This window comes from Kribbella sancticallisti, from assembly GCF_039530625.1.
GTDB lineage: Bacteria > Actinomycetota > Actinomycetes > Propionibacteriales > Kribbellaceae > Kribbella > Kribbella sancticallisti.
This window is the reverse complement of record NZ_BAAAOS010000063.1, coordinates 57546-172888: the sequence shown is the minus strand read 5'-3', so window position 1 is coordinate 172888 and position 115343 is coordinate 57546. Positions and strand designations below refer to the sequence as shown.

Below are 115343 nucleotides of genomic sequence, written 5' to 3'. Positions count from 1 at the left end.
GCAGATGCTGAAGAAGGACATCTTCAAGCCCTTCTACGGCGAAGGCACCCCCTACGCCGACGCGGACGAACTCACCGCCGCCCGGGTCGAGGTGGTCGAGGGCGACCTGTCCGCCGTCCCGGAACTGCCGAACGATCTCGACATCGTCGTGCACTGCGCCGGCGACGTCTCGTTCGACCCGCCGATCCACGAGGCGTTCACCACCAACGTGCTCGGCACCAAGAGCCTGCTGGAGCGGATCGACGAGAGCCGCGCCGGGACCGATCGCTCCATCCACTACGTGCACATCTCCACCGCCTACACGGCCGGTCGCCGCCGCGGCGCGATCCCCGAGGCGCCGGTCGAGCACAACGTCGACTGGCGGTCCGAGGCCGAGGCCGGGATGGCGATGAAGGCCCGGGTCGAGGAGGCCTCCCGCAGCGCCGCGATGCTGATCAGGTTCCGCAAGGAGTCGGAGAAGCTGCACCGCCGCGCCGGTCACCTGACCGCGGCGGCCGACACCGAGCGGCGGCGTACCGAGTGGGTCGCGAAAAAGCTGGTCGAGACCGGCACCGAGCGCGCCCGCAGCCTCGGCTGGACCGACTGCTACACCTTCACCAAGGCGCTCGGCGAGCGCGTCGTCGAGGAGTTCGCGGCCAGGCTGCCGACCTCGATCGTGCGCCCGGCGATCATCGAGTCCTCGCTGACCAGCCCGCACCCGGGCTGGATCGAGGGCTTCAAGATGGCCGAGCCGCTGATCCTGGCCTACGGCCGCGGCGAGCTGCCGGAGTTCCCGGCCAGCCCGGACTCCGTGGTCGAGATCATCCCGGTCGACCACGTCGTCGGCGCGATCTGCGCGGTGATGGCGACCGAGCCCGAGCTGAACAAGCCGGAGTACTACCACGTCAGCTCCGGCGCCCGGAACCCGCTCACCTTCGAGCAGTTGTACTCCGGCGTGCGGGCGTACTTCTCCAAGCACCCCTTCGACCTGGGCGAGCGCGGCGCGGTCCGGCTGCCGGTCTGGAAGTTCCCCGGCGGCGACTCGGTCGAGAGCATGCTCCGGTACGGCGAACGCGCGCACAAGATCGCCGACACGATCATCACCCACGTCCCGCGCGGCGAGAAGACCCGCAAGTACGCCCGCGAGCTCGACGTGCAGAAGCGCCGGCTGGACTTCCTGCGCCGCTACATGGACCTGTACGCCGAATACGCGCAGGCCGAGCTCCAGTTCATCGACGACAACGTGCTCGCGCTGCACGACGCGCTCGAGGGGGACGACCGGGAGAAGTTCTGGTGCGACACCTCGATCGTGGACTGGCAGCACTACCTGCAGGAAGTGCACTGCCCGAGCGTGACGGACTCGCTGCGCCGGCTGGACGTGGTCCGCAAGAAGCGGAACAAGGCGCTGGCCGAGTCGGCCGGCACCCTGAAGAAGGTGGCGCCGTCCGATGACGCGGAGATCATCGCGGCCTTCGACATGGACGGCACGCTGCTGTCGTCGAACGTGATCGAGACCTACCTGTGGATGCGGCTGCCGGAGCTGGACAGCCACCAGCGCTACGGCGAGATCGGCGCGATGCTGCGCAAGCTGCCGAAGCTGATCGCGGCCGAGCGCAAGGACCGCGGCACCTTCCTGCGGACGATCTACCGCCGCTACGAGGGCGCCGAACTGGAGCAGCTGAACCGGATCGTCGACGAGGTGCTCGCCGAGCACGTGCTCGAGCGGCTCAGCGGTGACGCCGTCCGGCGGATCCGCGAGCACAAGGCGGCGGGTCACCGCACGATCCTGATCACCGGCGCGATCCGGCCGCTGACCAGGCCGCTGGAGCCGTTGTTCGACGAGATCATCGCGGCCGACCTGGCCGTCGACGACCGCGGTCGGTGCACCGGCTTCCTGACCGGGCCACCGCTGGTCGGCGAGTCCCGGGCGGCGTGGATCAAGAACCGCGCCCGCGGTACCAGCATCGACCTGTCCAAGTCGTACGCCTACGCCGACAGCCACTCGGACCTGCCGATGCTGACGACCGTCGGCAATCCCGTCGCGGTGTCGCCGGACGTGTCGCTGTTCCGGGCCGCCCGGTCCGCGCGCTGGCAGATCGTCGACTGGAGGACCCCGTCCACCTCATCGCGTCTGGAGATCCCCGGGGTACAGCGTTTTTCCGGAGGGATGGCCCGATGATGCTCGCGCTGGAGATGTACCGCTCGCCGGCCAAGTACCTGGCCGCGAAGGCGATGGGAAGCCGGATCCCCGGCATCCTGACCGGCCCGGCGGCCCCGCTGCGGCTGGTCACGATCGAGGAGCCGAGGTCCGACCGGGAGGGCTGGGCGAAGATCCGGCCGATCCTGTCCGGGATCTGCGGCTCCGACCTCGGCATGGTCACCGGCCACACCAAGCTGTACTTCTCGGCGATGGTGTCGATGCCGTTCGTGCCCGGCCACGAGGTCGTCGGCGTGCTGCTCGAGGACTGCGAGGACCTGCCCAAGGGCACCCGCGTGGTGATGGACTCGGTGCTCACCTGCGCCGCCCGTGGCGTCGAGCCCTGCGTGGGCTGCGCGTCCGGCCACACCAACCGCTGCGACCGGATCACCGTGGGTCACGTGGCCCCCGGACTGCAGACCGGGTTCTGCCAGGACACCGGTGGCGGCTGGGGCAACGTGATGGTCGCCCACCGCAGCCAGTTGTACGCAGTACCGGAGGGGCTTTCGGACGAGCGGGCCGTACTGACCGAGCCGCTGGCGTGCGCCGTACACCTCGCCCTCAAGGCGAAGGTCGAGCCGGGCCAGTCCGTACTGGTCAGCGGCGCGGGCGCGGTCGGGCTGTTCGCGACGCTGGCGCTGCGTGAGCTCACCCAGGCCGGCCGGATCACGGTCGTCGCCAAGCACGCCAAGCAGCGTGAGCTGGCCCGGACCTTCGGCGCGAGTGACGTGGTCGCGCCCGACGAGGTCTTCCGCGGCGTCCGCCGGGCGACCGGTGCGTTCCGGCTCAAGCCGGAGCTCGGCCGGGAGTTCCTGCTCGGCGGCGTCGACATCGCCGTGGACGCGGTCGGCACCAAGGACTCGATCGACACCGTGCTCCGGGTGACCAAGGCCGGTGGCCGGGTCGTCCTGTCGGGCATGCCGTCGACAGGTGCGGATCTGTCCCCGGTGTGGTTCCGTGAGTTGGAGCTGACCGGAACGTACGCGTCCTCGCGGGAGGAGCCGAACGACCGGCCCGCCTTCGAGACCGCGCTGGAGATCGCCGCGAAGGCCCCGCTGGACGGGATCGTCGGGGCTCGTTACCCGCTCTACCGGTGGCGTGAGGCGCTCGACCACGCGCAGTCCGCCGGCCGCCTCGGCACCGTCAAGGTGGCATTCGATGTGAGGGCTTCATGATCGCGCTGGTTGATGTTGACGCGCCGCTGAACGTACGACAAGAGAGGTTCTGACATGTCTCGGCCAGGGTTTGTGCTTGAGGTGGACGACCGGACGCCGCCGCTGCTCGTGCACAACGGTGAGGGCTTCCTGCTGGAGCGTTTCCCGCTCGGCACCCGGGTGGTGTACCCGCCGGAGGCGCTGCCCGCGGTGCGCGACGTCGAGGAGGCGATCCAGAACGCCCTGCTGCACCCGCTGGAGTCCGAGCCGCTGCCGGAGTTGCTGCGTCCCGGGATGCGGCTGACCATCGCCTTCGACGACATCTCGCTGCCGCTGCCGCCGATGAAGAAGCCGGACATCCGGCAGCGCATCATCGAGGCCGTACTGACGATGGCCGCCGACGCGGGCGTCGACGACGTCGAGCTGATCTCCGCGAACGCGCTGCACCGCCGGCTGACCCCGAACGAGCTGCGCGACATCGTCGGCGAGCGGGTCTTCCGGTCGTTCTTCCCCGACGGCAAGCTCTACAACTTCGACGCCGAGGACGCCGGCAACCTGACCCACCTGGGCCTGACCAAGCACGGCGAGGACGTCGAGATCTCCAAGCGGGCGGCCGAGTCCGACCTGCTGGTCTACGTGAACGTGAACCTGGTGGCGATGGACGGCGGCCACAAGTCGACGTCGATCGGGCTGGCGTCGTACAAGTCGCTGAAGCACCACCACAACAGCCACACGATGATCCACTCGCGGTCCTTCATGGACCACAAGGCCTCGAAGATGCACCACTCGGCCTGGCGGATGGGCGCGGTGCTGACCGAGCACGTCAAGGTCTTCCAGATCGAGACCACGCTGAACAACGACATCTTCGGCGGCCCGCTGGAGTTCCTGCAGAAGCGCGAGTGGGAGTGGTCGATCAAGGACCAGGCGTCGATGCTCGCGACCAAGCGCGGGCTCGACCTGGCCCCGCCGAAGCTGCGGCACCGGATCTTCACCGACGTCCGGGCGAACTACGGCCTGACCGGGATCCACGCCGGCTCGATCGAGCCGGTGCACGAGAAGACGATCGAGAACGTGCACAAGCAGCACCTGGTCGAGGTGCAGGGCCAGTCCGACGTCGCGATCATGGGCGTGCCGTTCGTCGGCCCGTACAACGTGAACTCGGTGATGAACCCGATCCTGGCCGCCTGCATGGGCCTGGGCTACTACTTCAACTCCTACCGGGGCAATCCCGTCGTCCGCAAGGACGGCGCGGTGATCCTGTACCACCCGGTGGACTACGAGTTCAGCCAGTTGCACCACCCGTCGTACGTGGACTTCTTCGAGGAGGTGCTGTCGGAGTCGACCGACCCGGCCACCATCGAGGCGAAGTTCGAGAAGCAGTACGCCGAGGACCCGTGGTACATCCACCTGTACCGGACCTCGTACGCGTACCACGGCGTGCACCCGTTCTACATGTGGTACTGGATCTCCCACGCGCTGGACCACTGCGGCGACATCGTCTGGGTCGGCGCGAACCGCAAGACGGTCGAGCGGATGGGCTTCCGGTCCGCCTCGACGCTGCAGGACGCGCTGGAGATGGTCAGCCACTCGGTCGGCCGGTCCCCGTCGATCACCTACCTGCACAACCCGCCGCACCTGCTCGCGGACGTCCGCTGATGGGTACCAGCCTGGTGAAGTTCGGCCGGGACACGGTCAAGGACGTCCGGCAGGTGGCGCGGGGCTGGCGCTGGGGCCGACGTCCGCAGGTCCCGCGGTCGGCCGAGCCGTACGTGATCCCGAAGGAGACCACGGTCTTCCCGACGAAGTGGGCCCGCAAGCCCGCCGCGATCGCAGTACGGGAGGTCCTGCAGAAGGGCGCGCTCAACTCGGTGCTGCGCTTCGAGGTGAACCCGCAGGTCAGCGGGCTCGACTCGCTCCGCAAGGTGCACGGGCCGGCCGTGATCGTGGCGAACCACTCGTCCCACCTGGACACCCCGCTGGTGCTCTGCACCCTGCCGGACGAGATGCGCCGCAAGACCGCCGTCGCCGCGGCCGCCGACTACTTCTTCGACACCTGGTGGCGGGCGACCGCGTCGGCGATCGTGTTCAACACGTTCCCGATCGAGCGCCGCGGCGGCAAGCTCAGCTCCACGCCCGGCGACCTGCTCGAGGACGGCTGGAACGTGGTCGTCTTCCCGGAGGGCACCCGATCGCCCGACGGGTGGATGGAGCGGTTCCGGATGGGCGCGGCGTACATCGCGGTCGAGCACGGCGTACCGGTGATCCCGGTCGGCATCAAGGGCTCATTCGCCGCGATGCCGCGTGGTCGCGGTTGGCCCGTGCCCGGCCGGCCGACGGTAGCCGTCCGGTACGGCGACCCGCTGTACCCGGCCGAGGGGGAGAGCGCCCGGGAGTTCGCGCCCCGGATCTCCGCCGCCGTGTCGGCCCTGCTGGACGAGGAAGCCACCACCTGGTGGGAGGCGCGTCGCCGCGTCGCCGCCGGTGCCTCGCCGTCGCAGTCCGGCCCCGACGCCGCTCGCTGGCGCCGCGTCTGGGAGTCCACCACCCCGATCAAGCCGGCCGGCCAGAAGCGCCGCGCCTGGAAGTAGGACCCGCGTCGAGGCGGCCGGAGGATCTCCGGCCGCCTTTCGCTGTGTCCGAGGTCCGACTCGTGACCCTTTCGGCCGTGCCTGCTGGGTGTTGTCGCTAGCCTTGTCCCCGTGAGCCTCGCCGTGCGTGTCATCCCCTGCCTCGATGTCGACGCGGGCCGGGTGGTCAAAGGTGTCAACTTCGTGGACGTCCGCGACGCCGGCGACCCGGTGGAGATGGCCCGGCTGTACGACGCCGAGGGGGCCGACGAGCTGACCTTCCTCGACATCACCGCGTCCTCGGGCTCCCGCGAGACGACGTACGAGGTGGTCGGGCAGACGGCCGAGCAGGTGTTCATCCCGCTCACCGTCGGTGGTGGTGTGCGCGAGGTGGCCGACGTGGACCGGCTGTTGCGGGCGGGGGCGGACAAGGTCGGCATCAACACCGGCGCGATCGCCCGGCCCGCGGTGATCGAGGAGATCGCGCACCGGTTCGGCAACCAGGTGCTGGTGCTGTCCCTCGACGTACGGCGTGCCGCCGACCAGCCGAGCGGTTTCGAAGTGACCACGCACGGTGGCCGCAAGTCCGCCGGCCTGGACGCGATCGAGTGGGCCCGCAAGGGTGTCGAACTCGGCGCCGGCGAGATCCTGCTCAACTCGATGGATGCCGACGGCACCAAGCAGGGCTTCGACCTGGAGCTGATCCGGGCCGTCCGCGCGGTGGTCGACGTACCGCTGATCGCCAGCGGGGGAGCGGGGCTGCCAGAACATTTCCCGCCCGCTGTCGAGGCAGGGGCCGACGCACTGCTCGCCGCCAGCGTGTTCCACTTCGGCGACCTGCGGATCGCCGATGTGAAGAAGGCCCTGCGCGACGCCGGCATCGTGGTTCGGTGACCGAGATGGTGGCGCAGCGTCCGGAGCAGACGAGCCGCCTGATCGCGGAGGTGGAGCAGGAGCTCTCCACGCTGTTCCGCCGCTCCCGCTCGGCCCAGATGCAGCTCGCCCGCCGGGTCCACCAGGAGATGGACGCCGCCGGGTATGCGCTGATCTCCCAGATCGACCTCGGTACGGCGGCCGGGCGGCCCGGCGTACGGGCGTCCGAGGTGGCCCAGGCGCTCGGCCTGGACAAGTCCACCGTCAGCCGAGGCCTCACCCAACTCGAGACCCTCGGCCTGATCGAACGGGTCGGCGACCCCGATGACGGCCGGGCCCGGCTGCTCCGGATGACCACCATCGGAGCCGAGCGCTTCGGCGCCATGCGAGCCCAGCGGCAGACCGAGTTCCGCGCGATCCTCGACCGCTGGGACTCCCCGGACCTGGCCGACCTGGCCCGCCTGCTGGCCCGCCTGAACCTCGACCTCAGTTAGCCTGCGAGAACTGCCGACGGAGATGGCGAGAAGCCGTGGGCGGCTCCGCACCGCGGTGAGGGCGACCAGAATGGGTCGCACCAGCACCGAGGAGAACACCATGGCCAAGTACTTGCTGCTCAAGCACTACCGAGGCGCTCCGGCTCCGGTCAACGACGTCCCCATGGAGCGGTGGACGCCGGAGGAGATCTCGGCGCACGTGCGGTACATGAGCGACTTCGCGGACCGGCTCAAGCAGACCGGCGAGTTCGTCGACAGTCAGGCGCTCGCCCCCGAGGGCACGTTCGTCCGGTACGACGGTGAGGGCCGCCCGCCGGTCACCGACGGCCCGTTCGCCGAGACCAAGGACCTCATCGCCGGCTGGATGGTGATCGACGTCGACAGTCACGAGCGGGCCCTCGAGCTGGCCGGCGAGCTGTCGGCCGCCCCGGGGGCGGGCGGGAAGCCGATCCACGAGTGGCTCGAACTGCGCCCGTTCCTGGCCGCGCGGCCCACCATCACGGAGTGAGCTCCGATGGATGAGGCACTGCTCAGGAGCCTCACGCCGAGCGTGCTCGGGATCCTCGTCCGCCGCGGAGCTGACTTCGCGGCGGCCGAGGACGCCGTCCAGGACGCGCTGGTCGAGGCGGTCCGGGTCTGGCCGGCCGACCCGCCGCGAGACCCGAAGGGCTGGCTGATCACCGTCGCCTGGCGCCGGTTCCTCGACGCGACCCGGGCGGACACCGCCCGTCGTAAGCGTGAGGACCTCGTCGACGAGGAGCCGGTGCCCGAGCCAGCGCCCGGGGGCGACGACACGCTCCAGCTCTACTTCCTGTGCGCTCACCCGTCGCTGACGCCGTCGTCCGCGGTCGCACTCACGCTGCGCGCCGTCGGCGGCCTGACCACCCGCCAGATCGCCCAGGCCTACCTCGTGCCCGAGGCGACGATGGCGCAGCGCATCAGCCGGGCCAAACGCACCGTCGCCGGCGTGCGCTTCGATCAGCCCGGCGACGTCGCCACCGTGCTGCGCGTCCTCTACCTGGTCTTCAACGAGGGCTACTCCGGCGACGTCGACCTCGCGGCCGAGTCCATCCGGCTCACCCGGCAACTCTCGGTCGCGATCGACCACCCGGAGGTGCGGGGGCTGCTCGCCCTCATGCTGCTCCACCACGCCCGGCGCGCCAGCCGGACCTCGCCCGACGGCAGCCTGATTCCGCTAGCCGAGCAGGACCGCGGCCGGTGGGACACCGAGTTGATCGCCGGGGGCGTCGAGATCTTGCAGGCGGCGCTCGCCCGCGACCAGTTGGGCGAGTTCCAGGCCCAGGCCGCCATTGCGGCACTCCACGCTGACGCGCCGACCGCTGCGGAGACCGACTGGGTGCAGATCGTCGAGTGGTACGACGAACTGACGCGCCTGACCGACAACCCGGTCGTGCGGCTCAACCGCGCGGTGGCCGTCGGCGAGGCCGACGGACCGCGGGCCGGGCTGGCGGCGCTCGCGGCGCTGGACGACTCCCTGCCCCGCCACACCGCGGTGGCGGCGTACCTCCACGAGCGCGACGGCGACCTGGCCACGGCGTCACGGCTGTACGCCGAGGCTGCCCGGAAGGCGCCCAACCTCGCCGAGCGCGACTTCCTGACCCGCCAGGCCGCCCGGCTCAACGCCGGCCGGCGTCGCTGACTCCCACTCCAACAGATGGTTGCAGAAACCAACTAATGCTCATATAGTTGGGTTATGCAACTAGCTCACGATGCGCCGGCCCAGGACGTCCTCGAAGGGGTCAGCTCCCTGGTCCGGGCCGTGCGGTGCGTCGAGCACCGGCACTTGTGGCCCGATGCCGGGCTCAAACGGGCCGATGCCGGTGTCTTGAAGGTGCTGGCCAAGGGCGGTGAGCAGCGCGGCGGTGAGATCGCCGCGAAGCTCGGCGTCGACGCGTCCGTGGTGAGCCGCCAGCTCAGCACGCTGGAGGCCGACGGACTGGTGAGCCGTCGACCCGATCCCGCTGACGCCCGCGTCTCGCTCGTCCAGCTCAGTGAGCTCGGCAGGGACCGGCTGGACGCTCTGTACGCCGGCTACGCCCGGCAACTCCGCGCCGCTCTGTCGGACTGGGAAGACGACGAGATGATCGCGGCCGCCGACGCGCTGCGCCGGATCGCGTCCGCGGTGACCCAGGCGGCCGAGTCCGCACGGCACCCGAACACTTCGACTGGAGATTGATGTCTGTCACCGAGACCCGGCCCGCACCGGCACCGGAACTCACTCACCGCGAGATCCTCGAGATCCTGGTCGGGCTGCTCGCCGCGCTGTTCACGGCGATGCTCAGCTCGACGATCGTCAGCAACGCCCTGCCGACGATCATCGCCGACCTGGACGGCAGCCAGACGCAGTACACCTGGGTGCTGACCGCGAGCCTGCTGGCCACGACGGTGTCCACGCCGATCTGGGGCAAGCTGTCCGACCTGATCAGCAAGAAGCTGCTCGTCCAGATCGCGATCGTCGTGTTCGTGATCGGTTCGGCCCTGGCCGGGATGGCCCACAACGTGCCGTTCCTGATCGGTGCCCGGGTGCTGCAGGGCCTGGCGATGGGCGGGCTGATGGCGCTGGCCCAGGCGATCATCGGCGCGGCGATCCCACCCCGCGACCGCGGCCGGTACTCCGGCTACATGGGTGCCGTGATGGCCGTCGCCACCGTCAGCGGTCCGCTGATCGGCGGGGTCATCGTCGACACCTCGTGGCTCGGCTGGCGCTGGTGCTTCTACGTCTGCGTTCCGCTGGCGGTCATCAGTCTGATCGTGCTGCAGCGCTACCTGCACCTGCCGCTGGTCAAGCGGCGGGTCACGATGGACTACCTCGGCGCGATCCTGATCAGCGTCGCGGCCGGCCTGCCGCTGATCTGGGTGACCTTCGCCGGACACGACTTCGGCTGGTTCTCCTGGCAGTCGGCGCTGTTCGTCGGCGGCACGGTGCTGTTCGGCATCCTGGCCGTCGTCGTCGAGAACCGGGCCGCGGAACCGCTGGTCCCGCTGAAGGTGGTCAAGGAGCGCACCACCGCGCTGGCGATCGTGGCCAGTCTCGCGGTCGGCGTGGCGATGTTCGGCAGCGCCCTGTTCCTCGGCCAGTACTTCCAGATCGCCCGCGGCTACAGCCCCACCGAGGCCGGCCTGCTGACGATTCCGATGATGCTCGGCTCGTTCCTGGGATCGGTCGGCTCGGGCCAGATGATCACCCGCTTCGGCAAGTGGAAGCGGTACCTCATCGCGGGTGGCGTCCTGCTGGTGGCCGGCCTGGTGGTGCTCGGCACGATCGACCACACCAGCCCGTACTGGTACGTCGGCAGCGGGATGCTCGCGATGGGCATCGGCATGGGCATGATGATGCAGAACCTGGTTCTCGCCGTGCAGAACACCGTCGACGTCAGCGAGATCGGCGCGTCCAGTGCCTCGGTGTCGTTCTTCCGCAGCCTGGGTGGTGCGGTCGGCGTGTCCGTTCTCGGAGCGGTCCTCGCCGTCCGGGTGAAGGACCTGCTGATCCAGGGAGTTCTGGCCACTCCCGGCGGAGCCGAGACCGCACGCAAGTTGCAGGAAGGTGGCTCGGACGGCCCCAGTCTGCTCGACGTGAACCACCTGCCGCCGCAGCTCGCCGAGTTGGTCCGGCAGTCGTACGGCGACGCCACCGGCCGGATCTTCCTGATCGCCGCGGGGTGTGCGCTGGTCAGCCTGATCGCGGTCCTCTTCATCAAGGAGGTCCCGCTGCGCCGTACGGTCGCGAAGCTCGACGAGCCCGTGGAGCTGGACTGACACCGGCTGTCCCGTTCAACCGGTCGGTGGCTCGAGACCGTCGAGGCTCTTGGTGCGGAGTATGGGGGAGCGGAGCAGCCAGAGCACGGCGAAGAAGCCACCGACCGCGGAGACCAGCAGGGTCTCGCGGACTCCGATGCAGGTGCCGAGCAGGCCGCCGACCACCGCCCCGAGCGGCCGTACTCCGTAGTTGATGCTGCTGAACGCGCCGGCGACCCGGCTCCGCATGTGCTCATGGGTCACCGCCGCCTTCAGCGAGTTCGACGGTATGTCGAAGCACATCACCGCGAACGAGCCGATGAACTCGGCCGTCGCCAAGGCGACCGCCCGCGTCCACACCGGCCCGGACGCGAGGGCGAGGATGCCGAGGGACGCGGGGAACACGACGGCACCCAGGGCTATCAGCCTGCCCAGGCCGAGGAGGCGGGTCAGCGGCGTGGCCGCGACCGCGCCCAACAGGCCGCCGCAGGCGCCGATGCCGAAGGCGATGCCGATCGTGCCGGCCGACAGGTTCAGGTTCCTGCTGGCGAACAGGACCAGCAGGGCCATGCCGATCATGTTGAAGAAGTTGACGGTGGTCGCGCAGCCGAGATTGTCCCGCAGGTAGGGATGCCGCAGCAGGTAGCCCATCCCTGACCGGGCTCTTCGCAGCAACGACTCCCCGCTCTCGTCGGCGTCGCTCGGCGGCACCTTCAGCCGGCTGATCTGCACCGCCGAGAACAGGAACGTCAACGCGTCCGCGACGATCGCGACCGGCGCGGTCAGCCACTGGACCAGCAGGCCGCCGACGGCCGGACCGGCCATGAACGAGACCGACCGGGTCGCCGACAGCTTGCTGTTCGCCTCCAGGAACTGGTCGCGGTTGACCAGCCGGATGAAGAACGACGCGTACGCGGTGTTGAAGACGACGTGCGCCGTACCGGCCAGGATCGCGATCGCGTACAGGTGGCCGAGGGTCAGCACATCAAGCCAGTACGCCGCCGGCAGCGACAGCAGCACGATCGTCCGGGTCAGGTCGGCCGCGATCATCAACGGGCGCTTGTCGCGGTGCTGGTCGACCCAGGAGCCGATGAACAGCGACGCCAGGTTCGGCAGCCAGACCGCGGCGGTGAGGAAGCCGACCTGACTCGGGGAGGCGTGGAGCAGGGTGACCGCGATCAGCGGCAGGGCGAGTTCGGTGATCCGGTCGCCGAACTCGGAGACGCCCTGCGCGGACCAGAAGGTCCGGAACCGCCGGTCCCGCCACAGGCTCGTCGCCGTCGCCGTCCTCATGTCGCCGTCCTCATGTCGCCGTCCTCATGTCGCTGTCCTCATGTGGCAAGTCCTCACTTGCCGCTGCCTGATGCCGGCGCCTCGGGCAGCGAGAGGCGGATCACCCGGACCGGGCGTGCCTCCGGCGGCGACGTGCCCTCGTTGCGGCGCCTGACGTACGGCGCGATCAGGTCCTCGATCGCGCTCTCCAGGGCGTTGGCTTCCTCGCGGGTGAGCACCAGCCTCGTGTTCGACGACCCGGCGACCTGACTCCACTCCGGATCGAGCGCGGGTTCGGTCTCGGTCAGCCAGTGCTGGGCGGCCTCGAGGGCCTGGTTCAGCATCTCGGCCCGCAGCAGTCGGCCGGCCTCGGCGCCTTCGGGCGTCGCGGGCATCTCGAACCGGAAGCCGCGCGCGGCCGCGTTCCACCAGCGCTGCCGCTTGTCCGAGTTCCCCTCCGGCCCCGGCCCGTCGCTGACCAGGCCGAACGAGGCGAGGTGGCGCAGGTGCCAACTCGTCACCGACGGCGACGCCCCGACGTGCTCGGCCAACTGGGTGGCGGTGGCTGGGCCGTTCTTCTGCAGGTAGCTGAGCGCGGCCAGCCGGACCGGGTGGGCCAGCGCCCGCATCGCCTGCGGGTCGGTGACCTCGAAATCGCCGTACGGATTTCTGAGAGACATGTTTCGAGAGTAATCTTTCAGATCTCGCTCTGGCAATGCCGGAGCCCGGCGAAGAAACTTGCCCCGGGAGTGGAACCGGCCGGGGGACCACCGCGTGTTAGGGGTGTGAGGGACATCGACGGGGATCCGGCAGCGGAGGTCGCGGCGCTCTACCGCCGTACCTGGCCGCGGCTGATCGGCCTGCTGGTGTCCATCGGGGGCTCGCGCGCCGACGCCGAAGAGATCGCGCAGGACGCCTATGTGAAACTGCTCGGCCGATGGGACCAGATCCGCCGGTATGACGACCCGGAGGCGTGGGTGCGGGCGGTCGCAGTACGGGCGTTGGTGAGCAGGTTGCGGCGTCAGCAGGTGGCTGCCCGGGCGATGGCGAAGTTGACCCGCAGGCCGGCCGAGGTGGATGGACCCGATCCGGACGCGCTGGACGTGGCTGCTGCGCTGGCTCGGGTCAGCCCGGCGCATCGGGCGGTGGCGGTGCTGCACTACGTGATGGATCTGCCGATCGAACAGATCGCGGACGAGTTGGAGTTGCCCCCCGGCACGGTGAAATCGAGGTTGGCCCGGGCCCGCCAGGCGCTCGCGCCGCTGCTCGAGGTCCAGGAGGAGGTGCCTGATCATGCGTGACCCGCGGACGGAACTGCTGACCGAGTACGTCGACGAGCAGACTCCCGACGAGGCGCCGCCGTTCGAGTTCGTGGAACGCGCCGTCCGTCGGCAGCGGCGTACTCGGATGCTGGCGGCCTCGGTGGCGGTAGTGGTGGTCGCCGGCGGTGCCGCGTTCGCCGCGACCGGGCTGCCGCAGGCCGAGGAACCGGCCGGTCCGGCGCAGACGATCGCGACGGCGGCGGTCGGCCTGCTGGACGACGGCCCGCCGCCGGACCAGTTCGGTTTGGGTACGACGGTCCTCCGGCTGGACAAGGAGATCCCGATCAAGGCGGTGCGGGTGGATCCGGAGCGGCCGGACGTGCTGGTCGTCGAGGCCGCTCGCGACGCCCAGGCGGAGACCTGCCTGCCACACACCGTCGCGCGGATCCTCGCGCAGACCGCCACGACGATCCGGGTGGCCGCCTACCGCTACACCGCCCCGGATCAACCGGAAGGGCCGCAGTGTCAAAAGGACGCCGTGGTGCGGATTTCCCTCGATCTGCGCCGCGATGTGGGCGCCCGGACCGTCCTGGCCGGGAGTACAGGGCACCGGGTCGTCCTGAACTGACTTCCTCGCCGGGCCGGACCGCGACCGTCCCGGCGAGGAAGTTCAGTTCCCGCGAGCGAAGTAGCTTGACGGGACCCTAGGCACGCAGTCGCATCCGCCGGATGTCGCTGGCGATGTGCCGTACTGTCCAACGCTTCAGCAGGGCTTGACCCACTCGTTGCCGCCGCAGGTGTCCTCGGCAGCCAGCGCGCTCCGGCTGGTGTCGGGCTTGATCGTGGCGACCGGCGCCTGGTCGGTCCAGGAGGCCAGTGTGACGCCGACGGCGTCCTCGACCGGCCGCGGGGTGACCAGGTAGTTGTTGCTGATCATCGAGAAGACCAGTTTGCGGCCGTCCTTGGTGGACACGTACCCCGACAGCGCGGTCACGCCGGTGAGCGAGCCGGTCTTGCCGCGCAGGTTGTTCGCCGCCGGGGTGTTGGCCATCCGGCTGCGCAGCGTGCCGCCGACGAAGCGGTTGGGGTTCCCGGCGATCGGCAGCGCGTCGTACCACTGCTGGAACCACGGCTCCTGCTGGGTCGCCAGCAGCAGGTCGGTGACGCTCTGGGCGGTCACGTTGACCTTGCGGGACAGGCCCGACCCGTCGGACAGCCGGATCGTGCTGGTCGGGACGCCGACGCTCTTCGCGTACTCGGTGACGACGCCGAGGCCGGTCGGCCAGTTGCCGTTCGCCTTCACCACGGCGCCCATCGCCTTGACCAGGGTCTCGGCGTGCATGTTGTTGGAGAGCTTCATGAACGGGTTCATCAGCTCGCCGACGGTCATCGACTCGTCCCGGGCCAGTTGCTGGGCCGCGGCCGGAGCCGCCGCCGGACGGATGCGCCCGTCGACCCGGACGCCCTCGGCCGCGAGTGCCCGCTTGAACACGTCAGCGGCGTACAGGGCCGGCTCCCAGACGGTGACCCAGTCCTGGCCGACGGTCGCGCCCGCGGGGACCGAGCCGGTCACGCGGACGATGTTGGTGCCGTGGTCGCGCTCGACGTTGAGCGTGTTCGCGGACCCGGCGGCACCGGTCGTCGCGGTGTTGACGAGCTTCAGTACTCCGTTCGCCGGGACCAGTGCGAGCTTGACCGGCGCGCCGACCGTGCCACCGGGCAGGCTCTCGACGATCGCGGTACCGGAGTCGTAGTCGGTGTCGGGCGCGAGCGTCAGGGCGGAGATCTGGGCCGAGTAGTAGAACGGCTCGTCGTCCCACGCCCAGCTGTCGCCGAGCCGGACCTTGTCGAAGTACGTGTCGTCCGCGACCAGGTCACCGCTGATCCGCTTCACGCCGGACTTGGCGACCTGTTTGGCCAGGTCGACGTAGTCCGACTCGAGTGCGGTCGGGTCGCCGTACCCCTTCAGGTAGATGTCCCCACGTAGCTTGCCGTCGCGGACGGGCGCCGTCGCCAGTACGTCGGTGTGGAACTTGTAGCCGGCGCCGAGGGTCTCCATGGCGGCCGCCGAGCTGAACAGCTTCGTGTTCGAGGCGGGCAGCAGCCGGGTCGCGCCGTTGCGGTCGTACAGCGTCTCGCCGGTCGTCGCGTCTCGCACCACCAGGCCGACCTGCGACCCCTGGAACCGCGAATCGGCGAGCAACGCGTCGAGCTGCTGCTGCAGCGGAGTCGCCTGGACGGCCGCCGGTGCCGCGGTTCCCGCGGTCTGGCCGAGCGCACCGCCGGATTGACTCAGCAGCCCGGCGGTCGCCGCCACCGCCGCGGCGACAGCGACCACTCCACGGGGTGACGCTGCCACTCTCGGTAAAAACTTCACGAGGACTCCTTGAAATCGGGCGAAAACCAACTAGCTACCGGGAGTCTCCATCCCGTCGCCCTCGGGGTCCAGTGATCGCGCGACGAAACCGCTGTTCGATCCGGCTTTCATCTCTCGCCCTCTAGGTGAATCGATGGAAAAGTGCTCTCCACAGGTTCCGCCCCACCTGAGGAGAGTTGCTGTGCGCAGACGAATTCTGGCGGTGTTGCTCAGCCTCGCGGCCGTGCTGACGGCCGTGCCACCCGCCGAGGCCGCAGTACGGAAGACGACCGCCGCGGTGTTCCCGGCCGACGTGATCCGCGAGGACTTCCCGGATCCGGACGTGTTCGAGAGGAACGGCACCTGGTACGCCTATTCGACGAACAACGGACGCGGTCATGTCCCGGTGGCCACGGCGCCGAGCCCCGGTGGTCCGTGGACGATCCGCGGTGACGCGATGCCCGGCGGACCGTCGGCGAGTTGGGCGCAGCCAGGCCGCACCTGGGCGCCGGACGTGCATCCGAACGCCGATGGCAGTTTCACCCTCACCTACACCGCCTGGCACAAGGCGTCCGGGCGTCAGTGCATCGGCGTCGCACTGTCGAACTCCGCGCTGGGCCCGTTCACCCCGGTCGGCAGCCAGCCGCTCTTCTGCCCGCTCGACCTTGGCGGCGCGATCGACGCGAACACCTTCGTCGCGAACGACGGCACCCGCTACCTGGTCTGGAAGAACGACGGCAACGCGATCGGCAAGCCCTCCACCCTCTGGCTCACCCGTACTGCGAACAACGGCGTGAACCTGGTCGGCGGCAACACCGCGCTGATCTCGTCCAGCGGCGTGATCGAGGCGCCCGACCTTGTCCAGCGGGCGAGCAGGTTCGTGCTGTTCTTCTCCGGCGGCGGCTACAACGACTGCAATTACCTGACCTCCTACGCCACCGCAACCTCGCTCACCGGCCCGTGGAGCGTCGCGTACCGCCCGCTGATGACGACCGCGAGCTTCGACAACGCCGTCTGCGGCCCGGGCGGCGCGGACTTCGTCGGTGACCGGGTGTTCCTGCACGGTTGGGTGAACAACACCCGGCACCTGTTCGTCGCGGACGTCGGCTGGGCGAACGACCTCCCGATCGTCCGCGGCAGCCGGGTCCGGACCGAGGCGGAGAGCGGCACGCTGAACAACTGCCGGGTCCGCACCAACGCGGCCGGTGCCTCCAACGGCGCGGTCGCGGCGTACATCGACTTCGCCGACTCCTGGGTCGAGAACCGCGTCTACGCCCCGCGGGCCGGCAACTACACCCTGTACGTCGGCTACGCGAACGGCTCGGCCGGTCCCGCCAGCCACGGCCTGGTTGTCAACGGCAACAACGTCGGCTCGGTCGGCTACCCCGTCACCGGCTGGGACCAGTGGCGGCAGACGTCGGTCGGAGTCACCTTGAACCAGGGCTGGAACACCGTCCGGCTGACCAAGGGCACGGCGTACACGGAGGTGGACTACCTCGAACTCCAGTGAGGGTTGACCCTGTTCCGGGGTCGGGGATCGCCCTGGATCCACCCGTTCGATGCGTGGCGCAGTACCGCCGGTGTGGACCGGGCCTCGTAGGCTCGGACTGGTACAGACGCATGAACGGGGAGTCCGAAGGACCTGATGGCAAAACCACCTGAACAGGTATCCGCCGGCCGGCGGCAACGCCGGTCGCCGGTCTGGGTCGATGTGCGCCGGACCACCCGAGGCCTGCAGGCGATGCTCCTCGGCGGACTGGCGTCGCTGGTCTCGCTGGTGATCACCTTCTGGACGCTGCCGCAGATCAGCAGCGACGGAACCCTGCCGGTCCTGCGGCTGGTGGTGATCCTGGCGGTGATCGGGCTGCTGGTGCGCTGGATCCTGGCCGGGATCGCGATCCTGATCGGCTCGGTCGGCGTACTCGTGGGCGGCTTGCTGTCCCAGTTCGGCGTCGTCTACCTCGCCGTCACCGTCGATCCCGGGGTGAACCTGCACGGTGGGGTCGAGGCGCCGCTGCTGGTCGCGATCGTGATGGCCTCGGTCAGCGCCTTCGTCGGCTGGGTGGCCTACGCGGGCAGTGACGACGCGTACGTCTCCGAGGTGATGCGGGTGGTCCGGCGCCGGGCCCGCCGGATCCAGTCGGCCCCGAAGACCGGCCTGCTGATCATCCAGCTCGACGGCCTGTCCGCGCCGCTGCTGAACTGGATGGTGCTGTCGGGCAACCTGCCGCACATCGGTGGCTGGATCCGCGACGGCAGCCACTCGATGGTCGGCTGGCACACCGGCGTCCCGGCGACCACCCCGGCCAGCCAGGCCGGCATCCTGCACGGCGGCTCCGGCCAGATCCCGGCCTTCCGGTGGTACGAGAAGGAGACCGGCCGGGTGATGGTGACCAACCGGTCCCGGGACGCGGCCGAGATCGAGGCGCGGATGTCGACCGGCCGCGGCCTGCTCGCCGACGGCGGCGCCAGCATCAGCAACAACTGGTCCGGTGACGCGCCGAAGTCGGAACTGGTCTTCAGCCGGGCGGCGCTGCCGAACGGCCGGAGCCGGGGCTACGTCCGGTTCTTCTCCAGCCCGCAGGGCGCGGCCCGCGGCCTGGTGCTGTGTGTCGCCGAGATGGTGAAGGAGCTGCACCAGGCCCGCCGGCAGCGGCGCCGCAACCTGGTACCGCGGGTCAACCGCGGCGGGTCCTACATCTTCCTTCGGGCCATCTCCAACGTCCTGCTCCGCGACCTGAACGTCTCCCTCGTCACCGACGAGTTGATCAAGGGCACCCCGGTGATCTACTGCGACTTCGTCGACTACGACGAGGTCGCGCACCACGCCGGACCGACCCGCCCGGAGTCGCTGCAGACCCTCGAGGGCCTCGACCGGGTGATGGGCGCGCTGAAGCGGATCATCGACACGCTGCCGCACTCGTACGAGATCGTCGTGCTGTCGGACCACGGCCAGAGCCAGGGCTCGACCTTCCTCCAGCGGTACGGCCGGACCCTGACGGCGGTCGTCGACGACCTGGTCGACACGACCAAGGAGCCGGTGGCGGCCACCGGCCGGTCCGAGGGCTGGGGTCCGGTGAACGCGTTCCTGACCGAGCTGAGCCTGCGTCGGAGCGTGGCCGGTTCGGTCACCCGGAAGGCGCTTCACGGCAAGGCGCCGCGCGGTGAGGTCGAGCTCGGGCCGGCCGACTGCGAACCGCCGGTCGCCGCCGACGAGCAGATGATCGTCACCTCCTCGGGGAACCTCGCGCTGATCTACCTGGCGACCACGCCCGGCCGGGTGCCGCTGGAGGAGATCGAGCTGATGCACCCGCGGCTGATCCCCGGCCTGGCGATGCACCCGGGCATCGGATTCGTCGTGGTGGACTCACTCGCCGAAGGTCCGGTCGCGATCGGCCGGGCCGGCGTCCACGTCCTGCGGTCGGGCCGGATCGAGGGCACCGACCCGCTCCTGCCGTACGGCCCCGCAGCCCCGGCGTCGATGCTCCGGCAGGCCGAGATGCCGCACAACGGCGACATCGTGGTGATCAGCCGGCTGGACGAGTACACCCACGAGGTGGCCGCGTTCGAGGAACTGGTCGGCTGCCACGGTGGCATCGGCGGCTGGCAGACCGAGGCGGTCCTGGTGCACCCGCGCCGCTTCGTGGTCGACGAGCCACCCGTAGGCTCCGACGCGGTACACGCCCTCCTGATCAGCTGGCTCGAGCAACTCGGTCAGCGCGCCGACGACGCGGTCGCGACCGACGATCCGGCGGAACGTGTCGCCACTTCGTCGGACGCGAGCGTGGAGGCCTGAGTTGCGCATCACCTGGTGGGGGCACAGCACCACCACCATCGAGGAGAACGGCACGCGGCTGCTCACGGATCCGGTGCTGACCTCGCGGATCGCGCACGTACGCCGCCGTCGCGGGCCCGCGCCGCCTCCCGAGGCCGGCGACTGCGACGCAGTACTGGTGTCGCATCTGCATGCGGATCACCTGCACCTCACCTCGCTCCCGCTGATCGCTCCGGGTGCGGCGCTGGTCGTACCGCGAGGCGCCGCGCGGCTGATCCACGCGGACTGCGGACCGGCCTACTCCGACCGGTGCATCGAGGTTGCCCCCGGCAACCAGGTGCGGATCGGCGCGCTCGACATCACCGTCGTGACCGCCGCGCACGACAACCGCCGACTGCCCTGGTCCTCCTACACCGCGCCCGCGGTCGGGTTCCGGATCGAGGGCTCGCCGAGCGCCTGGTTCGCCGGCGACACCGACCTGTACGACGGCCTCGCGGCGGAGGCGGGCCCGGTTGATCTGGCCCTGGTCCCTGTCGGCGGCTGGGGTCCCTCGCTCGGCCCGGGGCACCTGGATCCGGTGCGTGCGGCTGAGGCTGTCCGCCGGGTCGGGGCACGGGTCGCAGTGCCGGTGCACTTCGGGACGTTCTGGCCGATCGGTTGTGACTGGATGAAGCCGGAGTTGTTCCTGCCGCCAGGGGACCAGTTCAAGGCTGCGATGCACGAGGTGGATGCGGCAGTGAAGGTGGAGTTGCTGGTGCCGGGGGAGTCGACTGAGGTGGTCGGCCGATGAGCGGCGACGCGCACTTCGACTTCTGGTACCTGTGTGTCCTGGCCGGGGCGGTCCTGCTCGGTGCGGTGCTGCCCGTTCTGCCGACGGGCGCGGCGGTGTCGGCGGCCGCAGTACTGGCGTCTCACGGCAACCCGATCGGGCTGGTCGGCGTACTGATCGCTGGTGCGGGTGGCGCGTATCTCGGCGACCTGATCGTGTACGCCGGTTGCCGCCTGGGCGGGGAGAAGTTGGCGAAGCGGATCGGCTGGCTCCGCGACAACGCCTCGCTCGACGCGCTCCGCGTCCGGTTGTCCGAGCACGAGATCACCGTGCTGCTGACCTCTCGGTTGATCCCGGGTGGACGCGTGCCGGTGCTGCTCGCCGCCGGACTCGCCGGATACCGCTGGCATCGGTTCGCCGTGGTGGATCTGGCCGCGTCGTCGCTGTGGGCGGCGTTCTACATGGCGATCGGGCTGCTCGGCTACGCCTTGTTCGACGAGCCGTGGCAGGGCGTCCTCGCCGCGATCGTGCTGGTGCTGCTGACCACCGTGATCAGCAGCCTCGTCCAGCGGCACCGGCGGAAGACCGCCGAGGTCAAACCGCTGTCCGGAGCGCCTGTCTCAGACACCGAATGAGGTGCTGCGCAGCTTCTCGATCGTCTCGGCGTCACCGTTCAGATCGACCTGCGCGACCCGGCCGCGGCCGAAGCAGAACAGCACCAGTTCGGCCGGTTCACCCGTCACGGTGACGGTGCCCAGGTCCGTCGGCTTCTTCGCGACGGCCTCGGTGCCGTCGGGGAGACGGAGTACGAGGCCGCTCGGAGCCTTCCTCGTCATCGTCCTGGAGCCGACGCGGACCACCTTCCACAGCCCTCGCTGCTGCTCCGCCGGCAGCGCGCGTACCTCGAAGTCGGGTCGGGCCCGGCGGACGTCCTCGTGGTGGACGAAGTACTCCGTGGTGTTCAGGTTGTGGCCGAGCCCGGGGAACGAGTAGATCGAGAAGGTGGGCGGCCCCGTGCGGACCTTGTCGACGATCTCGGCGAACGAGTACTTCGCCTTGGCCTGCGCCATCCGCCGCTCGGTGGTGTCCGCCAGCGAGGGGATCATGATGCCGGGCCCGGCCAGCGGATCGGCCTCCCGGACGTACAGGTGGACCGCCAGATCGTGCGTCGTCCACCCCTCGCACAGTGTTGGCTGATCAGGCCCGACCTGGTCGAAGAGATCACACAGAGCCAGTCGTTCCACCTTGCTGTAGTCAGCCACAACTAGATCGTAGTTGTCGGAGACGAGTGGCAGAATGTCAATCGTTGTCAGCCACGTGTGTGGCTACGCCCCTGACACTGCCGTTTTAAGGATGTTTTGCGTGCCGCAGCCGAAAGTCCCCAGTAAAGGGAGCGTGACCCGGCGCGGTTTCGCGGTCCTGCGTGTGGCGATCTGGGAGGAGCCGTGGGTCTTCGCCTTCTCGGTGCTCGCCAGCATGCTGTACGGCGCGATGACGGTCGCCGACGGCTGGGCGCTGGGCTGGGCGACGGACCACGTGATCCGGCCCGCCCTGGAGCGCGGTGACACCACCTTCGGCGCGCTCGCCTCGCTGGTCTCGCTCTTCCTCGGCATCGCGGTCCTGCGCGCGATCGGAGTGGTCGGCCGCCGGATCGGGGCCGGCATCATGCAGTTCCGGCTGCAGGCGACGTACCGGCGCCGCGTCACCCGGCAGTACCTGACGCTCCCGCTGGAGTGGCACCACCGGCACCCGACCGGCAACCTGCTGTCCAACGCGAACGCCGACGTCGAGTCGATCTGGTTCGTGATCGCCCCGCTGCCGATGGCGATCGGCGTGATCGCGATGCTCGCCTTCGCCACCGCCGCGATGTTCGCCGCCGACGTCTGGCTGGCCCTGGTCGGCTGCCTGGTCTTCCCGCTGGTCTTCGTCGCGAACGTGATCTTCCAGCGCACCCTGCAGCCGCTCGCCACCCGCGCCCAGGAGTTGCGCGCCGACGTCTCCGAGGTCGCGCACGAGTCGTTCGACGGCGCGCTGGTGGTGAAGACGCTGGGCCGCGAGGCCGCCGAGACCGAGCGCTTCCGCGAACCGACCTACGCGCTGCGCGACGCGAACATCGCGGTGAACAAGGCCCGCGGCGCGTTCGACCCGGTGATCGAGGGACTGCCCCGGATCGGGGTCCTGCTGGTGCTGCTCGTCGGCGTCGGCCGGGTCCGGTCCGGCGCGGCGGACGCGGGCGACGTCGTCCAGGTCGCCTTCCTGTTCACGCTGATCGGTTTCCCGATCCGCGCGCTCGGCTGGGTGCTCGGCGAACTGCCGCGCTCGGTCGTCGGCTGGGACCGGGTGCGGCGCGTGCTCACCGCCGAGGGCGGGATGGAGTACGGCGACCAGAAGTTGACCGCGACGACCGCGGCCCGGCTCGAGGTGAAGGACGTGCGGTTCGGCTACCTGCCGGAGCGCGACGTACTGTCCGGCGTCGACTTCGCCGTCGATCCCGGTCGCACGGTCGCGATGGTCGGACCGACCGGCTCGGGCAAGTCCACGATGACCACGCTGCTGACGCGTCTGATCGACCCCGAGGAAGGGGCGGTCGAGATCGACGGGCTGGACGTGCGGTCGCTGGCCCGGGACGAACTCGCCGGGTCGGTCGCGCTGGTCGCGCAGAACGCGTTCCTCTTCGACGACACCATCCGCGGCAACATCACGCTCGGCGGCGACTACTCCGACGAGGACGTCTGGGACGCGCTGCGAATCGCCCAAGGCGACGGCTTCGTGAAGTCGCTGCCGAACGCGCTCGACACCAAGGTCGGCGAACGCGGTACGACGCTGTCCGGTGGCCAGCGGCAGCGGATCGCGCTCGCCCGCGCCCTGGTCCGGCGGCCGCGGCTGCTGATCCTGGACGACGCCACCAGTGCGGTGGACCCGCAGGTGGAAGCCAGGATCCTGGCCGGCCTGCGGACCGCCGTACAGGGTGACGAGGCGGCCACGACCGTGCTGGTGATCGCCTACCGGAAGGCGACGATCGCGCTGGCCGACGAGGTGCTGTTCCTCGACGAGGGCCGGATCGCGGACCACGGCACGCACCTGGAACTGCAGGAGCGGTCGGCCGCGTACCGCGACTTGGTCGACGCCTATGAGAAGGACGCCGCCCGCCGCGAGGAAGAGGCGGCACTCGAAGCCGAACTCGACGATCTCGATTCCGAAGGAGCGTCCGCGTGAGCACCGCAGAGGCCAGCAGCCGACTGGACGCCGGTGACAACGCCGGTGGTCTGGAGACCCTTCGCCAGGGCATCCGGATCTCGCCCGAGCTCGCCCGCGGCTGGTGGGTCACCGGCCTGCTCGCGCTGACGATGACGGGCGGGCGGATCGTCGTACCGATCGCCGTGCAGCAGACCATCGACAAGGGCCTGTCCGGGCCGGGCGGTCCGAACATGTCGTTCGTGGCGTGGATGTGCCTGCTGTGTGCGGCGGGGATCCTGGTCACCGCCTTCGCCTCGTACCTGACCACCGTGCGGCTGGCGAAGAACTCCGAGCGCGGGCTCGCGACCATGCGGATCAAGGCGTTCCGGCACGTGCACGACCTGCCGGTGCTGACCCAGAGCACCGAGCGGCGCGGCGCCCTGGTCAGCCGGGTGACGTCCGACGTGGACACGGTGTCGCAGTTCCTGCAGTTCGGCGGGTTCATCTTCCTGGTCAGCCTCGGGCAGATGCTGCTCGCGACCGTGGTGATGTTCGTCTACTCGTGGCAGCTCGCGCTGGTCGTGCTGGTCTGCTTCCTGCCGCTGTTCGCCAGCCTGAAGTACCTGCAGCGCAAGATGTCGGCCGCGTACGGCGTGGTCCGGGCGAAGGTCGGCGAGATGCTGTCCGCGATCGCCGAGCCGGTCGTCGGCGCGCAGGTGGTCCGCGCGTACGCGATCGAGCAGCGCACCCAGGCCCGGATCGACGCCTCGATCGAGGACTACCGGCACACCGCGACCCGGGCGCAGGCGATCACCGGGATCACCTTCTCCATCGGCGGTCTCGCGGCCGGGCTGGCCAACGCCGGAGTGCTGACCGCGGGTGTGCTGCTCGGGATCGACGGCGAGGCGACGCTGGGGGAGATCCTGGCGTTCATGTTCCTGGTCGCGCTGTTCTCCGACCCGGTCCAGATCGCGACCCAGGTGCTCACCGACGCCCAGAGCGCGTTCGCCGGCTGGCGCCGGGTGCTCGGCGTGATCGCGACCCCGGCCGACGTGGTCGACCCCGGTCCCGACGGGGTGACCCAGTCCCGCGGCCCGATCACGGTCGAGTTCGCCGACGTGAACTTTGCCTACCCCGAAGGCGAGCTGGTACTGCGCGACGTCGACGTCCGGCTGGAACCGCATCGCCGGGTCGCGGTGGTCGGCGAGACCGGCTCGGGCAAGACCACCTTCGCCAAGCTGCTCACCCGGCTGATGGATCCCACCTCCGGCGCGGTCCTGCTGGACGGGGTGAACGCGCGGGAGATCTCGTTCTCGTCGCTGCGGGAGCGGGTGGTGATGGTTCCGCAGGACGGGTATCTCTTCGACTCGTCCCTCGCCGAGAACGTCCGGTTCGGGCGGCCCGACGTGACCGACGCCCAGTTGCTCGACGCGTTCGAGTCGCTCGGGCTGACGGACTGGCTGGAGTCGTTGCCGGACGGGCTGGACTCGCCGGTCGGGCAGCGGGGCGAGTCTTTGTCGGCCGGTGAACGCCAACTGGTGGCGCTGGTCCGGGCGAACATCGCGGATCCGGATCTGCTTGTCCTGGACGAGGCGACGTCGGCGGTCGACCCGGGGACCGAAGTACGGGTGAACGCGGCGCTGGAGCGGTTGATGAGCGGGCGGACCTCGGTGACGATCGCCCACCGGTTGTCGACCGCGGAGGCCGCGGACGAGGTGCTGGTCTTCGACGACGGCCGCGTCGTCGAGCGCGGCCCTCATGCCGAGTTGGTCGCGGCCGGCGGCGTCTACACCCGCCTGCACGCCAGCTGGATCGCTCAACGCACGGCTCTCTGAGTGGATCCTCACGGGCGCCCACCCGTGGGAGGACTGCTAGCGGATGGGCGCCCGTGAGGACACGGACCGGCGGCCTGGGAAAGAGGCGTCGACCAACCAACCCGTGAACCTCAGCTCATAACCCCACCCAACCCCCGAAACCGACGCCAGCTGGAGCCTGCGTCAGCCGGAGTCGACGGTTTCGGCCGCAGTTGCGGGGGCTCGGGCGGAGTACAAATTTGTCAGTGCGCGGGGGACGAGCCGTTCTCTCGGCCGGCACCCGGCTGGGGGACGAGCAGGAACTCGACTCCGCCCTTGTCGTCCACCGCCGCGTCCAGGATCTTGTCGTCGAGCGCGGCGGACGCGTTCTCCTCCAGGAACACCCGCGCGCCGCTCTCCTCGACCACCGCGTCGCCCGGGAACGGCGCCTCGGTCGTCGTCACAGCCAGTGCCGGGTCGGCCGGGTTCTCCTGCGAGATCCGGACACCGGCTCCCTCGGGAGCGCCCTCGACGCCCGTGATGCTCTTGATCACCAGGGTGGCGTTCTCAGTCAGGGTAAGCACAACTACTCCTCGCATCGATTGCGTGAGCGCGTCCCGTGCCCGATCGCCTCAACGGCAAACATCCGCGTCCGGAATGCCGGAAAGTCGAGTGCGAGGGGTCGGCCGGATGGTGTGGGATGGCGGTATGACTATTCGGCTGAGCACGCCTGAGGTCGCCGGCCTGGGGCCGTTGGTGGGAAAGCTGGCGGACTGGCAGGCGGATACTGGACCGGTCCAGTTGCATCCCGGGGATCTCGGGTGGTTCTGGCGGTTCGGGGCTGAGCGCACGGCCAATTCGGTCCGGGTGTGGGACCGCGACGGCGAGGTGCTGGCGATCGGGATGCTGGACGAGCCGGATCTGCTTCGGCTGGCGATCGCGCCGGATGCGCTGGCGGATGACGAACTGGCGCAGCAGATCGAGGCGGACCTGGTCGAGCCGGCGCGCGGAGTACTGATCGAGGGCGAGGTGTACGTCGAGTCCCCGGCTGATGCGCGGGTGAAGGTCCTGCTGTTCAAGGACGGCTGGAACACCGCCGAGCCGTGGACGCCGCTACGGCGCGATCTCGCCGAGCCGGTCGAGGACGCCGAAGTCGCGGTCGACGTGGTCGGGCCGGAGCACGCCGCGGTGCGTACCGCAGTACAGCGGGCCTCGTTCGACGGATCCAGCTTCACCGACGAACGCTGGCACGCGATGGCTGCCGGTACGCCGTACGCGAGTGCGCGTTGTCTCGTCGGGCGCAACGAGCGAGGTGACGCCGTCGCCGCGGTGACCGTGTGGTCGGCGGGTCCTGGCAAGCCCGGGCTGCTCGAGCCGATGGGGGTCCACCGTGACTTCCGCGGCAACGGGTACGGGCGGGCGATCACGCTGGCCGCGGCCGCCGCGCTCCGCGACCTCGGGGCGTCGAGCGCACTCGTCTGCACCCCGAGCTCCAACGTCGGCGCGGTCGCGACCTACCGCGCGGCCGGCTTCGAGGTGTTGCCCGAGACCCGCGACCAGAAGCGCCCGTTCTAGCTACTGCTCTGGCTGGCGCGACGTCAGGAAGCGACCTCGTCGGCTGCCCGGAGCACCCGGAGGATGTTGCCACCGGCAAGCTTCGCCAACTCCTGGTCGCTCCAGCCGCGGTCGGCCAGGGCGTAGAACAGCGACGGGTACGACGCGACGTCCGGCAGCCCCACCGGGAACTCCGGACAGCCGTCGTAGTCGCCGCCGATCCCGATGTGGTCGACTCCGGCCACCTCCCGGACGTGCTCGACGTGCGCCACCACGTCCTCGAGCGTCGTCTTCGGCTTCGGTACTCCGTACGCCTCGGCGAGCTTCTTCTGCTGCGCGGGCACCAGCGGATCCAGGTCGAGCTGACCCGCGACCTCCCGCGCACCCGCGACCCAGTCCACGTAGGCCTGCGAGGTGAAGAGCGGCACGAACGTCACCATGCACACGCCGTCGTTGCCGGCCAGCGTCTGCAGCACGTCGTCGGGCACGTTGCGCGGGTGGTCGCAGACGGCCCGGGCGGACGAGTGGCTGAAGATCACCGGCGCGCCTGTCACCCGCAGCGCGTGCCGCATCGTGTCGGCGGAGACGTGCGACAGGTCGACCAGCATGCCGAGCCGGTTCATCTCCCGGACCACGTCCTCGCCGAACGCGTTCAGCCCGCCGAGCACCGGCTCGTCCGTGGCGGAGTCGGCCCAGGACACGTTGTTGTTGTGCGTGAGCGTCATGTACCGGACGCCGAGCGCGCGCATGATCCGCAGCACACCGAGTGACTCACCGATCGAGTGGCCGCCCTCCATCCCCATCAGCGACGCGATCCGGCGCTCCTTGAAGGCGGCCTGGACGTCGTCCGCGGTGTCGGCCAGTTGCATCGACTCCGGATAGCGCGCGACCAGCCGGCGGACGAAGTCGATCTGCTCGAAGGTACGCCGGACCGCGTTCGCGTCCTGCGGCACCCACAACGACCAGAACTGCGCCGCCACCTGCCCGAGCCGCAGCCGCGGCAGGTCGGTGTTCAGCTTCGGCACCGAGACGCTCAGGTCGTAGGCGTCCAGGTCGTACTCACACAACTCGTAGTAGGCGATCGGAAGATCGTTGTGTCCGTCCACCAACGGAAATTCCTGCAACAGCCCCTGCACCCGGGCAACACTGGAGGTCATTCGGACATCTTGCCGGACACCTGGTCCGACCGCGACCCGTCATCGGCGACAATGGGGTGGTGGACACCGCAGAACTCACCTTCGACGCGGCCGGGCTGATCCCGGCCGTCGTGCAGCAGTACGACACCCGCGAGGTTCTGATGGTCGGCTGGATGAACGCCGAGGCGATCCGGCGGACGGCCGAGACCGGCCGGAGCACGTTCTGGTCGAGGAGCCGGCAGGAGTACTGGGTGAAGGGTGAGACGAGCGGCCACAAGCAGTACGTGAAGCAGATCCTCGTCGACTGCGACGCCGACACCCTGCTCGTCCTGGTCGACCAGGAGGGCCCCGCCTGCCACACGGGCACCCGCAGCTGCTTCGAGCACGGTGAGATCGAGGTCAAGGCGTGACTCTGCTTTTGGCCTCGCCTCCGGCTCGGCGGGTCATGGGGCTGAACTCCCGGCCTTCCCTCGTCACTCCAGTCGCTTCGCTCCCTCCGCTCCTCAGTCCAGGCCGGGAGGCCCCATGACCAGTCCCACCCTGGAGACCTTCCGCGAGTACGCCAAGGACCGCAGGGTCATCCCGGTGACCCGCCGTCTGCTGGCCGACGCGGAGACCCCGATCGGCGTGTACGGCAAGCTCGCCGCCGAGCGCGAGGGCACCTTCCTGCTGGAGTCGGCGGAGAACGGCGGGGTCTGGTCCCGCTACTCCTTCATCGGCGTGCGCAGCGCGGCCACCCTGACCGAGCGCAACGGTGAAGCCCACTGGACCGGCAACCCGCCCGTCGGCCTGCCGCAGACCGGCGACCCGCTGCAGGCGCTCCGCGAGACGCTGGAGATCCTGCACACGCCCCGGCTGCCGGACCTGCCCCCGCTGACCGGCGGCATGGTCGGTTTCCTCGGGTACGACGCCGTCCGCCGGCTGGAGAAGTTGCCCGACACAACGAGCGACGACCTCGGCCTGCCCGAGCTGACCTTCCTGTTCGCCACCGACCTGGCCGCTCTCGACCACGAGACCGGCGAGATCTGGCTGATCGCGAACGCGGTGAACTGGGACGACTCCGACGAGCGGGTGGACGAGTCGTACGCCGACGCCGTCCGCCGGCTCGACGCGATGGAGCAGGACCTGGCCCGGCCGACGCCGTCGTACGTAGTACAGGCGGATCGGCACGCGCAGCCGGACCCGCACCGGCAGCGGTCCAGCGCGGAGTACCGGGAGGCGGTCGAGCACGCCAAGGAGGAGATCCGCGCGGGCGAGGCGTTCCAGATCGTCGTCTCGCAGCGGTTCGAGTTGCAGACCACCGCGAGCGCCCTCGACATCTACCGGGTGCTCCGCCGGTCGAACCCGAGCCCGTACATGTACCTGGTCCGGCTGGACGGGTTCGACATTGTCGGATCCAGCCCCGAGGCGCTGGTCAAGGTCACCGACAACAAGGTGATCCTGCACCCGATCGCCGGAACGCGTCCCCGCGGCGCCACGCCGGAGGAGGACCACGCGCTGGAGGAGGAGTTGCGCGCGGACGCCAAGGAGCGCGCGGAGCACCTGATGCTGGTCGACCTCGGACGCAACGACGTGGGCCGGGTCTGCGCGCCCGGCACGGTCGAGGTGGTCGACTTCATGGACGTCCGCCGGTACAGCCACGTGATGCACCTGGAGTCGACCGTCACCGGCCGCCTGCAGGCGGGCAAGACCGCCTTCGACGCGCTCACCGCCGCTTTCCCGGCCGGAACGTTGTCCGGAGCCCCCAAGCCGCGGGCGATGGAGATCATCGACAAGCTCGAGGTCACCCGGCGCGGCGTCTACGGCGGCGTGGTCGGTTACCTCGACTTCGCCGGTGACGCCGACACGGCCATCGCCATCCGTACCGCGGTCCTCCGCGGCAGCACCGCCTACGTCCAAGCGGGCGCAGGCATCGTCGCGGACTCGGACCCGGCCTCGGAAGACGCCGAGTGCCGGACGAAGGCCGCGGCCGTCTTGAACGCCATCGCCGTCGCCGGCACGTTCTCCGAGATCTGATGCGCCCGCAACGACTGGTTGACCTCCTGGCGGTTGTGGCCCTCGCCCTGCTCGGCATCTCGGCCTACCTGACGTGGACCTCGGTCGAGCCGGGCAGCGGCCCCACGGTCGACTTCAAGGGGAACGACGTCACCAGCGCACCTATCGTGCTGGGGCTGGCCGCTTTGGTCGCGGTGGTGGTGACCAAACTCGGCGGTACTGCGCTGCGCCGGGTGGTGTCCGGCCTGGTCCTGCTGATCGGCGTGGTGGCGATCGTGGTGGCCCTGCAGGTTCGTCCGGGACTGGACGAACTGAGCCGGCTGAAGCCCGGTCTGACCCACGGCTCGGACTCCTTCGAGATCCTCACCGGACCGGCTCCGTGGCCGGCATTCGCGGGCGGCGTCGCGCTGCTCGCCGCGGGGCTGATCGGATTGTTGACCGCTCATCGATGGAAGCGGCCCACGCGGCGCTACGAGCGTGATCCGGCGGTTCTCAATTCGAGCCCCGCCCCACCGCCCCGGTCTGGCACACCGGTCGATCAGTGGAAGGCGATCGACGCAGGTGAGGACCCGACGATCTGATGGTCGGGGGCTACCGCCACAATAGGACGGGACGACGACGAGGAGTGGCGCCACGATGGACAATACGACCGCTGATCAACCGGCAACTTACGAGAGCGACGAAGCTCACGCGGGCGGCCTGCACGGCAGCACTCCGGCGGCCTGGACCGCTGTGGCCATCGTGCTGGTCGGCTTCACCCTCGGTGCCATCGCGATGGTGATGGGACCGAACTGGCTGTTGTTCTGGATCTCGGTCGGGATCGCCGTGGCCGGCGGCCTGGTCGGCAAGGTGATGCAACTGCTCGGCTTCGGTGCACGGTCCAGCGACCACGCCTGACGGCGCCTGACAACGGGACGGACCACGATCATGACTGTGCTTGACGACATCCTCGCCGGGGTTCGGGAGGACCTCGCGGAGCGCCAGGCGCGGGTCAGCCTGGACGACTTGAAGCAGGAGGCCCAGCGCAAGCCCGACGCCAAGGACCCGATGCCGGTGTTCCGCGGCGACGGGATCGCGATCATCGCCGAGGTGAAGCGGTCCAGCCCGTCCAAGGGCGCGCTGGCCGACATCGCCGACCCCGCCGCGCTCGCGACGGAGTACGCCGAGGGCGGCGCGGCCGCGATCAGCGTGCTGACCGAGCAGCGCCGGTTCGGCGGCAGCCTGGAGGACCTGCGGGCCGTTCGCGGCCGGGTCGACGTCCCGGTGCTGCGCAAGGACTTCATCCTCTCCTCGTATCAGCTGTGGGAGGCCCGGGCGGCCGGCGCCGACATGGTGCTGCTGATGGTGGCCGCGCTCGAGCAGGAGGCCCTGGTCTCGCTGATCGAGCGGTCGCACTCGATCGGCCTGTGCCCGCTGGTCGAGGTGCACGACGAGGAGGAGACCCGGCGTGCGGTGGACGCCGGCGCCCAGCTCATCGGCGTGAACAACCGCAACCTGAAGACGCTCGAGGTGGACCGCAACACCTTCGCCCGGGTCGCGCCGTCGATCCCGACCAACCTGGTCCGGGTGGCGGAGTCGGGCGTTCGGGGTCCGCATGATGTAATCGAATTCGCGCGCGCCGGGGCCGATGTCGTCCTCGTCGGTGAAACCCTGGTGACCGGCCGCGATCCGCGGGCCTCGGTCGCCGATCTCGTCGCTGCGGGATCGCATCCCGCCATCCAGCAGCGTCACTGAGACGTGAGCACCCCCGGTCCGTCCGGGGGCACTCACCGAGACGTGTAACCCCTGGTTGACCAGGGGTTTGGAAGGCTGAGAATGACTGCTGTGCTGCCTGACCAGCTCGGGCACTTCGGCCGCTTCGGCGGCAGGTTCATGCCGGAGGCGCTGATCGCGCCGCTCGACGAGCTCACCGCGGCGTGGCAGGAGGCGATGGCCGACAAGGCCTTCACCGACGAGTTCGAGCGGATGCTGCGCGAGTACGCCGGTACGCCGAGCCTGCTCTACGACGCGACCAGGCTCTCCGAGGTCGCCGGAGCCAGGATCCTGCTGAAGCGCGAGGACCTGAACCACACCGGCGCGCACAAGATCCGCAACGTGCTCGGCCAGGCGCTGCTGACCAAGCGGATGGGCAAGACCCGGGTCATCGCCGAGACCGGCGCCGGCCAGCACGGCGTCGCCACCGCGACCGCGTGCGCCTACCTGGACCTCGAGTGCGTCGTCTACATGGGCGAGGTCGACACCGAGCGGCAGGCGCTGAACGTGGCCCGGATGAAGCTGCTCGGCGCCGAGGTCATCCCGGTGAAGACCGGTAGCCGGACGCTGAAGGACGCGATCAACGAGGCCCTGCGGGACTGGGTCGCCAGCGTCGACAACACCCACTACCTGCTCGGTACGGCGGCCGGCGGCCACCCGTTCCCGGCGATGGTGCGGGACTTCGTCCGGGGCATCGGCGACGAGGCGCGGGCGCAATCGCTGGACCTACTCGGCCGGCTCCCCGACGCCGCGGTCGCCTGTGTCGGTGGCGGCTCGAACGCGATCGGCCTGTTCGCCGCGTTCGTCCCGGACGCCGACGTCAAGCTGTTCGGGATCGAGGCGGGCGGCGACGGGTACGAGACCGGCCGGCACGCCGCGACCATCACCGCGGGCCAGATCGGCGTGCTGCACGGCGCCCGGTCCTACCTGCTGCAGGACGACGACGGGCAGACGATCGAGTCGCACTCCATCTCGGCCGGCCTGGACTACCCGGGCGTCGGCCCGGAGCACGCCTGGCTCGCGCAGACCGGGCGGGCGTCGTACCGGCCGGTGACGGACTCGGCGGCGATGGAGTCGTTCCGGTTGCTGGCCAGGACCGAGGGCATCATCCCGGCGATCGAGTCGGCGCACGCGATCGCCGGCACGCTGGAGATCGCGAAGGAACTGGGGCCTGAGGCAACTATCCTGGTCTGCCTGTCCGGTCGCGGCGACAAGGACATGGACACGGCCGGGACCTGGTTCGGCCTGATCGACGGAGACGTGCGGGCATGAACGATCTGGTTGCTCTGGGCAATGCCGGGACCGCGGTCCGGAAGGCGAACGACGAGGGCCGGGCCGCGCTGGTGGGCTACCTGCCGGCCGGCTACCCGACCGTCGACGGCGGTGTCGACGCGATCAAGGCGCTCGTCGACGGCGGTGCCGACGTGATCGAGATCGGCCTGCCGTACAGCGATCCGGTGATGGACGGGGTGACGATCCAGCGCGCCGCCGAGATCGCCCTGGCCGGCGGACTCCGCACCCGCGACGTGCTCGCCACCGTGGAGAAGGTCGCCTCGTACTCCGCGGTGCCGGTCCTGGTGATGACGTACTGGAACCCGGTCGAGCGGTACGGCGTGGACCGGTTCGCCGCCGAACTCGCGGCCGCCGGGGGAGCGGGGCTGATCACGCCCGACCTGATCCCCGAGGAAGCCGCCGAGTGGATCGCCGCCGCGGACAAGAACGAACTGGACAAGGTGTTCCTGGTCTCGCCGTCGTCCACGGACGCGCGGATCAGCCTGACCACCGCTGCCTGCCGGGGATTCGTCTATGCCACCGCTGTGATGGGTGTCACCGGAGCCCGGGACCAGGCCTCCGACCTCGCCGCGCCGCTGGTCGCCCGGACGAAGGCCACGACCGGCATCCCGGTCGGGGTCGGACTCGGCGTCTCCAACGCGGACCAGGCGGCGGGCGTCGCGGCGTACGCGGATGCCGTGATCGTCGGGTCGGCGTTCGTGAAGGTGCTCGAGGCGGGAGGCGGAGTGGACGGCGTACGGAAGCTGACCGAAAGTCTCGCCGAAGGTGTCCGGCGGGAACCCCGCACCGCCGTCACTCGTTAGTACCGCCGTGAGTCGAACCAGGAACGCGGCCGTTCTCCTCGCCGCGGTGGCTCTGCTTGCCCTCGCGGGCTGCAGCGGCGGAGAGAAGCAGACAGCGGACAACCCCGGCGGGGCCATCATCCGCACCCCGGCGGGCGATCCGAGCGGGCTGCGGGGGGCGACGCTGGACCGGCCGTACGCGCTGCCGGCGAAATCGCTGACCGACACCGCGGGCAACGAGTTCAACCTGGTCACGTCGACGAAGAAGCCGGTCACGCTGGTGTTCTTCGGCTACACCAACTGCCCGGACGTGTGCTCGACGGTGATGGCCGACGTGGCGTCCGCGCTGACCAAGCTCGACCAGCCGGTCCGGGACCAGGTGCAGATGCTGTTCATCACCACGGACCCGGCACGGGACACGGGGCCGGTGATCCGGAAGTACCTGGACCGCTTCGATCCGTCGTTCGTCGGGCTGACCGGCTCGCTGGACTCGATCAAGGGCATCGCCAAGACCGTCGGCGTACCGGTCGAGGGGATGAAGAAGCTTCCGTCCGGTGGCTACGAGGTCGGCCACGGCGCGCAGGTGCTCGGATTCGGCGCCACCGACAAGGCCAACGTGCTCTGGCTGTCGAACGCGGCGATCGGTGACATGGCCCACGACTTCGGCAAGCTGGTGGAGGACAACCAGTGAGGAAGCAACCCTGGTTTCCCTGGGTCTCGCTGGTCGCCCGGCTGGTACTCGGCGGGGTGATGCTGGTCGCCGGCGCGCTGAAGGTGACCGATCCCGAGGCCGCCACGCAGGCGGTCCGGGCGTACGAGTTGTTGCCGTCCGGGTTCGACAGCATCGTGGGGCTGCTGCTGCCGTTCCTGGAGATCGCGATCGGATTGCTGTTGATCGTCGGTTACGGCACCCGCGCGGCCGCGATGGCCGCCGGTGTTTTCATGGTGATGTTCATCGCCGCGGTGTCCTCCGCCTGGGCTCGTGGTCTGGCGATCGACTGTGGCTGCTTCGGCGGCGGCGGTCAGGTCGCTCCCGGCCAGACGAAGTATCTGCAGGAGATCCTGCGCGACGTCGGGCTGGTGCTGCTGGCGGGGTGGCTGTTTGTCAATCCGGTCAGCAGGTTCGCGCTCGAATCGGAATCGCACACCTCAACAGGAGTAACCGCGTCGTGAGCAAGTCCAAGCCCAAGTCCGCAGCCCAGTCGTCAGGCAAGCCCGGGGCCAAGTCCGGCGCCAAATCCGCGGCCAAGCCCGGGGTCAAGTCCGCGGGCAACTCCGGGGCCAAGCGGCCGGTGAACCCGCTGCTGCAGGAGAAGCGCCGGCGGATCACGCCCGGCGTCGTCATCGTGGCCGTCGTGGTGCTGGCGATCATCGCCGCCGTCGGCGTCGACTACTGGCGCAAGAACTCCAGCGTCGAGGTCTCCTCGAACGGCCGGACCGAGCCCACGGTGATCACCGGCCCCGGCACCGCCGGCAAGGGCGTCACGGTGGGCAAGGTGGGCGCGAAGGCGCACATCGACATCTACCTGGACTTCCGCTGCCCGCACTGCGCGGAGTTCGAGGAGGCGACCGGCCCGACGGTGGACAAGCTGGTCGAGGACGGCACCGCCACTCTGACCTACTGGCCGATGACGTTCGTGAACCCGGACGCCTCGCCGCGGCTGGCCAACGCGTTCGCCGCCGCTGCCGCGAACGGGAAGGCGCTGACGTTCGCCGACGAGATGTACGCCGACTTCTCCAAGGCCTGGACCACCGACCAGTTGCTCCAACTGGGCAAGGAACTCGGCATCGACGACGCGAAGTTCCAGACCGCGGTGCGGGACAACACGTACCAGGGCTGGCTGCAATCGGTCGGCCAGGCCGCCACCGAGCGCAAGGTGGAAGGCACTCCCACCGTCTTCGTCAACGACAAGATGCTCACCGGTGACCAGCTGACGGTGGAAGGCATCCAGGCCGCCGTCGGGGCCACCAGCTGAGGTGTTCTCGCGCTGCGTTCCCAATCGTGACCATGTGTCAGTGGTCGCGATTGGGGCCGGTCGAGTACCGTCCTGGTTGCCATGTCTAGTCTGCTGACCGCCGTGATCATTCCGGCGTCCATCCCCAGTCCCAGCCAGGGCGTCTGGCACCTCGGCCCGTTGCCGCTGCGTGCCTACGCCATCTGCATCCTGCTCGGTATCTTCGCCGGTTACTGGCTCGGCCGGAAACGCTGGGTCGCCCGCGGCGGCTCGGCCGAAGTGCTGGCCGACGTGATCATGTGGGCGGTGCCGTTCGGCCTGGTCGGGGCCCGGATCTACCACGTGATCACCGACGCCGAGCTGTACTTCGGCGAGGGCAAGAACCCGGTCGACGCGCTGAAGATCTGGCACGGCGGGCTGGGGATCTGGGGTGCGGTCGCGTTCGGCGCGCTCGGCGCGTGGATCGCCTGCCGCCGGCACAAGGTGCCGTTCCTGGCCGTCGCCGACGCGATGGCGCCGGGGATCGCGCTGGCGCAGGTGATCGGGCGGTTCGGGAACTACTTCAACCAGGAACTGTTCGGCAAGCCGACCGACGCGTGGTGGGGCCTGGAGATCGACCCCGCCCACCGCCCCGACGGCTTCCAGGACTTCGGCACCTTCCACCCGACCTTCCTGTACGAAGCGCTGTGGAGCCTCGGCGTGATCGCCCTGGTCATCCTGGTCGACCGCCGCTACAAGCTCGGCCACGGCCGCGCCTTCGCCCTGTACGTCGCCGGCTACTGCGCCGGCCGCGCCTGGATCGAGAACCTGCGCATCGACACCGTCAACGAGTTCGCCGGCCTCCGGCTGAACGTGTGGACGTCGATCATCCTGTTCGTCCTGGCCGTCGCGTACTTCGTCATCGCCACCCGCCTCCGCCCCGGCCAGGAAGACATCACCACCCCGGCGCCTTCCGACAAGCCGTCGGACGACGCCGCAACGGACGGCGACCTGCCTGCCGATGAGGCCAAGACAGACACCGGCGCCGCGCCGGCGTCCGCGGCTGAGAGTTCTTCGGAGGAGGCTCCCGGCGTTGACCGGCCGCGGGACGCCGCCGGCGACGCTCCGGCCGCCGCTGACGGTGACACCGAGGCGGACGTGAAGGTCGATTCCGCCGACAGGCCCCGTGACTGACGCTGACCGACCGGCTGCCGGCGACGAAGGAGTTCCTTCGCCGTCGGCAGTTGACGTTCCGGCCCCCGCCGACGCGGCGCCGGCCGCAGTACCGGATGTTTCTGAGCATGCCGGGGATCACACCCACCGGGACGTGACCGGTGGGTGGTTGCGGCCGGCGGTGTTCGGGGCGATGGATGGGCTGGTGTCCAACTTCGCGTTGATCGCCGGGATGGACGGCGGTACCGAGTCCGGGTCGAAGTTCATCGTGCTGGCGGGGCTGGCCGGGTTGGCAGCAGGCGCGTTCTCGATGGCGGCGGGGGAGTACACGTCCGTCGCCTCGCAGCGTGAGCTGGCGCGGGCCGAGATCGAGGTGGAGCGCCGCGAGATCCAGCGCCACCCGACGGACGAGGAACGCGAGCTCTCCGAGACCTACCAGGCCAAGGGCCTCGACCCCGACCTGGCCGAACAGGTCGCCAAGCAGCTCCACGCCAACCCCGACCAGGCACTGGAAGAACACGTCCGCGAAGAACTAGGCGTAGACCTGAACGACCTCCCCTCCCCGGTCGTAGCCGCCGCCTCGTCGTTCATCTGCTTCGCCGTCGGCGCCTTCGTCCCCCTCCTCCCGTACCTCCTGGGCGCCTCGTCCGTGCTCCCCGCCCTGGTCATGTCCCTGACCGCCCTCTTCGTCTGCGGCGCCGTCGTCAGCCGCGTCACCAGCCGCTCCTGGTGGTACTCCGGCCTCCGCCAACTGATCCTCGGCGCCACCGCCGCCGCCCTCACGTACTTCGTCGGCACCCTCGTCGGCCCAGGCCTCGGTTAGCGGCTGATCAGTACCCGGATTCACCCCGTGGATGTCAGCATGGGTAGACGAAGGAGTGAGCGCTTGCTTACGTGGCGTTACGGTGGAACTGAAAGGCGTTGTGACGGTGGAATGTCTGTCCACCTGTCGGGCGTCATGAGGTAGTCTCGGGACTCCCGGCTTGGGCCAATGTTGTCCCGCGGCCAGTTGTTGACCGTAGGACGACGGGAGCCCCTGAATGTATGGTCGCCCCCCCTTTCCCAGCGAGGGTCTGTACGACGGACGCCACGAGCACGACGCGTGTGGTGTCGCCTTCGTCGCTACCCTCACCGGTGAACCGAGCCACGACATCGTGGCCAAGGCTTTGACCGCCCTGCGCAATCTGGAACACCGCGGTGCCTCCGGCGCCGAGCCGGACTCCGGCGATGGTGCCGGCATCCTGCTGCAGGTCCCGGACGCCTTCTACCGCAAGGTGTGCGACTTCGAGCTACCCGTACCGCGGAGCTACGCGACGGGCATCGCCTTCCTGCCGCAGGAGGCCGACGACGCCGCCAAGGCGGTCGCGCGGATCGAGGAACTCGCCGCCGAGGAGAACCTGACCGTTCTCGGCTGGCGCGACGTGCCGATCGACCCCGATCTGCTCGGCGCCACGGCGCGCTCGGTGATGCCGGTGTTCCGCCAGCTGTTCGTGACCGCGAAGGCCGGCCGGGTGCTGGGTCTGGCGCTGGAGCGGATGGCGTTCCGGCTGCGCAAGCGGGCCGAGCGGGAGACCGCGACCTACTTCCCGTCCCTGTCCGGCCGCACCATCACCTACAAGGGGATGCTGACGACGGACCAGCTGGACAAGTTCTTCCCCGAGCTGACCGACCCCGACCTCGCCTCGGCGATCGGCGTCGTGCACTCGCGCTTCTCCACCAACACGTTCCCGTCCTGGCCGCTGGCCCACCCGTACCGGTACATCGCCCACAACGGCGAGATCAACACCGTGCAGGGCAACCGGAACTGGATGCGCGCCCGGGAGGCGCTGCTGTCCAGTGACCTGATCCCCGGCGACCTGGAGCAGGTCTTCCCGATCTGTACTCCGGCCGCGTCCGACTCCGCGTCCTTCGACGAGGTGCTGGAACTGCTGCACCTGGGCGGCCGCTCGCTGCCGCACGCGATGCTGATGATGATCCCGGAGGCGTGGGAGAACGCCACCACGATGGACCCGAAGCGGCGCGCGTTCTACGAGTTCCACTCCACCCTGATGGAGCCCTGGGACGGACCGGCGTCGGTGGTCTTCTCCGACGGCACCAAGGTCGGCGCGGTGCTCGACCGCAACGGTCTGCGCCCGTCGCGGTACTGGGTCACCGAGGACGGCCTGGTCGTCCTGGCGTCCGAGGCCGGCGTGCTCGACATGGACCCGGCCTCCGTGGTCCAGAAGGGCCGGCTCGAGCCGGGCAAGATCTTCCTGGTCGACGTCGAGGGCCACCGGATCATCACCGACGACGAGGTGAAGTCGGCGCTGGCCAACGAGCTCCCGTACGACGAGTGGCTGCACGCGGGCCTGATCCGGTTCGAGGACCTGCACGAGCGCGAGCACGTCGTCCACAGCCACGCCTCGGTCACCCGCCGCCAGCAGGTGTTCGGGTACACCGAGGAGGAGCTGCGGGTCCTGCTCACCCCGATGGCGAAGGCCGGCGCGGAGCCGATCGGCTCGATGGGCACGGACACGCCGATCGCCGTACTGAGCGACCGGCCGCGGCTGCTGTTCGACTACTTCGCCCAGTTGTTCGCGCAGGTGACCAACCCGCCGCTGGACGCGATCCGCGAGGAGCTCGTCACCTCGCTGTCGTCGTCGCTCGGGCCGGAGGCGAACCTGCTCAACCCGAGCCCGGCGTCGTGCCGTCAGGTGGTGCTGCCGTTCCCGGTGATCACCAACGACGAGCTGGCCAAGCTGCGCCACATCAACCTGGACGGCGACCTGCCCGGCCTGGCGACCACCGTGCTGCGCGGCGTCTACGAGGTCGAGAGCGGCGGCGCGGGGCTGAAGGCGCGGCTCGAGGAGATCTGCGCCGAGGCCGACGCCGCGATCGCGGAGGGCGCCCGGATCCTGGTGCTGTCCGACCGGCACTCGAACGCCGAGAACGCGCCGATCCCGTCGCTGCTGCTGACCGCCGCGGTTCATCACCACCTGGTGAGGGAGAAGACCCGCACCCAGGTCGGCCTGGTGGTCGAGGCCGGTGACGTCCGCGAGGTCCACCACGTCGCCCTGCTGATGGGGTACGGCGCGGCCGCGATCAACCCGTACCTCGCCCTGGAGTCCGTCGAGGACCTGTGCCGGGGCGGCACCTACCTGCCCGGGATCGAGCCCGAGCAGGCCGTCCGGAACCTGGTGAAGTCGCTGGGCAAGGGCGTGCTCAAGGTGATGTCGAAGATGGGCGTGTCCACCGTCGCGTCGTACACGGGTGCGCAGATCTTCGAGGCCAACGGGCTGGCGCCGGACCTGGTCGACACCTACTTCACCGGTACGTCGTCCAAGCTCGGCGGTATCGGCCTGGACGTCATCGCCGAGGAGGTCCGCCGGCGGCACCTGCGGGCGTACCCGGCCGACGGGATCGTCACCGCGCACCGCAAGCTGGAGATCGGCGGGGAGTACCAGTGGCGGCGGGAGGGTGAGCCGCACCTGTTCGACCCGGAGACCGTGTTCCGGCTGCAGCACTCGACCCGGACCGGACGCTACGACATCTTCAAGCAGTACACGTCCCGGGTGGACGAGCAGTCCGAGCGGCTGATGACGCTGCGCGGCCTGTTCGGCTTCAAGTCCGGGCGCGACCCGATCCCGGTCGACGAGGTCGAGCCGGTCTCGGAGATCGTCAAGCGGTTCTCCACCGGCGCGATGAGCTACGGCTCGATCAGCGCCGAGGCGCACACCACGCTGGCGATCGCGATGAACCGGCTCGGCGGCAAGTCGAACACCGGTGAGGGCGGCGAGGACTCCGAGCGGCTGCACGACCCGGCGCGGCGCAGTTCGATCAAGCAGGTGGCGTCCGGCCGCTTCGGCGTCACCTCGGAGTACCTGACGAACTCCGACGACATCCAGATCAAGATGGCGCAGGGCGCGAAGCCCGGCGAGGGTGGTCAACTGCCCGGCCAGAAGGTCTACCCGTGGGTGGCCAAGACCCGGCACTCGACGCCCGGCGTCGGCCTGATCTCGCCGCCGCCGCACCACGACATCTACTCGATCGAGGATCTGGCCCAGCTGATCCACGACCTGAAGAACGCGAACCCGTCCGCCCGGATCCACGTGAAGCTGGTCTCCGAGGTCGGCGTCGGGACGATCGCCGCCGGCGTCAGCAAGGCGCACGCGGACGTCGTCCTGATCTCCGGTCACGACGGCGGTACCGGTGCGGCGCCGCTGACCTCGCTGAAGCACGCGGGTGGTCCGTGGGAGCTCGGTCTGGCCGAGACCCAGCAGACCCTGCTGCTGAACGGACTGCGCGACCGGATCGTGGTCCAAGCTGACGGTCAGCTCAAGACCGGCCGGGACGTCGTCATCGCGGCGCTGCTGGGCGCGGAGGAGTACGGCTTCGCCACCGCGCCGCTGGTGGTCTCGGGCTGCATCATGATGCGGGTCTGCCACCTGGACACCTGCCCGGTCGGCGTCGCCACCCAGAACCCGGTACTGCGCGAGCGGTACGCCGGGAAGCCCGAGTTCGTGGTGAACTTCTTCGAGTTCATCGCCGAGGAGGTCCGGGAGTACCTGGCCTCGCTGGGCTTCCGGTCCCTGGACGAGGCGATCGGCCACGCCGACGTACTCGACATCCAGCGGGCGGTGGACCACTGGAAGGCCGACGGCCTCGACCTGACGCCGATCCTGCACGTGCCCTCGCTGCCGGAAGGTGCTTCGCGGCACCAGACCGTGCTGCAGGACCACGGCCTCGACAAGGCGCTGGACAACGAGCTGATCCGGATCTGCGCGCCTGCCATCGAGAACGGTGAGCCGGTCCGGGCCCAGCTGCCGATCCGGAACGTGAACCGGACCGTCGGCACCATGCTCGGCCACGAGATCACCAAGAAGTACCGGGCCGCGGGGCTGCCGGACGAGACGATCGACCTGACCTTCACCGGGTCAGCCGGCAACTCGTTCGCCGCCTTCGTACCGCGCGGGGTCACGCTCCGGCTGGAGGGCGACGCCAACGACTACGTCGGCAAGGGCCTGTCCGGTGGTCGCGTGGTGATCCGCCCCGACCGCAACGCGCGATTCGACGCGGCCGACCAGATCATCGCCGGCAACGTCATCGCGTACGGCGCGACGTCGGGCGAGCTGTTCATCAATGGTGGCGCGGGGCAACGGTTCTGCGTCCGCAACTCCGGCGCCACCGCCGTGGTCGAGTCGGTCGGCGACCACGCCTGCGAGTACATGACGGGTGGTCGCGTCGTGGTGATCGGCGCGGTCGGCCGGAACTTCGCAGCGGGCATGTCGGGCGGCGTGGCCCACGTGCTCGACCTGGACCCCGCGCTGGTGAACCCGGAGTTGGTCGATCTGCTCCCGCTCACCGACGCCGAGTCCGACCTGTTGCAGGACCTGGTCCGCAGGCACCACGAGGAGACCGGTTCGGAACGGGCGGCCAAGCTACTCGCGGATTGGGCCGCTGCAGGTTCCCGGTTTACAACAGTGATGCCCCGCGACTACGCCCGGGTGCTCGCAGCCAAGGCGGCTGCCGAGCGGGACGGGCTGGACGAGGACGCCACCACGCGAGCGATGATGGAGGCCATCTGATGGCTGACCCGAAGGGATTCCTGACCACCCCGCGCCAGGTCGCGGAGCGCCGCCCGGTCGCGGAACGCAAGCAGGACTGGAAAGAGGTCTACCCCGGTGGGGCAGGCAAGGCACTGCTGCCGATCATCACCAAGCAGGCCGGCCGCTGCATGGACTGCGGTATCCCGTTCTGCCACTCCGGCTGCCCGCTGGGCAACCTGATCCCGGAATGGAACGACCTGGTCTGGCGGGACGACTGGACCGGGGCGATCGAGCGGCTGCACGCGACGAACAACTTCCCGGAGTTCACCGGGCGGCTGTGCCCGGCTCCGTGTGAACCGGCCTGCGTGCTGGGGATCAACCAGGAGCCGGTCACGATCAAGAACGTCGAGGTCGCCATCATCGACAAGGCGTGGGAGTCCGGCGACGTCCGGCCCCAGCCGCCGGAATGGCTGACCGGCAAGACGATCGCGGTCGTCGGCTCCGGCCCGGCCGGGCTGGCCGTCGCCCAGCAGCTGACCCGGGCCGGTCACACCGTCGCCGTCTACGAGCGCGCCTCGGCGCCGGGTGGACTGCTGCGGTTCGGCATCCCCGAGTTCAAGATGGAGAAGTCGCAGGTCGAGCGCCGGGTCCAGCAGATGAAGGAAGAGGGCACGGTCTTCCGCTCCGGCGTCAACGTCGGCGTGGACGTCACCGGCACCCAGCTCAAGCAGCGCTACGACGCCGTCGTGATCGCGACCGGGGCCACCGCGGCCCGGGACCTGCCGGTGCCGGGCCGCGAGTTCGGCGGCATCCACCAGGCGATGGAGTACCTGCCGCAGGCCAACCGGGTCGCGCTGGGGGAGACGGTCGAGAACCAGATCGTTGCCACTGACAAAGACGTGGTGATCATCGGCGGTGGCGACACGGGGGCCGACTGCCTCGGGACGGCACACCGGCAGGGCGCGCGCAGCGTCACCCAGCTGGAGATCATGCCGCGCCCGTCGGACGAGCGGCCGGCCGGTCAGCCGTGGCCGACGTACCCGATGATCTACCGGGTCGCCTCGGCGCACGAGGAGGGCGGCGAGCGGGTCTACGCCGTCTCGACCAACAACTTCGTCGCGGATGCCGACGGCAACGTCTCCGGTCTGGACCTGATCGAGGTCGAGCTGGTCGACGGCAGGTTCACGCCGGTGCCCGGCTCGGAGCGGACCATCCCCGCGCAGCTGGTGCTGCTGGCGATGGGCTTCCTCGGCCCGGAGCGAGAGGGCTTCCTGGACCAGCTGGGTGTCGAGCTCGACGAGCGCGGCAACGTGAAGCGGGACAAGAGCTACCAGACCTCGGTCGAAGGCGTCTTCGCCTGCGGCGACGCCGGCCGCGGCCAGTCCCTGATCGTCTGGGCCATCGCCGAGGGCCGCTCCTGCGCCGCCGGCGTGGACACCCACCTCACGGGCTCATCAACCCTCCCGACGCCCATCCCACCCACGGCCCGACCACTGGTGGTCTGATGCCGACCGTTCAGCCCGCCGCTCGGCGGGCTGAACGGCCGTCGGGGAGCACCGCGTGCCCAGGGTCGGTCGTAGGATCGCGGTACCCCAGACCCACCTGCTTTCAGTCAGCACTTCTCGCCCCTCCTGCACCCTGTATGCAAGCCGCAGGAGGGCGAGAAGTGCTGACTGGAAGCGACCCGCACCCAACCGCCGACATCGCGGCAGCGACCTTCCGCAGTACGAGATCCACCGCGCGCCATGATGCGGCCCCTTGATCCCGGCCTCTAGGTTGGAACTCGTGTCTGTTCGGATCGTGAGCAGGTCCCGGCTCCGCAAAGCGGCGCCGTGGGCCGGGCTGGTTCTGCTCTGGTTCGTCGTCTCGCTGGCGATCGGGCTGCTCGGCTTCAGCAACGACTCCGAGCGCGTCACGATCGGCGCACACGCCGCGACCGTCTCACCGACCTTCGACGGCCACGCCACCCTGGATCTCGGTGCCGTCCTGCCGCGGCTGCGGCTGCAGACGGATCTCCCGGCCGGGCTCGGAGTCGACATCGACATCCAGGAGACCGACGCCGACAACCTCACCGAACTGCTCAACCGCGACGCCCTGATCGCCAGCCAGCCGGACGGTGAGATCGCCCGGATCCGCGAGGTCGTCCGCGAGATGGCGGTCGACAACGCCGTCGCCGGAGCCGGCTCGGGCCTGCTGGCGGCGGTGGTCGTCGCCACCCTCTGGGCGATGCTCGGGCCGCGCCGGCGCCGTGAACTGTTCGCCGCGCTGCACAAGTCCGAACGACGCGTCCAGCACCGCGCGATCGTCGTCCTGGTCGCGATGCTGATCACGATCGCGTCCATCTTCGGGCCGGGCCGGATGCGCGCCCCCGAGGTGCCGCCGACCGAGTGGCAGCCGCTGTCGAAACTGCTGCCCGAACTGACCTTCGACGAGCGGCTGAAGACCGTCGAGGTCGCGGCCGGCTTCTCCACCACCGGCGGGATCGGCGTGATCAAGACCGCGGTGGAGACCTACGAGCGGTCCACCGACTTCTACGGCCAGCTCAAGGACCGGGTCAACCGGGTCGGCGGGCGGATCCGCCAGGCCGGCGAGGGGGAGACCGTCGCGCTGATGGTGTCGGACCGGCACGACAACATCGGGATGGACCCGTTCGCCGCCGAGGTCGCCAAGGTGGCCGGGGCCAAGGTGCTGATCGACGCCGGCGACGACTCCTCGTCGGGGCAGTCGTGGGAGGTGTTCAGCATCAACTCGCTGGCCCAGCACTTCCGGGACCTGAAGGTCGTCTCGGTCGCGGGCAACCACGACTCCGGACCCTTCATCGAAGAAGCCATGCGGAAGAACAAGTTCACCGTGCTCGACAGCAAGCCCGTCGAGGTGGAGGGGATCCGCTTCCTCGGCGACAGCGATCCCACCCGGACCGGGCTGGGCAGCGCCGACACCGCGGGCGACGAGACGATCGCGGAGCAGTCCAAGCGGCTGGCGGACGTGGCCTGCGAACAGCCCGAGGACAAGCGGGTGTCGACGTTCGTAGTACACGATCCGGGGTCGTTCCAGGACACCGCGGCCCGAGGATGTGCGACGTTGCTGCTGTCGGGGCATCTGCACCGGCAGGTCGGCCCGGAGACGAAGGTGGTGGAGGGCCGGCCGGTGACCACCTTCACGAACGGGACCACCGGCGGAGCGGCGTACGCGTTCGCGCTGGGGTACACCCTGCGGCGGCCCGGCGAGGTCACTTTGATCAGCTACATCAAGGGCCGGCCGATCGGTCTGCAGACCGTCACGGCGGAGCTCAGCGGCGAGGTCACGGTAGGCGAGTACAAGCCGCTGTCGTCCTGACGCAGGACTGGTGACCGTCCAGTAACGGGGGGCAGACCACCCGGCCGGTGGTCTTGTAGGAGTAGGGTTTTGTGACGTGCGTCGCGCAAAGATCGTTTGTACGCTCGGCCCGGCTACGGCCGCCCCTGAGCGCATCCTGGAACTCGTCCAAGCAGGCATGGACGTCGCTCGGCTGAACCTCAGCCACGGCGCCCACGCCGAGCATGAGCGCATCTACCACCGGATTCGCGCTGCAGCGGAGGAGACCGGCCAAAACGTCGGCATCCTCGTCGACCTGCAGGGCCCGAAGATCCGGCTGGCCGAGTTCGCCGAAGGCAAGGTCACCTTGACCTACGGCGAGCGCTTCACCATCACCACCCGGGAGGTCGCCGGGGACGTCACCATCTGCGGTACGACGTACGACGGGCTGCCCGGCGACGTGAAGGCGGGCGATCAGTTGCTGATCGACGACGGCCGGATCGGACTGGTCGCCGAGGAGGTGACCGAGACCGACGTGATCTGCCGGGTCACCGTCGGCGGGCCGGTGTCGAACCACAAGGGCATCAACCTGCCGGGTGTCGCGGTGAGCGTGCCGGCGCTGTCGGAGAAGGACGTCGAGGACCTGCGCTGGGCCCTGCACCTGCCGGCCGACATGATCGCGCTGTCGTTCGTCCGGGACGCCTCCGACATCCAGCTCGTGCACAAGATCATGGAAGAGGAAGGTCACCGGGTGCCGGTGATCGCCAAGATCGAGAAGCCGCAGGCGGTCGCCAACCTGGACGAGATCATCGAGGCCTTCGACGGCTTCATGGTCGCCCGCGGTGACCTCGGCGTGGAGCTCCCGCTGGAGGAGGTCCCGCTGGTGCAGAAGCTGATCATCGACCAGGCCCGGCTGAACGCCAAGCCGGTGATCGTCGCCACCCAGATGCTGGAGTCGATGATCTCCGCGCCGCGGCCGACCCGGGCCGAGGCCTCCGACGTCGCCAACGCGGTCCTCGACGGCGCCGACGCGGTGATGCTGTCCGGCGAGACCAGTGTCGGCCGGTTCCCGATCGAGACCGTGAAGACGATGGCGCGGATCGTCGCGTCCACCGAGCAGCACGGGCTCAGCCGGGTCAAGGAGATCGAGTGGGAGCCGCGCACCAAGGGCGGCGTGATCGCCAAGGCGGCCGCGGACGTGGCCGACCGGATGGAGGCGAAGTACCTCGTCGCCTTCACCCAGAGCGGCGACACCGCGCTGCGCCTGGCCCGCTATCGCACGGAGATTCCGGTACTCGCGTTCACCCCCGTCCCGTCGGTCAGCTCCTGGCTGTCCGTCGTCTGGGGCATCGAGACCCACATCGTTCCCACGGTCCAGCACACCGACGACATGGTCCGCCAGGTCGACCAGCGCCTGCTGGAACTCGGCAAGCTCCAGAAGGGCGACCTGGTAGTCATCGTCGCCGGCTCCCCACCCAGCATCCCCGGCTCCACCAACGCCCTCCGAGTCCACCGCATGGGCGACGCCATCGGCGGCGCCGCCCCGGCGTACCGCGACTGAACCGAGCGCAGGCAGCTGCCGGGCTCCAAGGCAAAGACAAGATTATTCAAGAACAAAGAGCCAAGAGTGATTAGCTGTGGTTGAGGCGGGCGATCAGATGATCGCCCGCCTCAACCACGCTCGGTCCCTGGCAGCACCTCGAAACACAGAACAGAACAGAACCGAGAGAAGAGCATTAGAGATGACTACGGCTGAGGTCGGCAGTCAGCCTCCATCGCTGACGTACATAACAAACGGTCGCGCGTAAGGACCCATGGGCGGCCAGTCACGGAGAGTGGCGGGACTCACTGGTCAGCGACGACGGACGAATATCCGCGAGAGAGATGAGCCTCGATCCCACGGGCTCGAGGCTTATTGATATGAGAATGTGCCCTGGGTGGGACTCGAACCCACACTGGATGCTGTTTGAGAGCACGGCCTCTGCCGATTGGGCTACCAGGGCGTTCCGTCGAAGATCCTAGCCCATTGGTTGGCCAGATGTGCGCCACGGGCTGGCGTTTCGCACTGGCGGACTGTTCCTAGGATACCGATACCGACTGTGAGCATCCTCTTGTTTTCTTGAGGTTCTGGCAGATCCTGCGGAGGCCGGAAGATGTCGGTGGTGGCTGCCAGAGTGGCGCCATGCCTCGCTTCCGATCGCAGGAGACCGTCGCGTCGGCGCTCCGGATGTCTGACGAAGGAGTCAGCGATCGGGTGAATGCACAGATCCATGAAGTCGCCATCAAGACGATCCGCAAGTGGCGGCGGCTCTATCAGCGGCAGGGCCTTCCTCGCCTCGGCAGCGGGTACCCACCGACACCCTGCCCGCGCTGCGACGCTGCGGTCCTCGATGGGTCGGCCTACGCCCATCTCTTGGGCTGGTACCTGGGAGATGGGCACATAGCCCTCGGCAGGCGCGGCGTTTATGTGCTCTCTATCTCCAACGATCCGAAGTATCCGGATCTCAACCAGCAGATCGCGGCCACGATGAAGTTGGTCAAGCCGACGGGCAGCCCCTGCTTTCGCAGTGGCCCAGCAACTCGGGTAGAGGTGAGATGGAAGCACTGGCCCTGCCTGTTTCCTCAGCACGGGGTGGGGCGCAAGCATCTACGCAAGATCGAATTGGAACCTTGGCAGCGGGAGATCGTTGCCAAGCACCCCGAACAGCTGCTGCGCGGCCTGTTCCACTCGGATGGCTGCCGCGTCAAGAACTGGACTTCCCGGGAACTCGCGAGCGGGGAGGTCAAGCGCTACGAGTACCTGCGGTATGTCTTCGCCAACGAATCCGAGGACATCATCCGGATCCTGACGGAGACTCTCGATCTGCTGGCCATCCCCTGGCGGCGGCCGCGGTGGAACATGGTTGCCGTCAGCCGGAAGGGCGGGGTTGAGGCGTTGGACCGGTTTGTGGGGCCCAAGGGCTGAGTGGGATGGGTCGGGGGAGGAGTGGGATCGATATGGTGAGCGGGTGAATGCTAAGCGGGTGGTGATTGCTGAGGACGAGGCTTTGATCCGGATGGATCTGGCGGAGATGTTGGCGGAGGAGGGGTACGACGTCGTCGGGCAGGCGGGGGACGGGGAGGAAGCCATTCGGCTGGCGACGTTGCATCGGCCGGATCTGGTGATTCTCGACGTCAAGATGCCGAAGCTCGACGGGCTCAGTGCGGCGGAGAAGATCGCCGGGGAGCGGATCGCGCCGGTGCTGATGCTGACCGCGTTCTCGCAGCGGGAACTGGTCGAGCGGGCCCGCGACGCCGGCGCCATGGCTTACCTGGTGAAACCGTTCTCCAAGGCCGACCTGCTGCCGGCGATCGAGATCGCCGCCTCCCGGTACGTCGAACTGGCCGAACTGGAGCGCGAGGTGGCCGATCTCGCCGAGCGGCTGGAGACCCGCAAGCTGGTGGATCGGGCCAAGTCGGTGCTGCAGACCAAGTTCGGTTTGTCCGAACCGGACTCGTTCCGGTGGATCCAGAAAACCGCCATGGATAAAAGAGTTTCCATGCGTCAGGTGGCCGAGTTGGTTGTTGACGAGGCGGGTAGTGACGGCTGAGTCACTCTCTGCTCGGCCCTTCTGAGCCTGAACCAGGCTTAAACAGTTGTCACCCAGTCCCATGGTGCTTACGGGGGTAACGACCTCACAACACACGCTGGGTCACGTTCGCTTGGAGAGCTCCAAGAGGTCTAACCTGCGGGTGCTCGCGGCATTCGCGGGAGTCCGGGGGTTTGCTCGGACTATCCAGACATGGGAGGAACAGTGCACCAGCGTTCCGTAGTACGGGTCGGCGCGTCGCTGATCGTTGCGTCGTTGGCCCTGACTGCCTGCGGTTCACGCAGCAACGACGAGGGTGGGGGCAACTCCGGCGAAGCGACGAAGACCGCCAAGATCGGCGTCATCGCTCCTCTGTCAGGGGACTTGTCAGCGTTGGGTCTGGGTATCCAGCACTCGGTCGAGCTGGCCGTGAAGCAGGCCAACGACTCCAACGCCATCCCGGGCTGGAAGCTCGAGGTCTCTGCGCAGGACGACGAGGCCAAGCCGGACGTCGGCAAGAACGCGGCCACCGCGCTCGCCTCCGACGCCGACGTGATCGGTGTCGTCGGCACCCTGAACACCAGCGTGAGCCAGCAGGTTCAGCCGGTGCTCGCGCCGAAGAACATCGTCCAGGTGTCGCCGGCCAACACCGGCCCCGGTCTGACCCAGGGCGCCGACTGGCAGAAGAACCCGAAGCGGCCGTACCCGACGTACTTCCGCACCTGCACCACGGACGCGGTCCAGGGCCCGTTCGCGGCGCGTTACCTGTACGAGACGGCCAAGATCACCAAGGTCGCCACGATCCACGACAAGAAGGCGTACGGCCAGGGCCTGGTCGGCACCTTCACCGAGGAGTTCAAGAAGCTGGGCGGTACGGTCGTCGCGGCCGAGACCATCAACCCGGACGACTCGAACTACCAGGCGGTCGTCTCGGCGGTCAAGCCGTCGGCTCCGCAGGCTGTGTACTACGGCGGTGAGTACCCGCAGGCCGGGCCGCTCTCGCAGCAGATGAAGGCCGCCGGCCTGAACGTCCCGCTGATGGGCGGCGACGGCATCTACGACCCGAAGTACATCCAGCTCGGTGGCAAGACCGCCGCTGGTGACCTCGCCACCTCCGTCGGTGCGCCGGTGGACACGCTGGCCTCGGCCAAGAAGTTCGTCGAGGACTACAACGCGGGCGGCTTCAAGGAGCCCTACGCGGCGTACGGCGGTTACTCCTACGACGCGGCGAACGCGATCATCAACGCCCTGAAGGAGTCGCTGAAGGACGCCAAGGACGTCGAGTCCGCGCGTCAGGCCACCGTCGACGCGCTCGGCAAGGTCAGCTTCGACGGCGTCACCGGCAAGGTCGCCTTCGACCAGTACGGTGACACGACCTCCAAGGTCCTGACCGTCTACAAGGTCGACGGCACCAAGTGGTCGACCGTGGAGACCAAGGACTTCGAGACCAAGTAGTCGACCTCATGACCCCGGGGGTGGGACGTCACGCCGTCCCACCCCCGTGGCATGTCGAAAACTGACATAGTTGGGAGGTCGACGTGGACCAGTTCATTCAACAGCTCGTGAACGGGCTGACTCTCGGATCGCTGTACGCACTGATCGCGGTCGGGTACACCGTCGTCTACGGCATCGTGCAGCTCATCAACTTCGCCCACGGCGAGGTCTTCATGATCGGTGCGTTCGGCGCACTGACGACGTATCTGTTGTTCTTCGACGGTCAGACCGGCGTGTGGATCCTGCCGCTGATGATCGTCGGCGCGATGATCGCCTCGGTGGGAACCGCGGTGCTGATGGAACGTGTCGCGTACCGTCCCCTGCGGAACGCGCCACGCCTCGCACCGCTGATCACCGCGATCGGTATCTCGGTCTTCCTGCAGGAGTTCATCCGGATCTTCTACGAACGTCCGGGCTGGACCGTGCCGGTGATGGCCGCACTCGCGCTCGGCGTGGCCTACCTGGTCGGCGCCGGTCTGACGACAGTGCCGCTCAACCACCCGATCACCAAGTGGCGTGACCGGGCGCCCCTGATCACCGCCGGCGCTGTCGCGCTGCTGGTCTGGGTCATCGCCCGGCTGGCCGCACGTGACGTGTCGGTCGTGGTCTCCGCGGGCGTCGTGGTCGGTGGCATCGTGCTCGGTACCGCGATCGGCTTCCTGGTGGCTCGGTTCACCGGCGGCGCCGGCCGCGCCCAGGAGTTGGTCAAGGCGCTGGCCGCGATCACCGCGGTCGCGACGGTGCTGCTGGAGATCTCGTGGCTGGTCTACAAGGAACTGCTCGCCACGATCGAGTGGCCGAGCGCGAAGCAGCGGATCCCGTTCCCGCAGCTCGACGTGGTCAGCGGCCAGGCGCTCCAGGCCGGCGGCGTCACTATCCAGCGCTCGGCGATCTTCACGGTCGTCGCGCTGGTGGTGTGTGCGGCCCTGCTGTGGTACTTCATCAACCGGACCAGGCTCGGCCGCGGCATGCAGGCGGTGTCGCAGGATCCTGACACCGCCCGGCTGATGGGCATCAACGTCGACCGCATCATCGTGGTCGCGTTCGCGCTCGGCGCGGCACTCGCCGCGGTGGCCGGTATCTCGCAGGGCCTGCAGAACAACAACATCGAGTTCCGGATGGGATTCCTGGCCGGTCTGAAGGCGTTCACCGCCGCGGTGCTGGGCGGTATCGGCAACATCCAGGGCGCCATCGTCGGTGGCCTGGTGCTCGGCATCGTGGAGGCGCTGGCCACGCAGTACATCCCGGGTCAGTTCGGTGGTAGTTCCTGGAAGGACGTCTGGGCCTTCGCCATCCTGATCCTGGTGCTGGTCTTCCGGCCGCAAGGTCTTCTCGGAGCAAGGGTGGTGGACCGCGCATGAGCGAACAGCCGACAACGCGGACGAGCACGAACACCGCCGGTTGGCCGCTCGGCCTGGCCGGGGTCGCGCTGGTCATCATCGGATCGTTCCTGTCCTGGAGCTTCGACGCTTCGATCCTCGGCGACCTGTCGATCAACCTCTATCCCGGCTCGCTGCAGATCCTCGCGATCATCCTCGCGGTGCTCGCCCTGATCCTGCTGCTGGCCGAGAAGGGCCCGCTGCAGAGCCGGCTCGGCCAGTGGCTGGACGCCACCCTCGGCCTGCGGGCGCTCGGCATCATGCTGACCGTCTACATGGTGCTGGTGCTGATCGCGATCAGCGTCGAGTCCGACGGCCTGATCAACGTCAACCCGGGTGGCTACGTCAGCCTCGTGGGTGCGCTGCTGATCCTGGTCAGCTCCCGGCTGCTGCCGCTGCGGCAGTTGCACGACCTCAGCAGGGCGAGGCTGCCCGGCTGGTTCGAGATCCTCGCTATCGCGCTGATGATGGCGGCGGTCCTTTTCGGCGCGGCGTACGCGCTGGGCCTGACCGACGCCTGGTCGTTCGTGCTGTGCCTGGTCTTCATCGCCGGCGTGATCGCGGCCTTGTTCCGGACCGGCACGATGAGCTGGTTCGGCCACGTCGCGCAGCGGCACAAGAAGGTGCTCACGCTGGCCGCCTTCGTGGTGGCGTTCTTCTTCCCGTTCACCCAGGGCGGGTCGGACGCGAACATGTCGATCGCCACCCAGGTGCTGATCTTCGCGGCCACCGCGATGGGTCTGAACATCGTGGTCGGCCTGGCCGGCCTGCTCGACCTCGGCTACATCGCCTTCCTCGGCTCCGGTGCGTACGTCGCCGCGATGTTGTCGGAGTCGGCGTTCGCGACGATCGACTGGCACCCGCCGTTCCCGGTGGTCGTGCTGATCGGCGCCTGCGTGGCGGCGACGCTGGGCCTCATCATCGGTTCGCCGACACTGCGGGTCTCGGGTGACTACCTGGCCATCGTGACACTGGGCTTCGGTGAGATCTTCCGGCTGGCGATGTTCAACCTGGACGGCATCAACGGTCCGCTGCTGACCAACGGCCCGAACGGCATCCCCGGCATCCCGGAACTGCAGATCGGCAACTTCAACTTCGGTGACGAGCACACTGTCGCCGGGCTGGAGCTCGGGCGGTTCTCGAACTACTACTTCCTGCTGCTGATCCTGATCGGCTTCGTCATCCTGGTCTTCGCCCGGCTGAACGACAGCCGGATCGGCCGCGGCTGGGTCGCCATCCGCGAGGACGAGAAGGCCGCCGAGGCGATGGGCGTGAACGTCTTCGGCCTGAAGCTGCTGGCGTTCGCGATCGGTGCGTTCCTGGCCGGTCTGGCCGGCACCATCAAGGCCCACCAGGACGTTGCCGTCAGCCCCGACCAGTACATCTTCCTGGAGTCGGCGTTCCTGCTCGCGGCGATCGTGCTGGGCGGAATGGGAACCATCGCCGGTGTGTTGCTCGGTGCAACGATCCTGAAGCTGCTGCCGGAGAAGCTGCGGTTCTTCTCGGAGTACCGGCTGCTGCTGTTCGGTCTGCTGCTGGTGCTGATGATGCGGTTCCGGCCCGAGGGCCTGGTGGCCAGCAGGCGCCGGCAGTTGGAGTTCCACGAAGAGGACGAGGAGCTCGCGGTGGCCATCGAGAGCGAACTGGTCGAGGAGGCGAAATGACCGTCACGGACGAAGTACGCCGCCCGGCTGCGACGGCCGGCGATCCGGTCCTGGAGGCCTCCGGCGTGACCATGCGGTTCGGTGGTCTGCTGGCGGTCAACGAGGTGAACCTGACCGTCCGCGAGGGCGAGATCGTCGGCCTGATCGGCCCGAACGGGGCCGGCAAGACGACCTTCTTCAACTGCCTGACCGGGCTCTACAAGCCGACCAGCGGTCAGGTCCGGTTCGCCAGCGCCCCGAAGGCGCCGGCGGAGGGATCGCGGCAGGCGAAGAAGGCTGCCAAGGAGAAGGCCGCCAAGGACGCGGCCGACGCGGCGGCGGGCACGGTCGAGCTCAAGCAGCCGACCGGAGTACTGCGGCCGCTGCCGCCCAAGCCGCGGGCCGTGGTCCGGGCCGGGATGGCCCGGACGTTCCAGAACATCCGGTTGTTCGCGAACATGACGGCGCTGGAGAACGTGATGGTGGGCCGGTACTGCCGGACCTCCTCGGGCGCCCTCACCTCCGTACTGCGGGGGCCCAAGTTCCGCCGCGAGGAGGAAGCCACCCGGGCCCGGGCCCAGGAGTTGCTGGAGTTCGTCGGGCTCGGCAAGTCGACCGAGCACCTGGCCCGGAACATGCCGTACGGCGACCAGCGGCGGCTGGAGATCGCCCGGGCACTGGCCACCGACCCGAAGCTCATCCTGCTGGACGAGCCGACGGCCGGCATGAACCCGCAGGAGACCAAGCAGGCCAGTGACCTGATCTTCAAGATCCGGGACTCGGGCCTGTCCGTGGTCGTGATCGAGCACGACATGCGCTTCATCTTCAACCTGTGCGACCGGGTGCTCTGCCTGGTCCGCGGGGAGGCCCTGATCGAGGGCACTCCGGCTGAGGTGCAGTCGGACCCGCGGGTGATCGAGGCCTACATCGGTACCGGCGAGGACGACGACGAGGTCGCCCCGGGCGATGCCCACGTCCAGGACACCACGGTCGCCGAGCAGGAGGACAAGTCATGACCGCGATGCTCGAGGTCAAGGACCTGGAGGTTGCCTACGGCAAGATCGTGGCCGTCAAGAAGATCAGCTTCTCGGTCGAGCAGGGCCAGGTCGTCTCGCTGATCGGCACCAACGGTGCCGGCAAGACGACCACGCTGCGGACCATCTCGGGGCTGCTCCGGCCGACCCACGGCCAGATCCTGTTCCAGGGTCAGCGGATCGACCGGACCCCGGCGCACGACATCGTCTCGATGGGTCTGGCGCACTCCCCGGAGGGCCGGCGGATCTTCCCCCGGCTGTCGGTGGAGGAGAACCTGCTGCTCGGCGCGTTCGCCCGCAACGACCACGCGGCGATCCGCAAGGACCTGCAGGCGGCGTACGACCTGTTCCCGATCCTGGGGGAGCGGCGTCGACAGCCGTCCGGCACCTTCTCCGGCGGTGAGCAGCAGATGCTGGCGATGGGCCGGGCGATGATGAGCAAGCCCAAGCTGCTGATGCTGGACGAGCCGTCGATGGGGCTGTCGCCGATCATGATGAAGCGGATCATGTCGACGGTCACCGAGTTGCAGAAGCAGGGCACCACGATCCTGCTGGTCGAGCAGAACGCCCAGGCCGCCCTGAAGCGGGCGGACTTCGGCTACGTGCTGGAGGTCGGCAAGATCGTGCTGTCCGGCACCGGTCGCGACCTGCTCACCAACGACGAGGTCCGCAAGGCCTACCTCGGCGAGGACTGAACAACCGCAGTACCTCGAGAAGCCCGGTCCAGCTGGACCGGGCTTCTTGCTGTCGGCAACCGGTCAGTTGCGGATGACAACGAGCAGCTGGACCAGCAGGGGGGCCACGATCAGGGCGGGCAGCAGGTCGGCGACGGCGATCTGCTTGATCTTGAGCAGCCGGAGGGCCACGCCGATCAGCAGCAGGCCGCCAGTGGCCCCCAGAGCGGTCACGTGCGCCTCGGGCAGTACGTCGCCGAGCAGTGCCCCGACAGCCGTCATCAGACCCTGCACAACCAGTACTACGAGCGCCGACGCCGCCACGCCCCAGCCCAGTGACGCGGCGAAGGCGATCGAGGCGAAGCCGTCCAGGACCGACTTGAGGAAGAGTTGGTCCGCGCCCCGGCCGAGCCCGTCCGACAGCGCGCCCAGGAACGTCAGCGGGCCGACGCAGAACACCATCGACGCGCTGACGAACCCCTCCACGAAGGTGCTCTCGTTGTCGCCGCGGCTGAACCGGTGCTGCATCCAGGCGCCGAGGCCCTCCAGCCGCTGCTCGAACCGCAGCAGCGAGCCGGTGATGCCGCCGATCAGCATCGCGCCGAGCACGATCAGCACCGGGGCGCTGTCGCCGACCGCGCCGGACAGGACGGCGTCGCCCACCGTCAGTGCCGAGGTGATCGCGATCAGCAGTGTCACCAGGCCGAGCGCGTCGGTAACCAGGTCGCGGGTCCGGTGACTCAGACGGTGTCCGATGAGTACCCCGAGTACCGACCCCGCGAGCACCGTCGCGACGTTCACGACGGTTCCGATTCCGATGATCAAACCAGGTCTCCGATCGCCGGCCGTGACGACCGGTAGGACTGTGGTGAAGTGGGCGGGTCGTCGCTTTGCAACGGACCCTTCAAGCCCTACTGTTGCGCGGGGGATGAGCGTATCCGCTCGTTCTGTTCACCTCGGGGGTGGATCAGAATCTAGGAGGGCCGACGTGGCACCAGCCATCGAGGTGCGCGACGCCCGTCCCGACGACGCCGACGCATTGGTGACGCTGTGGCGCGACATGGCCGTGGGTGCCGGGCATCAGTCCCGGTTGCTGGCCGCGCCGTCCGTGGAGTCGGCTCGCGCTTCCGTGGCCGGGCATCAGGACGACCGGTGCGGTCGCCTGATCGTGGGGGAGATCGACGGCAGGCTTGGCGGGATGGCCTATCTGCGGCAGGCGCCGATCAGCCCGCTGCACGACGAGGTCACCGTGACGGTGGAGTATCTGCACGTCAGTGATCACGCCCGACGGCACGGACTGGGCAAGGCACTGATCGCCGAGGCAGCGGCCTGGGCCGAGCACGAGAACTGCCCGCATCTGGCCGTCCTCGCCCCGCCGGTCGCGCGCGAGGCGAACAGGTTCCTTGCGCGGTTGGGACTCGGCCAGGCAGGCGTGGTGCGGTTCGCGAGCACCCACACCGTACGACGCCGGCTGGCGGCTGAGCACGCGCCGAATCTGCTGGCTCTGCTGTCGTCCCGGCGTTCGGTGATCGCCCGCCGGGCCCAACTGGCCCGCTCTCCGCTGCCCGAAGACCTGCAGCATGACGAACTGCGGCACGACGACCCGCAGTACGGGGAGCTCAGGCTCCCGGCGGCGCCTGAATCAACTGGCACGTGATCCGCGCGGTGCAGACCCGCTTGTCCCGCTCGTCGGTGATGACGATCTCGTACGACGTGGTCGTGCGGCCCAGGTAGATCGGCGTGGCCACGCCGGTGACGACGCCTTCGCGGACGGCCCGGTGGTGGGTGGCGTTGATGTCCACGCCGACCGCGACCTTGCCGTAGGCGGCGGCGTGCAACGCCGAACCGATGGAGCCGAGGCTCTCCGCCAGCACGCAGGACGCGCCACCGTGCAACAGCCCGTAGGGCTGGACGTTGCCCTTCACCGGCATCGTGGCGACCACCCGCTCCGGCGCTGCCTCGGTGACGACGATGCCCATCAACTCCAGCAGCGTGTTCTCGGTCGACATCCCCGGCGGCAGCTCGGCGGCGGTCTTCTCATCACTCATGGCAGAAGGCTACGTGAGCCTGTGCGCGGGGGTGCCAGAACTGTCGGCGGGACCCACTAGAGTCGGTACGTGGCTCCTGAAACAGACTCCTCGACGATGACCAAGGACCCGGGCACGGTGACAGACGGTGGTAGCACCGCCCGGCCGCGGATCCTGCTGCTGGACGGGCACTCGCTCGCCTACCGGGCGTTCTACGCGCTGCCGGTGGAGAACTTCTCCACCACCACGGGTCAGCACACCAACGCGGTGTACGGGTTCACCTCGATGCTGATCAACATGCTCCGCGACGAGCAGCCGACCCACATCTGCGTGGCCTTCGACGTGTCCCGCAAGACCTTCCGCTCCGAGCAGTACACGGAGTACAAGGCCGGCCGGTCGAAGTCGCCGGACGAGTTCAAGGGGCAGGTCTCGCTGGTCAAGGAGGTGCTGGAGGCACTGCGGATCCCGACCACCGAGATCGACGGGTGGGAGGCCGACGACATCATCGCCACGCTGGCGACGCAGGCCGACGAGCAGGGCTTCGAGGTGCTGATCAGCTCCGGCGACCGGGACGCGTTCCAGTTGGTCAACGACAACGTCACCGTGCTCTACCCCAAGCGTGGCGTGTCCGAGATCGCCCGGATGGACCCGGCGGCGGTCGAGGCGAAGTACGGCATCCCGCCTCGCCTGTATCCCGACCTGGCGGCGCTGGTGGGGGAGAAGAGCGACAACCTGCCCGGGGTTCCGGGCGTCGGTGACAAGACCGCGGCGAAATGGCTGAACCAGTTCGGTTCGCTGAACGACGTGATCGACCGGGTGAACGAGATCAAGGGCAAGGCCGGCGAGTCGCTGCGCGAACACCTGTCCGACGTGATCCGGAACCGGCAGATCAACGAGTTGGTCCGCGACCTGACGCTGGACGTGTCCGTCGACGACCTGGTCCGGCACCCTTGGGACCGGGACAAGGTGCACACGCTGTTCGACAGCCTGGAGTTCCGCGTCCTGCGCGAGCGGCTGGTCGCCGAGCACGAGCAGGTCGAGGAGACGATCGAGGAGGGCTTCGACCTTCAGGGCAGCCAGCTGAAGCCCGGTGAGGTCGCCGCCTGGATCAAGGAGCACGTGTCGACCGGCGCGCGCACCGGCGTCGCAGTACAGGGCAGTTGGGGGCGTGGGACGGGCGAGATCACCGGCCTCGCGCTGGCGACGTCGACGGGTGCGGCCGCGTGGTTCGACCCGGCCGCGTTGACCCCGGACGACGACGCGGCCTGGCAGGCCTGGCTGGCCGACCCGGAGCAGCCGAAGGCGCTGCACGACGCGAAGGGTCCGCTGCTCGGTTTCCTCGAGCGCGGCTGGTCGCTCGGCGGGCTCACCTCCGACACCCAGCTGAGTGCGTACCTGGTCCGCCCGGACCAGCGGTCGTACGACCTGGCCGACCTCACCGTGCGCTACCTGAAGCGTGAGCTGCGGACCGAGGAGGCCGACAACGGCCAGCTCAGTTTCGACGACATCGAGGGCGGTCCGGCCGCGGACGCGACGATGCTGCGCGCCCGCGCGATCGCCGACCTGGCCGACACGCTGGACGCCGAGCTGGAGAAACAAGCCGGTACGACGCTGCTGGCCGAGGTCGAACTGCCGCTGATCGACGTGATCGCGGCGATCGAGCGGGACGGGATCGCCGTCGACCGGGCGTACCTGGAAGAGCTCGAGGAGCGCTTCGCGACCGGAGTGCGGGACGCGGCCACCTCGGCGTACGAGGTGATCGGCAAGGAGATCAACCTCGGCTCGCCGAAGCAGTTGCAGGTGGTGCTCTTCGACGAGCTGCAGATGCCGAAGACCAAGCGCACCAAGACCGGGTACACGACCGACGCGGACTCGCTGCAGTCCCTGTTCGAGAAGACCGAGCACCCGTTCCTGGCGTACCTGTTGGCGCACCGCGACGCGACCCGGCTGCGGCAGACGGTCGAGGGACTGCTGAAGACGATCAGCCCGAAGGACGCCCGGATCCACACCACCTTCAACCAGACGATCGCGGCCACCGGGCGGCTCAGCTCGACCGACCCGAACCTGCAGAACATCCCGATCCGGACCGAGGAGGGCCGCCGGATCCGCGAGGCGTTCGTCGTCGGCGACGGGTTCGAGGCGTTGATGTCGGCGGACTACAGCCAGATCGAGATGCGGATCATGGCGCACGTGTCCGAGGACGAGGGCCTGATCAGCGCGTTCAACTCCGGCGAGGACTTCCACTCGGTGACGGCCGCGCGGGTCTTCTCGGTGCAGCCCGGCGAGGTGACGCAGGAGATGCGCGCCAAGATCAAGGCGATGAACTACGGCCTGGCGTACGGCCTGTCGGCGTACGGGCTGAGCCAGCAGCTGAAGATCGGCGTGGACGAGGCGAAGGGCTTGATGGACGAGTACTTCGAGCGCTTCGGCGGCGTCCGCGACTACCTGCGCAGCATCGTGCTGGAGGCCGGCAAGAGCGGCTACACCGAGACGATCCTCGGCCGCCGGCGGTACCTGCCCGACCTGACCAGTGACAACCGGCAGCGGCGCGAGATGGCCGAGCGGATGGCGCTGAACGCCCCGATCCAGGGTTCGGCCGCGGACGTGATCAAGATGGCGATGCTCAAGGTGGACGCCTCGCTGCGCTCCTCCGGCCTGAAGTCACGGATGCTGCTCCAGGTCCACGACGAACTGGTCTTCGAGATCGCCCCGGGCGAGCGTGAGCCACTCGAGGAACTGGTCCGCCGCGACATGGGCAACGCCGTCGAGATGGCCGTCCCCCTCGACGTCTCAGTAGGCGTAGGCCGCACCTGGCACGAAGCCGCCCACTGAACCCAGCTCCTCACGTAGTCAGCCAGATGCCTCGGGTGTCTGGCTGACTACGTCAGCGGGTGAACAGCGGTTGGTCGGTGGGATTCTGGGCGTTCGAGATGCAGTCGAGTTCGCGGGGAGCGAGGTCTGCCGGCAAGTCCGTCAGCGGGAACCACGCGACTTCCAGTGACTCGTCGTCGTTGACGCGGGCGGTGCCGGTGAGGTGGCGGCAGCGGAAGCAGAGGTCGAGGAACTGGACCCGGTCGCCGTTGGGGTAGGCGCCGGGTGGGAGGGCTTCGATGCTGACCAGGCGGACGATCTCGGCCCCGACGGCGGTCTCCTCCTGGATCTCCCGGAGTAGCGCGATCGCGGGCTGCTCGCCGGGCTCCAGAATCCCGGCGGGGAGGGACCAGCGGCCGTTGTCGGCCCGGCGTACGAGCAGGACTTGTTCCTCGTCGTTCAGGACGACGCCGGTGATGCCGGTGAGCCAGAGCAGGTCGTGGCCGACCTTCTCACGCAGGTCGAGGATGAACTTCGGAGTCGGCATGCGGCAACCCTAGCCACCGCGCAAGAAACCGCTGTCGGCAACGCAAGACAGCAAGCGCTTTCCCGAAAGCGCCGGACGGTGATCGGCCGATCTCGGTCAGCAATCGTTCCCTCGCCGTTCGCCCTTCCGTAGAGAAACGTCCTGTGCCATTCTGCCGAATCAAGGATCCGAGATCCTATCGGATATCTCATCGTTTGCATCAGGAGGCGGGATGCATGAAGACCTGAGACCAGCCGAGCTGAAGCGGCGGTCGTTCGTCGCCGGAGCGCTCGGGATCGCCGCGACAGCGGGAGGTAGCGGACTCCTGAGTGGGTGCAGTTCCGGCGAGGCCACGGCCGAGGCGTCGGCCGAGACCCTCAACGCGCCGTCTGTCCAGCTCGCGCCACCGAAGACCGGCATCAACTACCCACCCGGATATATCGGCCCGGTGGCGCGCCGGCAGACCGCGATCGTCAACGAGCCGGTCACTTTCACCGTGGTCGTGCCGCAGAACCTGACCGTCGGGGACTGGTCCAAGAACGAGTTCACCCGCTGGATGGAGCAGCAGACCGGGATCAGGATCCAGTTCCGCCAGGTGGCCGGCACCGGTGACGATCCCGAGACGATGACGAAGGTCAACGCGATGATGGCGGCCGGCGACATCCCGGACGCCTTCCTCGGGATCAGTTTCACCCGCTCCCAGCTCTACCTGTACGGCGCGCAGAACCTCTTCGTCGACCTGACGCCGTACCTGGACAAGTACGCGCCGAACCTGCAGGAAGCGATGCAGGACTATCCCCAGGCGCGCAAGCTGATGGTGTCGCCGGACAAGGGCATCTACAGCTTCCCCGACATCAACGACTGCTACCACTGCCGCGCCTCGAACGGCCGGACCCTGCTGAACTCCGAGTGGCTCCGCAAGGTCGGGCTGGCGACGCCGACGACGACGGACGAGTTCCGCGAGGTTCTGACGGCGTTCAAGAAGGCGGATCTCGGCGGCCGGGGCAAGACCATCCCGTTCGGCGGCTACAAGGACGCGCCGCTGGACACGTACTTCATGAACGCCTTCCTCTACAACCCCGGCGACCCCTGGCTGGTGGTCACCGACGGCAAGGTCGAGGCGACCTACGTCCAGGACGAGTGGCGCGAGGCGCTGAAGTACCTGCACGGCCTGTACGCCGACGGCCTGCTGGCCAAGGACATCTTCACCGCCACCGAAGACCAGATGAAGCGCTACGGCAACAGTCCGGGTGGCCCGATCCTCGGCGGCGCGCGGGCCTACTACTGGGGCTCGTTCCTGACGATCGACCAGGAGGATCCGAACGCGCGCTGGCACCAGTACGAGACGATGGCGCCACTCAAAGGCCCTGGCGGTGTCCAGTTCGCCGCGTGGGACTACCTCAAGGTCGGCGTCGAGGTGTCCACTCTCGTCATCACCCGCAAGTGCAAGCGGCCCGACCTGCTGGTCCGCTGGGCCGACTTCCAGCTCGACCTCGAAGTCGTACTGCGCTCGTACGCCGGCCCGGACTTCCGCTGGTCGGCCAAGGGTGACAAGGGCATCAACGGCAAGCAGTCCCTGTATGGATTCGACTCCACCTGGAACTCCGACTCCACCAAGGGCAAGACCTGGGACCAGTACGGCGTGATGTACCGGTCCGGGGACTTCCGGCTCGGCGAGCGGGTGAATCCCCGCAAGCCCACCTTCGAGTCGCCGCTGTACGAGCAGACCAGGGACCAACTCTTCGCGCACAAGCAGCCGATGGAGCGGCAGTTCCCGCCGGTCACCCTCGAGGCCGACCAGGCGGCGCAGGACGCGGAGATCGGCCTGAACCTCAAAGGCGAGGTGACCAGTTCGCTGGCCAAGTTCGTGACGGGCAAGCTCGACCCGAACGACGACGGCCAGTGGCGCGACTACACCGGGCGGATCCGCAAGATCGGGCTGGCTCCGTATCTGGACATCCAACAGGCCGCCTACGAGACCTACCAGGGGTGACGGGTATGTCGACCGCAACGTCAACCGCGCCACCGGGCACCGCTCCCGGTGCACCGGCTCCGGTCAAGGAGACCCGGTCCGACCGGATCGTGATGATCTGCAACTACACCGCTCTCGGGCTGTTCACGCTGGCCGTGCTGTATCCGCTGGTCTACGTGGCGAGCGCGTCGCTGAGCGATCCGAAGAACGTCGTGTCCGGTGAGGTCTGGCTGTGGCCGGTGGGCTTCAGCACCGAGGCGTTCAAGGCCGTCTTCGACTACGACTCGATCGTCAGCGGGTTCAGCAACTCGGTCATCTACGCAGGTGGTGGCGCACTGCTGGCCACCGTCCTGACCCTGCTCGCGGCGTATCCCCTGTCCAGGAAGGGATTACCGGGCAAGGGGCTGATCATGGCCCTGTTCGTGTTCACGATGATGTTCAACGGCGGCCTGATCCCGACGTACCTGGTGATCGATCGGGTCGGCCTGCTGAACACTCGCTGGGCGATCATCCTGCCGGCCGCGCTGGCGGTCTGGAACATGATCATCACCCGGACCTACTTCCAGTCCACCATCCCCGAGGAACTGGTGGAGGCCGCCAAGGTCGACGGCTGCACCGACTTCGGCTTCTTCTGGCGGATCGTGCTGCCGTTGAGCAAACCGATCATCGCGGTGAACCTGCTCTTCTACGCGGTGGCTCAGTGGAACTCCTGGTTCAACGCGCTGATCTACCTGACCAACGAGCATCTCTTCCCGCTGCAGATGGTGCTCCGCCAGATCCTGATCCAGAACAACTTCGACCCGTCCCAGGTCCGCGACACCGCCGAGCTGATCCGGATGAAGGAGTTGCAGGAGCAACTGAAGTTCTCGCTGATCGTGATCGCCACCATCCCACCCCTGCTGATCTACCCCTTCGTGCAGAAGCACTTCGTCAAGGGGGCCATGGTCGGCTCGTTGAAGGGCTGACTCCCATGGCCACGGACACTCTGGTACGACGTACGGTGGCCGGCGCGGGCGCCCGGCCGAAGCAGCAGGGGCTCGGGCTCGGCGGCCGGATGCGGCGCCACTGGCAGCTCTACGCGATGCTCGCGATCCCGCTGGTCTGGCTGGCGATCTTCGCCTACTGGCCGATGTACGGCGCGATCATCGCGTTCAAGGACTACAACGTGGTGGACGGGATCCTCGGCAGTCAGTGGGTCGGGTTCAAGCACTTCGAGCGGTTCGTCGAGTCGTACCAGTTCTGGCGGCTGATCAAGAACACGCTGATCCTGCACGTCTACGAACTGCTCGCCACCTTCTGGCTGCCGATCGTGCTGGCGCTCGGGCTGAACATGGCCCGCCGCCGCTGGTACCGCCGGTCGGTCCAGCTGATCACCTACGCGCCGCACTTCATCTCGACCGTGGTGGTGGTCGGCCTGATCGTGGTGATCGTCGACCCGAACAGCGGTGTCTTCAACCAGTTCCTGGGGCTGTTCGGGATCGGTCCGATCGATGTGCTGAGCAACCCGGACTACTTCCGCCATCTCTACGTCTGGTCCGGTGCGTGGCAGACGATGGGCTTCTCGGCGATCATCTACCTCGCCGCGCTGACCAGCGTCTCGCCCGAGTTGCACGAGGCGGCGATCGTGGACGGTGCGTCCAGGTTGCGCCGGGTCTGGCACATCGATCTGCCCGCCATCCGCCCGGTCGCCGTGATCCTGCTGATCCTGAACATCGGCTCGATCATGTCGGTCGGCTTCGAGAAGGTCCTGCTGCTGCAGAACACGCTGAACCTGCAGACCTCCGAGGTGCTCGACACCTACGTCTACAAGCTCGGCTTCGCCTCCCAGGTCCCGCAGTTCAGCTACGCGGCCGCGATCGGGCTGTTCCGTTCGCTGGTCGGGCTGATGCTGCTGGTCCTGGCCAACTCGATCGCCCGCAAGTTCGCCAAGTCCAGTCTCTGGTGAGACTCAGCTGTCGGCCGCCTGTTTGTGGAGACCAGCCGCAAGGGCGGCCGACAGTGCCAGAGCACAGGCGGCGGTCATGCCGACGAGTACCTTGACTGCGGCCATCCCGGTGGCGATGTCGGTGCCGAGGACGATCACCGCGGCAACGGCCAGGGTGATCAGGCCGATCCAGATGAGCAGCGCCGCCCGCTTCTCCTGCTGGGCGATCGCGGCGTACACGACCAGTTGCAGTACGGCGTACGCGGAGCCGGCCAGGGCGAACATCCACGCGTACGAGCCGAGCGCGGCGTACTTCTCCTTGCCGCCGGCCACGGTCACCACCAGGTCGGGGAGCAGGAGCGCGCCGAGTACGCAGCAGACGCCGAGCGCGGCGACAGCCTGGATGGCCCGGCGGAGTCGCAGGGTGTCGCCGGGGGCGTTCGCCAGCGAGGGGAAGACGATCACGATGACGAACTGCGGCAGGAACAGGCACGCCTTCGCCACGATCACGCCGGCCGCGTAGTACCCGCTGTCCTGGCCGTCGAGCAGCGAGCGCGCCAGGAGCACGTCGGCGTTGGCGATGGCGAAGAACGCGAGCAGGGTGTGCGTGCCGTGCACGGTCTCTCGCAGGCTCTCCTTGACCTGCTCGGGCGTACCGCCGGTGGAGCCGCGCAGCAGGAAGCTTCCCAGTAGCGGCGGTACCGCGGCGCCTATGGCGATGCCGACCATGGCCGACGTCAGGCTCGGGTGGATCATCAGGGCCCCGGCGCCGAAGAAGAACCGCCCGACACCGACCGCGGTGTACATGGCAGCGAGTTCGGTCCAGCTCTGGCCACCCTGGAGCACGCCCAGTTGCGACCCCATCACTGTCAGCCCGGCCAGGGTCGGCGCGATGAGGAGAACCGCGACCACCGAGTCGATGTGCAGCAGCCAGACCAGCAGCGGGGTGGCGACCACGGTCACGGCGCCGATACCGAGGGCGGCGCGGCGTCCCGCCTTCAGCAACGAGTCCGCCAGCGCCGCCTGACCCGGGCCGGTGTGGGTGGCGATCCGGCGGGCGCCGGAGGCCTGCAGGCCCAGCGGTACCACGTTGCCGATCAGCAGCAGGCCGAGCAGAGCGATCACGGCGCTGAACTGCTCCGGCACTAGCTTGTGGACCGCAAACAAGGTGAAACCGTAGGCCGCGACGTTCATGATGGCCATGCCGACAGCCACTGCCGTCGCGCTGCGCAGGAAGCTCACCTTCGGCGCGGCGGGTTGCTGCTCGGGAGTCGTATCAGACGTCATGCGGCTTCTGTTCTGCTGGCGGTTCGGGAGAAGACAGATAGGTTGCTGGCACAGTACTGGGAGGAGGAGGGCGTGGAGGGGGGATCCAGCCGGCTGGCGCGGCTGCTGCCGTGGGCCTGGCCGGTACTGCTCACCGTGCTGATCACCGCGCCGCTGCTCGCTCCCGGATTCGTGGTCGACTACGACCTGGTGTTCGTGCCGGACCTCACGCTACGGCTTAATCTGTTCGGTGTCACAACCGCCTTGCCGCGCGCCGTCCCGTCGGACGTCATCGTCGCGCTACTGGATGAGGTCACCGGCGGGGAGTTGCTGAACAAGCTCGTCCTGGTGGCCATCCCGCTTCTCAGCGGACTGGGGATGACCGCACTCTGGCGGGAGTTGCGCCTGGGTGGACCGCTGGCAGGCGCCGCCGCGGTCACGCTCTACGTCTGGAACCCGTTCGTCGCCGAGCGTTTCCGGCTCGGTGCCTGGGCCCTGCTGCTCGGGTACGCCGCCCTGCCGTGGCTGGTCCGTGCCGCCCTGAGATTGCGTCGTGGGGAGGGCTGGGCCGGCTTCCTCTTGGCCTCGGCGGGCTGCGCCCTGACCGCTTCGGGTGGAGTCACGGGCCTACTTGTGGCTGCCTTGATCCTGCTCTGGCCGGGTCGCGGACGCGTGTGGCCTCTAGGCGGCGCGGCACTCCTGAACGCGCCCTGGCTGGTAGCCGGCCTAGCCCGTACTGCGGCCGCCACGTCCGATCCTGCGGCAGTTCCTGCGTTCGCAGCGCGGGATGAAGGCTATGGGGGAGTGCTGCCCACTCTGCTCACGCTGGGCGGGGTGTGGAACGTGGACGTGGTTCCAACCAGTCGCGGCGACCTGATCCCCCTTCTGCTCGGCTTTGGCCTGCTCCTGCTCTCCGTGGTTGGAGTAGTCATCTGGTGCCGGCGCGATCGGCTGGGGCTGGCTCTGGTGGTGGCCGCGGTAGTGGCGGTTTGCCTAGGCATGGTCGGCGCTGTGGCTCCGGATGCCATCGCCTGGGCGGTCGGGGAGGTACCGGGTGCCGGGTTGTTCCGGGATGGGCAGCGCTACCTCGGGCCGTTGGTTCTGCTGGAGGCTATTGGTTTCGGAGCCGCCGTGGCCGCGCTGCTGCGCGTAGTACCGGTGAAATGCGTGGTGGGGGCGACCGCGGCGCTGGTACCGATCGTGGCGCTGCCGGGGTTGGCCGCCGGCGGTGGGCTCAAGGTTTCGCAGTACCCGGCCGAGTGGGTGCTCGCGCGGCAGGTGCTCGCCGCGGACAATCGCCCGGGGGAGTTCATCCCGTGGCCGTTCGAGTCCTATCGAGCGCCTGCTTGGAATGCCCGGCGCCCTGTGCTCGATCCGATGCCGCGGTACTTCTCCCAGCCGTCGATCGTGCCGGACGAGCTGATCGTCGGCGGGCACCGGTTGGCAGGCGAGGATCCCCGGGCCACCGCGATCGCGACGGCGCTGCGCGACGCAGTACGGACAGGTGCCGATCCGACGCCGACGCTGTTGCAGCAGGGCGTCGGGTGGCTGGTGGTCGACCGTGAGGCCGGTGGGCCGTCGCCGCGCGAGCTGATCCCGCAGGTGACCGAGGAGTTCAGCGGTTCGAGTGTCATCATCTACCGGCTGGAGGGGACGCCCGCGGAACAAGGCGATCGGCCCTGGGCGGTCGTGCTGGTGCTGGCGGCCTGGGCGGCGGCCGGAGCCGTGCTGCTGGCCGCCGCGGGGGGAGCGATCGCGAGATTGAGGCCCGCTCGTTCCAGCCTCTAGCGAAGTTACTGGCCGGTTGTTACTATCCGGTTTCCTGTCTAGGAGGGGACACGCTTCATGGGAACACTGCTCACTGCTGCGATCGCTGTATTCGCCGGCATGGCCGTCGCTACGGGTGCCGTCGTCGGGGTCGTCCAGACGGTGAAGGAAGATCCGGCGCCGCCGCCCGGCGCCAGCCAGGGCCAGGCGGACGTGCCGATCGTCAACTACGGCGACAAGTAACCGCCGGTCAGCTCCGCAGAGGCCGGTCAGCGTCCGACGCTGGCCGGCCCTTCTGCTGCCATCTGACCGTCTGCTCCAACCTGACCGTCTGCTGCTACCTGACCGATGAGAACGCGGTCGAAACCGCGGACGGTCGCCGACCAGGTGAAGTTCCCGGCCGTGGCCAGCGCCTGGGCTGACAACCGGCGGCGAAGTTCCTTCTCCTCCAGCAGCGCGGCGACCGCGGCGTGGTACTCGGCCTCGGTGTCGACCAGCAGGCCGGTGGCGTCGTGCTGGACGGACTCGGTCGGTCCACCGGCACTGCGATAGGCGACGGTCGGTACGCCGTGCCCTGCCGCCTCGCCGACGACCAGTCCCCAGCCCTCCTTGAGGCTGGGCAGCGCCAGCACCCAGGCCTCGTCGTACGCCGCGTGCTTGTCCGCCTCGCTGACGTGGCCGCGGAACTCCACGGCGTCCTCCAGGCCCCGCTCGGCGACGTACTCGCGCAGCGAGTCCTCCCACCAGCCGGAGCCGACGACGACCAGTCGTGCGTTCGGCAGCGTCGTCCTCGCTGCCGCGACGGCATCGACCGCGTGCTCGATCTGCTTGTGCGGCACGATCCGTCCGACACAGACGACAGTGGGCTCAGCGGCCTGCGGCAGCTGCCGGGGCGGGGCCGGGTCGGTGCCGTTGTGCACGACGTCGACCCGCGCCGCATCCACGCCGAGCGCGAGGAGTTCGTCCCGCGAGGCCGACGACACCGTGACGTACCGGCAGTCGCGGTACAGCCAGGGAGCCACTCGGGACTCCAGCCACCACCCGAGCCGTCCCTTCCAGCCCGGGTAGACCACCTGCCATTGCTCCTGGTGGACGTGGTGAACGAGCACGACAACCCCGGTACGACGTACGAGGCGGGTAAAGAATGGGAGCCCGTTCTGCACGTCGATCACGTGGTCGGGACGGTGCAGCAAGGTGTGCAGCAGGCCGCGGAGGTACACCGTCACCTTGGAGCCGCGGTAGACGTAGCGGACGTCGTCGCGCCGGGCCTCTCGGGGACTGCCGGGGTAGGCGGCGCAGAGCACGGTGACGGACCAGCCCATCGCCGCAAGGCCTCTTGCGACCTCCTCCACGTAGCGTTCGGATCCGCCGCCCTCCGGGTTCGTCGTGTCCCGCCAGTTCAGCAACAGCACAGTCTGCTCGCGCACAGCAGCTGCCCCACCCTCCACTAGAGGGCGCCTCACGCCCTTTGACCGCCCCCGCGGATAAGTCGGCGAGGTTACCAGGGAGTAACGATGTCCGCCAGACCTCGGGAAATCAGTTAGGGTCCGCCTGTGTCCGAAGCGATTCCGAGCTCCATGACCACCGCTGCCTGGACGGCCGACCTCGGCCGCGCCGTGCGGTTGTTCAAGGCGTTCGGCGTCGAGCAGACCGACCCCGATCTCTTCTACGGAACGCTGGCGGCCGACTCGGCCGGCCAGTTGTCGGCGTACGCCGATCTGCGCGGCGCGACCATGCTCGACGTGGGCGGCGGCCCCGGATACTTCGCCGACGCGTTCCGCGCCGCGGGTGCGACCTACTACGCGATCGACTCCGATCTCGGCGAACTCAGCGGTCGCGGCGAACCCGTGCCGGGCACCGTCCTCGGCAGCGGCATGGCCTTGCCGGTGGGCGATGGCAAGGTCGACATCTGCTTCTCCTCGAACGTGCTCGAGCACGTGCCCGACCCCTGGCTGATGGCCGACGAGATGGTCCGGGTCACTCGGCCGGGCGGCACGATCTTCTTGTCGTACACGGGTTGGTGGGGCCCGCACGGCGGACACGAGACGGCGCCCTGGCACTACCTGGGCGGACACCGGGCCGCCCGTCGGTACGAGCGGCTGCAGGGCAAACCGCCGAAGAACAAGTTCGGCGAATCGCTCTTCCCGATCACCGTGGCCGGCGGACTGCGTTGGGCCCGGGCATGCACCGACGCGGAACTGGTCGCCGCCCTGCCGCGCTACCACCCGCGCTGGGCGTACGGCGTACTGGCTGTGCCTGGGGTACGGGAGTTCGCGACCTGGAACCTCGTCCTGGTGCTCCGGCGTCGATGAAGCCGGTCAGCAAAGAGAAGGTGATCTGGCGAGCTCGGCTGGTCCTCGGCTGCCTCGTCCTGATCGCCCTGGCATTCCACCAAGCGCCCGGCAAGATCGTGCCGGACACCAAGCTCGACCTCACCGCGGGACCTGCCGGCTTCCTCGCCCGGTCCCTGCATCTGTGGGATCCGCAGGGTGCGTTCGGCCAGTTGCAGAACCAGGCGTACGGCTACCTGCTGCCGATGGGTCCGTTCCACTGGTTCCTCGACACCCTGTCCGTGCCCGATTGGGTCACCCAGCGGCTGTGGTGGTCGCTGGTCATGTGCGTGGCCTTCCTCGGTGTCTGGAAGCTCTGTGGCGCTCTCGGCTACGGCGCTCCCTGGGCCCGGTTCACGGTCGCCCTGTTCTACGCGCTGAGCCCACGGATGCTGGGCGAGGTGGCGATCACCTCGATCGAGGTGTGGCCGCTAGCGATGGCTCCCTGGGTACTCCTGCCGCTGGTGATTCCCGGGGCGCGTTCAGGCTGGTGGCGGATCGGCTGGTCGGCCGTGGCGTTCGGCCTGGTCGGGGGAGTGAACGCTGTCGCGACCGGCGCCACCTTGGTGCTGCCGGCCCTGTGGCTCGTCACCCGGCGGCTGGACCGGACGACGGTGAAGGTCGCGGTCGGTTGGCTCGGCTGTGTCATCGCTGTCTCGTTCTGGTGGCTGGTGCCGCTGGGGATGTTGGGGCGCTACAGCCCGCCGTTCCTCGACTGGATCGAGAACGCTTCCGTGACCACCCGTACGGCCAGCGTCTTCGAGGCCTTCCGTGGCACCTCGCAGTGGCTGAACTTCCTGTCGACCGGTGACGGACCCACCTGGCCCGCTGGCTGGCTGTACGTCACCCAGTCGACGCTGATCCTCACGACCGCGGCGATCGCCTTGCTGGGCCTGGTGGGTCTCGCGATGGGCACGCTGAAGCACCGCGGCTTCCTCCAGCTCTCCGTGGTCGTCGGCCTGTTGCTGGTGACCCTGGGCCACGCGGGAGCAGCCGGTTCGCCGCTGGCTCCGCAGCTGCAGGATCTCCTGGACGGTCCGCTCGCCGCTCTGCGGAACACTCACAAGTTCGAGTTGGTGGTGCGACTGCCGCTCGCCCTGGCCGGGGCACACGCCTTGACCCGCTTGACCAGTTGGAGCCTGGCCCGTGGCGTTCACCGCCGGATCGTGCCGGTCGTGGCGGCCTGCCTGATCCTCTCGGTGGCCACGCCTGCGCTCTTCGGGCAGATGCCGAGGCCCGAGGGCTATGAGGCAATGCCCGGACATTGGAAGGAAGCGGCCACCTGGCTGGACAGTCAGCCGACCAGCGGCAGCGTGCTCGTAGTACCGGCTGCTTCGTTCGGGGACTTCACCTGGGGCTCCACCAAGGACGAGCCGTTCCAGGCCCTGCTGAAGCGCCCGATGGCCGTGCGGGACGCAGTACCGCTGGGCTCGGCCGGTGCTACCCGCTGGCTGGACGAGGTCGAGCGGCGACTGGGCTCGGGCGTGGGCGGCGAAACCCTGCAGCAGGCGTTGGCCCGAGCAGGGGTCAAGTACGTCGTCGTACGGAACGACCTGCGCAACGACGCCCAGGTGAACCCCACTCTGGCGGTCCACGAGAGCCTGGACGACTCCGGCATCAAACGTGTCGCGCACTTCGGTCCGCCGACGGGTAGCTCCATCGAGCAGCCCGGAGTGACGTTGGACGAGCGGACCCGATTGCCCTACCCGAGCGTCGAGATCTTCGACGTCGGCGAGGTCAGCCCAGCGCGACTGGTTCCGCAGTCGCAGCTGGTAGAGGTTCGGGGAGCTCCGGAGGACGTACCGGCGGTTCTCACCGCGCTGGGCGGCGATCGCGAGGCAGTGACGAGCACGGATGCCGCTGGGCTCGGGCCGCTCCCGCTGGTCCAGACAGACGGCATGCAGCGCCGGGAAGTGACCGTGGGCAGGGCCGCCGACAACGTCTCGCCTGTCCTGACCGCGACCGACCCGGGCAGACAGGGACGACGAGCCCTCGACTACGCGGTCGATCCCAACGCAGTCAGTACTACGAGGGCCTGGGCGGGCGGAGTCGTCGACGTCCGGGCATCCAGCTCGGCGGCCGACGCGAACGCGACACTCCGGCTGGGACCGGGCAACGGGCCGGCCGCGGCGGTCGACGGTGATCCGTCGACGCGCTGGGTGTCAGGATCCTTCGGCCGGAGCAGTGGGGAATGGCTCGAGCTGAGGTTCGCCGACCCGCGGTCGGTGGAGGACCTGAAGGTCCAGTTCTCCCTGGCCGCTCCGACGACGGAACCGATCCGGACGTTGAAGGTGGAGACCGACGCCGGGTCCCTGACGGCCGCGGTGCAGGACTCGGACCAGCCACAGCGCATTCCCACCCCGGCCGGGAACACCCAGCGGCTGCGGATCACCGTCGGCGTGACGGACGGGAAGAATCCCAACGGCGTCTCGATCGCCGAGCTGTCGCTGCCCGGGTTGACCCCGGTCAGCCGGCTGGTGGTGCCGTCTGGACCGGATCGGCAGCCGGACGCGCTGGTGTTCCGCAACCAGCAGATCGGGCGGTCAGCCTGCCTGCATGCCGCGGCCCGGCCGCTGTGCCGAGCCGGCTTCGCGAGGGACTCCGAAGAAGCCGCCGGTCTGCTGCGCAGCGTCCAGTTGCCCGGCGCCGCGGAGTACCAGGTGCGGGGGACCGCCCTGCCGAAGGACGGCGTCGCGCTGGAACGGCTGCTGGAGCTTCCGGGCGCCGTCACCGCCACGGCGTCCTCGCGCGCGGTCACGGCGCCCGAGGGACGCCCGGGTGCCGCGGTCGATCGTGATCTCGGCACCGGCTGGATCGCGGCGCCGGACGACCTGAACCCCACCCTGACCCTGAAGTTGCCGCAGGCAAGGACAGTGCAGGGCCTGCAGTTCCTCAGCGACCAGTACCTGGCGGCCTCCCGGCCGACCGTGGTTTCGGTCCGGCTGGACGGCGGCGCGCCGATCCGGCGCTCGATCACCTCGGACGGGTTCGTGACGTTCCCCGGCCCGGTCAAGCTGGTGCGGTCGATCGAACTGACCTTCGCGTCGATCGCCGACGTGATCGACGTGGACTCGGCCACCGGACTCACCCGGCGCCTGCCGGTCGGCGTCACCGACCTTCGCATCCTGGGCGCCGACGACGTTCGCAAGGCGCTGAACCCGGCGGGGGCGACTGGATCGGAGTGCGGTTTCGGCCCGTCGATCCGGGTCGACGGCGTACCGGTCGCCACCCGGCTGACGGCGACCATCAAGGACGTCCTGCAACGGCGCCCGGTCAGCTTCACCACCTGCAAGGGCGAGGCAGTCCCGTTGCAGGCCGGTCGGCACTCGATTGACGTCCTGGCCAGCCCAAACTTCGTGCCGGTCGAGCTGAAGCTGACCAGGAAGGCCTTCGCCGCGGCGGCCGTCACACCGTTGAAGCGGATCGAGGTCTGGCGACCGGAGCCGACCCGGATGACGATGGAGGTCGGGCAGACGGTCGAGAAGTCGGTGCTCACGGTCGCGCAGAACTTCAACGTGGGCTGGGAGGCCTACGACAGCAGCGGTCAGAAGTTGGTGCCGATCCGGGTCGGCGGCTGGCAGCAGGGCTGGTTGCTCCCGGCCGGGCCGGAGCAGGTGGTCATCGCCTCTTTCACGCCGGATCAGGACTATCGGGCCGGTCTACTCGGTGGCTTGGTGGCGTTCGCGAGTGTGATCGCGCTGGCGGTCTTCTCCCGCTGGCAGACCAGGAAGTTCAGGCACCGGCTGAAAGAGGCGCCCCGGCTGCCTTTCTGGGCGGTCACTGCAGTGGCAGTCGCGGCCGGCGCCTTCATGTCGGGCTGGACGGGCCTGGGCGCGGCTGTGCTAGCCGCAGGACTCGCTTGGTTCCTTGACGGTCGCAGGATCGTGTTGATCGCGATCGTCACCGGAGCTGTCCTGCTGGGAACCCTGGTGGCGGCGGCTCAGCCCTGGCCGGACGGAGGAGCGGGCCTGACCTCCGGGGTGGTCCAGGCGTCGGTCTTGTTCGGCTGTGCGCTGGCCCTGCTGTCCAAGCCGACAGGGGAGACGTCGTAGTTCTTGTCGCGTCGTCCCCGCCGCATCACGGGCCGTTCCAGCAAGTAGTAGCTCGCGGTAGCCACTGCTGTGGTGAGGACGACAGTCGGCCAGAACAGGACCGCGAAGTGCCCCTCGAACAACTCCAGGCCGAGGCCCTGATGGACCAGGCTCAACACGATCAGGTGATACACGAACGTGCCGTAGGAGATGTCGCCGGCGACGTGCCCCACCTTCCCACCCAGTACTGCGCTGATCCGCGCCGTCGGCGTGATCGCCGGGAACACCACACAGGCCGCGATCACGGTATGGAGCAGGCTCTTCACGAAGGCCTGGCCCGGGCTCGGCGCACTCAGGTTGAACGGCCCGGCGAGCGGGGTGGCGGCGATCAGGAACAGCGCGATCCCGACACCCCAGACCGTGCCGGGGATCTTGGTCAGGCTGTCGAGCACGGACGGACCGAGCCGCCCACTGCTGCGAGCCACCTGCCAGAGCGCGAACCCCATGCCAACGGCGAACCAGCCGATGTACCCGGGCAGCCAGAGCCCGGCCAGCGGATTCCCGGTCGCCGAAATGCCCGCCATCCACACCGGTCCCAGAACAGCGAGCCCGACCAGTACTGCGAGCCGCCACCGCACCGCACGACGAGTGGGCCGCTCATAGCTGGTGAGCAGCTTGGCCAGCAATGGCAGCAGCAGGTAGAACGTCACCTCGGTCGACAGACTCCACAGCTGCGTCAGACCATGGGCCGGCGGTGAATCGACGTAGATCTGGGTGAAAGTGGCGTGCCGCAGGTATGACACCCAGGAGACGGCCCGGTCGTTCGGGACCAGCAAAGCGGCAAGCACTACCGCGACCCAGAGCGCGGGCAGGATCCGCAAGGCCCGGTTGCGCAGGTACGGCAACACCCGCGGCGGCTCGGTCTCCTCGAACCAGGCGACGACGTGCGGCCGGTACAGCAGGAACCCCGAGATCGCGAAGAAGATGGCGACGCCGATGTCCAGCCGGGACAGCACGCCGGCGAACGGGCCGTTCAGCGCGTCGCCGCTCTGGAAACCGACGTGCGTGGTCACGATGGCCAGTGCGCCGATCGCGCGCAGGCCGTCCAGCGCCGGGAATCTCGTGCGTCTCATCCAGTCACCCCCGGGAGGCCGATGTCGATTCCACCGAGGCAGACGGTCGCCGACGGGTCGGTGGTGCTCACCCGGACCGAGGTGGCCCGAATCAGGTCAGACGGACCGTAGTACATCGTGCCGAGAGCGGCGGCCGGCCAGGCTGCGGCTGGTTCGGGCATCGGGGCGGACCGGCCGTCGGCGTCGACCAGTTCGACCCGCAACCGGGTCTCCGTGCTCGACACATAGCCGATCTTGGCGAACCAGCGGGCCTCGTCCGACAGTGACGACTTGAGCGGCAGGGTCGCCGAGGCGACTCCCCGCAGGGTCAACCCGCAGTTGGGCGGTGGAGTGGCTGTCGACCAGGTGACCAGCTCCGCCGGTCGGAGCCGGCCGCTGTCGTCCACGAACCGCGGCGCACTTCCTGGGCCCTGCAGCTCAAAGGGGATCCCGGCCATGCGGAGTACGGGGGACAGGCGGTTGTCAGTGGCCAGCGTGGTCGAGATCTGGCCCGGCATGGTGACGTCCCACAGGTTCACCGTCGGCCCGGCGGCCTCGAGTTCGCCAGTCACCGTGGCGAAGTACGGACCGGCTGGGTTCTTGCCCCACAGCTTGGCGAATCCCACGTCCGATACGACGATGCCGACGATCCAGGCGACCAGGCAAGCTCCGGCCACGGCCGGTGCCAGCCGGGCGAGACTGACACGGGGACGAGCGGAGCGGGCCGACAGGACCACGGCCAGCGTCAAGGCGATCGAGAGGTCGGACCAGTAGTGGTAGTGCAGGACGAAGACCGCTCCGAACACCTCGAACCGCGCGTACGAGACCAGGATCAGGGTGACCAGCACATAGACGATGACCGAGCCCCACAGCCACAACGCCCGCCGGTCCATCCGCCACGCCACCAGCAGCAGGAACACCGCGACCCCCGCACCGAGGACGACCGCGCCGGCCGGTGCGTCCGCCAGCCCGAACGGCACCGCGACCGTACTCCACTGCCATGGTCCACCGACCAGCGCTCCCACCGGTACCGCGACCGCGTGGCCGGCCAGTTCGACCAGCTGGCCGAAGCTCGGAAAGTCCCGCTCGGTCGGTCGGCCGTGAGTCAGGTACACAACGCCGAAGGCGATCACCGGGACCGCGAGAGCGGCCGCGAACGGCCGGCTCTGGCGAAGCCAAGGGCGCAGCGGAAGCTTGCGCAGGTAGAGCGCGAGGGCGAGCGCGGTGATCAGGACCAGACCCGACTTCTCCCAGCAGGCCAACGAGATCAGCACCGAAAGGGGGCCATAGGCAACCGCTCGGCGGCGGTGGCCGGAGTACCAGTCGAGGGTCGCGTGCAGCAGCAACAAGCCGAAGACGTGGGCGGGCAGATTGTTCACCGCACTCGACAGCGACATGAACGACGGCATGCTCAGCGGGGTCAGGGCATAGAGCGCGGTGCCGGTGACCACCCACCAGCTCGAGCCCAGCAGCCGGAGCAGCAGGAAGCCCATCAGGGCGATCGCCAGCGCCTGCATGACGACCCGCCAGCCGACGGTGAAGTCGTAGCTCAGCGGTGCCAGTTGCGCGAACACGGCGTAGACGAAGCGCAGTCCCGGCGCGATGTGATCGTTCAACGGGGTCAGCAACTCGTTCGGCGCGAAGCCCCGATCGCCCTGGACCAGGAAGTCGAGGTCGTCGCTCAGCCAGGAACCGCGCCGCGCGAGCAGCCCGAGAACGACCGACTGCACGGCCGCGACGGCCAGCACGACGACCCGCAGTACGCGGTCGTCGGGCGCCGCGCGAAGTCGGTTGGGCGCCCCCCAGATCCCGGTCATGTCGCCGGACTATATGTCAGTTCGGCCACTGCGCCATTTTGTCGCCGTCAGTGTCTGTTCAAGCTCCCTACTCGCTGGTAGCGTCCCGCGGACAGACCGGGAGGGGTTGTTGTGGGTAATCGCAGTCGTGCCTTGGTGATCGCACTGGGGATCTTCTTCATCGGCATCGCGGCACTGGCCAAGTTCTACGCCTATCCGACGCTGGCGGTGGCGCCGGCCGACCAGGTCGCGCAGACCGTGTCGACCGGAACGGACGCCACCATCTTCAGCGTGAAGGAGCTGCGGGAGAAGACAGGTGTCTCGCTGGAGGCCCGCCGGACGGTTCGCGGTGATGTGGCGGCCGCGAAGAAGATCAGCGAGGCGCTCGATCGCGACGTCGTGGTCTTCGACACCGCCGTCGTGACGGACGACTCGGTGGACTACAAGTTCCCCGACGACGCCTCGAAGACCGACGAGATGCCGCTGAGCTTCGTGCAGGAGCGGGTGGTGCTGGACGCGCGCACCGGTGAGGCCGTGCGCTGGGCCGGCGAGAACGAGCAGGACAACAGCGGGGAGTACATCACCACCACGCTGAAGAAGGAGGACCGGCTCAAGCCCAAGGACGGCGACCCGTACTTCCAGGGTCACCAGGGCCTGGTGCTGAAGTTCCCGTTCGGCACCGAGAAGAAGACGTACCAGTTCTGGGACACCAGCACCCGCAAGGCCTACCCGATCCAGTACAAGGGTGAGGACAAGCTCTACGGGCTGAACGTGTACGTGTTCGAGCAGGAAGTGCCGAAGCAGGACATTCCGCAGGCGAAGCCGCTGATGGTGCCGCCGGCGGTGATCAAGGAGACGGGGACCGACGCCGTCGCCGTACAGCGCAGCTACCAGAACAAGCGGACGCTGTGGATCGAGCCGACCACCGGCGCGATCATCAAGGGCCAGGAGGAGCAACTCGCCTCGCTCAGCTACAACGGCGAGCCGCGGGTCACCGCCACCAAGGTGCTGATCAAGTACGACGACGCGACGGTGAAGAAGAACGTCGACGGCGTCAAGGGCAGCGACGAGGGCAACTACAAGGCGAAGGCCGCGCAGTTGACCCTGATCGGCTTCTGGGTGCCGCTGATCTCGCTGATCATCGGGTTGCTGTTGCTCGGCCTGGTCCTCGTCCTGTCGCTCCGGCCGCGCCGGACCGTCTAGCTAGCTGTTGGCGTACTAGCTGTGGTGTGGGCTGACCAGATTGCGGTGCCGGGAACGAGCCGGCCGCGGTCTGGTCCCCAACCGCCCCAGACCTGGTCGTTGCCGGCGGGCCACTCGGGCTCGAGCAGGTCGTCGATGACGAACCCGGCGCCGGTGAGGGCACGGATCCAGTCGCCGGTGGTGCGGTGGTGCTCGGCGTAGATGGCGGTGCCCCGGTCGTCGACCTCGACGTACGGCGTGCGGTCGAAGTACGACTGGGTGATCCGCAGGCCGGCCGGGGTCGGGTCGTCCGGCATGCTCCAGCGGATCGGGTGGGTGACAGAGAACACGAGGAGTCCGCCAGGCTTCAAGGTGCGGGCGATCTCCCTCAGGGCCGCCTCGGCGTCGGCCACGAACGGCAGCGCACCGAAGGCCGAGCAGGCGATGTCGAAGGTGCCGTCCTGGAAAGGGATGGCGCCGGCATCAGCAGCCACAGTCCGTACTGCGGTGCCGGTGCGGCGGTCCAACTGCTGCCCGAGCCGGAGTTGCTCGATCGAGATGTCGAAGGCAACAACCTTCGCGCCCTGGCCGACCAGCCAGCGGGAACACTGCGCGGCACCGCAGCCGACCTCGAGGATCCGCTTGTTCCGGACGGGGCCGAGGAGTCGGGCGGTCGCCTCGTCCACACCCTCGGGGCACCAGATGAACCTGTCGTCGCCGAGGAACTCGCCGTGCTCCGCCAGATACTCCTCGGCCGCCGAGTCCCAATAGGTCCGGCTCGCCCTCGACGTCTCCGGCTCGGACAACTCCACCCGCCGCGGCTCCACCACGCCGTCAGCCTATGTCTACCCGGCAGCGCGCTTGGCCAGCGCCTCGTTCATCGCCTCGAACTGCGGTTTTATCGTCTTGTTCAGCATGCCGACGGTGAACGGCACGGCGATGCCCTTGAACTTCTCCTCCTGGATCAACCGCGATCGCCCACCCTCGAGCGGCTCGATCCGGAACGAGTGCTCGCCGTCGAAGATGCCGCCGAAACCGATCCTGCCGATCCAGCGCAACTCCTTGCCGGGCTCGACCGCGAGCAGTTCCGGGGTGAACTCGGTCTCCTTGCCGTTGGTGTCCTTGAGCACGTTGGTGATCGTCGAGCCGACCGTCAACTCGCCCGTGGACGAGACCATGAACGGGTTCCAGGTCGGGTAGGCGTCGCGGTCGGCGAGCACCTGCCACACCTGCTCGGGAGACGCGTCGATCTCGATCTCGGTGTGGAGGACCGTGGTGTGGGCGATCGCGTAGACGCAGTACCCGGCGAGCAGTACGGCGAACGCGCCGACGCCGGCGAGTACGCGGCGGCGTACGGGGGTCTTCTTCTTCTCGCTGGTGATGGTGGTGCTCATCGGGACTCCTCAGGGCCGAGGACGCTGCGCACGAGCGTCCTCGCGTAGTCGGGGGACAGTGGCTCGCCGGTGACCAGGAGCCGGTAGTACAGAGGGCCGACGAGTTGGTCGACCAGGACCGCGGGGGAGACGTGGTTCAGCACGAGTCCGGCTTCCTGCGCCTTGGCGACTACCGCTGTGACCGCACGGTGCCGCTCTGCCCAGAGAGCGCGGACGGCCTCGCCGACGCGCGGTTCGCGAGCGGCGGCCGCGGCGAGATCCGCTATCAGGGTGGTCGGAGTGGAGGCGAGATTGGTCGCTATCGCGGTGACGAGTTCGGTCAGGTCGGCACGCGGGTCGTCGGACGGCTCGAAAGGGACGTCTTCGCGCAGATGGGTGATCAGGGCGACGACCAACTCGGCCTTGGACGGCCAGCGGCGGTAGAGCGTGGTCTTGGCGACCCCGGCCTGCTCCGCGACCCGGTTGACCGAGAGAGCGTCGTAGCCGCCCCGCCGGATCTCCGCCATCGCGGCTGCCAGGACGCGCTGCTCCACGCCCGCGTCCCGCGGCCTGCCTCGCCCTGCCATCCCGTGCTCCTTTTCGCTACCGGTGTTTCGTTAATCAGCGTAGAAGACCGCATTCAATTTACGCAACTGTGGTAGCGAAATCCGGCGTACGGCAGGATGCGGGGTGTGGACGACTTCGGGGCTCTTGCGGCCAGCGCTGTTCCGCTGACCGGCGGATACGGCGGCGAGACGTTCGCTGTCAGCGCCGGCGGAGAAGACGCGGTACTGAAGCTGTATGTGAAACATCCGGACCGGGCCGCGGTAGACGTGTCGCTGATGCGGCTCGTTCGCGGGCTCCTGCCGGTGCCGCGCGTGCTGGACGCGATGCCGGATCCCGCGGGCGACGGCGCGCCGCCGTACGTGCTGACCGAGCGGTTGCCCGGGGTGAACCTGGAGACCTATCTGGCCACCGCGGGCGACAAGGAGCGGCGGAAGGTCGGGGAGCAGTTGGGCGAGTTGCTGGTCCGGTTGAGCGGGATGCCCCTCCTCACCTTCGGACAGTTCGTCGGCCGGGACCTGGTGATCGAGTCGTTCGGCGCGGGCGGACTCGAGCAGTGGTTCAACCGGTATGTGGAGGACATGGGCCTCACCCGCGACCAGGTGGACACCATGTACGCCGTACTGGACCGGGCCGAGGATCTCGCTGACAGCGGAGTGGACCGGATCTGCCTCGTGCACAGCGACTTCAACCCGAAGAACCTGCTGGTGGACCCGGACACGGCCGAGATCACCGGCCTGATCGACTGGGAGTTCGCTTACGCCGGTTCGCCGTACGCCGACCTGGGGAACCTGCTCCGGTTCTGCGAGGACCCGGTGCTGGGCGGGGCGGTGCTGAGCGTCGTACGGGCGGGAGTGGATCTCGGGGACAACCTCCAGGAGCGGGCCCGGGTGGCCGATCTGTGGGCGCTGATCGACCTCGCCGGCCGGCCGGGAGTCAACCCGGTGACGACGGCCGCGCACTCCCTGATCACCCGGATCGCCGACACGGGGAACCTGGCCGGCGGGCGGCCGGACCTCGACGTCGTACATTGAGATCAGTTGCACGTCGGGACGCCTCGGCGGGCGGCCGGTCGCCACCGGGTGCCCCGGGTTGCCCTGCCTTCGTCAATACCCGTATTCTGTGAGATGCGCTATGGGCCCGCGCGACCTCGGACGGAGCAGGCTCGTGCTCGCAGCAGTCGATGGTGATTCTGTCCTCTTCAGGTAATCCAGCGCCTTTGTTGCGATCCAACGGCCCGGGTGCACCCGCACGACACCATCAGCCCACGGAGCAACCCACCACATGACGGCCAGCATCGAGGCACCTCTCGACCCCGCAGTACGCACCACCCCGCAGGTAGCGGTCAATGACATCGGGTCGGAGGAAGACTTCCTCGCGGCGATCGATCAGACCATCAAGTACTTCAACGACGGCGACATCGTTGAGGGGACCATCGTCAAGGTCGACCGGGACGAGGTTCTCCTCGACATCGGTTACAAGACCGAAGGCGTGATTCCCTCCCGCGAGCTGTCGATCAAGCACGACGTCGACCCGAACGAGGTCGTCAACGTCGGCGACCACGTCGAGGCCCTGGTTCTCCAGAAGGAGGACAAGGAAGGCCGTCTGATCCTGTCCAAGAAGCGCGCTCAGTACGAGAAGGCGTGGGGCACGATCGAGAAGATCAAGGAAGAGGACGGCGTCGTCACCGGCACCGTCATCGAGGTCGTCAAGGGTGGACTCATCCTGGACATCGGCCTCCGCGGCTTCCTGCCGGCCTCGCTCGTCGAGATGCGTCGCGTCCGCGACCTCCAGCCGTACGTCGGCCAGGAGATCGAGGCCAAGATCATCGAGCTCGACAAGAACCGCAACAACGTGGTTCTGTCGCGTCGCGCGTGGCTGGAGCAGACGCAGTCCGAGGTGCGGATGAACTTCCTCACCCAGCTGCAGAAGGGCCAGATCCGCAAGGGTGTCGTCTCCTCGATCGTCAACTTCGGTGCCTTCGTGGACCTGGGTGGCGTCGACGGTCTGGTGCACGTCTCCGAGCTGTCCTGGAAGCACATCGACCACCCGACCGAGGTCGTCGAGGTCGGCCAGGAGGTCACCGTCGAGGTGCTGGACGTCGACATGGACCGCGAGCGCGTCTCGCTGTCGCTGAAGGCGACCCAGGAAGACCCGTGGCAGCAGTTCGCCCGGACCCACCAGATGGGCCAGATCGTGCCCGGCAAGGTCACCAAGCTGGTTCCGTTCGGTGCGTTCGTCCGCGTGGAGGAGGGCATCGAGGGTCTGGTGCACATCTCCGAGCTGGCCGAGCGTCACGTCGAGATCCCGGAGCAGGTCGTCCAGGTCAACGACGACACGATGGTCAAGATCATCGACATCGACCTCGAGCGTCGCCGGATCTCGCTGTCGCTGAAGCAGGCCAACGAGGGGCTGGACCCGGTCTCGGACGACTTCGACCCCACGCTGTACGGCATGGCGGCGACGTACGACGACCAGGGCAACTACGTCTACCCGGACGGCTTCGACCCGGAGACCGGCGAGTGGCTCGAGGGCTTCGACAAGCAGCGTGAGGAGTGGGAGCGGCAGTACGCCGAGGCCCACGCGCGCTGGGAGGCCCACAAGAAGCAGATCGAGGACGCCAAGACGGCGGACGTCGAGGCCGGCGAGGCCTCCACGTACTCGTCCGCGGCGGCCCCGAAGGACGACGCTCCCGTCGAGGGCGCGCTCGCTTCCGACGAGGCACTCCAGGCCCTCCGCGAAAAGCTGACCGGCCAGGGCTGATCCACCCAGCAGGACCCGAGACCCCCGCACCCCCGTACTGGGTGCGGGGGTCTCGCCTGTTGGCGCTGAACTTTTGTACGGAGCTCGCTTCGGCCGGCGCGGGGCGGGTGTCGTACGGGGTGCCTTCTAGCGGTCGAGGCTGGTGCAGACGCAGACCTTGTTGCCTTCGGGGTCGGCGAGGACCGTGAACGACGGCGCCTCCGAGTCGTCGACCATGCGCCCACCCGCCGCGACGGCGGCCGCGATCCGTTCCTCGGCGACCTCCGGCGGAACCCACAGGTCCAGGTGGAACCGCTGCCGCGGCGTCTCATGCGGTTCGGTGTCCTGGAACCACAGCAGCGGCAGTTGCCCGGTCGGATCGCCGACGTCGTTGCCCCGCAGCGAGTCGGTACTGCCGGTCAGCACCGCGGCCCAGAATGGCCCGATCGCGGCAAAATCGGCTGTGTCCAGCGCAAGCTCCAGTTGAGTCACGGCTGCTGGCGCAGCCGTGATCCCCTGCTCCTTGGCGACCGCGCTGATCCGCCGCGCGAGGTCCACATCGCGCTGCGTCACGTAGGAGACGACCACCTCCGGCCCGTCCTCCGGCCGGTAGACCGCGTCGCGGCTGATCAGCTTCAGGTCGACCGACTGCTCGGTCAGTCGTACCTCCGGCCGGTGCCCGGCCGCTTCGCTGACCTCGGCGACAGCGCTCACGAACCTGACGCCGGCACCGAAGTCCCCGGTCAGGAACCGCCCGTGAAAGGCCTGCGCAAGCTTCCGCCAGTCCGCCAGGTCGGCGTCGAGAATCTGCTGGGTGCCGAGCACGTCTGTCGAGTCCATGCCACCACCGTAGGACCGAACCCGGACGGTCGGCTTCCTCAAGGAATGGACTGGGTAGGGTGCGGGGGTGCTGAGAGTTGGGTTGACCGGCGGGATCGGGTCCGGGAAGAGCGCCGTGTCGGCGCGGCTGGGGGAGCGTGGGGCGGTGGTGATCGACTCGGATCTGCTCGCGCGGGAAGTGGTTGCGCGAGGCACCGACGGGTTGGCCGAGGTGGTCGCGGTCTTCGGGGACGAGGTGCTGACGGCCGAGGGTTCACTCGATCGGCCGGCCGTGGGGCGGATCGTCTTCGGGGACGAGCAGGCCCGGCGGAAACTGGAGGCGATCATCCATCCGCGGGTTCGGGCCCGGGCCGCCGAGATCGAGGCCGAGGCCCCCGAGGACGCCGTGGTGGTGCACGACATTCCGTTGCTGGTGGAGACGGGCCAGGCGGACAAGTTCGACCTGGTGCTGGTGGTCGACGTACCGCCGGAAGTGCAGGTCGAGCGGTTGACCGGCGCGCGCGGGATGGCCGAGGAGGAAGCGAAAGCACGGATCGCGAGCCAGGCGTCGCGGGACCAGCGGCTGGCGGCGGCGGACCTGGTGGTGGACAACTCCGGCACCCTCGAGGACCTCGACCGGCGGGTGGACGAGGTATGGGCGGAGCTGCTCAGGACACGGTCCGGAAACGACGCGGCAGGGCACGGTCAGGACACGAAAGGGTGACCCCTGGCCGGGAAATGATGAATCCGGGTCGACCTGTACGAGAATCTGTGCGGGTTCGTCCGGCCTGACACCCGGCCGACCTGACCATCCCTCGGCGCGTACTCCGCGTCGGTCCGCAAGTCCAATGTTGGGAGGATGGCGTGGATTGTCCGCGCTGTAGCTCTGACGTTCCCGAGGTGTCGCACTTCTGCCATCACTGTGGCAACGACGTGCAGTCCGGGGACGCTCAGCGCAAGAAGGCGTACGCGGCCAGACCGGACGAACCGGTGGCCTCGTTCAAACTGGTTTCGACGATCATGCCGCAGGGTGCCGGGCGGCAGCCGTACACCTATCGGGTCGCGCTGGGCATCGCCCTGCTGCTGACCGTGGTGACGGCCGCGCTGGGCGCCTTGCCGGTCGCGATCATGGTGGCCGCCTTCGCCATCCCGATCGTCTACATCCTCTACTTGTACGACGTGAACCTGTGGGAGGACGAGCCGATCCCGGTCGTCGCCGCGGCGTTCGTGCTGACCGGCGTACTGGCCGCGCTGTTCACCTGGCTCTGGTCGGACCGGCTGACCCTGTCGACCGACACGATCGGCATCAACGACGCCGGTCCGGCCGTACGCGACCTGGTGATCCTGATGCTCCTGGTCCCGGTCGTGTCGGAACTGATCCGGCAGATCGGCCCGATCTACCTGGCCTCCCGGCCGCGGTACGACGACCTGATGGACGGGTTCACGTTCGGCGTCGTGGCCGGTGTCGGCTTCGCCTGCTTCGAGACCCTCGTCCTGCACTGGGGCTGGATCAGCGGTGGTTTCGCCGGTCCGGGCAGCAGCACCGGCACGTGGATCTCCATCGTGGTGCTGCAGGGCTTCGTGAAGCCGCTGATCTACGGGTCGGCGACCGGCCTGGCCGTTGCCGAGTTCTCCGGTCTGGGCGAGAAGTACGACGGCTTCACCCCGCGCTGGGTGTTCGGCCTGCTGCAGGCGATGATGGTCAACGCGCTGTACCAGGGTGGTGTCTACCTGCTCGGCTTCGTCGGTGGTCACGGCTCGACCGTCGGCGCGATCCTGGCTGTGCTCTGGGGTCTGCTGCTGCTCGGCGCGCTGATCATCCGGGTCCGGACCGTGCTGCACACGGGCCTGCTCGAGGCGGCCCTGGAGTCCGCCGCGCGCGGCGGCTCGAACCACGCCTCCGGCGACCTGGCATTCTGCTCCCGCTGTGAGATGCCGCTGCTGCCCCACTCGGACTTCTGCTCCGCCTGTGGCAACTCGGTGCGCTCCGTGCCGAAGTCCGAGCGTGGAGTGGTGGCCCAGGAGAGCGTGCCGGTCGCAGGCTTCGACGGAACGACTGGGGAGACGCAGGCATGAGCAACCAGCAACCGCCGTACGGCCAGGGCGGCCAGCCCGGACAGCCGTACGGAGGCCAGCCGGGCTACGGCCAGCCGGGCCAGCCGCAGCCGGGCCGGCCGGGCCCGCAGCCGGGTCAGCCGGGCCCGCAGCAGGGTCAGCCGCCGTACGGCGGACCGCAGCAGCCGCCGCCTCCGGGCTACGGGCAGCCGGGGCGACCGCCGTACCAGGGGCAGCCTCCGCAGGGCCAGCCGCCGCAGGGGCCGCCGCCGCAAGGGCCGCCTCCGCAGGGCCAGCCGCCGCAGGGGCCGCCGCCGCAAGGGCCGCCTCCGCAGGGGCGTCCGCCGCAGCCGCCTTATCAGGGGCAGCCGACGCAGCAGCCGCCGTACCCGCAGGGGCCTCCGCCTCAGCAGTACACGGGCCAGCCGCAGTACCAGGGCCAGCAGCCGGGCTACCCGCCGCAGCAGGGGTTCCCTGGGCAGCAGCAGCCGGGGCAACAGCAGTGGGGTCCGCAGTACGGCGGCGGTGCAGGGCGCGGCGGCAAGGGCAACAACAAGATCCTCCTGCTCGCAGGTGGAGGTCTTGCCGCGGTAGCTGTCATCGGTGTCGTCTTGGCGCTGGTGTTCGGCGGCGGTGACGACGACACGGTCCAGCCGGAGCCCACCACCCCGACCAGCCAGCCGTCGGGCGAGCCGAGCACCGAGCCGAGCACTGAACCGAGCACCGAGCCCAGCACGGAGCCGAGCACGGAGCCGAGTACAGAGCCGAGCACCGAGCCGAGTACCGAGCCGACCAGCGGCGCCGACGAGGGCATTGAGGTCGCCGAAGGCGTCTACGTGAAGCCGCAGTCCGGCTACCTCCGCAAGTCGCTGGAAGGGTTCAGCGGCGTTTACCTGCTCAAGCAGGGCGAGGCGTTCTTCATGGTGAACGCGGCCAAGACGAGCAGCACCACCTCGACTCTGCTGCCGACGCTGCTGAACGCGGAGAAGAAGGGCCTGACCCAGTTCAAGGCGAATAGCCCGCGCGAACTCAAGTCCGGTGGGAACAACCAGTCGAACGTCAAGCTCGTCACCACCCAGACCTTCGAGGCGGTCGCGACCAGCCAGAACAAGAGCCTGCCGGTGATCGGTTTCGTCGGCGTGATCGAGCGCAACGACGGCGTGGTCACGATCATCCGGGTCTACGGTCGCAAGGACAAAGCCGCCAGCATCCAGAAGGACTCGACGGCGATGCTGCAGTCGGTGATCAAGAGCCAGTGAACGGAAAGCGCGACAAGCCCCAAGGCCCCCGCAACCCCTGGGTCCGCAAGACGGACTCGGGGGAGGAGGAACCTGCCACCCCAGAACCAGACCTCCCACCATCCCCCTGGTCCCTGGAGGTCCCACCCCGCCCAACCTCCCCATGGGACCCCAACACCCCAGACACCACCGGCACCCCAGCCACTGGCACCACTGCAGGCACCGCCGGTAGCGGAGCCCCGCCAACCGCCGGCACCACGGGCGCCGACGCAGCCGGTGCAGGTGTCCAGGGCACGGGTACTGCCGGCGCGGCCCGTACCGGAGGTGCAGGTGCTCAAGGCGCGGGTTCTGCCGGCGGAGCCGGTGCTGGTGGTGCGGGTGCGGGTGTCCAGGGCACGGGTACTGCCGGCACAGCCGGTGCCGGAGTACAGGGTGCTGGTGGGGCTTCGTCGTGGGGGGATCAGGTGGGGCCGCCGTCTTTGCGGCGGGCGGAGCCTGTCAAGAAGCGGCCGACTGTTCCGCCGGTGCTTCTTCCGATCGCGGCAGGTCTGGCAGTTGTCGCGCTGGTCGCCGTCGCTCTGGTCCTGCTCACCGGGGGAGACGACTCCGCCGACCCCGGCCTTCCGCCCACCTCCAGCACGCCGACCTCGACGTACACACCGCCCGCCAACGCGATCCCGGTCGCACAGGGCGTCTCCGTGGTGCCGGTCGAGGGCTGGAGTCCGCTGGAGAAGGAGACCAACGGCAAGCAACTGGTCACCTACGCGCCGAACGGTGAGCCACGCGCCTTCCTCTGGGTCCGGCAGAAGCAGAACGTGACGGCGAACGCCTTCGCGGTCGGCATCGTCGAGGGCGAGACCGACAAGGAGATCGCTCAGCTAGGCAACGTCCGGAACCTGCCGTGCCCGAAGGACGTCTTGGTGGAGTGCGTAGCGATCTCCTACACCTCCACCTCCGAGGGCATCAAGATCCAGGGCTGGGTGGAGGCGTACCGGCGCAAGGACGGCCTGGTCACGGCGATGGACTTCCGGAGCCGAGCCGACTATGCCCAGAAGGCCGAGGCCGACGCGGCCCCGATGAAGCAGTCGGTGCTCGACAGCCTCTGACGTGTTCCACGCCACACACCCGCTCCACCCCCAACCGCTTCACCCGCACCTGTCCCACCACACCTGCTCCACCGCTCCTGTTCCACCGCACCTGCTCCACCACAACCAGCTCCACCCACACCGCCTAATCCCATGACACACCGCGAGGGGCGATCATGAGTCAGCAGTACGGACCTCCGCAGCAACCGCCTGTCCAGGGTGGTTGGGGGCCCGGCCCGGCCGGACCGCAGTACCGGTCGGCCAAGCCGTCGCGCACCCCGTGGATCGTGATGGGTGGCGCGGTGCTCGCGGTCATCCTGATCGCGGTCGGAGTGGTCCTGCTCGTCAGTAGCGGCGGCGACGACAACGCGGGCGGCACCGCCCCGGCCGCCAACGACAGCCTGACGCCGGCCCCGGTGGGCACCCTCTACACCCCGCCGACGCCGACCGAGGCCCCGAAGACCAAGGGCCCGGGCGATGTCGGCGTCGAGGTGGGTGGCGGGGTCTGGTTCACCCCGGCCAAGGGCTGGCTCCAGGGCCCGGACAAGACCATCTCGGGGAAGTACTACATCCTCCAGGAGTTCAACAAGCGCGGGCTGATCGACGGCTACTACTGGGTCCGCCAGACCGAGCTGTACGACGCCAAGGGCTTCGCCGAGCACCTGGTCGACATCGAGTCGAACGGCTATCACAACGTCCGGATCAGCAAGGGGATCGCGCTGAACTGCCCGAGCGAGGCGCTCAAGGCGTGCTACTCGATCTCGTACTCCGCGAACGTGCCGACGAAGAGCGGCAAGCTGCTCCCGTTCAAGGGGTTCATCACCACCTACCAGGACCAGTACGGCAAGGTGACGGCGACGGACGCCGGGCTCGAGGTCAAGGTCTACGACCGCCGGGTGAACGAGCTGCTCTTCATGAACAACACCCTGGTCAAGAGCTTCTGAGCCAGGGGCCAGGCACCGCGCCCCGGGCGGATTTTCGGACCTGCCAGACCGGGGCGGAGGGGTAGGGACAGAAAAGTGTCTGCGGCGCGCCGTACGGTGGAGGGCATGAGACAGGTCACCGATCTCCAGCGTATGGTCGCGCCCCTCAAGGTCGTGTCCGACTTCGATCCGGCCGGCGACCAGCCGGCCGCGATCGCCGAGCTCGAGCGCCGGATCAACGCGGGCGAGCAGGACGTGGTGCTGCTGGGCGCCACGGGTACGGGTAAGACGGCCACGATGGCGTGGCTCGCGGAGAAGGTCCAGCGGCCGATGCTGATCCTCCAGCCGAACAAGACGCTGGCCGCCCAGTTCGCGACCGAACTGCGGCACTTCTTCCCCGCGAACGCGGTCGAGTACTTCGTCTCGTACTACGACTACTACCAGCCAGAGGCGTATGTCCCGCAGACGGACACCTACATCGAGAAGGACTCCTCGATCAACGAGGAGGTTGAGCGGCTCCGGCACTCCGCGACCTGGTCCCTGCTGACCCGGCGCGACGTCGTCGTGGTCGCGACCGTGTCCTGCATCTACGGCCTGGGCTCCGCCGACGAGTACCTGAACCGGATGATCCACGTGAAGGTCGGCGACGAGATGGACCGCGACGGTCTGCTCCGCAAACTGGTCGGCGTGCAGTACGCGCGCAACGACCTGGCCGGCACCCGCGGCACCTTCCGGGTCCGCGGCGACACGCTCGAGGTCTTCCCGGTCTACCAGGAGCTCGCCGTTCGGGTGGAGTTCTTCGGTGACGAGATCGAGCGGGTGATGACGCTGCACCCGCTGACCGGCGAGGTGCTGAGCGAGGAGAACGAGCTCTACATCGGCGCCGCGACGCACTACGTGACCGCGCCCGAGAAGATGGAACGCGCGATCAACAGCATCGAGGCCGAGCTCGAGGAGCGGCTGGCCGAGCTGGAGAAGGGCGGGCAGTTGCTGGAGGCGCAGCGGCTGCGGATGCGGACGACGTACGACATCGAGATGATGCGGCAGATCGGCACCTGTTCCGGGATCGAGAACTACTCCCGGCACACCGACGGCCGCGCCCCCGGTACGGCGCCGCACTGCCTGCTGGACTACTTCCCCGAGGACTTCCTGCTGGTGATCGACGAGTCGCACGTCACCGTGCCGCAGATCGGCGGGATGTACGAGGGCGACATGTCCCGCAAGCGGACCCTGGTCGAGCACGGCTTCCGGCTGCCGTCAGCGATGGACAACCGGCCGCTGCGCTGGGAGGAGTTCCTGGAGCGGATCGGCCAGACGGTCTACCTGTCCGCGACCCCGGGGCAGTACGAGCAGGACAAGTCCGACGGGTTCGTCGAGCAGATCATCCGGCCGACGGGTCTGATCGACCCCGAGGTGATCGTGAAGCCGACCAAGGGCCAGATCGACGACCTGATCCACGAGATCCGGATCCGGGTCGAGAAGGACGAGCGGGTGCTCGTCACGACGCTGACCAAGAAGATGTCGGAGGATCTGACCGACTACCTGCTGGAGATGGGGATCCGGACCAGGTATCTGCACAGCGAGGTGGACACGCTGCGCCGGGTCGAGCTGCTCCGCGAACTGCGGATGGGCGAGTTCGACGTACTGGTCGGCATCAACCTGCTGCGCGAGGGTCTGGACCTGCCCGAGGTGTCGCTGGTCGCGATCCTGGACGCCGACAAGGAGGGCTTCCTGCGCTCCGGGCGGTCGCTGATCCAGACGATCGGCCGCGCGGCCCGGAACGTGTCGGGTGCCGTCTTCATGTACGCGGACAAGATCACCCCGTCGATGGAGATGGCGATCGACGAGACCAACCGTCGCCGCGCCAAGCAGGTCGCCTACAACCTCGAGAACGGCGTCGACCCGCAGCCGCTGCGCAAGCGGATCGCCGACATCACCGACATGCTCGCCCGCGAGGACGCGGACACCGCCGAGCTGCTCGGGAACGGCCGGAGCCAGAGCCGCGGCAAGGCGCCGGTGCCTGGTGGCGGCAAGCTGAAGGCGGGGGAGAAGGCCAAGGAACTGGCCGGCGGGCTGCCGTCGTCCGACCTGGCCGACCTGATCCAGCAGCTCACGGACCAGATGCACAACGCCGCCGCCGAGCTCCAGTTCGAGGTCGCCGCCCGCTACCGCGACGAGATCTCGGAACTGAAGAAGGAACTGCGCCAGATGGTCAACGCGGGCGCCAAGTAGCCCACCGCGAGCATCGTCAAGGGCCCACCGGTACGCGGTACCGGTGGGCCTCGCGCGCCCGGCCGTCGAACGCCCGGGGCCACGCGATCTCCAACCGCTTCAGTTGAAACCCGGCGGCGACTGCTGGTCGGGAGCGACTACCCGTTGGACAATCCCGTCGAGACGTTCGACGGATGGAGACGTTCGACGGATGGAGACGCTCGATGGGGAGTTGCGAGAGATGAGACTGACCGCAGCGGAGTTGCTCGAGTACTGCCTCGGCAAGCCGGGGGCGTGGCAGGACGAGCCGTGGGAGGGGGACGTGGTCGCGAAGGTGTCCGACAAGATCTTCGCGTTCCTCGGCTCCGGCGACTCGGTCGGGCTCAAGTGCGGCAACAACCGGGAGGAGGCGGACGAACTCGTCGACACCTATCCGGAGGATGTGACCAAGTCGGCCTACATCGGGCGTTCGGGCTGGAACACCGTACGCCTCGGGGGTGCCGTGCCCGACGACGAGATCCTGGAGTTGGTCGACATGTCGTACCAGACGATCGTGGGGAAACTGCCGAAGTCCAGACGTCCACCGGTAGCAACCTGATCACTCAGACGGGTTATTCCCGTCGCGGGACGTGATCATCCCGACAGGCGGGATTGAGGTCCTCGATTTGGAAACTCGGACACCAACCGGCCAGAATGGTGTTCGGAGAAGGGGAGTATTCCTTTCGCGGCGGTATCGTCATCACGGTCAAGGGGTTCGTCTCCGCGCCCGGTGCCGCCGGCCAGGCTCGACTGATCGAGCCAGGCGGAAGAGACCTTCGGAGTCCGTCTTTTCGTCTGCGCTCCGGAGGTTTTCCTGTGCATGTTCACGACTACGTCTGGTACATCACCGTCGGGTTGCTGTTGGCCCTGCTGGCCTTCGACGTCTTCATCATCGGACGCCGGCCGCACGAACCCACCACGAAGGAATCCGCCCGGGCGATCGTCTTCTACGTCTCCCTGGCGATCGTCTTCGGGCTGGGCGTCTGGGTCTTCTCCGGCGGGCAGTACGCGGGCGAGTTCTTCGCCGGCTGGCTGACGGAGTACAGCCTCAGCGTCGACAACCTCTTCATCTTCCTGATCATCATGGGCAGGTTCCAGGTGCCCAGGAAGTACCAGCAGACCGCTCTGCTGGTCGGCATCATCCTGGCGCTGTTCTTCCGCGGCATCTTCATCGCCGTCGGCGCGGCCGCGATCAACCAGTTCTCCTGGGTCTTCTACCTGTTCGGCGCGTTCCTGGTCTACACCGCGATCCACCTGGCCAAGCAGGGTGAGAACGACGATGACGACTACAAGGAGAACGCGGTCATCCGGTTCGCCAAGCGCCGGCTGAAGGCCACCGACGAGTACAACGGCGTGAAGCTGTCCGTCGTGAAGAACGGCAAGCGCTTCGTCACCCCGATGGCGATCGTGATCATCGCGCTGGGCACCACCGACCTGTTGTTCGCGCTCGACTCGATCCCGGCGATCTACGGTCTGACCCAGGAGCCCTTCCTGGTCTTCACCGCCAACGTCTTCGCCCTGATGGGTCTGCGCCAGTTGTACTTCCTGCTCGGCGACCTGCTGCGCCGGCTGGTCTACCTGTCGCTCGGACTCTCGGTCGTGCTCGCTTTCATCGGCGTGAAGCTGGTGTTCCACGCGATGCATGAGAACGAACTGCCGTTCATCAACGGTGGCGAGCACATCAAGTGGGCGCCGGAGATTCCGATCTGGTTCTCGCTCGGCTTCATCATCATCACGCTGGGCGTCACGACGATCCTCAGCCTCCGGAAGTCCCGCAACATGCCGCCCCATCACGAGGTCACTCCGGCCGACGACGGTGCGGCGGACGGCAGCCCGGCGGTTGCTCGCCCGCAGGACGTGGTGGCGTCCGAGGCAGGCGGCGGCGAGCTCGACGAGGCGACCCGCGCCGAGCTCGATGGTCTGCACGAGCCCGAGCAGACAGACTCCAAGAAGGCCTGAACCAACGGAAAGCGCCCGGATCCCCAGTGCGGGTCCGGGCGCTTTCTGCTTGCCAAGAAGCGGATGGCTGGGTCAGAAACGGGCGACTGCCACGAGCGTTTCCCGGCGTTCGGGGAGGAGGGCCTCGTTCTCGAGCCTCTTGCCTGTCTCGGAGGCGTGCAGCATGCCTTCGGCGGAGACGAAGCCGACGTGGTGGACCTTCTTGCCAGGGCGCGCGAAGAAGTACAGGTCACCAGGGCGAGCCTCGTCGATCGGGATGTGCTCCAGGGCGTCCGCCTGGTCGTGCGCGTCCCGCGGAACCCGCCGGCCGAGCACCCGGCTCACCGCGTGCACCAGTCCCGAACAGTCCAGCCCGTACTGCGACGTCCCGCCCCACAGGTACTCGAGCCCGAGGAACAACGAGCCCAGCCGGATCCGGTCCTCGGGGGTGCTCGGCGACTCCACGGCACGCAGTACGTCGTCCGACAGCCAGCCGAGCCCGCCGTCGGGCAGCGCGACCCGGGTGAACCCGTCCGCCTTCTCCACCGACGCCAGCACGGTCGCGAACGACAGCTCAGCCACATGCCCCGACCCGGGCTCGCCGAACAACTCCGCCGACGGCACGGTGATCGTCACCGGCGCGGTAGCGCTCCCCGGCAGCTCACCGAGATGGCTGGACGGCACCCACCCCGGATAGCCGAGCTCATCCGCCGAGGACGGCTGCCACGGTGCCAGGATCTCGGACCAGCCGTTGCTTTCGGAGCGGACCAGGACCGGCTCGGCGAACAGCAACTGGGTCAGGGTCCGCCCGTGCAGTCCCAGCCGGGTCTCGGTGTCCATCGACTTGGCCCAGGCGGCTACGTCGGGCTTGTCGGCGACGGCGGCAGCGTCGATGTCTCGCGGTGCGTCCGGGGAGGTCCAGACGGTGCTGACCGGGACTTTGGCGGCGGCTAGCTTCATGCGCTCAACCCTGTCACGCCGAGTCCATCGCCCGTCGGCAGGTGGATCGTCGAACCCTCGTACCGGATCCCGCCGAGCACTGGCGGCTCCTTCAGCCACCAGGCCGCGTCGAGGTCGTTGACCGCGGTCGTCGGGTACGCCGCGACGAGGGCGGCCGCCGCTCCGACGCCGACGTGGCTCTCCATCATCGAGCCGACGATCGAGCCGAGCCCGTGCTCGCGAGCCAACTCCAGCAGCGTCCGGGCCGGACCGAGTCCGCCGCACTTGGCCAGCTTCACGTTGACCAGGTCGGCCGCGCCGTGCCGGATCACCGCCACCAGGTCGCGTACGCCGTACACGGACTCGTCGGCGAGGATCGGCGTACTGACCCGGTCGGTGATCCAGGCCATCCCTTCGAGATCGGCGGCGGGGACGGGCTGCTCGACGAGTCCGATGTCGCAGCCGGCGTCTTCGAGTGCGCGGATCGCCGTCACGGCGTCGCGGCGCGACCAGCCCTGGTTCGCGTCCAGCCGCAGCCGCGGATCCGGCCCGATCGCCTCGCGGACCCGGCGTACCCGCTCGAAGTCGGCCTTCGCGTCACCGGTGCCGACCTTGACCTTCAGTACGCCGAACCCGTCGGCGACCCGGTCCACCCCGGCCGCTGCGAGTGACTCGGGATCCCCGGCGGACAGCGTCACGTCGGTCTGGACCGAGGTCACCGTCGAGCCGAGGAAACCGTGCAAGGTCTGCCCTCGCCGGCGAGCGGCCAGGTCGTGCAACGCGACGTCCACAGCCGCCTTGGCGCCGAAGTTTCCCTGCGCTGAACCCTGGATCCGGCGGAGCGCCTCGGTGAAGTCGTCGGGCTCCAGGCCGGTCAGAGCGGAAGCGATCGGTCCCTCGACGCAGGCCTGAGCGCCCGCGAGCGACTCGCCGGTCACCTTCCAGACCTGCGGTGCCTCGCCCCAGCCGCTCAGCGAACCGTCGCTGATCTCGACCAGCAGAGATTCCGCGTGCGTCGCGGTCCGGAGCGCGGTCACGAACGGCGTGTGCAACGGCGCCGAGACGAGATGGGTGGTGATCTTCACCGGACTGCCTCCAGGTCGTGCCGGTGGTCCCAGGCTGCCGCCGCGATCTCGGCGATGAGCCTGCTCGCGTCCTGATCAGGCAAGTCGGACGTCGTGCAGACCGTCAGTACGAACGCCTCGGCGTCGTCGGGCCGGACGATCCCGCCGTCGTGCCTGATCCCCGTGTCCCAGCCGTTCTTGTGCTCGACCCGCGTCCCCGCCGGTACTCCGGCCGGGATCTCACCATTCCAGGTGTTCCCGGCCAGCAAGTCCCGCACGTACTCTCCGGAAGGGCTCTTGTCATTGCCAACCGCAACCAGTACCGCGGCCAGGTCCGCTGGGCTCATCAGGTTGCTGATCCGGGCGCGCTGAGCGGCCGTGTCGTCGATGCCCCGGCGGATCACGCTCTGCCCGGACCCGTACTCGGCCAGTACCGCGTTCGCCGCGTCCACGCCGGTCTGCTCAAGCACGAGATTGGTCGCGAGATTGCTCGACACGGTGATCATCTCGGTGGTCAGCCAGGTGAGCGGCACCTGCTCGCCCATCTTGGTCCAGGTGTTCGGCGCCTCGTCCTCGGCCGGGTTCACCCCGAACCGTCCGCCCGCCGCGGACGCGAAGTCGTTGTGCACGGTGACCGGCTGGTCCAGCGCGAGCTCACCGGAGTCCACCTTGCGCGTCATCGCGATCGCGACCGGCAGCTTCATCGTGCTCGCGGAGTAGTGCGCCCGGTCCGCGGCGTGCGTGAACACCGGGTGGCCGTCGAGCCGCCCCAGCCAGACACCGAAGTCGCCGCGCCCGGCGACTCCGGCGAGAAGGTCTGCGATTCCCATGATGGTTACTTTTCCACACCGCACGCCCGAACGCCGCAATGAGTTGACGACTGTGGACAACTCCACCCGCGACCTTGCCGGGCCTGGCAGACTTCCGGGAGTGTCCAGAGCCCTTGGTCTAGTTCTCGGTTTCGCCGCCGACCGGATTCTCGGAGACCCGCGCCGGTTCCACCCGGTCGCGGGCTTCGGCCAGGTCGCGGCCAAGCTCGAGCCCCGGCTGTACGCGGACACCCGCGCCGCCGGTACGGCGTACGCGGCGGTGCTGGTCGGATCCACAGTGGCGGCCGGGGTGGTCGCCGAGCGGCTCACCAAGGATCGGCCGATCGCCCGAACCCTGCTGACTGCGGGTGCGACCTGGGCGGTGCTCGGTGGGCGGAGTCTGGAGCGTGAGGCCTCGGTGATAGCCGGTCTGCTCGAGGAGAAGGACGTCCCGGCGGCGCGGGCGAGGCTCGGACACCTCTGCAGCCGGGACGCGACAGACCTCGAGGCGGACGAACTGGCTCGGGCGACGGTGGAGTCGGTGGCGGAGAACACGTCCGACGCGACCGTGGCGCCGCTGGTCTGGGGTGGTCTGCTCGGCATCCCTGGTTTGGTCGGCTACCGCGCGGCGAACACTCTCGACGCCATGGTCGGCTACAAGTCCTCCCGCTACCGGAACTTCGGCTGGGCGTCGGCCCGCTTCGACGACCTCATCAACCTGCTGCCCGCTCGCGTCTGTGCGTTGCTCACCGGTGTGACCTCGGGCCGCCCCCGCGCGGTCTGGCGGATCTGGCATCGCGACGCGCCCCGGCACCCGAGCCCTAACGCCGGCCCGGTAGAAGCCGCCTTCGCCGCCGCCCTCGACCTCCGCCTCGGCGGCACCAACACGTACGGAGATGAGATCGAGGACCGCGGGACCCTGGGCGACGGCCTCCGCCCGTCCGTCGCCGACATCCGCCGCACGGCCGCCCTAGCCCGGCGCGTCTCCTATGCCGCCGCTGCTGTGGCGGCAATCCTGGCGTTGCGCCCGAAGGGCTTACGTACGTGAGCGCCGGAGGCCGGGCGGCGGCGCGACGAGAGGAGCCGGGGTGCACCTGAGTCAGCGGCCGATGCGGATCGCGTTGATCCGGCACGGGGAGTCCGAGGCCAACCTGGACAAGTCGATCTTCGAGCGCGTCCCCGACCACGCGATCCCGCTGACCGCTCACGGGCACGAACAGTCGGCGGAGGCCGGGAAGCGACTGCGCGCACTGTTCGAGGACGAACCCATCCGCGTCTACGTCTCGCCGTACAAGCGGACGTTGCAGACCCTCGACTCGCTCGGCCTGGACGACCTGATCGGCATCGCCCGGGAAGAACCGCGGCTGCGCGAGCAGGACTGGGCGAACTTCCAGGACACCGAGGACATCGAACGCCAGGAAGCGCTCCGGGACTCCTTCGGGCACTTCTTCTACCGGTTCACCCAGGGTGAGTCCGGCGCCGATGTCTACGACCGGGTGTCGAGCCTTCTGGAGACCATGCACCGCGACTTCGAGACACCGGACTCGCCGCGCAACGTCCTGCTGGTCTCGCACGGCTTGACGATGCGGCTGTTCTGCATGCGCTGGTTCCACTGGTCGGTGAAGTTCTTCGAGACCCTGCGGAACCCGGACAATGCGGAGACGCGCATCCTGCTGCGGCAGCCGGACTACCGGTACAAGCTGGACCGGCCCTTCGAACAATGGACCGAGCATGAACCGACGGAACGGGAGCGATCGGCATGGTTGTAGAGCAATCCCGCGAGGCAGCCCTGGCGCTCCTGGCGAGCCTGAACCCCGAGCAGCGCCAGAAGATCAGCGCACCCTTCGACACACCTGACCACCAGGTCTGGACCTACCTGCCGGGCGACCGCCCGGGCCTCACCTTGGGCGAACTCTCCGCCGAGCAGCGGCCGCTGGCCATGCGCCTGCTGGAGATCGCGTGCAGCGAGCGCGGCCTGGCCGACGCGCGGTCGGTGATGTTCACCGAGGCGATCCGGCGCGGGCTGCCGCAGGCGGAGCCGGGTTCGACGGTCGACCTCGGCTCGGAGCAGCGGTACTTCCTACGGATCCTCGGCGACCCGGCCGGCATGGAGCCGTGGGCGTGGCGAATCAACGGCCATCACATCGCTCTGCACCTGACGTACGTGGACGGCGCGATCGGCTTCACCCCGCAGTTCTTCGGCTCCGAGCCGGCGACGGTCCTGACCGGCCCACACGCCGGCCTACGCACTCTGGCCGCCGAACAAGACCTCGGCTTCCAACTCCTCCACGCCCTCGAGCCCGGCCAGCGCGAACTGGCCGTGGTCTCCGACAAGGCCCCCGACGACATCCTCACCCGCTTCGACCCGATCGCAGATCCCGGCGTACTGCTCCGCGGCCTCCCGTACGGCGAACTCACTCCCGAGCAGCGCCAACTCTTCAGCCTCCTCCTCGGCCAGTACATCGGCCGCGCAGCCGGCCCGATCGGCCTGCAAACCTGGCAAGACATCACCGAAAACGGCATCGAACGCCTCACCTTCGCCTGGTCCGGCGCCACCGAACCCGGCAACGGCCACTACTACTCCATCGCCGGCCCCACGTTCCTGGCGGAGTACGACAACACCCAGGACGACGCCAACCACATCCACTCAGTCTGGCGCGACCTCCGCAACGACTGGGGCCAGGACCTCCTAGCCGCCCACTACGCCAACCACTAGGTAAAGCAGGTATTGCTGGAGCCCGGTTGCTCGGGTAAGCGAGGTGGTCGCGTGTAGCCCACGCGGTGCCAAGTGGCTCGGGAGAGGCGAGGTAGTCGTGCCACCTAGTGGTGTCCGCAGCGAGGTGATTCCGGGGGAGCAGGGTCACCGCTGATTGGGTGACGTATTTGCGGCCCATGACTGAGCCCAACCTCCGACAGGCACCCCCGGGAACTGCCCGAACACGAACCGAAGCCCAGTGCTCACTCCCATCGCTTGCCGCGACGCCAGAGTTGCGTCACCGCGTACCCAAGTGCGGCAACGCCGCCCGCGCCGACGATGCCGGGCCAGACATAGTCGACCCCCCAATCGTTGGCCTGCATCCTGGTTGGCTCCTGCGGGTCGTAAATTACGTCGATCGTGCCGCCAACGCGCGCGTCGTAGTAGTTCGTCGTGCTGTCCACGACCGTCCGGCCGGCTTTGGTCGTGTACCGGACCTCGATGCTGCTGTCACGTCCGCTTGACATGTCCAGCACAGTCGCCGGCACGACCTCACCGCGGTGCTGAAGAAGGTAGGTGTCACGCCCCATCCAGCCCGCCAGAAGAAACAGCCCGCAGGCGCCCAATCCTGTGACGAGGCCATCGAAATCCCAGTGCCATCGTCTGTGCGCCGCCGCATGACGGAACCGGCGGCTTGCGACCCGCTTCGCCCGCCGATTCACCTTCGCCCGGCGAACGGCCGGTGCCTTCCTGCGATTCATCGATCCTCACCGGTTGCGATCATCCGACCTGCGACGCACCAGCCCGTGTCGGTGTTCCTCAAATCAGGCCCGTGCTGGACTCACCTGATTCCAGCTGAGCACGAGGCGTTACAGGGACGATGTTCCCCGCGCAGGGACAGCGCGCAAACTTCGCTCAACCACGAACCAGGCTTCAGACGCATGACCGGCATCGCGGAGAGTACAGCTAACCAGTGAAGACTCCGCGGTGCCGCAGCCGTCGGCGCCGATCACCGGTGCCGTTCATCGAGACGTCCCCCTGGGAGTTCTGAGGCTGCAGATATCTAGCGCCTCGATCGACAGCAAGTGGCCCCGGCGCGTACCGGGAGCATAATGACTCATGGACGCTTCCCGGGAGGTCCGTCGCCTCGTCATTGGGTATCAGGTGTCGCAGGCGGTGCACGTCGCCGCGACCCTGGGGCTGTCCGATCTGCTCGCAGACGGTCCGAAAAGCGTCGTCGAGCTCGCCGAGAGGACCGGAGCGGACGTACGGTCGCTGACCCGCTTGATGCGTGCACTGGTCGCGGTCGGGCTTTATGTCAGCGACGCCGACGACAGGTTCTCGAACACCGAGCTCGGTGAGGTCTTCCGGACCGATGCGCCGCAGTCGGTTGCCGGCTGGGCACGCTTGGTCGGCCGGCCGTTCCATTGGCAGACGTATGCCTCGCTGGAGCACAGCATCCGCACGGGAGAGAACGCGTTCGTGGCTGTCCACGGGGAATCGGTCTGGGACTACTTCGCCGGGCACCCCGCCGAGCAGAGGGTCTTCGACGAAGCCATGACAGCCCTGTCCCGAACGGTGGCTGACGACGTCGTCGAGGCCTTCGACTTCGGTCAGTTCGGCACGGTCGTCGATGTCGGCGGTGGTCGAGGGATGCTGTTGGGTGCCATTTTGGCCCGCTACCCCTCGGTCAACGGCGTGCTCTTCGACCAGCCAGACGTCGTGGCAGGCGCAAACGAACTGCTGTCGGCGGCGGGTGTATCGCTGCGCTGCCGGGTGGTCGGGGGCAGCTTCTTCGACTCTGTTCCGGAAGGCGGGGACGCCTACGTCCTCAAGGCGGTGATCCACGACTGGGCCGACAAGGAGGCTGTCGAGATCCTGCGTACCTGCCGGCGCTCGATGCCGGCCCACGGCCGCCTGCTGTTGATCGAGCAGTTGCTGGACGAGTCTCCGGATCCCGTACGGACGGCGTTCTCCGACCTCACCATGCTTGTCGTGGCCGGCGGCCAGGAACGTACGACGGACGAGTACCGCTCATTGCTCGAGGCAGCCGGCTTCGACTACACCCGCACGATTCCAACCGACGGCGACATGTTCCTGATCGAGGCCGAGCCCACCCAGTAGGTGTCTGGTACGCGTGGGGCGCAGTGCGTAGTCGGCTAGAGTGCAGGCTGTCATCGACAGCTGTGCAGGAACCCGGTGTGAGTCCGGGACGGTCCCGCCACTGTGACCGCGCTTGCGCGGGAGTCAGGAACTGCTGCTGTCGTACCTGCCACCTGGGGCGTGGACACCCCGAGGAAGGACCGGCCGCGCGTGCCCGCGAACCTGTTGCTGCTCTCTACTGCTGATACCGATCTGCTGGCCGCGTCACAGGCCCAAGCCGGCTGGAAGGTCGCCAACCCCGCGCGGGTCGACCTGCAAGAGCTTCCGGCGTTGCTGGATGGCGTCGAGGTTGTGGTGGTCCGCCTTCTGGGTGGTCGCCGCGCCTGGGAGGAGGGTCTCGACGCGGTCATCTCCTCGGGCATTCCGACGGTGGTGCTCAGTGGCGAGGCTGCCCCGGACGCCGAGCTGATGTCGATGTCGACGGTGCCCGCCGGGGCGGTGACGGAGGCGCTCGCATACCTGCGCGAAGGTGGTTCCGAAAACCTCAGGAACCTGGCCGGCTTCCTGCGGGACACGCTGTTGCTGACAGGCGACGAGTTCGACCCGCCGCACGCGCTGCCGACGTACGGGATCCGCGGCGGCAGGACATTCAGCAAGGACAACCGGCCGGTGGTCGGCATCGTCTACTACCGGGCCCACGAGATCTCCGGCAACACCGCCTTCGTCGACGCGCTGGCGGATGCCGTCGAGGCGGCAGGTGCCCAACCACTCCTCGTGTACTGCGGAACGCTGCGCGGCCTGGATCCGTCGAGCCCCGAGAACGCTGAACTATTCGGCATGCTCGAAAACTGCGACGTGCTCGTCACTACGTTGCTCGCCGCGGGTGGCACGGTGGCGTCCAGTGCGAGCGCGGGCGGCGACGACTCCTGGGATGCCGGTGCACTGGCATCCCTCGACATCCCGTTGATCCAAGGCCTGGCGTTGACGTCGACGCGCGAGCAGTGGCTGGAGAGCGACGCCGCCATCAGCCCGCTGGACGCCGCGACCCAGGTGGCGATTCCGGAGTTCGACGGACGCCTGATCACGATCCCGTTCTCCTTCAAGGCGTACGACGCCGAGGGGGTTGCCAGCTACGCGCCGGACCACGAGCGGTGCGCCCGGCTGGCAGGGATCGCCGTAGCGCAGGCCAAGCTCCGGCACATCCCACCGGCTGACAAGAAGCTCGCTGTCGTGTTGTCGTCGTACCCGACCAAGCACGCGCGGATCGGCAACGCGGTCGGCCTCGACACCCCCGCCTCCGCAGTGGTCATCCTCGGTCAACTGAAGGAGGCCGGGTACGACCTCGGCCCGGACCTGGATCTGGACGAGCTGCAAGGAGCCGACGGCGCCGACGGGCTGATCCACCGCCTGATCGCGGCCGGCGGCCACGACGTCGATTGGCTGACCGACGACCAGCTCGCCGGCGCGGTCGCGAAGATCCCCCTCAAGACCTACGCGCAGTGGTTCTCCAGGACGCCCGAAACGTTGCAGACGGCAATGATCGAGGCCTGGGGCGAGGCGCCGGGCTCCCTGTACGTCGACCAGTCGGGCCCCGAGCCCGCGATCGCGCTCGCGGCGCTGCAGTTCGGCAACGTCGTCCTGATGATCCAGCCGCCCCGCGGTTTCGGCGAGAACCCGGTCGCGATCTACCACGACCCGGACATGGCCCCCTCGCACCACTACTTAGCGGCGTACCGGTGGCTTGAGGCGCCGCCGGAAGAGGGCGGATTCGGGGCGCACGCCGTCGTGCACCTAGGCAAGCACGGGACCCTGGAGTGGTTGCCGGGCAAGGGCATCGGGATGGCGGCGGACTGCGCGCCGGACGCGGTACTGGGCAATCTTCCGCTGGTCTACCCGTTCATCGTCAACGACCCCGGTGAGGGGACGCAGGCCAAGCGCCGCGGGCACGCCGTGATCGTCGACCACCTCGTACCGCCGATGGCGCGCGCCGAGACATACGGCGACATGGCCAAGCTCGAGTACCTGCTGGACGAGTACGCCACCGTCACCGCGCTCGACCCGGAGAAGGTGCCGACACTGCGGGCGCAGATCTGGACCCTCATCCAGGCGGCCCAGTTGCACCACGACCTGCACACCGAGGAGAAGCCGGAGGACGAGGAGTTCGACGAGTTCGTCCTGCACCTCGACGGCTACCTGTGTGAGATCAAGGACGTGCAGATCCGCGACGGGCTGCACATCCTCGGCGGCGGTCCCGAAGGTGAGGCGCGGGTCAACCTCGTCCTCGCGATCCTGCGCGCCAACCAGATGTGGGGTGGCGTTTCTGGCGCGGTCCAAGGTCTGCGGGCCGCGCTCGGCCAGACGTACGGCGTCGACGAGGCTGCCCTCCTGGCCGACCCGGGCCGCGTGGTTCCCGAACTGGCCGAGCTCTCGACGCTGGCGGATCTGCCCGCGGTGAGCGCGGCGGACGGCGTGGACCTGCTGGAAGCCGTCGCGCGCAAACTCGTGCTCGGGATGGAGACGCTGAGCTGGGACGCCGCGAAGGTACCGGTCGTTGTCGGCGAGGTGCTCGGCCGCTCGTCGGCGGGCGTCGAAGCCTCGCTGACCTTCGCCGCCACCGAGGTCGTCCCGCGGCTGGACCGCACCGGCGACGAACTCACGAACGTACTGCGCGCGCTGGCCGGCCGATTCGTCGAGGCGGGGCCGTCCGGGTCACCGACCCGCGGTCTGGTGAACGTGCTCCCGACCGGGCGGAACTTCTACGCGGTCGACCCGAAGGCGATCCCGAGCCGCAACGCGTGGGATGTCGGCGTCGCTCTGGCCGACTCTCTGCTGGCCCGGCACAAGGCCGAGACGGGGGAGTGGCCGCGATCGGTCGGCCTGACCGTGTGGGGCACCTCCGCGATGCGCACGCAGGGCGACGACCTTGCCGAGGTGCTCTGGCTGCTCGGCTGCCGCCCGGTCTGGGACGAGGCCTCCCGGCGCGTGACCGGCTTCGAGGTCGTGCCGCTGGAGGAGTTGGGCCGGCCACGCGTCGACGTCACGATCCGCATCTCCGGCTTCTTCCGCGACGCGTTCCCGCACGTGGTGTCGTTGCTGGACGAGGCCGTCCGGACGGTGGCCGCGCTGGACGAGGATGCCAACAGCAACTACCTGAGGGCGCACGTCGACGCTGATGTTGCTCTTGGCAACGACATGCGCTCGTCCACCGCCCGCGTCTTCGGCTCCAAGCCCGGCTCGTACGGCGCCGGCCTGCTGCCGCTGGTGGACGCGCGGAACTGGCGCACGGACGCCGAACTGGCCGAGGTGTACGCCGTCTGGGGCGGCTACGCGTACGGCAAGGACCTCGACGGCGCGGAGGCGCGGCCGTCGATGGAGCGCGCATACGCCCGGATCCAGGTGGCGGCCAAGAACGCGGACACCCGCGAGCACGACATCATGGACTCCGACGACTACTTCCAGTACCACGGCGGCATGGTCGCGATGGTCCGGCACCTGACCGGCGCGAACCCGAAGGCCTACATCGGCGACTCGGCGGTTCCCGCGCAGGTGAAGACCCGGACGCTGGAGGAGGAGACCAAGCGGGTCTTTCGGGCCCGGGTGGTGAACCCGCGCTGGATGGCGGCGATGCAGCGGCACGGGTACAAGGGCGCCTTCGAGATGGCGGCCACGGTCGACTACCTGTTCGGCTACGACGCCACCGCCGGGGTGGTGGACGACTGGATGTACGAGACGCTGACCACGGAGTACGTCGCCAACCCCGAGATCGCCGAGTTCTTCCGCAAGTCGAATCCGTGGGCCCGGCACGGCATCGCGGAGCGGCTGCTCGAAGCGGCCCAACGCGGTCTATGGGCCGAGCCGTCGGAGGAAGCGCTGGAGACCCTGCGGACGGCGGTTCTGGAAACAGAGGGTGACATCGAGGATCGCGGCTGAGACAGGCTCGGGGACGCTCTCTCGGCTTGGGTAGGACATATGGCGTCCGAACAGTTGAGAGTTCTGATCACCAACGACGACGGCTACGAGTCCGAAGGCATCCAGGCGCTCGCTTCGGCGATCGAGGCGGCGGGTCACGACGTGATGGTGGTGGCGCCCTGGAACGACCAGAGCGGGGTCGGGTCGGCCCGGGCCGGGATGATCGGGCGGCGGATCGCCTCGAAGGTCGGCGAGAACGGGTTCATCGGGATCGACGGCACGCCCGCGCTCTCGGTGACGCTGGCCAGGCTGGGGGCGTACGGGCCGCCGCCGGAGATCGTCGTGTCCGGCATCAACCACGGCCACAACATCGGTCCGATCCTGCACTCGGGGACAGTTGCCGCTGCCCTGACCGCGGCGACCCAGGGCATGTCGGCGCTGGCGATCAGCATCAACGCCGAGGACCCGTCCCACCTCGACACCGCAGGCGCGGTGGCCGCGGAGGCGCTGAACTGGCTTCAGGACCAGCCGATCGGCACGGTGCTGAGCATCAACGTCCCCGACGTCCCGCTAGCGGAACTCAAGGGAGCCCGCTGGGCCCGGTTGGCGCCGTACAGCAGGTCCAGACTGCTCGTGACCGAGTCGCCGACCGGTGAGCCGGTAGTCACCCTGCAGACCCTTCCACCTGCTGAGGAGACCGACACCGACGAGGTCCTCCTCGCTGCCGGCTACATCACCGTCACGCCGATCACGGGCGTTCAGGCGATCGCCGACGACGCCTCAGCCGCCTACTTGGACGAGCGTTTCGCCGTCGACTGAGCGGCTCGCCAGAAGTCGTCCGTCCACCAGTACAGCGTGGTGTAGGGGTCGGGCCAAGGCACGCGCTCCTCGCTGGCCAAGTCCTCGAAGGAGTCGTGGTCGGGTTCTATCGGCCGCCAGGCGGGTTCAACCGGCTCGTCGGGGAGCGGCGCGCGGACGAACTGGCGGCCGTGCTCATCGCAGGCTCCGTACGCGCGGTAGTTCTGCTGCGCCTCGGCCAACGGGAGGCGGTTGGCCCCGCGGACGGTGGTCGCCCAGCGCAGTTGGATCAGGTCGTCCTCCCAGAAACAGACCGGGCAGATCTCGTAACTGCCGGGCGGTTCGCCCATCGTCAGATGCCCGCAGCAGACGCACGGGAAGCGCTCTCTCATGTGCTCATCATCTCCACCGGGCGGCTCTTCGGGGCTGGTGTGGAATGATCGCCGGGTCGGTAGAAGAGGAACACCGGTGACGGCTCGGAAGAGCCGGAGTCCGGGGCGGTCCCGCCACTGTGACCGGGGTGACACCCGGAAGCCAGGACATCTTCCACCGGCCGCCAGGGAGCGCTCTCCGCGGTCCCGGCGTGCCAAGTGCCGAGGCGGGCGTGGACACCCGCAGGACGAAGGGATTCGCCGCCGATGCGGTCTGCTCCGAGTAATGCCGTTCCCTCCACCGCCTTTCCGTTCACCGCGGTCGTGGGGATGCCCGATCTTCAGCTGGCGCTGATCCTGGCCGCGATCTCACCCGCGATCGGTGGGGTCCTGATCCGGGGCGAGAAGGGCACGGCCAAGTCCACCGCCGTTCGCGCGCTGACTGAGATCCTGCCGCCCGTCGAGGTGGTGGCCGGCTGCCGGTTCTCCTGCGATCCTGCAGCTCCCGACCCTCGCTGCACCGACGGCCCGCACGAGCCCGCTCATCCCTACGCCGCCGCGCAGGCTCCAGCCGGTGCCTCCGCTCCCGCGGATGCCGGTCCCGCAGGTGCTTCCGTCGCCGCCGATACTCCCGCCGCCGCGGCTGCTCCCGGTGCCGCGATCGGGGTGGCTCGGCCGGCGCGGTTGGTGGAGCTTCCGGTGGGAGCGACCGAGGATCGCGTGCTCGGCTCGCTGCATCTCGAGCGGGCGCTCTCCGAGGGCGTCACCGTGTACGAGCCCGGCCTGCTGGCGACGGCGCACCGCGGGCTCCTGTACGTCGACGAGGTCAACCTGCTGCACGACCACCTGGTCGACGTACTGCTGGACGCGGCTGCGATGGGTCAGGCGACTGTCGAGCGGGACGGGGTCTCGATCACCCATCCGGCGCGGTTCGTCCTGGTGGGCACGATGAACCCCGAGGAAGGCGAACTCCGGCCGCAACTGCTGGACCGCTTCGGCCTGACCGTCGACGTGGTCGCGAGCCGCGATCCCGCCGTACGGGTCGAGGTGATGCGGGCGCGGCTCACGTACGAGGCGGATCCGGCGGGGTTTGTGGCGAAGTACGCGGCGGCGCAGGCCGAGTTGTCCGAGCGGATCGTCAAGGCGCAGTCGAGGCTCGCGGACGTGATCCTGACGGACGCGGCGCTGCGCCAGATCGCCGAGATCTGCGCGTCCTTCGACGTCGACGGCATGCGCGCCGACCTGGTCACCGCCCGTACCGCGGTCGCCCACGCGGCCTGGTCCGGCCGAACCGTCGTCGAGGTGGAGGACGTTCGCGCCGCCGCGAAGCTGGCCCTACCGCACCGCAAACGCCGCAACCCGTTCGACGCACCCGGCCTGGACGACGAGCAACTCGAACAGGCAATCAACAACAGCACCCCACCCGAGGAACCCGACGACGACCCGGACGGTGGCCCAGGTGGTACGCCGGACGGAGGCCCATCCGACCAGGACCCCAACGACAGCGGATCTGAGGATGTCAGTCCTCAGAACAGCGACACCAGCAGTCCCGGTCCTGCTCCGAGCGGCCAGGTTGTGGGGAGCTCCGAGCCGTTCAAAGCGCGGTTGCTGAGTGTGCAGTCGACCGGCGCGGGGGTTGCCGGGCGGCGGTCGCGGGCGCTCACCGACGTCGGCCGCGTGGTCGGCGACCGCGCTCGCGCTGGTCGGGAGTCCGGACGCCCGCACCTGCTGGCGACGATCCGCACCGCCGCTCCCCACCAGCACGCCCGCGGCCGTTCGGGACCCGGCCTCGCAGTGCGCCTTTCGGATGTACGACTTGCCGTCCGCGAAGGTCGGGAAGGCAACCTCGTGCTGTTCTGCGTCGACGCCTCCGGCTCGATGGGCACGAAGAAGCGGATGGGCGAGGTGAAAACCGCGATCGTCTCCCTGCTCCTCGACGCCTACCAGCGCCGCGACACCGTCGGCCTGGTCACCTTCGCAGGTGCCGAAGCAACCGTCGCTCTACCGCCGACCGGCAGCGTAGAGACCGCAGTACGGCGGCTGGAGTCTCTGCCGACAGGTGGTCGCACACCGCTTGCCGAAGGTCTCCTCCAAGCCTCCGACGTACTCCGTATCGCCGCGATCCGCGATCCCCGCCGGCGCCCCCTCCTGGTCCTCGTGACCGACGGCCGCGCCACCGCCGGGGACAAGGCGTTCGCCAAGGCCAAGCAGGCGGCCGGCTGGATCGCGCAGCAGGGCATCGCGTCGGTCGTCGTGGACTGCGAGCCGAAGCGCGGCGTCCGGCTCGGCCTGGCCGCGGAGCTCGCGGCCGACCTGGGCGCGGAGTACCTCGACCTGGGAGAAGTTGCCGCGGGCAATCTGGTTCGCGCCGTCACCGATCGGAGGGCGGCCTGATGCCGCAGGGACAGCCGAGCGTCGTACCGCAGGACGGCCTGACCACCCGGCAGCGCCGGAACCGGCCGCTGCTGATGGTGCACACCGGTGAGATGAAGGGGAAGTCGACCGCGGCGTTCGGGATGGCGCTGCGCGGCTGGAACCAGGGCTGGAACATCGGCGTCTTCCAGTTCGTCAAGAGCGCGAAGTGGAAGGTCGGCGAGGAGAGCGCGTTCAAGGCGCTCGGGAAGTTGCATGAGGCAACGGGTGAGGGTGGCCCGGTCGAGTGGCACAAGATGGGCGAGGGCTGGAGCTGGTCGCGCAAGGCCGGCACCGAGGAGGATCACGCCGCCGACGCGATCGAGGGCTGGCGGGAGATCCAGCGCCGGATCGCGGCCGAGGCCCACGACCTCTACGTGCTGGACGAGTTCACCTATCCGATGAAGTGGGGCTGGGTCGACGTCGACGAGGTGGTCGAGACGCTGACCTCCCGCCCCGGGCACCAGTACGTGGTGATCACGGGACGCGACGCCGACCAGCGACTGCTCGACGCGGCCGACCTCGTCACCGAGATGACCAAGGTCAAGCACCCGATGGACGCCGGCCAGAAGGGCCAGAAAGGCATCGAGTGGTGATCCCACGCATTGTCGTCGCCGCGCCCTCGTCGGGGGCCGGGAAGACGACGGTTGCCGTCGGACTGATGGCCGCGTTGCGGCGGTCCGGGCACACGGTGGCCGGGTTCAAGGTCGGGCCGGACTACATCGATCCCGGATTCCATGCGGTCGCGACCGGGCGGCCGGGGCGGAACCTCGATCCGATGTTGTCCGGCGAGGAGCGGGTCGCACCGCTCTTCGCGCACGGCTCCGCGGGCGCCGACATCGCCGTGGTGGAAGGCGTGATGGGCCTGTACGACGGCGCGCTCGGCACCGAGGGTTACTCCTCGACCGCCCACGTGGCCAAGTTGCTGCAGGCACCTGTCGTTCTGGTGGTCGACGCGTCGGCCGCAGGGCGCAGCGTCGGCGCGGTCGTCCAGGGATTCGTTGCCTTCGACACCGGGGTCCGGATCGTCGGGGTGATCTTGAACAAGGTCGGCTCCGACCGGCACGAGGCCGAGGTCCGGGCCGGCGTCGCGCCGACCGGCGTACCCGTGCTCGGTGTCCTCCGGCGCGACACCCGGCTGACAGTTCCCAGCCGGCACCTCGGTCTGATCCCCGCGGACGAGCAGCGTGAGCAGGCGGAGACCGCTGTCGACGCGGCCGCCGAGCTGGTTCGTCAAGGCGTTGATCTGGAGGCCTTCATCGCCGCGGCCCGGGCTGCTGCGTCGTTCGAGGTGACCGCTTGGGACCCAGCCGAAGAGGTGTCTCCGGCGGAGGACGGTCGCCCGGTGATCGCGATGGCCGGCGGGCCGGTGTTCTCCTTCCGGTATACCGAGACCGCCGAGCTGCTGACGGCCGCCGGCGCCGACGTGGTCACTTTCGATCCGCTCCACGAGTCATTGCCTGAGACAACGTCCGCGCTGTATCTCGGGGGCGGATTCCCCGAGCTGCACGCCGAGGCACTGTCCGGCAACGTCGTACTGCGTCAGCAGGTGGCGGCCGAGATCGCCGCCGGGCTGCCGGTGGTCGCGGAGTGCGCCGGGCTGCTCTATCTGTGCCGCGAGCTCGACGGGCACCAGCTGACCGGAGTACTGCCCGCTACCGCCCGGATGACGAGCCGACTGAGCCTCGGATACCGCACGGCTATTGCGGCAAGCACCACATCCATCTTTGACGAGGGCCGCCGCGTGCACGGGCATGAGTTCCACCGCACGACCGTGGCGTTTGACGAGGACGTCAGCCCGGCCTGGTATCTGCCGGGCGGTCAGGAAGGTATCGGCCGCGGGCAGATCCACGCGTCGTACCTGCACCTGCACTGGACGGCGACACCGGACGTGCCGGCTCGGTTCGTGGCGGCTGCACGGGTGCACGCGGGGTTGGAGAAGTGACGCTCGTCCTGGGGATCGGCCTGCGCTCCGGTACGTCGTACAGGGAGCTCCGGGATCTGGTGGACGCGGTACTGGCAGGGCTGGAGCCGCAGGAGGTGAGCCAGGTGGTCACTGTCAACGGCAGGGAGTCGGAGCCGGGCTTGCAGCGGCTGGCGGCGTCCCTGGGCGCACCGCTCTTCACCGCCACCAAGTTGGAGCTGTCGCAACAACCAGTCCCGACCCCCAGCGAGCGACCCGGGACTACGAACGTTGCCGAGGCCGCGGTGCTCCTCAGCGGGGCAGAGCTCGTAGTACCGAAGCGGAAGTCGGCACGAGCCACAGTCGCTGTCGGGAGGTTCCCGCACGAACCACTGACGGCTGCTCCCGGCTACGCGGTGGGGGAGCGGGATGTGGTCCATCGAGTGCTGGCGGAGCGGCGTGATGTGCGGCGGGGGTTCCTGGACCGGCCGATCGCGGACGACGTGCTCACCAGGGTGCTGGAGTCGGCTCATCGCGCTCCTAGCGTCGGACTGAGCCAGCCGTGGGACTTCGTACTGGTCCGCGATCTTGCAACGCGGCGGAAGGTGCACGACCTGGCCGTTGCTCAGCGGGACGCGTTCGCTGCGTCTCTGCCGGCCGACCGGCGCAGTGCGTTCGACGGGCTGAAGATCGAGGCCATTCTCGATACGCCGTTGAACATCGCCGTCACTTGCGATCCGGGGCGGGGCGGACGCCATGTGCTCGGTAGGCACGCGGATCCTCGGACCACCTGGTTCTCGGCGGCCATCGCGATCCAGAACCTGTGGCTGGCCGCGCGCGCCGAAGGTCTTGGTGTCGGATGGGTGTCCTTCTTCGAGCCGGGTGAGGTCGGTGCGGTGCTGGATCTGCCGGCACATGTGGAGCTCGTGGGATACCTGTGCGTGGGGCACGTGGAGGAGTTCGCTGCGGCGCCGGAGTTGGTGCGGAGCGGCTGGGCTGCTCGTAGGCCGCTGTCCTGGGCTGTCCACCAGGAGGGGTGGGGCCAGCGCGGATTGCCGGGGGAGCAGCCTTCGCCTGTCATCGTGGATGACGCTGCGGCGGCTGCTGGCGTAGTACGGGCTGCTGGAGCGCAGGTAGTACGGCTGGTGGTGGTTGAGGCCACTGATGCTGCTCACCTGGAGCGGGCGGAGGCGCTCGTAGTACAGGTTGGTGGTGAGCGGCCGGAAGCGGACTTCGGGGTGTTGTGGCGGCCGGCGCGGACTATCGATGAGGCTGTCGAGCTCGGCGTGGAAGTGGCACGGGACTTGGTGCTGCAAGGGGTTGGGACCATCCACCTCGAGGTGGTGTCGGACTCGGCGGTGGCCGCGGGCCTGGCGCGTGGTGTGCGGCTGGGGGCGCTCGCATGTGGAGCGGTAACGGATGAGCCGGGTCAGGTGACACACTCCTCCGCATGACCGTTCCACCTCAAGGCCCAGCGACCATGTACGTACCCGCCTTCTCGATGAAGCAGCGGATCACGATGATGGCGAACAAGTACGAACTCATCGCCACCAACCCCGACGGCACGGACGGCCCGCTGCTGGCGTTCGCGCAGCAGAAGCGGATGGCCTTCAAGGAAGAGGTCACCTTCTACGCCGACGACGCCAAGTCGCGGGTGGTGTTCTCGTTCAAGGCGCGCAAGCGGCTCGACCTCGGTTCCGGCTACGACGTCTTCGACGCCGCCGGCCAGCCGATCGGCTGGTTCAAGAAGGAGTTCGGCAAGAGCCTGCTGCGGTCCAGCTGGCAGCTCGCGGCGGCCGGGATCGAGGCGGACGGAACCGAGCGCAACCCGACCATCGCGATCGTCCGGCGGATCTGGGAGTTCGTCCCGTTCGTCGGCGAGATCCCGCTGCCGTTCATCTTCCACTTCGACTTCACCGACCGGGCCAGTGGTCAGCCGGTGCTGTCGGTGGAGCGCAAGGTGTCGGTGCGGGACCGGTACCGGGTCAGCGTGCAGGACTCGCGGCTCGACTTCCGGGTCGCCGCCGCGATGACCGTGGCACTGGACGCGCTCCAGAGCCGCTGATTCCGCTCTCCGGCCAGGTGCATCGTTCGCATACTCGTTCGCGCTGAGTTACCGATCTCGCGCTGCGTGTCCGACGCCCGTAGTACGTCCCTCACCGGATGTACTGCGGGCGTCGTACGTCGCCTTCACTCTTTTGGGTGAACGGACCCCGAGGACCTTGGTTCGGGGTGGAGGCGGTGCGAGTCTTGTAGACATGGGTGCAGCGCAGCGCAGTCGACGGTGGTTGGTACCGGTCACGGCAGTCGCGGTCGTGGCAGGTGTGGGAGCGTTCGGGCCGATGGTCGCGGACGCGTCGCCCGACCTGCCCAGGATCACCGCGCAGGATCTGCTGACCAAGGTGCAGACGGCCAAGGTCGACGGTCTGTCCGGCACGGTCACGTCCTCGACCGACCTCGGCCTGCCGTCGCTGCCCGGTCTGGACGGCGGCGCCAACCAGTTCCTGGACCTGATCACCGGTGACCACACCGCGCGGGTCGCGTTCGCGGGGCCGGACAAGGCCCGGGTCTCCGTGCTCGACCACATGGCCGAGCGGGTGCTGTCCACGGACGGCAAGACCGCCTGGGCCTATGACTCGTCCCGGCGTGAGGCCACCAAGATCACCCTGCCCGCGCGAACGGCCAGGCCGGAGGTCGCGCCGGAGAAGGAGGCGTACGACCCGCAGGCCGCCGCCAGGAAGTTCCTCGCCGCCATCGACCCGACCACCAAGGTCGAGGTGAGCGGCACGGAGTCGGTGGCCGGCCGCGACGCGTACAAGCTCCGGCTGGTGCCGAAGACCGACCAGACGACGGTCGGCTCGGTGACGCTGGCGGTCGACTCGAAGACGTGGATCCCGCTACAGGTCACGGTGATGCCGCGCACCGGTGAGGACCCCGCGGTCCAGCTTGGCTTCTCGTCGGTGTCGTTCGACGTACCGGCGGCGAGCACGTTCGCGTTCACCCCGCCGAAGGGTGTGAAGGTGACGGAGAAGAAGGTCCCGACCAAGGCGATCCCGGCCACGCCCGGCCACGGCAAGGTGACGCCGCCCAAGGCTGTCACTCCGGACAAGCCCGGGACTCCGGCTAAGCCCGGCACGCCGGCGAAGCCTGAGCCTTCGGACCGGCCGACCGTGATCGGCCAGGGCTGGGACAGCGTAGTGATGGTCCGTGGCCGCATCCCCGCAGGCAACGGCCCGCTCGACCAACTCCTGGCGAACGCCCGGACGGTCGAGGGCAGCTGGGGCAAGGGAAAGATCCTGACGACCAAGATGGTCAGCGCCCTGATCACCGACGACGGCCGGATCTTCACCGGCCTGGTCACCCCCAGCACCCTCCAATCAGCCGCAGCCAAGGCACCCCGCTGACAACCCGGCCCACCCCCGGAGACTCCGGCCCCACCATGCCCCCGGCCCCCACCCCGACGCCCAACCCCGCGCCGCCCTCCACCCCTGCGCTCGCATCTGACGCAGACCCCGCCGTAGCGCCTGCGGCTGCCTCGGCTGCGGGAGCCTCGGAGACGGCGCCTGCGGCCTCCTCCGCGGTCGCACCCGCGGCAGCCCCGGCAGCTGAGGCGCCGGAACTCGCGGCAGCTTCCGCCTCGGCGGCCTCTCCCGTGAATTCGCCTGGAGCTTCTTCTGTTTCGCCGAGCAAGGTGATCTCGGGGGCTGTGGTGGGTTCTGGGGTTGAGTTGCCGGTGGTTACGCGGGGGTTGACGAAGCGGTTTCGGGGTGGGCAGGTGGCCGTGGATGCGATCGATCTGGAAGTGCCGGCGGGGAGTGTTTTCGGGTTTCTGGGTCCTAACGGGTCGGGAAAGACGACGACCATCCGGATGTTGCTCGGGCTGATCACGCCCACCTCGGGATCGGTGGAGTTGTTGGGTCAGCCGATGCCCAAGGCTCAGCTGGAGGTGCTGCCGCGGGTGGGTGCGCTGGTCGAAGGGCCGGCGTTCTATCCGTTCTGGACCGGGCAGGCGAATCTGCTGCGGTTCGACGCGGCCGACCGGACTGCTGATCCGCGGACTCGCAAGTTGCGAGCGGGGCAGGCGCTGGAGCGGGTTGGGCTGTCCAACGCGGCAGGCAAGAAGGTGCGCGCCTATTCGCTCGGCATGCGTCAGCGGCTCGCGATCGCGGTCGCGTTGATGCAGCGGCGCGATCTGCTGGTGCTGGATGAGCCGACCAACGGGCTCGACCCGCAGGGGACCCGTGAGGTTCGTTCGCTGATTCGCGAGTTGGCCGATGACGGGACGACCATTTTCACCTCGACCCATCTGCTGGCGGAGGTGGATCAGGTCTGCACGCATGCGGCGGTGATGAGCCGGGGCCGGATCGTCCGGCAGTCCACGATGGCTGAGCTCCGTTCCGAGCTCCGGCCGCGCCTCGTCGTCCGTACGCCGGATCTGGAGCGGGCCGAGAACACCCTGGCCGGGCTCGGGCTGACCGAAGTACGGCGGCTGGAGGAGACGGTCGAAGGTGATCCCGGGGAGTTGCCGATCGACAAGTTGGCGGCTGCGCTGGTCGCCGCGGACGTCCGGATCCATGGCTTCGGTCTGGAACGGCCCAGCCTCGAGGACGCCTTCGTCGCGTTGACCGGGGAGGGCTTCGATGTCGCTGAGTGAGCGGACCACCGCGCGCACTGGCCCGTGGAACTCCACCACGGGCAGGTCGAGGTGAGCCCGATGGCGGTGAGCGAGACCGCCGACCGGCGGGATATGGGCGCTGTGTCCAGCCGTGGGTCCCGACCGAGTGCCGGGCGGCACACCCTTGCGCTGTTCCGGTCGGAGCTTCACCTTGTCTTCGGGCGGGCACGGACTTGGGTGACGCTAGCGGTGCTGGCCGGAGTCCCCGTGCTGGTCGGGGTGGCGATCAAGCTGTCCGGGTCGTCGGGTGACGCCGAGGGGTTCATCGGACAGGTCGCC

98 protein-coding genes, 1 tRNA gene and 2 riboswitches (2 of these 101 cut by a window edge) are annotated in these 115343 nt (G+C 68.8%); of the genes, 76 read left to right on the top strand and 23 right to left on the bottom strand.

Annotation, left to right across the window (positions count from 1 at the left end; translation table 11 throughout):
- The 10 genes from ABD255_RS39385 to ABD255_RS39340 form a co-directional block, all read left to right on the top strand.
- On the top strand, positions 1–2158 hold the 3' portion of the coding sequence (locus ABD255_RS39385; protein ID WP_344221923.1) for an HAD-IB family hydrolase. The gene continues 164 nt to the left of window position 1, outside the view; 2158 of the gene's 2322 nt are visible here — the last part of the coding sequence; the start codon falls outside the window, past its left edge; its stop codon occupies positions 2156–2158.
- Positions 2155–3351 (top strand): zinc-dependent alcohol dehydrogenase, encoded by a 1197-nt coding sequence (locus ABD255_RS39380; RefSeq protein WP_344221922.1) that lies wholly within the window; start codon positions 2155–2157, stop codon positions 3349–3351. Before ABD255_RS39385 ends, ABD255_RS39380 begins: the two co-directional genes overlap by 4 nt.
- Positions 3352–3405: 54 nt before the next feature.
- Positions 3406–4986: an NPN-dependent hydroxyacid isomerase, LarAH14/15/16 family gene (gene larAH, locus ABD255_RS39375; RefSeq protein ID WP_344221920.1), complete on the top strand. Its 1581-nt coding sequence runs from the start codon at positions 3406–3408 to the stop codon at positions 4984–4986.
- On the top strand, positions 4986–5918 hold the full coding sequence (locus tag ABD255_RS39370; RefSeq protein WP_344221919.1) for a lysophospholipid acyltransferase family protein: 933 nt from the start codon (positions 4986–4988) through the stop codon (positions 5916–5918). The genes larAH and ABD255_RS39370 overlap by 1 nt, the downstream gene beginning before the upstream one ends.
- A 111-nt stretch (positions 5919–6029) precedes the next feature.
- Entirely contained in the window at positions 6030–6791 is a 762-nt protein-coding gene (gene hisF / locus ABD255_RS39365; RefSeq protein ID WP_344221918.1) for an imidazole glycerol phosphate synthase subunit HisF, read from the top strand.
- Between the two features lie 5 nt (positions 6792–6796).
- On the top strand, positions 6797–7264 hold the full coding sequence (locus ABD255_RS39360) for a MarR family winged helix-turn-helix transcriptional regulator (protein WP_344221952.1): 468 nt from the start codon (positions 6797–6799) through the stop codon (positions 7262–7264).
- 100 nt (positions 7265–7364) lie between these two features.
- On the top strand, positions 7365–7772 hold the full coding sequence (locus ABD255_RS39355; RefSeq protein WP_344221917.1) for a YciI family protein: 408 nt from the start codon (positions 7365–7367) through the stop codon (positions 7770–7772).
- Positions 7773–7778: 6 nt separating this feature from the next.
- Positions 7779–8924, top strand: a complete 1146-nt coding sequence (locus ABD255_RS39350; protein ID WP_344221916.1) for an RNA polymerase sigma factor — start codon at positions 7779–7781, stop codon at positions 8922–8924.
- A gap of 54 nt (positions 8925–8978) precedes the next feature.
- Positions 8979–9461 (top strand): MarR family winged helix-turn-helix transcriptional regulator, encoded by a 483-nt coding sequence (locus ABD255_RS39345; protein ID WP_344221915.1) that lies wholly within the window; start codon positions 8979–8981, stop codon positions 9459–9461.
- The gene (locus ABD255_RS39340; RefSeq protein WP_344221914.1) at positions 9461–11041 is read left to right on the top strand and encodes a DHA2 family efflux MFS transporter permease subunit; all 1581 of its coding nucleotides are present in this window, start codon (positions 9461–9463) and stop codon (positions 11039–11041) included. The genes ABD255_RS39345 and ABD255_RS39340 overlap by 1 nt, the downstream gene beginning before the upstream one ends.
- A gap of 15 nt (positions 11042–11056) precedes the next feature.
- Here the strand turns inward: ABD255_RS39340 and ABD255_RS39335 are convergent, their stop codons facing one another.
- Both ABD255_RS39335 and ABD255_RS39330 read right to left on the bottom strand, forming a co-directional pair.
- Positions 11057–12313 carry an MFS transporter gene (locus tag ABD255_RS39335; RefSeq protein WP_344221913.1) on the bottom strand — a complete coding sequence of 419 codons (1257 nt, stop codon included), beginning with the start codon at positions 12311–12313 and terminating at the stop codon, positions 11057–11059.
- Positions 12314–12366: 53 nt separating this feature from the next.
- Positions 12367–12972, bottom strand: coding sequence for an ArsR family transcriptional regulator (locus ABD255_RS39330; RefSeq protein ID WP_344221912.1), 606 nt, complete (start codon positions 12970–12972; stop codon positions 12367–12369).
- Positions 12973–13077: 105 nt separating this feature from the next.
- Here ABD255_RS39330 and ABD255_RS39325 point away from each other — a divergent pair, with 105 nt between their 5' ends.
- Together ABD255_RS39325 and ABD255_RS39320 are read left to right on the top strand one after the other, a co-directional pair.
- Positions 13078–13593: an RNA polymerase sigma factor gene (locus ABD255_RS39325; protein ID WP_344221911.1), complete on the top strand. Its 516-nt coding sequence runs from the start codon at positions 13078–13080 to the stop codon at positions 13591–13593.
- Positions 13586–14182: a hypothetical protein gene (locus ABD255_RS39320; protein WP_344221910.1), complete on the top strand. Its 597-nt coding sequence runs from the start codon at positions 13586–13588 to the stop codon at positions 14180–14182. Before ABD255_RS39325 ends, ABD255_RS39320 begins: the two co-directional genes overlap by 8 nt.
- 135 nt (positions 14183–14317) lie before the next feature.
- Here ABD255_RS39320 and dacB read toward each other — a convergent pair whose 3' ends face one another.
- A complete protein-coding gene (gene dacB / locus ABD255_RS39315) occupies positions 14318–15931 on the bottom strand; it encodes a D-alanyl-D-alanine carboxypeptidase/D-alanyl-D-alanine endopeptidase (protein ID WP_344221909.1) in 1614 nt (537 codons plus the stop codon).
- A 181-nt stretch (positions 15932–16112) separates the two neighbouring features.
- On the opposite strand from dacB, the gene ABD255_RS39310 reads away from it, so the two are divergent.
- The 4 genes from ABD255_RS39310 to ABD255_RS39295 all read left to right on the top strand — a co-directional run bounded on the left by ABD255_RS39310 (position 16113) and on the right by ABD255_RS39295 (position 21089).
- Entirely contained in the window at positions 16113–17420 is a 1308-nt protein-coding gene (locus ABD255_RS39310) for a family 43 glycosylhydrolase (protein ID WP_344221908.1), read from the top strand.
- Between the two features lie 135 nt (positions 17421–17555).
- Positions 17556–19706, top strand: a complete 2151-nt coding sequence (locus ABD255_RS39305) for an alkaline phosphatase family protein (RefSeq protein ID WP_344221907.1) — start codon at positions 17556–17558, stop codon at positions 19704–19706.
- A gap of 1 nt (position 19707) precedes the next feature.
- On the top strand, positions 19708–20475 hold the full coding sequence (locus ABD255_RS39300; RefSeq protein WP_344221906.1) for an MBL fold metallo-hydrolase: 768 nt from the start codon (positions 19708–19710) through the stop codon (positions 20473–20475).
- Complete coding sequence (locus tag ABD255_RS39295; protein WP_344221905.1) at positions 20472–21089, top strand: DedA family protein; 618 nt, start codon at positions 20472–20474, stop codon at positions 21087–21089. The genes ABD255_RS39300 and ABD255_RS39295 overlap by 4 nt, the downstream gene beginning before the upstream one ends.
- Here the strand turns inward: ABD255_RS39295 and ABD255_RS39290 are convergent.
- On the bottom strand, positions 21075–21716 hold the full coding sequence (locus tag ABD255_RS39290; RefSeq protein WP_344221904.1) for a TIGR03085 family metal-binding protein: 642 nt from the start codon (positions 21714–21716) through the stop codon (positions 21075–21077). The genes ABD255_RS39295 and ABD255_RS39290 overlap by 15 nt on opposite strands.
- A gap of 91 nt (positions 21717–21807) precedes the next feature.
- Here ABD255_RS39290 and ABD255_RS39285 point away from each other — a divergent pair, with 91 nt between their 5' ends.
- Both ABD255_RS39285 and ABD255_RS39280 read left to right on the top strand, forming a co-directional pair.
- Positions 21808–23670 carry an ABC transporter ATP-binding protein gene (locus ABD255_RS39285; RefSeq protein ID WP_425554642.1) on the top strand — a complete coding sequence of 621 codons (1863 nt, stop codon included), beginning with the start codon at positions 21808–21810 and terminating at the stop codon, positions 23668–23670.
- Positions 23667–25466, top strand: a complete 1800-nt coding sequence (locus tag ABD255_RS39280; protein WP_344221902.1) for an ABC transporter ATP-binding protein — start codon at positions 23667–23669, stop codon at positions 25464–25466. The genes ABD255_RS39285 and ABD255_RS39280 overlap by 4 nt, the downstream gene beginning before the upstream one ends.
- A gap of 221 nt (positions 25467–25687) precedes the next feature.
- On the opposite strand, the gene ABD255_RS39275 is transcribed toward ABD255_RS39280, so the two are convergent.
- On the bottom strand, positions 25688–26008 hold the full coding sequence (locus ABD255_RS39275; protein WP_344221901.1) for a Fe-S cluster assembly protein HesB: 321 nt from the start codon (positions 26006–26008) through the stop codon (positions 25688–25690).
- 124 nt (positions 26009–26132) lie between these two features.
- Between ABD255_RS39275 and ABD255_RS39270 the strand changes: the two genes are divergently transcribed.
- Positions 26133–26999, top strand: coding sequence for a GNAT family N-acetyltransferase (locus ABD255_RS39270; RefSeq protein ID WP_344221900.1), 867 nt, complete (start codon positions 26133–26135; stop codon positions 26997–26999).
- A 23-nt stretch (positions 27000–27022) separates the two neighbouring features.
- Here ABD255_RS39270 and ABD255_RS39265 read toward each other — a convergent pair whose 3' ends face one another.
- Complete coding sequence (locus ABD255_RS39265) at positions 27023–28135, bottom strand: dipeptidase (RefSeq protein ID WP_344221899.1); 1113 nt, start codon at positions 28133–28135, stop codon at positions 27023–27025.
- Positions 28136–28194: 59 nt separating this feature from the next.
- On the opposite strand from ABD255_RS39265, the gene hisI reads away from it, so the two are divergent.
- The 16 genes from hisI to pyk all read left to right on the top strand — a co-directional run bounded on the left by hisI (position 28195) and on the right by pyk (position 47423).
- Positions 28195–28524 carry a phosphoribosyl-AMP cyclohydrolase gene (gene hisI / locus ABD255_RS39260; protein ID WP_344221898.1) on the top strand — a complete coding sequence of 110 codons (330 nt, stop codon included), beginning with the start codon at positions 28195–28197 and terminating at the stop codon, positions 28522–28524.
- A 115-nt stretch (positions 28525–28639) separates the two neighbouring features.
- Positions 28640–30130 carry an anthranilate synthase component I gene (locus tag ABD255_RS39255; protein WP_344221897.1) on the top strand — a complete coding sequence of 497 codons (1491 nt, stop codon included), beginning with the start codon at positions 28640–28642 and terminating at the stop codon, positions 30128–30130.
- Positions 30130–30690 carry a Trp biosynthesis-associated membrane protein gene (locus tag ABD255_RS39250; RefSeq protein WP_344221896.1) on the top strand — a complete coding sequence of 187 codons (561 nt, stop codon included), beginning with the start codon at positions 30130–30132 and terminating at the stop codon, positions 30688–30690. The genes ABD255_RS39255 and ABD255_RS39250 overlap by 1 nt, the downstream gene beginning before the upstream one ends.
- A 55-nt stretch (positions 30691–30745) precedes the next feature.
- Complete coding sequence (locus tag ABD255_RS39245; protein WP_344221895.1) at positions 30746–31006, top strand: HGxxPAAW family protein; 261 nt, start codon at positions 30746–30748, stop codon at positions 31004–31006.
- A gap of 30 nt (positions 31007–31036) precedes the next feature.
- Positions 31037–31843 (top strand): indole-3-glycerol phosphate synthase TrpC, encoded by an 807-nt coding sequence (gene trpC, locus ABD255_RS39240; protein ID WP_344221894.1) that lies wholly within the window; start codon positions 31037–31039, stop codon positions 31841–31843.
- 81 nt (positions 31844–31924) lie between these two features.
- Entirely contained in the window at positions 31925–33133 is a 1209-nt protein-coding gene (gene trpB, locus ABD255_RS39235) for a tryptophan synthase subunit beta (RefSeq protein ID WP_344221893.1), read from the top strand.
- Positions 33130–33957 (top strand): tryptophan synthase subunit alpha, encoded by an 828-nt coding sequence (gene trpA, locus ABD255_RS39230; RefSeq protein WP_344221892.1) that lies wholly within the window; start codon positions 33130–33132, stop codon positions 33955–33957. The genes trpB and trpA overlap by 4 nt, the downstream gene beginning before the upstream one ends.
- Before the next feature lie 7 nt (positions 33958–33964).
- Positions 33965–34627, top strand: coding sequence for an SCO family protein (locus tag ABD255_RS39225; protein WP_344221891.1), 663 nt, complete (start codon positions 33965–33967; stop codon positions 34625–34627).
- Positions 34624–35109 carry a DoxX family protein gene (locus tag ABD255_RS39220; RefSeq protein ID WP_344221890.1) on the top strand — a complete coding sequence of 162 codons (486 nt, stop codon included), beginning with the start codon at positions 34624–34626 and terminating at the stop codon, positions 35107–35109. The genes ABD255_RS39225 and ABD255_RS39220 overlap by 4 nt, the downstream gene beginning before the upstream one ends.
- On the top strand, positions 35106–35912 hold the full coding sequence (locus ABD255_RS39215; RefSeq protein WP_344221889.1) for a DsbA family protein: 807 nt from the start codon (positions 35106–35108) through the stop codon (positions 35910–35912). Before ABD255_RS39220 ends, ABD255_RS39215 begins: the two co-directional genes overlap by 4 nt.
- A gap of 81 nt (positions 35913–35993) precedes the next feature.
- Positions 35994–37064: a prolipoprotein diacylglyceryl transferase gene (gene lgt, locus ABD255_RS39210; RefSeq protein ID WP_344221887.1), complete on the top strand. Its 1071-nt coding sequence runs from the start codon at positions 35994–35996 to the stop codon at positions 37062–37064.
- Positions 37057–37866 carry a VIT1/CCC1 transporter family protein gene (locus ABD255_RS39205; protein ID WP_344221886.1) on the top strand — a complete coding sequence of 270 codons (810 nt, stop codon included), beginning with the start codon at positions 37057–37059 and terminating at the stop codon, positions 37864–37866. The genes lgt and ABD255_RS39205 overlap by 8 nt, the downstream gene beginning before the upstream one ends.
- Positions 37867–38083: 217 nt before the next feature.
- Positions 38084–42607 carry a glutamate synthase large subunit gene (gltB, locus tag ABD255_RS39200; protein WP_344221885.1) on the top strand — a complete coding sequence of 1508 codons (4524 nt, stop codon included), beginning with the start codon at positions 38084–38086 and terminating at the stop codon, positions 42605–42607.
- Positions 42607–44073, top strand: a complete 1467-nt coding sequence (locus tag ABD255_RS39195; protein WP_344221884.1) for a glutamate synthase subunit beta — start codon at positions 42607–42609, stop codon at positions 44071–44073. Before gltB ends, ABD255_RS39195 begins: the two co-directional genes overlap by 1 nt.
- Before the next feature lie 280 nt (positions 44074–44353).
- Positions 44354–45904, top strand: a complete 1551-nt coding sequence (locus tag ABD255_RS39190) for a metallophosphoesterase family protein (protein ID WP_344221883.1) — start codon at positions 44354–44356, stop codon at positions 45902–45904.
- Positions 45905–45980: 76 nt separating this feature from the next.
- Positions 45981–47423 (top strand): pyruvate kinase, encoded by a 1443-nt coding sequence (pyk, locus tag ABD255_RS39185; RefSeq protein ID WP_344221881.1) that lies wholly within the window; start codon positions 45981–45983, stop codon positions 47421–47423.
- Between the two features lie 368 nt (positions 47424–47791).
- On the opposite strand, the gene ABD255_RS39180 is transcribed toward pyk, so the two are convergent.
- Positions 47792–47865, bottom strand: a tRNA-Leu gene (locus tag ABD255_RS39180).
- Between the two features lie 251 nt (positions 47866–48116).
- Between ABD255_RS39180 and ABD255_RS39175 the strand changes: the two genes are divergently transcribed.
- The 7 genes from ABD255_RS39175 to ABD255_RS39140 all read left to right on the top strand — a co-directional run bounded on the left by ABD255_RS39175 (position 48117) and on the right by ABD255_RS39140 (position 55676).
- Positions 48117–48827, top strand: coding sequence for a transcriptional regulator (locus ABD255_RS39175; protein WP_344221880.1), 711 nt, complete (start codon positions 48117–48119; stop codon positions 48825–48827).
- A gap of 43 nt (positions 48828–48870) precedes the next feature.
- On the top strand, positions 48871–49452 hold the full coding sequence (locus ABD255_RS39170; protein ID WP_344221879.1) for an ANTAR domain-containing response regulator: 582 nt from the start codon (positions 48871–48873) through the stop codon (positions 49450–49452).
- 192 nt (positions 49453–49644) lie between these two features.
- Complete coding sequence (locus ABD255_RS39165; RefSeq protein ID WP_344221878.1) at positions 49645–50886, top strand: branched-chain amino acid ABC transporter substrate-binding protein; 1242 nt, start codon at positions 49645–49647, stop codon at positions 50884–50886.
- 83 nt (positions 50887–50969) lie between these two features.
- A complete protein-coding gene (locus ABD255_RS39155; protein ID WP_425554641.1) occupies positions 50970–52286 on the top strand; it encodes a branched-chain amino acid ABC transporter permease in 1317 nt (438 codons plus the stop codon).
- Entirely contained in the window at positions 52283–53968 is a 1686-nt protein-coding gene (locus ABD255_RS39150; protein WP_344221877.1) for a branched-chain amino acid ABC transporter permease, read from the top strand. The genes ABD255_RS39155 and ABD255_RS39150 overlap by 4 nt, the downstream gene beginning before the upstream one ends.
- On the top strand, positions 53965–54963 hold the full coding sequence (locus ABD255_RS39145) for an ABC transporter ATP-binding protein (RefSeq protein WP_344221876.1): 999 nt from the start codon (positions 53965–53967) through the stop codon (positions 54961–54963). Before ABD255_RS39150 ends, ABD255_RS39145 begins: the two co-directional genes overlap by 4 nt.
- On the top strand, positions 54960–55676 hold the full coding sequence (locus tag ABD255_RS39140; protein WP_344221875.1) for an ABC transporter ATP-binding protein: 717 nt from the start codon (positions 54960–54962) through the stop codon (positions 55674–55676). Before ABD255_RS39145 ends, ABD255_RS39140 begins: the two co-directional genes overlap by 4 nt.
- A 63-nt stretch (positions 55677–55739) precedes the next feature.
- On the opposite strand, the gene ABD255_RS39135 is transcribed toward ABD255_RS39140, so the two are convergent.
- A complete protein-coding gene (locus ABD255_RS39135; RefSeq protein ID WP_344221874.1) occupies positions 55740–56480 on the bottom strand; it encodes a DUF554 domain-containing protein in 741 nt (246 codons plus the stop codon).
- A 163-nt stretch (positions 56481–56643) separates the two neighbouring features.
- Here ABD255_RS39135 and ABD255_RS39130 point away from each other — a divergent pair, with 163 nt between their 5' ends.
- Complete coding sequence (locus ABD255_RS39130; protein ID WP_344221873.1) at positions 56644–57312, top strand: GNAT family N-acetyltransferase; 669 nt, start codon at positions 56644–56646, stop codon at positions 57310–57312.
- Here ABD255_RS39130 and ABD255_RS39125 read toward each other — a convergent pair.
- Positions 57275–57703: a hotdog fold thioesterase gene (locus ABD255_RS39125; protein ID WP_344221871.1), complete on the bottom strand. Its 429-nt coding sequence runs from the start codon at positions 57701–57703 to the stop codon at positions 57275–57277. The two genes, ABD255_RS39130 and ABD255_RS39125, sit on opposite strands and share 38 nt — an antisense overlap.
- 96 nt (positions 57704–57799) lie before the next feature.
- Between ABD255_RS39125 and polA the strand changes: the two genes are divergently transcribed.
- Positions 57800–60514, top strand: coding sequence for a DNA polymerase I (polA, locus tag ABD255_RS39120; protein WP_344221950.1), 2715 nt, complete (start codon positions 57800–57802; stop codon positions 60512–60514).
- A gap of 52 nt (positions 60515–60566) precedes the next feature.
- Here the strand turns inward: polA and ABD255_RS39115 are convergent, their stop codons facing one another.
- Complete coding sequence (locus ABD255_RS39115) at positions 60567–61040, bottom strand: NUDIX hydrolase (RefSeq protein ID WP_344221870.1); 474 nt, start codon at positions 61038–61040, stop codon at positions 60567–60569.
- Between the two features lie 211 nt (positions 61041–61251).
- Between ABD255_RS39115 and ABD255_RS39110 the strand changes: the two genes are divergently transcribed.
- From ABD255_RS39110 to ABD255_RS39100, 3 genes are read left to right on the top strand one after another with little or no spacing between them, the layout of a single operon-like run.
- On the top strand, positions 61252–63012 hold the full coding sequence (locus ABD255_RS39110) for an extracellular solute-binding protein (protein WP_344221869.1): 1761 nt from the start codon (positions 61252–61254) through the stop codon (positions 63010–63012).
- Positions 63013–63017: 5 nt separating this feature from the next.
- Complete coding sequence (locus tag ABD255_RS39105) at positions 63018–63956, top strand: carbohydrate ABC transporter permease (RefSeq protein WP_344221868.1); 939 nt, start codon at positions 63018–63020, stop codon at positions 63954–63956.
- A 5-nt stretch (positions 63957–63961) separates the two neighbouring features.
- Positions 63962–64936: an ABC transporter permease gene (locus ABD255_RS39100; protein ID WP_344221867.1), complete on the top strand. Its 975-nt coding sequence runs from the start codon at positions 63962–63964 to the stop codon at positions 64934–64936.
- Between the two features lie 3 nt (positions 64937–64939).
- Here ABD255_RS39100 and ABD255_RS39095 read toward each other — a convergent pair whose 3' ends face one another.
- The gene (locus ABD255_RS39095; protein WP_344221866.1) at positions 64940–66202 is read right to left on the bottom strand and encodes a lipopolysaccharide biosynthesis protein; all 1263 of its coding nucleotides are present in this window, start codon (positions 66200–66202) and stop codon (positions 64940–64942) included.
- Between the two features lie 72 nt (positions 66203–66274).
- Between ABD255_RS39095 and ABD255_RS39090 the strand changes: the two genes are divergently transcribed.
- Both ABD255_RS39090 and ABD255_RS39085 read left to right on the top strand, forming a co-directional pair.
- Positions 66275–67969 (top strand): MmpA family trehalose lipid delivery protein, encoded by a 1695-nt coding sequence (locus ABD255_RS39090; protein ID WP_344221865.1) that lies wholly within the window; start codon positions 66275–66277, stop codon positions 67967–67969.
- A gap of 57 nt (positions 67970–68026) precedes the next feature.
- Positions 68027–68191, top strand: coding sequence for a DUF2613 family protein (locus ABD255_RS39085; protein ID WP_344221864.1), 165 nt, complete (start codon positions 68027–68029; stop codon positions 68189–68191).
- A 26-nt stretch (positions 68192–68217) separates the two neighbouring features.
- On the opposite strand, the gene ABD255_RS39080 is transcribed toward ABD255_RS39085, so the two are convergent.
- A complete protein-coding gene (locus tag ABD255_RS39080) occupies positions 68218–69375 on the bottom strand; it encodes a glycosyltransferase family 4 protein (RefSeq protein ID WP_344221863.1) in 1158 nt (385 codons plus the stop codon).
- 150 nt (positions 69376–69525) lie between these two features.
- Between ABD255_RS39080 and ABD255_RS39075 the strand changes: the two genes are divergently transcribed.
- Positions 69526–70260 carry a class I SAM-dependent methyltransferase gene (locus tag ABD255_RS39075; protein ID WP_344221862.1) on the top strand — a complete coding sequence of 245 codons (735 nt, stop codon included), beginning with the start codon at positions 69526–69528 and terminating at the stop codon, positions 70258–70260.
- Complete coding sequence (locus ABD255_RS39070) at positions 70257–74330, top strand: alpha-(1->3)-arabinofuranosyltransferase (RefSeq protein WP_344221860.1); 4074 nt, start codon at positions 70257–70259, stop codon at positions 74328–74330. The genes ABD255_RS39075 and ABD255_RS39070 overlap by 4 nt, the downstream gene beginning before the upstream one ends.
- On the opposite strand, the gene ABD255_RS39065 is transcribed toward ABD255_RS39070, so the two are convergent.
- Complete coding sequence (locus ABD255_RS39065; RefSeq protein ID WP_344221859.1) at positions 74219–75442, bottom strand: acyltransferase family protein; 1224 nt, start codon at positions 75440–75442, stop codon at positions 74219–74221. The two genes, ABD255_RS39070 and ABD255_RS39065, sit on opposite strands and share 112 nt — an antisense overlap.
- Positions 75439–77238, bottom strand: coding sequence for a hypothetical protein (locus ABD255_RS39060; protein ID WP_344221858.1), 1800 nt, complete (start codon positions 77236–77238; stop codon positions 75439–75441). The genes ABD255_RS39065 and ABD255_RS39060 overlap by 4 nt, the downstream gene beginning before the upstream one ends.
- Before the next feature lie 111 nt (positions 77239–77349).
- On the opposite strand from ABD255_RS39060, the gene pgfA reads away from it, so the two are divergent.
- Entirely contained in the window at positions 77350–78420 is a 1071-nt protein-coding gene (pgfA, locus tag ABD255_RS39055) for a cell envelope lipid trafficking protein PgfA (protein ID WP_344221857.1), read from the top strand.
- Here pgfA and ABD255_RS39050 read toward each other — a convergent pair.
- Genes ABD255_RS39050 through ABD255_RS39040 form a run of 3 tightly spaced genes read right to left on the bottom strand, consistent with a single transcriptional unit; the run spans position 78417 to position 80359 of the window.
- The gene (locus ABD255_RS39050) at positions 78417–79229 is read right to left on the bottom strand and encodes a class I SAM-dependent methyltransferase (protein WP_344221856.1); all 813 of its coding nucleotides are present in this window, start codon (positions 79227–79229) and stop codon (positions 78417–78419) included. The genes pgfA and ABD255_RS39050 overlap by 4 nt on opposite strands.
- 15 nt (positions 79230–79244) lie before the next feature.
- Complete coding sequence (locus tag ABD255_RS39045) at positions 79245–79793, bottom strand: SRPBCC family protein (RefSeq protein ID WP_344221855.1); 549 nt, start codon at positions 79791–79793, stop codon at positions 79245–79247.
- Positions 79790–80359, bottom strand: coding sequence for a TetR/AcrR family transcriptional regulator (locus ABD255_RS39040; protein ID WP_344221854.1), 570 nt, complete (start codon positions 80357–80359; stop codon positions 79790–79792). The genes ABD255_RS39045 and ABD255_RS39040 overlap by 4 nt, the downstream gene beginning before the upstream one ends.
- Positions 80360–80464: 105 nt before the next feature.
- On the opposite strand from ABD255_RS39040, the gene ABD255_RS39035 reads away from it, so the two are divergent.
- Positions 80465–81370, top strand: a complete 906-nt coding sequence (locus tag ABD255_RS39035; RefSeq protein ID WP_344221853.1) for a phosphotransferase family protein — start codon at positions 80465–80467, stop codon at positions 81368–81370.
- A 250-nt stretch (positions 81371–81620) separates the two neighbouring features.
- Complete coding sequence (gene rpsA, locus ABD255_RS39030; protein WP_344221852.1) at positions 81621–83099, top strand: 30S ribosomal protein S1; 1479 nt, start codon at positions 81621–81623, stop codon at positions 83097–83099.
- A 126-nt stretch (positions 83100–83225) separates the two neighbouring features.
- On the opposite strand, the gene ABD255_RS39025 is transcribed toward rpsA, so the two are convergent.
- Positions 83226–83918 carry a VOC family protein gene (locus tag ABD255_RS39025; protein ID WP_344221851.1) on the bottom strand — a complete coding sequence of 231 codons (693 nt, stop codon included), beginning with the start codon at positions 83916–83918 and terminating at the stop codon, positions 83226–83228.
- 67 nt (positions 83919–83985) lie between these two features.
- Here ABD255_RS39025 and coaE point away from each other — a divergent pair, with 67 nt between their 5' ends.
- The 8 genes from coaE (at position 83986) to ABD255_RS38985 (ending at position 93407) form a co-directional block, all read left to right on the top strand.
- Positions 83986–84621 carry a dephospho-CoA kinase gene (coaE, locus tag ABD255_RS39020; protein WP_344221850.1) on the top strand — a complete coding sequence of 212 codons (636 nt, stop codon included), beginning with the start codon at positions 83986–83988 and terminating at the stop codon, positions 84619–84621.
- Between the two features lie 176 nt (positions 84622–84797).
- The gene (locus tag ABD255_RS39015) at positions 84798–85973 is read left to right on the top strand and encodes a PrsW family glutamic-type intramembrane protease (RefSeq protein WP_344221849.1); all 1176 of its coding nucleotides are present in this window, start codon (positions 84798–84800) and stop codon (positions 85971–85973) included.
- Positions 85970–87211, top strand: coding sequence for a hypothetical protein (locus ABD255_RS39010; protein WP_344221848.1), 1242 nt, complete (start codon positions 85970–85972; stop codon positions 87209–87211). The genes ABD255_RS39015 and ABD255_RS39010 overlap by 4 nt, the downstream gene beginning before the upstream one ends.
- A 503-nt stretch (positions 87212–87714) precedes the next feature.
- Complete coding sequence (locus ABD255_RS39005) at positions 87715–88296, top strand: hypothetical protein (RefSeq protein ID WP_344221847.1); 582 nt, start codon at positions 87715–87717, stop codon at positions 88294–88296.
- A gap of 155 nt (positions 88297–88451) precedes the next feature.
- The gene (locus ABD255_RS39000) at positions 88452–89219 is read left to right on the top strand and encodes a hypothetical protein (protein WP_344221846.1); all 768 of its coding nucleotides are present in this window, start codon (positions 88452–88454) and stop codon (positions 89217–89219) included.
- Positions 89220–89324: 105 nt separating this feature from the next.
- Positions 89325–91430: an excinuclease ABC subunit UvrB gene (gene uvrB, locus ABD255_RS38995; protein ID WP_344221845.1), complete on the top strand. Its 2106-nt coding sequence runs from the start codon at positions 89325–89327 to the stop codon at positions 91428–91430.
- A 220-nt stretch (positions 91431–91650) separates the two neighbouring features.
- The gene (locus ABD255_RS38990; RefSeq protein WP_344221844.1) at positions 91651–92007 is read left to right on the top strand and encodes an MmcQ/YjbR family DNA-binding protein; all 357 of its coding nucleotides are present in this window, start codon (positions 91651–91653) and stop codon (positions 92005–92007) included.
- 257 nt (positions 92008–92264) lie between these two features.
- Positions 92265–93407: a TerC family protein gene (locus tag ABD255_RS38985; RefSeq protein ID WP_344221843.1), complete on the top strand. Its 1143-nt coding sequence runs from the start codon at positions 92265–92267 to the stop codon at positions 93405–93407.
- A 72-nt stretch (positions 93408–93479) separates the two neighbouring features.
- On the opposite strand, the gene ABD255_RS38980 is transcribed toward ABD255_RS38985, so the two are convergent.
- From ABD255_RS38980 to ABD255_RS38970, 3 genes are read right to left on the bottom strand one after another with little or no spacing between them, the layout of a single operon-like run.
- Entirely contained in the window at positions 93480–94346 is an 867-nt protein-coding gene (locus tag ABD255_RS38980; protein WP_344221842.1) for a C40 family peptidase, read from the bottom strand.
- On the bottom strand, positions 94343–95410 hold the full coding sequence (locus ABD255_RS38975) for a mandelate racemase/muconate lactonizing enzyme family protein (protein WP_344221841.1): 1068 nt from the start codon (positions 95408–95410) through the stop codon (positions 94343–94345). Before ABD255_RS38975 ends, ABD255_RS38980 begins: the two co-directional genes overlap by 4 nt.
- Complete coding sequence (locus tag ABD255_RS38970; protein WP_344221840.1) at positions 95407–96219, bottom strand: serine hydrolase; 813 nt, start codon at positions 96217–96219, stop codon at positions 95407–95409. The genes ABD255_RS38975 and ABD255_RS38970 overlap by 4 nt, the downstream gene beginning before the upstream one ends.
- 100 nt (positions 96220–96319) lie before the next feature.
- Here ABD255_RS38970 and ABD255_RS38965 point away from each other — a divergent pair, with 100 nt between their 5' ends.
- Genes ABD255_RS38965 through ABD255_RS38955 form a run of 3 tightly spaced genes read left to right on the top strand, consistent with a single transcriptional unit; the run spans position 96320 to position 98914 of the window.
- Entirely contained in the window at positions 96320–97246 is a 927-nt protein-coding gene (locus tag ABD255_RS38965; RefSeq protein ID WP_344221839.1) for a cobalamin biosynthesis protein, read from the top strand.
- A gap of 40 nt (positions 97247–97286) precedes the next feature.
- On the top strand, positions 97287–97967 hold the full coding sequence (locus tag ABD255_RS38960) for a histidine phosphatase family protein (protein WP_344221838.1): 681 nt from the start codon (positions 97287–97289) through the stop codon (positions 97965–97967).
- On the top strand, positions 97958–98914 hold the full coding sequence (locus ABD255_RS38955; RefSeq protein ID WP_344221837.1) for a DUF3500 domain-containing protein: 957 nt from the start codon (positions 97958–97960) through the stop codon (positions 98912–98914). The genes ABD255_RS38960 and ABD255_RS38955 overlap by 10 nt, the downstream gene beginning before the upstream one ends.
- A 242-nt stretch (positions 98915–99156) precedes the next feature.
- Here ABD255_RS38955 and ABD255_RS38950 read toward each other — a convergent pair whose 3' ends face one another.
- Positions 99157–99654: a DUF3592 domain-containing protein gene (locus tag ABD255_RS38950; RefSeq protein WP_344221836.1), complete on the bottom strand. Its 498-nt coding sequence runs from the start codon at positions 99652–99654 to the stop codon at positions 99157–99159.
- A 358-nt stretch (positions 99655–100012) separates the two neighbouring features.
- Here ABD255_RS38950 and ABD255_RS38945 point away from each other — a divergent pair, with 358 nt between their 5' ends.
- The 3 genes from ABD255_RS38945 (at position 100013) to surE (ending at position 105724) form a co-directional block, all read left to right on the top strand.
- The gene (locus ABD255_RS38945) at positions 100013–101017 is read left to right on the top strand and encodes a methyltransferase (protein ID WP_344221835.1); all 1005 of its coding nucleotides are present in this window, start codon (positions 100013–100015) and stop codon (positions 101015–101017) included.
- A gap of 25 nt (positions 101018–101042) precedes the next feature.
- A riboswitch (cobalamin riboswitch) is annotated at positions 101043–101170 on the top strand.
- Positions 101171–101206: 36 nt separating this feature from the next.
- Positions 101207–104926 (top strand): cobaltochelatase subunit CobN, encoded by a 3720-nt coding sequence (gene cobN, locus ABD255_RS38940; protein ID WP_344221834.1) that lies wholly within the window; start codon positions 101207–101209, stop codon positions 104924–104926.
- A 54-nt stretch (positions 104927–104980) separates the two neighbouring features.
- Entirely contained in the window at positions 104981–105724 is a 744-nt protein-coding gene (surE, locus tag ABD255_RS38935; protein ID WP_344221833.1) for a 5'/3'-nucleotidase SurE, read from the top strand.
- On the opposite strand, the gene ABD255_RS38930 is transcribed toward surE, so the two are convergent.
- Positions 105694–106095: a CPCC family cysteine-rich protein gene (locus tag ABD255_RS38930; RefSeq protein WP_344221832.1), complete on the bottom strand. Its 402-nt coding sequence runs from the start codon at positions 106093–106095 to the stop codon at positions 105694–105696. The two genes, surE and ABD255_RS38930, sit on opposite strands and share 31 nt — an antisense overlap.
- 23 nt (positions 106096–106118) lie before the next feature.
- Positions 106119–106266: riboswitch (cobalamin riboswitch) on the top strand.
- Between the two features lie 138 nt (positions 106267–106404).
- On the opposite strand from ABD255_RS38930, the gene ABD255_RS38925 reads away from it, so the two are divergent.
- From ABD255_RS38925 to ABD255_RS38890, 8 genes are all read left to right on the top strand, one after another.
- Positions 106405–108468 (top strand): magnesium chelatase subunit D family protein, encoded by a 2064-nt coding sequence (locus ABD255_RS38925; RefSeq protein WP_344221830.1) that lies wholly within the window; start codon positions 106405–106407, stop codon positions 108466–108468.
- Positions 108468–109082: a cob(I)yrinic acid a,c-diamide adenosyltransferase gene (cobO, locus tag ABD255_RS38920; protein ID WP_344221829.1), complete on the top strand. Its 615-nt coding sequence runs from the start codon at positions 108468–108470 to the stop codon at positions 109080–109082. Before ABD255_RS38925 ends, cobO begins: the two co-directional genes overlap by 1 nt.
- A complete protein-coding gene (locus tag ABD255_RS38915) occupies positions 109079–110431 on the top strand; it encodes a cobyrinic acid a,c-diamide synthase CobB (protein WP_344221828.1) in 1353 nt (450 codons plus the stop codon). The genes cobO and ABD255_RS38915 overlap by 4 nt, the downstream gene beginning before the upstream one ends.
- Positions 110428–111843: a 5,6-dimethylbenzimidazole synthase gene (gene bluB, locus ABD255_RS38910; RefSeq protein ID WP_344221827.1), complete on the top strand. Its 1416-nt coding sequence runs from the start codon at positions 110428–110430 to the stop codon at positions 111841–111843. Before ABD255_RS38915 ends, bluB begins: the two co-directional genes overlap by 4 nt.
- Positions 111840–112454: an LURP-one-related family protein gene (locus ABD255_RS38905; RefSeq protein ID WP_344221826.1), complete on the top strand. Its 615-nt coding sequence runs from the start codon at positions 111840–111842 to the stop codon at positions 112452–112454. Before bluB ends, ABD255_RS38905 begins: the two co-directional genes overlap by 4 nt.
- A gap of 193 nt (positions 112455–112647) precedes the next feature.
- The gene (locus ABD255_RS38900) at positions 112648–113793 is read left to right on the top strand and encodes a LolA family protein (protein ID WP_344221825.1); all 1146 of its coding nucleotides are present in this window, start codon (positions 112648–112650) and stop codon (positions 113791–113793) included.
- A gap of 248 nt (positions 113794–114041) precedes the next feature.
- The gene (locus ABD255_RS38895; protein ID WP_344221824.1) at positions 114042–115043 is read left to right on the top strand and encodes an ABC transporter ATP-binding protein; all 1002 of its coding nucleotides are present in this window, start codon (positions 114042–114044) and stop codon (positions 115041–115043) included.
- Positions 115044–115241: 198 nt separating this feature from the next.
- Positions 115242–115343, top strand: the beginning of a protein-coding gene (locus ABD255_RS38890; RefSeq protein WP_486336055.1) for an ABC transporter permease. 645 nt of this gene lie beyond the right edge of the window; only the first 102 of its 747 coding nucleotides appear in the window; the start codon lies at positions 115242–115244; its stop codon lies beyond the right edge, outside the window.

What these genes read in the sequence shown, in the direction of transcription:
- ABD255_RS39380 (WP_344221922.1), top strand. Translation starts at nt 2,155, where the DNA reads ATGATGCTCGCGCTGGAGATGTACCGCTCGCCGGCCAAGTACCTGGCC.
- larAH (WP_344221920.1), top strand. Translation starts at nt 3,406, where the DNA reads ATGTCTCGGCCAGGGTTTGTGCTTGAGGTGGACGACCGGACGCCGCCG.
- ABD255_RS39370 (WP_344221919.1), top strand. Translation starts at nt 4,986, where the DNA reads ATGGGTACCAGCCTGGTGAAGTTCGGCCGGGACACGGTCAAGGACGTC.
- ABD255_RS39360 (WP_344221952.1), top strand. Translation starts at nt 6,797, where the DNA reads ATGGTGGCGCAGCGTCCGGAGCAGACGAGCCGCCTGATCGCGGAGGTG.
- ABD255_RS39355 (WP_344221917.1), top strand. Translation starts at nt 7,365, where the DNA reads ATGGCCAAGTACTTGCTGCTCAAGCACTACCGAGGCGCTCCGGCTCCG.
- ABD255_RS39350 (WP_344221916.1), top strand. Translation starts at nt 7,779, where the DNA reads ATGGATGAGGCACTGCTCAGGAGCCTCACGCCGAGCGTGCTCGGGATC.
- ABD255_RS39345 (WP_344221915.1), top strand. Translation starts at nt 8,979, where the DNA reads ATGCAACTAGCTCACGATGCGCCGGCCCAGGACGTCCTCGAAGGGGTC.
- ABD255_RS39340 (WP_344221914.1), top strand. Translation starts at nt 9,461, where the DNA reads ATGTCTGTCACCGAGACCCGGCCCGCACCGGCACCGGAACTCACTCAC.
- ABD255_RS39335 (WP_344221913.1), bottom strand. Translation starts at nt 12,313, where the DNA reads ATGAGGACGGCGACGGCGACGAGCCTGTGGCGGGACCGGCGGTTCCGG.
- ABD255_RS39330 (WP_344221912.1), bottom strand. Translation starts at nt 12,972, where the DNA reads ATGTCTCTCAGAAATCCGTACGGCGATTTCGAGGTCACCGACCCGCAG.
- ABD255_RS39320 (WP_344221910.1), top strand. Translation starts at nt 13,586, where the DNA reads ATGCGTGACCCGCGGACGGAACTGCTGACCGAGTACGTCGACGAGCAG.
- ABD255_RS39305 (WP_344221907.1), top strand. Translation starts at nt 17,556, where the DNA reads ATGGCAAAACCACCTGAACAGGTATCCGCCGGCCGGCGGCAACGCCGG.
- ABD255_RS39295 (WP_344221905.1), top strand. Translation starts at nt 20,472, where the DNA reads ATGAGCGGCGACGCGCACTTCGACTTCTGGTACCTGTGTGTCCTGGCC.
- ABD255_RS39285 (WP_425554642.1), top strand. Translation starts at nt 21,808, where the DNA reads ATGTTTTGCGTGCCGCAGCCGAAAGTCCCCAGTAAAGGGAGCGTGACC.
- ABD255_RS39270 (WP_344221900.1), top strand. Translation starts at nt 26,133, where the DNA reads ATGACTATTCGGCTGAGCACGCCTGAGGTCGCCGGCCTGGGGCCGTTG.
- ABD255_RS39265 (WP_344221899.1), bottom strand. Translation starts at nt 28,135, where the DNA reads ATGACCTCCAGTGTTGCCCGGGTGCAGGGGCTGTTGCAGGAATTTCCG.
- ABD255_RS39255 (WP_344221897.1), top strand. Translation starts at nt 28,640, where the DNA reads ATGACCAGTCCCACCCTGGAGACCTTCCGCGAGTACGCCAAGGACCGC.
- ABD255_RS39250 (WP_344221896.1), top strand. Translation starts at nt 30,130, where the DNA reads ATGCGCCCGCAACGACTGGTTGACCTCCTGGCGGTTGTGGCCCTCGCC.
- ABD255_RS39245 (WP_344221895.1), top strand. Translation starts at nt 30,746, where the DNA reads ATGGACAATACGACCGCTGATCAACCGGCAACTTACGAGAGCGACGAA.
- trpC (WP_344221894.1), top strand. Translation starts at nt 31,037, where the DNA reads ATGACTGTGCTTGACGACATCCTCGCCGGGGTTCGGGAGGACCTCGCG.
- trpB (WP_344221893.1), top strand. Translation starts at nt 31,925, where the DNA reads ATGACTGCTGTGCTGCCTGACCAGCTCGGGCACTTCGGCCGCTTCGGC.
- trpA (WP_344221892.1), top strand. Translation starts at nt 33,130, where the DNA reads ATGAACGATCTGGTTGCTCTGGGCAATGCCGGGACCGCGGTCCGGAAG.
- lgt (WP_344221887.1), top strand. Translation starts at nt 35,994, where the DNA reads ATGTCTAGTCTGCTGACCGCCGTGATCATTCCGGCGTCCATCCCCAGT.
- gltB (WP_344221885.1), top strand. Translation starts at nt 38,084, where the DNA reads ATGTATGGTCGCCCCCCCTTTCCCAGCGAGGGTCTGTACGACGGACGC.
- ABD255_RS39195 (WP_344221884.1), top strand. Translation starts at nt 42,607, where the DNA reads ATGGCTGACCCGAAGGGATTCCTGACCACCCCGCGCCAGGTCGCGGAG.
- ABD255_RS39165 (WP_344221878.1), top strand. Translation starts at nt 49,645, where the DNA reads ATGGGAGGAACAGTGCACCAGCGTTCCGTAGTACGGGTCGGCGCGTCG.
- ABD255_RS39150 (WP_344221877.1), top strand. Translation starts at nt 52,283, where the DNA reads ATGAGCGAACAGCCGACAACGCGGACGAGCACGAACACCGCCGGTTGG.
- ABD255_RS39145 (WP_344221876.1), top strand. Translation starts at nt 53,965, where the DNA reads ATGACCGTCACGGACGAAGTACGCCGCCCGGCTGCGACGGCCGGCGAT.
- ABD255_RS39140 (WP_344221875.1), top strand. Translation starts at nt 54,960, where the DNA reads ATGACCGCGATGCTCGAGGTCAAGGACCTGGAGGTTGCCTACGGCAAG.
- ABD255_RS39125 (WP_344221871.1), bottom strand. Translation starts at nt 57,703, where the DNA reads ATGAGTGATGAGAAGACCGCCGCCGAGCTGCCGCCGGGGATGTCGACC.
- polA (WP_344221950.1), top strand. Translation starts at nt 57,800, where the DNA reads ATGACCAAGGACCCGGGCACGGTGACAGACGGTGGTAGCACCGCCCGG.
- ABD255_RS39115 (WP_344221870.1), bottom strand. Translation starts at nt 61,040, where the DNA reads ATGCCGACTCCGAAGTTCATCCTCGACCTGCGTGAGAAGGTCGGCCAC.
- ABD255_RS39110 (WP_344221869.1), top strand. Translation starts at nt 61,252, where the DNA reads ATGCATGAAGACCTGAGACCAGCCGAGCTGAAGCGGCGGTCGTTCGTC.
- ABD255_RS39105 (WP_344221868.1), top strand. Translation starts at nt 63,018, where the DNA reads ATGTCGACCGCAACGTCAACCGCGCCACCGGGCACCGCTCCCGGTGCA.
- ABD255_RS39100 (WP_344221867.1), top strand. Translation starts at nt 63,962, where the DNA reads ATGGCCACGGACACTCTGGTACGACGTACGGTGGCCGGCGCGGGCGCC.
- ABD255_RS39095 (WP_344221866.1), bottom strand. Translation starts at nt 66,202, where the DNA reads ATGACGTCTGATACGACTCCCGAGCAGCAACCCGCCGCGCCGAAGGTG.
- ABD255_RS39085 (WP_344221864.1), top strand. Translation starts at nt 68,027, where the DNA reads ATGGGAACACTGCTCACTGCTGCGATCGCTGTATTCGCCGGCATGGCC.
- ABD255_RS39075 (WP_344221862.1), top strand. Translation starts at nt 69,526, where the DNA reads ATGACCACCGCTGCCTGGACGGCCGACCTCGGCCGCGCCGTGCGGTTG.
- ABD255_RS39070 (WP_344221860.1), top strand. Translation starts at nt 70,257, where the DNA reads ATGAAGCCGGTCAGCAAAGAGAAGGTGATCTGGCGAGCTCGGCTGGTC.
- ABD255_RS39065 (WP_344221859.1), bottom strand. Translation starts at nt 75,442, where the DNA reads ATGAGACGCACGAGATTCCCGGCGCTGGACGGCCTGCGCGCGATCGGC.
- ABD255_RS39060 (WP_344221858.1), bottom strand. Translation starts at nt 77,238, where the DNA reads ATGACCGGGATCTGGGGGGCGCCCAACCGACTTCGCGCGGCGCCCGAC.
- ABD255_RS39045 (WP_344221855.1), bottom strand. Translation starts at nt 79,793, where the DNA reads ATGAGCACCACCATCACCAGCGAGAAGAAGAAGACCCCCGTACGCCGC.
- ABD255_RS39040 (WP_344221854.1), bottom strand. Translation starts at nt 80,359, where the DNA reads ATGGCAGGGCGAGGCAGGCCGCGGGACGCGGGCGTGGAGCAGCGCGTC.
- rpsA (WP_344221852.1), top strand. Translation starts at nt 81,621, where the DNA reads ATGACGGCCAGCATCGAGGCACCTCTCGACCCCGCAGTACGCACCACC.
- ABD255_RS39025 (WP_344221851.1), bottom strand. Translation starts at nt 83,918, where the DNA reads ATGGACTCGACAGACGTGCTCGGCACCCAGCAGATTCTCGACGCCGAC.
- ABD255_RS39010 (WP_344221848.1), top strand. Translation starts at nt 85,970, where the DNA reads ATGAGCAACCAGCAACCGCCGTACGGCCAGGGCGGCCAGCCCGGACAG.
- ABD255_RS39000 (WP_344221846.1), top strand. Translation starts at nt 88,452, where the DNA reads ATGAGTCAGCAGTACGGACCTCCGCAGCAACCGCCTGTCCAGGGTGGT.
- uvrB (WP_344221845.1), top strand. Translation starts at nt 89,325, where the DNA reads ATGAGACAGGTCACCGATCTCCAGCGTATGGTCGCGCCCCTCAAGGTC.
- ABD255_RS38990 (WP_344221844.1), top strand. Translation starts at nt 91,651, where the DNA reads ATGAGACTGACCGCAGCGGAGTTGCTCGAGTACTGCCTCGGCAAGCCG.
- ABD255_RS38980 (WP_344221842.1), bottom strand. Translation starts at nt 94,346, where the DNA reads ATGAAGCTAGCCGCCGCCAAAGTCCCGGTCAGCACCGTCTGGACCTCC.
- ABD255_RS38970 (WP_344221840.1), bottom strand. Translation starts at nt 96,219, where the DNA reads ATGGGAATCGCAGACCTTCTCGCCGGAGTCGCCGGGCGCGGCGACTTC.
- ABD255_RS38955 (WP_344221837.1), top strand. Translation starts at nt 97,958, where the DNA reads ATGGTTGTAGAGCAATCCCGCGAGGCAGCCCTGGCGCTCCTGGCGAGC.
- ABD255_RS38950 (WP_344221836.1), bottom strand. Translation starts at nt 99,654, where the DNA reads ATGAATCGCAGGAAGGCACCGGCCGTTCGCCGGGCGAAGGTGAATCGG.
- ABD255_RS38945 (WP_344221835.1), top strand. Translation starts at nt 100,013, where the DNA reads ATGGACGCTTCCCGGGAGGTCCGTCGCCTCGTCATTGGGTATCAGGTG.
- ABD255_RS38930 (WP_344221832.1), bottom strand. Translation starts at nt 106,095, where the DNA reads ATGAGAGAGCGCTTCCCGTGCGTCTGCTGCGGGCATCTGACGATGGGC.
- ABD255_RS38925 (WP_344221830.1), top strand. Translation starts at nt 106,405, where the DNA reads ATGCCCGATCTTCAGCTGGCGCTGATCCTGGCCGCGATCTCACCCGCG.
- cobO (WP_344221829.1), top strand. Translation starts at nt 108,468, where the DNA reads ATGCCGCAGGGACAGCCGAGCGTCGTACCGCAGGACGGCCTGACCACC.
- ABD255_RS38905 (WP_344221826.1), top strand. Translation starts at nt 111,840, where the DNA reads ATGACCGTTCCACCTCAAGGCCCAGCGACCATGTACGTACCCGCCTTC.
- ABD255_RS38900 (WP_344221825.1), top strand. Translation starts at nt 112,648, where the DNA reads ATGGGTGCAGCGCAGCGCAGTCGACGGTGGTTGGTACCGGTCACGGCA.